The organism is Massilia sp. SYSU DXS3249 (genome assembly GCF_053668055.1).
Genome location: NZ_JBSIPX010000001.1, coordinates 281,048 through 395,188, shown reverse-complemented (window position 1 = coordinate 395,188; position 114,141 = coordinate 281,048). Strand labels below are relative to the sequence as shown.

At 67.0% G+C, this 114,141-nt stretch carries 99 protein-coding genes and 1 tRNA gene (2 of these 100 only partly in view); 43 read left to right on the top strand and 57 right to left on the bottom strand.

Features of this window, described 5'->3' with window-relative positions; all coding sequences use genetic code 11:
- The 3 genes from ACWCIA_RS01755 to ACWCIA_RS01745 all read left to right on the top strand — a co-directional run.
- A protein-coding gene (locus tag ACWCIA_RS01755) for an RES family NAD+ phosphorylase (RefSeq protein WP_454160369.1) crosses the window boundary here: on the top strand, positions 1–410 show its 3' portion. 274 nt of this gene lie to the left of the window's left edge; the window shows 410 of its 684 coding nt (coding positions 275–684); the start codon falls outside the window, past its left edge; the stop codon is at positions 408–410.
- 13 nt (positions 411–423) lie between these two features.
- Complete coding sequence (locus ACWCIA_RS01750) at positions 424–744, top strand: DUF2288 domain-containing protein (protein WP_454160367.1); 321 nt, start codon at positions 424–426, stop codon at positions 742–744.
- 180 nt (positions 745–924) lie between these two features.
- Positions 925–2,538 (top strand): methyl-accepting chemotaxis protein, encoded by a 1,614-nt coding sequence (locus ACWCIA_RS01745; RefSeq protein ID WP_454160365.1) that lies wholly within the window; start codon positions 925–927, stop codon positions 2,536–2,538.
- 4 nt (positions 2,539–2,542) lie between these two features.
- Here the strand turns inward: ACWCIA_RS01745 and ACWCIA_RS01740 are convergent, their stop codons facing one another.
- Positions 2,543–4,159, bottom strand: coding sequence for a methyl-accepting chemotaxis protein (locus ACWCIA_RS01740; RefSeq protein WP_454160363.1), 1,617 nt, complete (start codon positions 4,157–4,159; stop codon positions 2,543–2,545).
- Positions 4,160–4,357: 198 nt separating this feature from the next.
- Here ACWCIA_RS01740 and ACWCIA_RS01735 point away from each other — a divergent pair, with 198 nt between their 5' ends.
- Positions 4,358–5,113 (top strand): GAF domain-containing protein, encoded by a 756-nt coding sequence (locus ACWCIA_RS01735; protein WP_454160361.1) that lies wholly within the window; start codon positions 4,358–4,360, stop codon positions 5,111–5,113.
- A 190-nt stretch (positions 5,114–5,303) separates the two neighbouring features.
- Here the strand turns inward: ACWCIA_RS01735 and ACWCIA_RS01730 are convergent, their stop codons facing one another.
- Positions 5,304–5,696: a tetratricopeptide repeat protein gene (locus ACWCIA_RS01730; RefSeq protein ID WP_454160359.1), complete on the bottom strand. Its 393-nt coding sequence runs from the start codon at positions 5,694–5,696 to the stop codon at positions 5,304–5,306.
- Entirely contained in the window at positions 5,693–7,705 is a 2,013-nt protein-coding gene (locus tag ACWCIA_RS01725; protein WP_454160357.1) for a bifunctional 2',3'-cyclic-nucleotide 2'-phosphodiesterase/3'-nucleotidase, read from the bottom strand. Before ACWCIA_RS01725 ends, ACWCIA_RS01730 begins: the two co-directional genes overlap by 4 nt.
- Before the next feature lie 27 nt (positions 7,706–7,732).
- On the opposite strand from ACWCIA_RS01725, the gene ACWCIA_RS01720 reads away from it, so the two are divergent.
- From ACWCIA_RS01720 to lysS, 4 genes are all read left to right on the top strand, one after another.
- A complete protein-coding gene (locus tag ACWCIA_RS01720; protein ID WP_454160583.1) occupies positions 7,733–7,930 on the top strand; it encodes a hypothetical protein in 198 nt (65 codons plus the stop codon).
- Positions 7,847–8,957, top strand: a protein-coding gene (gene prfB / locus ACWCIA_RS01715) for a peptide chain release factor 2 (RefSeq protein ID WP_454160355.1) whose coding sequence is annotated in 2 segments (ribosomal slippage) — positions 7,847–7,927 and positions 7,929–8,957 — 1,110 coding nt in all. Because the reading frame shifts where the segments join, the coding sequence is not laid out codon by codon here. Before ACWCIA_RS01720 ends, prfB begins: the two co-directional genes overlap by 84 nt.
- Positions 8,957–9,616 carry an HAD family hydrolase gene (locus ACWCIA_RS01710; protein ID WP_454160569.1) on the top strand — a complete coding sequence of 220 codons (660 nt, stop codon included), beginning with the start codon at positions 8,957–8,959 and terminating at the stop codon, positions 9,614–9,616. The genes prfB and ACWCIA_RS01710 overlap by 1 nt, the downstream gene beginning before the upstream one ends.
- 26 nt (positions 9,617–9,642) lie before the next feature.
- Complete coding sequence (gene lysS / locus ACWCIA_RS01705) at positions 9,643–11,181, top strand: lysine--tRNA ligase (RefSeq protein WP_454160353.1); 1,539 nt, start codon at positions 9,643–9,645, stop codon at positions 11,179–11,181.
- Between the two features lie 185 nt (positions 11,182–11,366).
- On the opposite strand, the gene ppnN is transcribed toward lysS, so the two are convergent.
- Positions 11,367–12,737 (bottom strand): nucleotide 5'-monophosphate nucleosidase PpnN, encoded by a 1,371-nt coding sequence (gene ppnN / locus ACWCIA_RS01700; protein ID WP_454160351.1) that lies wholly within the window; start codon positions 12,735–12,737, stop codon positions 11,367–11,369.
- 306 nt (positions 12,738–13,043) lie between these two features.
- On the opposite strand from ppnN, the gene ACWCIA_RS01695 reads away from it, so the two are divergent.
- Positions 13,044–14,549 (top strand): peptide MFS transporter, encoded by a 1,506-nt coding sequence (locus tag ACWCIA_RS01695; protein WP_454160350.1) that lies wholly within the window; start codon positions 13,044–13,046, stop codon positions 14,547–14,549.
- A 366-nt stretch (positions 14,550–14,915) separates the two neighbouring features.
- Here the strand turns inward: ACWCIA_RS01695 and ACWCIA_RS01690 are convergent, their stop codons facing one another.
- Positions 14,916–17,201, bottom strand: a complete 2,286-nt coding sequence (locus ACWCIA_RS01690) for an OPT family oligopeptide transporter (RefSeq protein ID WP_454160348.1) — start codon at positions 17,199–17,201, stop codon at positions 14,916–14,918.
- A gap of 140 nt (positions 17,202–17,341) precedes the next feature.
- Here ACWCIA_RS01690 and ACWCIA_RS01685 point away from each other — a divergent pair, with 140 nt between their 5' ends.
- Complete coding sequence (locus ACWCIA_RS01685; RefSeq protein ID WP_454160346.1) at positions 17,342–19,756, top strand: penicillin-binding protein 1A; 2,415 nt, start codon at positions 17,342–17,344, stop codon at positions 19,754–19,756.
- Between the two features lie 3 nt (positions 19,757–19,759).
- Here the strand turns inward: ACWCIA_RS01685 and ACWCIA_RS01680 are convergent, their stop codons facing one another.
- A complete protein-coding gene (locus ACWCIA_RS01680; RefSeq protein WP_454160345.1) occupies positions 19,760–20,995 on the bottom strand; it encodes an AMP-binding enzyme in 1,236 nt (411 codons plus the stop codon).
- A 180-nt stretch (positions 20,996–21,175) separates the two neighbouring features.
- Here ACWCIA_RS01680 and ACWCIA_RS01675 point away from each other — a divergent pair, with 180 nt between their 5' ends.
- The 8 genes from ACWCIA_RS01675 to ACWCIA_RS01640 all read left to right on the top strand — a co-directional run bounded on the left by ACWCIA_RS01675 (position 21,176) and on the right by ACWCIA_RS01640 (position 28,602).
- Positions 21,176–21,562, top strand: coding sequence for a PAS domain-containing protein (locus ACWCIA_RS01675; protein WP_454160343.1), 387 nt, complete (start codon positions 21,176–21,178; stop codon positions 21,560–21,562).
- Positions 21,559–23,010 (top strand): sensor domain-containing diguanylate cyclase, encoded by a 1,452-nt coding sequence (locus tag ACWCIA_RS01670; protein ID WP_454160341.1) that lies wholly within the window; start codon positions 21,559–21,561, stop codon positions 23,008–23,010. The genes ACWCIA_RS01675 and ACWCIA_RS01670 overlap by 4 nt, the downstream gene beginning before the upstream one ends.
- Positions 22,973–24,769, top strand: a complete 1,797-nt coding sequence (locus ACWCIA_RS01665; RefSeq protein ID WP_454160339.1) for a putative bifunctional diguanylate cyclase/phosphodiesterase — start codon at positions 22,973–22,975, stop codon at positions 24,767–24,769. Before ACWCIA_RS01670 ends, ACWCIA_RS01665 begins: the two co-directional genes overlap by 38 nt.
- A gap of 131 nt (positions 24,770–24,900) precedes the next feature.
- Entirely contained in the window at positions 24,901–25,149 is a 249-nt protein-coding gene (locus ACWCIA_RS01660) for a hypothetical protein (protein ID WP_454160337.1), read from the top strand.
- 125 nt (positions 25,150–25,274) lie between these two features.
- Positions 25,275–25,691 (top strand): hypothetical protein, encoded by a 417-nt coding sequence (locus tag ACWCIA_RS01655; protein ID WP_454160335.1) that lies wholly within the window; start codon positions 25,275–25,277, stop codon positions 25,689–25,691.
- A 153-nt stretch (positions 25,692–25,844) separates the two neighbouring features.
- Positions 25,845–26,837, top strand: coding sequence for an HDOD domain-containing protein (locus ACWCIA_RS01650; RefSeq protein ID WP_454160333.1), 993 nt, complete (start codon positions 25,845–25,847; stop codon positions 26,835–26,837).
- Positions 26,837–27,778 carry a 5'-nucleotidase gene (locus ACWCIA_RS01645; RefSeq protein WP_454160331.1) on the top strand — a complete coding sequence of 314 codons (942 nt, stop codon included), beginning with the start codon at positions 26,837–26,839 and terminating at the stop codon, positions 27,776–27,778. Before ACWCIA_RS01650 ends, ACWCIA_RS01645 begins: the two co-directional genes overlap by 1 nt.
- Positions 27,779–27,846: 68 nt before the next feature.
- Positions 27,847–28,602 carry a DNA-binding protein gene (locus ACWCIA_RS01640; RefSeq protein ID WP_454160329.1) on the top strand — a complete coding sequence of 252 codons (756 nt, stop codon included), beginning with the start codon at positions 27,847–27,849 and terminating at the stop codon, positions 28,600–28,602.
- A gap of 5 nt (positions 28,603–28,607) precedes the next feature.
- Here ACWCIA_RS01640 and ACWCIA_RS01635 read toward each other — a convergent pair whose 3' ends face one another.
- Positions 28,608–29,564 (bottom strand): GGDEF domain-containing protein, encoded by a 957-nt coding sequence (locus tag ACWCIA_RS01635; RefSeq protein WP_454160327.1) that lies wholly within the window; start codon positions 29,562–29,564, stop codon positions 28,608–28,610.
- Between the two features lie 279 nt (positions 29,565–29,843).
- Between ACWCIA_RS01635 and ACWCIA_RS01630 the strand changes: the two genes are divergently transcribed.
- Entirely contained in the window at positions 29,844–30,359 is a 516-nt protein-coding gene (locus ACWCIA_RS01630) for a hypothetical protein (RefSeq protein ID WP_454160325.1), read from the top strand.
- 58 nt (positions 30,360–30,417) lie between these two features.
- Here the strand turns inward: ACWCIA_RS01630 and ACWCIA_RS01625 are convergent, their stop codons facing one another.
- The gene (locus ACWCIA_RS01625) at positions 30,418–30,885 is read right to left on the bottom strand and encodes an Lrp/AsnC family transcriptional regulator (RefSeq protein WP_454160323.1); all 468 of its coding nucleotides are present in this window, start codon (positions 30,883–30,885) and stop codon (positions 30,418–30,420) included.
- A 292-nt stretch (positions 30,886–31,177) separates the two neighbouring features.
- On the opposite strand from ACWCIA_RS01625, the gene ACWCIA_RS01620 reads away from it, so the two are divergent.
- From ACWCIA_RS01620 to ACWCIA_RS01590, 7 genes are all read left to right on the top strand, one after another.
- The gene (locus tag ACWCIA_RS01620) at positions 31,178–32,074 is read left to right on the top strand and encodes a DMT family transporter (RefSeq protein WP_454160321.1); all 897 of its coding nucleotides are present in this window, start codon (positions 31,178–31,180) and stop codon (positions 32,072–32,074) included.
- Positions 32,075–32,162: 88 nt separating this feature from the next.
- The gene (mfd, locus tag ACWCIA_RS01615; RefSeq protein ID WP_454160319.1) at positions 32,163–35,609 is read left to right on the top strand and encodes a transcription-repair coupling factor; all 3,447 of its coding nucleotides are present in this window, start codon (positions 32,163–32,165) and stop codon (positions 35,607–35,609) included.
- 25 nt (positions 35,610–35,634) lie between these two features.
- Positions 35,635–36,477 (top strand): phosphoserine phosphatase SerB, encoded by an 843-nt coding sequence (gene serB, locus ACWCIA_RS01610; protein ID WP_454160567.1) that lies wholly within the window; start codon positions 35,635–35,637, stop codon positions 36,475–36,477.
- A gap of 226 nt (positions 36,478–36,703) precedes the next feature.
- On the top strand, positions 36,704–38,008 hold the full coding sequence (locus ACWCIA_RS01605; protein ID WP_454160318.1) for an SGNH/GDSL hydrolase family protein: 1,305 nt from the start codon (positions 36,704–36,706) through the stop codon (positions 38,006–38,008).
- 75 nt (positions 38,009–38,083) lie between these two features.
- Positions 38,084–38,500, top strand: a complete 417-nt coding sequence (locus ACWCIA_RS01600) for a hypothetical protein (RefSeq protein ID WP_454160316.1) — start codon at positions 38,084–38,086, stop codon at positions 38,498–38,500.
- Between the two features lie 473 nt (positions 38,501–38,973).
- Positions 38,974–39,888, top strand: a complete 915-nt coding sequence (locus tag ACWCIA_RS01595) for an EamA family transporter (protein ID WP_454160314.1) — start codon at positions 38,974–38,976, stop codon at positions 39,886–39,888.
- A 26-nt stretch (positions 39,889–39,914) separates the two neighbouring features.
- Entirely contained in the window at positions 39,915–40,235 is a 321-nt protein-coding gene (locus ACWCIA_RS01590) for a hypothetical protein (protein ID WP_454160312.1), read from the top strand.
- An 8-nt stretch (positions 40,236–40,243) separates the two neighbouring features.
- Here the strand turns inward: ACWCIA_RS01590 and ACWCIA_RS01585 are convergent, their stop codons facing one another.
- From ACWCIA_RS01585 to ACWCIA_RS01575, 3 genes are read right to left on the bottom strand one after another with little or no spacing between them, the layout of a single operon-like run.
- Positions 40,244–40,672 (bottom strand): hypothetical protein, encoded by a 429-nt coding sequence (locus ACWCIA_RS01585; RefSeq protein WP_454160310.1) that lies wholly within the window; start codon positions 40,670–40,672, stop codon positions 40,244–40,246.
- A gap of 13 nt (positions 40,673–40,685) precedes the next feature.
- On the bottom strand, positions 40,686–41,504 hold the full coding sequence (locus tag ACWCIA_RS01580; protein ID WP_454160308.1) for a Mut7-C RNAse domain-containing protein: 819 nt from the start codon (positions 41,502–41,504) through the stop codon (positions 40,686–40,688).
- Between the two features lie 8 nt (positions 41,505–41,512).
- Complete coding sequence (locus ACWCIA_RS01575; RefSeq protein ID WP_454160306.1) at positions 41,513–42,262, bottom strand: DUF72 domain-containing protein; 750 nt, start codon at positions 42,260–42,262, stop codon at positions 41,513–41,515.
- Between the two features lie 147 nt (positions 42,263–42,409).
- On the opposite strand from ACWCIA_RS01575, the gene trxC reads away from it, so the two are divergent.
- The 3 genes from trxC (at position 42,410) to ACWCIA_RS01560 (ending at position 44,380) form a co-directional block, all read left to right on the top strand.
- Entirely contained in the window at positions 42,410–42,844 is a 435-nt protein-coding gene (trxC, locus tag ACWCIA_RS01570; RefSeq protein ID WP_454160304.1) for a thioredoxin TrxC, read from the top strand.
- Between the two features lie 125 nt (positions 42,845–42,969).
- Entirely contained in the window at positions 42,970–43,332 is a 363-nt protein-coding gene (locus ACWCIA_RS01565; RefSeq protein WP_454160302.1) for a DUF4870 family protein, read from the top strand.
- 88 nt (positions 43,333–43,420) lie between these two features.
- Complete coding sequence (locus ACWCIA_RS01560) at positions 43,421–44,380, top strand: chemotaxis protein (protein ID WP_454160301.1); 960 nt, start codon at positions 43,421–43,423, stop codon at positions 44,378–44,380.
- A 68-nt stretch (positions 44,381–44,448) separates the two neighbouring features.
- Here ACWCIA_RS01560 and ACWCIA_RS01555 read toward each other — a convergent pair whose 3' ends face one another.
- The 7 genes from ACWCIA_RS01555 to phaC form a co-directional block, all read right to left on the bottom strand.
- Positions 44,449–45,807 (bottom strand): HlyD family type I secretion periplasmic adaptor subunit, encoded by a 1,359-nt coding sequence (locus ACWCIA_RS01555; protein WP_454160300.1) that lies wholly within the window; start codon positions 45,805–45,807, stop codon positions 44,449–44,451.
- A gap of 122 nt (positions 45,808–45,929) precedes the next feature.
- Positions 45,930–53,543, bottom strand: a complete 7,614-nt coding sequence (locus ACWCIA_RS01550) for a beta strand repeat-containing protein (protein WP_454160299.1) — start codon at positions 53,541–53,543, stop codon at positions 45,930–45,932.
- Positions 53,544–53,583: 40 nt separating this feature from the next.
- Positions 53,584–55,701: a peptidase domain-containing ABC transporter gene (locus ACWCIA_RS01545; RefSeq protein WP_454160297.1), complete on the bottom strand. Its 2,118-nt coding sequence runs from the start codon at positions 55,699–55,701 to the stop codon at positions 53,584–53,586.
- A gap of 271 nt (positions 55,702–55,972) precedes the next feature.
- Complete coding sequence (locus tag ACWCIA_RS01540) at positions 55,973–57,139, bottom strand: cystathionine beta-lyase (protein ID WP_454160295.1); 1,167 nt, start codon at positions 57,137–57,139, stop codon at positions 55,973–55,975.
- 19 nt (positions 57,140–57,158) lie between these two features.
- Positions 57,159–58,592 carry a 30S ribosomal protein S12 methylthiotransferase RimO gene (gene rimO, locus ACWCIA_RS01535; protein WP_454160293.1) on the bottom strand — a complete coding sequence of 478 codons (1,434 nt, stop codon included), beginning with the start codon at positions 58,590–58,592 and terminating at the stop codon, positions 57,159–57,161.
- A 356-nt stretch (positions 58,593–58,948) separates the two neighbouring features.
- Positions 58,949–59,512, bottom strand: coding sequence for a polyhydroxyalkanoate synthesis repressor PhaR (phaR, locus tag ACWCIA_RS01530; protein ID WP_454160291.1), 564 nt, complete (start codon positions 59,510–59,512; stop codon positions 58,949–58,951).
- 201 nt (positions 59,513–59,713) lie between these two features.
- Entirely contained in the window at positions 59,714–61,474 is a 1,761-nt protein-coding gene (gene phaC, locus ACWCIA_RS01525) for a class I poly(R)-hydroxyalkanoic acid synthase (protein ID WP_454160289.1), read from the bottom strand.
- A gap of 44 nt (positions 61,475–61,518) precedes the next feature.
- On the opposite strand from phaC, the gene ACWCIA_RS01520 reads away from it, so the two are divergent.
- Positions 61,519–61,824 (top strand): hypothetical protein, encoded by a 306-nt coding sequence (locus ACWCIA_RS01520; RefSeq protein WP_454160287.1) that lies wholly within the window; start codon positions 61,519–61,521, stop codon positions 61,822–61,824.
- Between the two features lie 24 nt (positions 61,825–61,848).
- Here ACWCIA_RS01520 and pgeF read toward each other — a convergent pair whose 3' ends face one another.
- Together pgeF and ACWCIA_RS01510 are read right to left on the bottom strand one after the other, a co-directional pair.
- The gene (pgeF, locus tag ACWCIA_RS01515) at positions 61,849–62,634 is read right to left on the bottom strand and encodes a peptidoglycan editing factor PgeF (protein ID WP_454160285.1); all 786 of its coding nucleotides are present in this window, start codon (positions 62,632–62,634) and stop codon (positions 61,849–61,851) included.
- Positions 62,634–63,671, bottom strand: a complete 1,038-nt coding sequence (locus ACWCIA_RS01510) for an RluA family pseudouridine synthase (RefSeq protein ID WP_454160283.1) — start codon at positions 63,669–63,671, stop codon at positions 62,634–62,636. The genes pgeF and ACWCIA_RS01510 overlap by 1 nt, the downstream gene beginning before the upstream one ends.
- Before the next feature lie 75 nt (positions 63,672–63,746).
- On the opposite strand from ACWCIA_RS01510, the gene ACWCIA_RS01505 reads away from it, so the two are divergent.
- Positions 63,747–64,589: an outer membrane protein assembly factor BamD gene (locus ACWCIA_RS01505; protein ID WP_454160281.1), complete on the top strand. Its 843-nt coding sequence runs from the start codon at positions 63,747–63,749 to the stop codon at positions 64,587–64,589.
- A 164-nt stretch (positions 64,590–64,753) separates the two neighbouring features.
- On the opposite strand, the gene yaaA is transcribed toward ACWCIA_RS01505, so the two are convergent.
- Positions 64,754–65,521 (bottom strand): peroxide stress protein YaaA, encoded by a 768-nt coding sequence (gene yaaA / locus ACWCIA_RS01500; protein WP_454160279.1) that lies wholly within the window; start codon positions 65,519–65,521, stop codon positions 64,754–64,756.
- Between the two features lie 38 nt (positions 65,522–65,559).
- On the opposite strand from yaaA, the gene ACWCIA_RS01495 reads away from it, so the two are divergent.
- Both ACWCIA_RS01495 and ACWCIA_RS01490 read left to right on the top strand, forming a co-directional pair.
- Complete coding sequence (locus tag ACWCIA_RS01495) at positions 65,560–66,036, top strand: putative toxin-antitoxin system toxin component, PIN family (RefSeq protein ID WP_454160277.1); 477 nt, start codon at positions 65,560–65,562, stop codon at positions 66,034–66,036.
- A 26-nt stretch (positions 66,037–66,062) separates the two neighbouring features.
- Entirely contained in the window at positions 66,063–67,220 is a 1,158-nt protein-coding gene (locus ACWCIA_RS01490; RefSeq protein ID WP_454160275.1) for a pyridoxal phosphate-dependent aminotransferase, read from the top strand.
- 5 nt (positions 67,221–67,225) lie between these two features.
- Here ACWCIA_RS01490 and ACWCIA_RS01485 read toward each other — a convergent pair whose 3' ends face one another.
- The 16 genes from ACWCIA_RS01485 to ACWCIA_RS01410 all read right to left on the bottom strand — a co-directional run bounded on the left by ACWCIA_RS01485 (position 67,226) and on the right by ACWCIA_RS01410 (position 83,843).
- A complete protein-coding gene (locus ACWCIA_RS01485; RefSeq protein WP_454160273.1) occupies positions 67,226–68,530 on the bottom strand; it encodes a tetratricopeptide repeat protein in 1,305 nt (434 codons plus the stop codon).
- Positions 68,527–69,417, bottom strand: coding sequence for an ExeA family protein (locus ACWCIA_RS01480; protein ID WP_454160271.1), 891 nt, complete (start codon positions 69,415–69,417; stop codon positions 68,527–68,529). Before ACWCIA_RS01480 ends, ACWCIA_RS01485 begins: the two co-directional genes overlap by 4 nt.
- Positions 69,417–71,189 carry a pilus (MSHA type) biogenesis protein MshL gene (gene mshL, locus ACWCIA_RS01475; protein WP_454160269.1) on the bottom strand — a complete coding sequence of 591 codons (1,773 nt, stop codon included), beginning with the start codon at positions 71,187–71,189 and terminating at the stop codon, positions 69,417–69,419. Before mshL ends, ACWCIA_RS01480 begins: the two co-directional genes overlap by 1 nt.
- A gap of 57 nt (positions 71,190–71,246) precedes the next feature.
- Positions 71,247–71,621: a hypothetical protein gene (locus ACWCIA_RS01470; protein ID WP_454160267.1), complete on the bottom strand. Its 375-nt coding sequence runs from the start codon at positions 71,619–71,621 to the stop codon at positions 71,247–71,249.
- Complete coding sequence (locus ACWCIA_RS01465) at positions 71,606–72,385, bottom strand: hypothetical protein (protein ID WP_454160265.1); 780 nt, start codon at positions 72,383–72,385, stop codon at positions 71,606–71,608. Before ACWCIA_RS01465 ends, ACWCIA_RS01470 begins: the two co-directional genes overlap by 16 nt.
- On the bottom strand, positions 72,382–73,014 hold the full coding sequence (locus ACWCIA_RS01460; protein ID WP_454160263.1) for a PilN domain-containing protein: 633 nt from the start codon (positions 73,012–73,014) through the stop codon (positions 72,382–72,384). Before ACWCIA_RS01460 ends, ACWCIA_RS01465 begins: the two co-directional genes overlap by 4 nt.
- Complete coding sequence (locus ACWCIA_RS01455) at positions 73,011–73,952, bottom strand: agglutinin biogenesis protein MshI (RefSeq protein ID WP_454160261.1); 942 nt, start codon at positions 73,950–73,952, stop codon at positions 73,011–73,013. The genes ACWCIA_RS01460 and ACWCIA_RS01455 overlap by 4 nt, the downstream gene beginning before the upstream one ends.
- Before the next feature lie 146 nt (positions 73,953–74,098).
- Entirely contained in the window at positions 74,099–77,242 is a 3,144-nt protein-coding gene (locus ACWCIA_RS01450; protein ID WP_454160259.1) for a DUF6701 domain-containing protein, read from the bottom strand.
- Complete coding sequence (locus ACWCIA_RS01445; RefSeq protein WP_454160257.1) at positions 77,239–77,691, bottom strand: agglutinin biogenesis protein MshP; 453 nt, start codon at positions 77,689–77,691, stop codon at positions 77,239–77,241. The genes ACWCIA_RS01450 and ACWCIA_RS01445 overlap by 4 nt, the downstream gene beginning before the upstream one ends.
- The gene (locus tag ACWCIA_RS01440; RefSeq protein WP_454160255.1) at positions 77,688–78,575 is read right to left on the bottom strand and encodes a prepilin-type N-terminal cleavage/methylation domain-containing protein; all 888 of its coding nucleotides are present in this window, start codon (positions 78,573–78,575) and stop codon (positions 77,688–77,690) included. Before ACWCIA_RS01440 ends, ACWCIA_RS01445 begins: the two co-directional genes overlap by 4 nt.
- Positions 78,572–79,180 (bottom strand): prepilin-type N-terminal cleavage/methylation domain-containing protein, encoded by a 609-nt coding sequence (locus ACWCIA_RS01435; RefSeq protein WP_454160253.1) that lies wholly within the window; start codon positions 79,178–79,180, stop codon positions 78,572–78,574. Before ACWCIA_RS01435 ends, ACWCIA_RS01440 begins: the two co-directional genes overlap by 4 nt.
- Positions 79,170–79,727 (bottom strand): pilus assembly FimT family protein, encoded by a 558-nt coding sequence (locus tag ACWCIA_RS01430; RefSeq protein ID WP_454160251.1) that lies wholly within the window; start codon positions 79,725–79,727, stop codon positions 79,170–79,172. The genes ACWCIA_RS01435 and ACWCIA_RS01430 overlap by 11 nt, the downstream gene beginning before the upstream one ends.
- Before the next feature lie 18 nt (positions 79,728–79,745).
- On the bottom strand, positions 79,746–80,288 hold the full coding sequence (locus tag ACWCIA_RS01425; RefSeq protein ID WP_454160249.1) for a type II secretion system protein: 543 nt from the start codon (positions 80,286–80,288) through the stop codon (positions 79,746–79,748).
- Between the two features lie 68 nt (positions 80,289–80,356).
- Positions 80,357–80,905, bottom strand: coding sequence for a hypothetical protein (locus ACWCIA_RS01420; RefSeq protein ID WP_454160247.1), 549 nt, complete (start codon positions 80,903–80,905; stop codon positions 80,357–80,359).
- Positions 80,902–82,140, bottom strand: a complete 1,239-nt coding sequence (locus tag ACWCIA_RS01415) for a type II secretion system F family protein (RefSeq protein ID WP_454160245.1) — start codon at positions 82,138–82,140, stop codon at positions 80,902–80,904. Before ACWCIA_RS01415 ends, ACWCIA_RS01420 begins: the two co-directional genes overlap by 4 nt.
- Complete coding sequence (locus tag ACWCIA_RS01410; RefSeq protein ID WP_454160243.1) at positions 82,140–83,843, bottom strand: GspE/PulE family protein; 1,704 nt, start codon at positions 83,841–83,843, stop codon at positions 82,140–82,142. Before ACWCIA_RS01410 ends, ACWCIA_RS01415 begins: the two co-directional genes overlap by 1 nt.
- A gap of 272 nt (positions 83,844–84,115) precedes the next feature.
- On the opposite strand from ACWCIA_RS01410, the gene ACWCIA_RS01405 reads away from it, so the two are divergent.
- From ACWCIA_RS01405 to ACWCIA_RS01395, 3 genes are all read left to right on the top strand, one after another.
- A complete protein-coding gene (locus ACWCIA_RS01405) occupies positions 84,116–84,820 on the top strand; it encodes a histidine phosphatase family protein (protein ID WP_454160241.1) in 705 nt (234 codons plus the stop codon).
- A 103-nt stretch (positions 84,821–84,923) separates the two neighbouring features.
- A complete protein-coding gene (locus tag ACWCIA_RS01400; RefSeq protein ID WP_454160565.1) occupies positions 84,924–85,979 on the top strand; it encodes a phosphotransferase family protein in 1,056 nt (351 codons plus the stop codon).
- Positions 85,980–85,981: 2 nt separating this feature from the next.
- Positions 85,982–87,208, top strand: a complete 1,227-nt coding sequence (locus ACWCIA_RS01395) for an acyl-CoA dehydrogenase family protein (protein ID WP_454160239.1) — start codon at positions 85,982–85,984, stop codon at positions 87,206–87,208.
- Positions 87,209–87,371: 163 nt separating this feature from the next.
- Here the strand turns inward: ACWCIA_RS01395 and ACWCIA_RS01390 are convergent, their stop codons facing one another.
- From ACWCIA_RS01390 to ACWCIA_RS01345, 10 genes are all read right to left on the bottom strand, one after another.
- Positions 87,372–87,836, bottom strand: coding sequence for a MaoC family dehydratase (locus tag ACWCIA_RS01390; RefSeq protein ID WP_454160237.1), 465 nt, complete (start codon positions 87,834–87,836; stop codon positions 87,372–87,374).
- Positions 87,833–88,987 (bottom strand): acyl-CoA dehydrogenase family protein, encoded by a 1,155-nt coding sequence (locus ACWCIA_RS01385; protein ID WP_454160235.1) that lies wholly within the window; start codon positions 88,985–88,987, stop codon positions 87,833–87,835. Before ACWCIA_RS01385 ends, ACWCIA_RS01390 begins: the two co-directional genes overlap by 4 nt.
- Positions 88,988–88,996: 9 nt before the next feature.
- Positions 88,997–90,199 carry an acyl-CoA dehydrogenase family protein gene (locus ACWCIA_RS01380; RefSeq protein ID WP_454160234.1) on the bottom strand — a complete coding sequence of 401 codons (1,203 nt, stop codon included), beginning with the start codon at positions 90,197–90,199 and terminating at the stop codon, positions 88,997–88,999.
- A 159-nt stretch (positions 90,200–90,358) separates the two neighbouring features.
- On the bottom strand, positions 90,359–90,604 hold the full coding sequence (locus tag ACWCIA_RS01375; protein ID WP_454160233.1) for a PEP-CTERM sorting domain-containing protein: 246 nt from the start codon (positions 90,602–90,604) through the stop codon (positions 90,359–90,361).
- Between the two features lie 182 nt (positions 90,605–90,786).
- A complete protein-coding gene (locus tag ACWCIA_RS01370) occupies positions 90,787–93,063 on the bottom strand; it encodes a carboxy terminal-processing peptidase (protein ID WP_454160231.1) in 2,277 nt (758 codons plus the stop codon).
- 158 nt (positions 93,064–93,221) lie between these two features.
- Positions 93,222–93,779 carry a hypothetical protein gene (locus ACWCIA_RS01365; protein ID WP_454160229.1) on the bottom strand — a complete coding sequence of 186 codons (558 nt, stop codon included), beginning with the start codon at positions 93,777–93,779 and terminating at the stop codon, positions 93,222–93,224.
- Between the two features lie 21 nt (positions 93,780–93,800).
- A complete protein-coding gene (locus tag ACWCIA_RS01360; protein ID WP_454160227.1) occupies positions 93,801–94,352 on the bottom strand; it encodes a thymidine kinase in 552 nt (183 codons plus the stop codon).
- Between the two features lie 81 nt (positions 94,353–94,433).
- Positions 94,434–94,988, bottom strand: coding sequence for a sugar O-acetyltransferase (locus ACWCIA_RS01355; RefSeq protein ID WP_454160563.1), 555 nt, complete (start codon positions 94,986–94,988; stop codon positions 94,434–94,436).
- Positions 94,989–94,998: 10 nt separating this feature from the next.
- A complete protein-coding gene (locus ACWCIA_RS01350) occupies positions 94,999–97,245 on the bottom strand; it encodes a penicillin acylase family protein (RefSeq protein WP_454160225.1) in 2,247 nt (748 codons plus the stop codon).
- A gap of 42 nt (positions 97,246–97,287) precedes the next feature.
- Positions 97,288–98,076, bottom strand: coding sequence for a hypothetical protein (locus tag ACWCIA_RS01345; protein ID WP_454160224.1), 789 nt, complete (start codon positions 98,074–98,076; stop codon positions 97,288–97,290).
- Between the two features lie 186 nt (positions 98,077–98,262).
- On the opposite strand from ACWCIA_RS01345, the gene ACWCIA_RS01340 reads away from it, so the two are divergent.
- Positions 98,263–98,349 (top strand) — tRNA-Leu (locus tag ACWCIA_RS01340).
- A 441-nt stretch (positions 98,350–98,790) separates the two neighbouring features.
- Here ACWCIA_RS01340 and ACWCIA_RS01335 read toward each other — a convergent pair.
- The 3 genes from ACWCIA_RS01335 to ACWCIA_RS01325 form a co-directional block, all read right to left on the bottom strand.
- Entirely contained in the window at positions 98,791–99,051 is a 261-nt protein-coding gene (locus tag ACWCIA_RS01335) for a hypothetical protein (protein WP_454160222.1), read from the bottom strand.
- A gap of 126 nt (positions 99,052–99,177) precedes the next feature.
- Entirely contained in the window at positions 99,178–100,407 is a 1,230-nt protein-coding gene (gene mhpT, locus ACWCIA_RS01330) for a 3-(3-hydroxy-phenyl)propionate transporter MhpT (protein WP_454160221.1), read from the bottom strand.
- Positions 100,408–100,591: 184 nt separating this feature from the next.
- Complete coding sequence (locus tag ACWCIA_RS01325) at positions 100,592–101,758, bottom strand: 4-hydroxybenzoate 3-monooxygenase (RefSeq protein ID WP_454160220.1); 1,167 nt, start codon at positions 101,756–101,758, stop codon at positions 100,592–100,594.
- A 124-nt stretch (positions 101,759–101,882) separates the two neighbouring features.
- Here ACWCIA_RS01325 and ACWCIA_RS01320 point away from each other — a divergent pair, with 124 nt between their 5' ends.
- Positions 101,883–102,824, top strand: coding sequence for a helix-turn-helix domain-containing protein (locus ACWCIA_RS01320; RefSeq protein WP_454160218.1), 942 nt, complete (start codon positions 101,883–101,885; stop codon positions 102,822–102,824).
- On the opposite strand, the gene ACWCIA_RS01315 is transcribed toward ACWCIA_RS01320, so the two are convergent.
- Entirely contained in the window at positions 102,790–103,560 is a 771-nt protein-coding gene (locus ACWCIA_RS01315; RefSeq protein ID WP_454160216.1) for an IclR family transcriptional regulator domain-containing protein, read from the bottom strand. The genes ACWCIA_RS01320 and ACWCIA_RS01315 overlap by 35 nt on opposite strands.
- Positions 103,561–103,706: 146 nt before the next feature.
- Here ACWCIA_RS01315 and pcaH point away from each other — a divergent pair, with 146 nt between their 5' ends.
- Genes pcaH through pcaCD form a run of 4 tightly spaced genes read left to right on the top strand, consistent with a single transcriptional unit; the run spans position 103,707 to position 107,645 of the window.
- A complete protein-coding gene (gene pcaH / locus ACWCIA_RS01310; protein ID WP_454160214.1) occupies positions 103,707–104,399 on the top strand; it encodes a protocatechuate 3,4-dioxygenase subunit beta in 693 nt (230 codons plus the stop codon).
- A 10-nt stretch (positions 104,400–104,409) separates the two neighbouring features.
- Entirely contained in the window at positions 104,410–104,931 is a 522-nt protein-coding gene (locus ACWCIA_RS01305) for a protocatechuate 3,4-dioxygenase (RefSeq protein ID WP_454160212.1), read from the top strand.
- Positions 104,932–104,968: 37 nt separating this feature from the next.
- On the top strand, positions 104,969–106,363 hold the full coding sequence (gene pcaB, locus ACWCIA_RS01300; protein WP_454160210.1) for a 3-carboxy-cis,cis-muconate cycloisomerase: 1,395 nt from the start codon (positions 104,969–104,971) through the stop codon (positions 106,361–106,363).
- 19 nt (positions 106,364–106,382) lie between these two features.
- Positions 106,383–107,645 (top strand): bifunctional 4-carboxymuconolactone decarboxylase/3-oxoadipate enol-lactonase PcaCD, encoded by a 1,263-nt coding sequence (gene pcaCD, locus ACWCIA_RS01295; protein WP_454160208.1) that lies wholly within the window; start codon positions 106,383–106,385, stop codon positions 107,643–107,645.
- A 96-nt stretch (positions 107,646–107,741) separates the two neighbouring features.
- Here pcaCD and ACWCIA_RS01290 read toward each other — a convergent pair whose 3' ends face one another.
- Both ACWCIA_RS01290 and ACWCIA_RS01285 read right to left on the bottom strand, forming a co-directional pair.
- Positions 107,742–108,698, bottom strand: a complete 957-nt coding sequence (locus tag ACWCIA_RS01290; protein ID WP_454160207.1) for a PDR/VanB family oxidoreductase — start codon at positions 108,696–108,698, stop codon at positions 107,742–107,744.
- Positions 108,695–109,738 carry an aromatic ring-hydroxylating dioxygenase subunit alpha gene (locus tag ACWCIA_RS01285; protein ID WP_454160205.1) on the bottom strand — a complete coding sequence of 348 codons (1,044 nt, stop codon included), beginning with the start codon at positions 109,736–109,738 and terminating at the stop codon, positions 108,695–108,697. Before ACWCIA_RS01285 ends, ACWCIA_RS01290 begins: the two co-directional genes overlap by 4 nt.
- A gap of 182 nt (positions 109,739–109,920) precedes the next feature.
- On the opposite strand from ACWCIA_RS01285, the gene ACWCIA_RS01280 reads away from it, so the two are divergent.
- Positions 109,921–110,388 carry a MarR family winged helix-turn-helix transcriptional regulator gene (locus ACWCIA_RS01280; protein WP_454160203.1) on the top strand — a complete coding sequence of 156 codons (468 nt, stop codon included), beginning with the start codon at positions 109,921–109,923 and terminating at the stop codon, positions 110,386–110,388.
- A 152-nt stretch (positions 110,389–110,540) separates the two neighbouring features.
- Here the strand turns inward: ACWCIA_RS01280 and ACWCIA_RS01275 are convergent, their stop codons facing one another.
- The 4 genes from ACWCIA_RS01275 to ACWCIA_RS01260 all read right to left on the bottom strand — a co-directional run.
- The gene (locus ACWCIA_RS01275; protein WP_454160561.1) at positions 110,541–111,695 is read right to left on the bottom strand and encodes an ABC transporter substrate-binding protein; all 1,155 of its coding nucleotides are present in this window, start codon (positions 111,693–111,695) and stop codon (positions 110,541–110,543) included.
- 212 nt (positions 111,696–111,907) lie between these two features.
- A complete protein-coding gene (locus ACWCIA_RS01270; protein WP_454160201.1) occupies positions 111,908–112,609 on the bottom strand; it encodes an ABC transporter ATP-binding protein in 702 nt (233 codons plus the stop codon).
- Entirely contained in the window at positions 112,602–113,357 is a 756-nt protein-coding gene (locus ACWCIA_RS01265; protein WP_454160199.1) for an ABC transporter ATP-binding protein, read from the bottom strand. The genes ACWCIA_RS01270 and ACWCIA_RS01265 overlap by 8 nt, the downstream gene beginning before the upstream one ends.
- Positions 113,354–114,141: the 3' portion of a branched-chain amino acid ABC transporter permease gene (locus ACWCIA_RS01260; protein ID WP_454160197.1), read on the bottom strand. 271 nt of this gene lie beyond the right edge of the window; the window shows 788 of its 1,059 coding nt (coding positions 272–1,059); its start codon lies off the right edge, out of view — the gene reads right to left on this strand; its stop codon occupies positions 113,354–113,356. The genes ACWCIA_RS01265 and ACWCIA_RS01260 overlap by 4 nt, the downstream gene beginning before the upstream one ends.

The window sequence follows — 114,141 nt, the reverse complement described above, 5'->3', positions numbered from 1 at the left end:
GCCGCTTCAACGACGGCGAGCGCGGCGCCTGGTACTGCGCCTTCGAGCCCGAGACCGCGCTGGCCGAGGTTTGTTTCCACAAGGCCGTCGAATACCAGGAAATCGGGCGTTTCGACGACAGCGTCAGCTACCAGACGCTGCTGGCCGACTTCAACGGCGGCTTCCACGACATCCGCGGCATGCGAGGCTTTGCCAAATGCCTCGACCCGCAGAGTTACATCGCCTCGCAAAGCCTGGCCGCCGAGCTGCTCGAGGCCGGCTCGCTGGGCGTCATCTACCCGAGCGTGCGCCGGCCCGAGGGCACCAACCTCGCCTGCTTCCGCCCCGCCCTGGTGGGCAATGTGCGCAAGGGATCGGCCTATCGGTTAACATGGGCGGGTTCGCCCGTGCCGACGGTCGAACTCATCTGATTAGCTAGCGCCCATGAAAACGAATCCCGAAAAAGACACCGAACTGCACGACAAGATCAACCGCGAGACCGGCCGTATCCAGTGGCACGAGCTGGAGCGCCACTTCGCCCAGGGCAACGTGATTTACGTTAGCGAAGAACTCGACCTGATCGACGTCGCCATGCGCATCTCGCACGACGACAAGGCCAGCATCGAGCGCTGGATGGGCGACGGCAAGGTAGCCAAGGTGTCCGACCTGCAGGCGCAGACCTGGTCCGCCGGCGAGGTTGCCCTGTGGGCCTCGGTCGTCCATCCCTTCATCCTGGTGCAGCCGGAAAAGAAGCAGCTGCACTGACAAGCTTGCAACTGTGATTGCAACATTCATAATAAACTGAATGTTGCAAATTTTCCTCAAAGCATCTTTTCGCGCTTCTCCACTGGTATACTTCGGGTAACACCCCGGCGTGAGTCTTCATGCCGGTACGCCACAATTGTCATGCGCGGTCCCGGCCACGCCCCCTCGAAGGAAACCCACGTGAAGAACCTCAAGATCGGCGCCCGGCTGGGCATCGGATTTGCCATCGTCCTGGCGCTGTTGCTGGCCGTGACCGTCACCGCCATCGTGCGCATGCAGGCGGCCGGCGACATGACCGACCGCCTGGTCAATACCAGCATCAAGAACCAGCGCAACGTCGCCGAATGGGGCAAGTTCATCGAACTCAACAGCGCCATGCTCCAGACCGTCTACGTGACGGACGACGCCGCCGTCATCGAACGCCTCGAAGCGCGCATGAAGTCCGTGTCCGCCCGTTCGACCGAACTGCAGAACGCCGTCGAGGCCTCGCTGCGCAACCCGGCGGTGATCGAACAGTTCAAGGTCGTCAAGGCCGCTCGCGAACCCTATCTGGCCGCGCGCGCCGCGCTGTTCAAGGCCAAGGCCGATGGCGACATGCAGCTGGCCGACCGGGTCTATAACGAGCAGGTCATGCCGAAAAGCACCGTCTTCCTGGCCGAGATGAACAAGCTGGCGACGATGCAGATCGAAGCCGCCGACGGCGTGGCATCGAGCATCCTCGACTCCTACGAAGACACCCGCGTGCTGCTGGTGGGCCTGGGCATCGCCGCCCTGCTGCTGGGCGTGGCCTGCGCCTGGTTCATTACCCGCTCGATCACGGTGCCGCTGCGCCAGGCCGTCGGCTTCGCCCAGCGCGTGGCGCGCGGCGACCTCACCAGCCGCAACGCGACCGCCCCGCGCGACGAGACCGGCGACCTGCTGCGGGCATTGGCCAGCATGACCCAGGCGCTGGCCGCGATCGTCGGCCACGTGCGCACCGGCACCGGCGAAATCGGCACGGCGGCCAATGAAATCGCCAGCGGCAATGCGGATCTCTCGGCCCGCACCGAACAGCAGGCCGGCTCGCTGGAAGAAACCGCGTCGTCGATGGAAGAACTGACCTCGACCGTTCGCCAGAACGCCGACAACGCCAGGGAAGCGAACAAGCTGGCGCGCAACGCGGCCGCGATTGCCGGCGAAGGCGGCGCGGTGGTGGCCGAAGTCGTCGCCACCATGGGCTCGATCAACGACTCCTCGCGCAAGATCGTCGACATCATCAGCGTCATCGACGGCATCGCCTTCCAGACCAACATCCTGGCATTGAACGCCGCAGTGGAAGCGGCGCGCGCCGGCGAACAGGGCCGCGGCTTCGCGGTCGTCGCCGGCGAGGTGCGCAACCTGGCGCAGCGCTCGGCGGCGGCGGCCAAGGAGATCAAGACCCTGATCGACGATTCCGTCAACAACGTCGCGGCCGGCGCCAAGCAGGTCGACCGCGCGGGCGCCACCATGAGCGAGATCGTGCGCAGCATCGAGCACGTCACCACCATCATGGCCGACATCGCCAACGCCAGCGAAGAACAGAGCGCCGGCATCGAGCAGGTCAACGCCGCCATCGTCGACATGGACCGCGTCACCCAGCAGAACGCCGCGCTGGTCGAGGAAGCGGCAGCGGCCGCCGAATCGATGCAGGAGCAGGCCGAGCGCCTGGCCGAGGTGGTCAGCACCTTCAAGCTGGACGAGGTCGCGGCCGCCCCGGGCCGCCCGCAGGCCGCCGCCCAGCCGGCCAACCCACGCCTTGCGCTGGCCGGCGCCTAATCGGTCAGGCTGAGACTCGGGCAGTCAGGCGAACCTGGCCTGCCATCGGCGCCGGCCGGCGCACGGCGCTTGCGGCACCCTCGAGCTGGAAGGTATTAACGACGGTCGCCAACTCGTCGGCCTGCATCCGCAGCGACTGGGCGGCGGCCGAGGCCTCCTCCACCAGCGCCGCGTTCTGCAGCGTCATCTCGTCCAAACGCACGATTGCCGCGTCGACCTGTTCGATGTCCTCGCTCTGGGAACGGGTGGCGTTGGAGATCCGGCCCATGATGTCGGTCACGCGCTGCACGCCGTCGACCACCTTGCGCATGGTGTCGCCGGCCTGGCCGACCAGCACCGTGCCGGCACTGACCTTGCCGGACGAATCCTCGATCAATGCCTTGATTTCCTTCGCCGCCGCGGCCGAGCGGTGGGCCAGGTTGCGCACTTCGCTGGCGACGACGGCGAAGCCGCGTCCCTGCTCGCCTGCCCGGGCCGCCTCGACCGCGGCGTTGAGCGCCAGGATGTTGGTCTGGAAGGCGATGCCGTCGATGACGGCGGTGATTTCCTCGATCCTGCGCGAGGAGTCCTGGATCAGGTTCATGGTCGCTACCACGCCGTCGACCGCGGCGCCGCCCTCGAGCGAGACACGGGAGGCGTCGCCGGCGAGCACGCTGGCCTGGGCTGCGTAGTCCGCATTCTGGCGCACCGAGCCGATCAACTGCTGCATGGAGCCGGCAATCTGCGCCAGCGCGGCGGCCTGGGTCTCGGTGCGCTGGGAGAGGTCGAGGTTGCCGCTGGCGATTTGCGCCGAGGCGGAGGCGATCGCGTCGGTGCCGCCGCGCACGCGGGTGACGATGCCGGACAGGCTGTCGCGCATGGCGCTCATCGCATACAGCAGGCTGGCCGGGCGCGCGCGGCCGGTGTCGACCTGGTGCTGCAGCTGGCCCCGGGCGATGGCACGCGCGACGTCCGTGGCATAGGCCGGCTCGCCGCCCAGCTGCGTGATGAGGCTGCGCGAGATCGCCAGGCCGATCACCGCGCACAGCACGGCGCACAGCGCGCTCAGGGCGACGATCCACCAGCGCGCGGCCGAGGCTTCGCCGGCGGCGGCAGCAGCAGCCTGGGTGGTGCGTGCCTGCAGGACCTTCAGCAGGACGTCGATGTCGGCCACGATTTGGCGCCGGAGCGGGCTGCACTCGTTGACCAGGAAGGCACCGAAGGCTTCCATTTCCTGCGCGGCGCGAAAGCGCCGCGGGCGTTCCAGTTCGGCGGCCATGACCGTCATCGAGGCGCGCACCTTGTCGTAGTTGGGATTCCCCTTCAGCAGCGGGTCGAGCCGGGCGAGCGCGGCGAGGTATTCGGCCTTCCTGGCGTCGACGATGTCGAGCTCGCGGGCGGCGGCCTGCGGGTCCTGGAAGATGTAGGCGTTGCGCGCGGCGATGCCGGTCTGGTCCAGTGCCTCGCGGGCTTCGTACAGCGGCTCGAGCTGGGCGTGGCGAAAGGTTTCCGCATTCTCGAGGGTCGCCTCGATGCTGTTGACGCGGGTGACGGCGAAGACGGCCAGGGTCAGGGTCACGAGCAGGACGAGGGCAAAAGCGGTGGCGAGCCGGGCCGCGAGGCTGGACTGGGACAGGGACATGGTTCTCTTGATAGGCAACGCGACCACGCGATCCGAAGCCAACATTGACGAAAGGAACGGCATTCTGCCCATTTTATTTCCTTAGCACAACCTTTTTTGAGTGTTTTATCGTTTTTCCCTTGACTGTTCGTCTCAGCACAAGGATATTTAGTCACATTCATCAAATCGGCTATACTCCGATAAACAGCAGGAATATTGATGAACAGCAATTTCACAGAAGAAGACCCAATCCTGACCACGAGCGAGGCGGCGCGCATGCTGGGCGTTGCGACCAGTACGGTCCAGCTCTGGATGGAAAGCGGCGCCATCGAATCGTGGAAAACGCCCGGCGGCCACCGCCGTACGCGCCAGAGCCACATCCGCGCCCTGATGAACAAGGTCAGCGGCCAGGCCGGCGGCGAGGAGCGGCGCGTACTGCCGACGCCGACCGATCCCGAATTCCTGCCGCTGACGGAAGCCCCCTTCCCGCTTGGGGAAGACGAGGCGCTGCGCCTTGCCGCACTGGCCGCGTCCAACCTGGTGGACAGCCCGGGCGAAGAACGCTTCGACCGCATCGTGCGGCTGGCCTCGATGGTGACCGACTCGCCGATCGCCCTCATTTCGCTGCTGACCTCGAAGCGCCAGTGGTTCAAGGCGCGCATCGGCCTGGCCGCCCAGCAGACGCCGCGCGAGTGGGCCTTCTGCTCGCACGCGATCATCAACGACGCGCCCTTCGTGGTCGAAGACGCGATGGCCGATCCCCGCTTCTCGGGCAACCCGCTGGTGCTGGCCGACCCGCACATCCGCTTCTATGCCGGCGTGCCCTTGCACGACAAGTCGGGCCTGGCAATGGGCACCCTGTGCGTGATCGACCGCGAGCCGCGCAAGCTGCGCGCGGCCGAGCTGCAAGCGCTGGTGGACCTGGCGGAGATTGCGGCGGCGGAGATCGCGGGTAATGGCGGCGAGCGGGGGTAAGAACCGCTGGGGTGCCTGCCCCCGTCGATAAGGAAGCACAGACCCGTAGGGTGGACGGGTTTCCCGTCCACGCGTTCAACCAGCCTTTGCACAGCCGAGTAGCCAAGCAAAAGGCCGTCTGCAAGGCGCGAAAAAAGAAACGCGACGACGCAACCGTTAATTGAACGCGTGGACGGCGGAGCCGTCCACCCTACAAACCCGGGCTCCTGTGCTGCAACGCATGCGCCGCCTGGCGCATCAACAGCTCCGCCTTGCGCGGATCCGGTTCCGTCAGCGCCAGCTGCTGCAGGGCCGCCGGATAGTCGAGCGCAGCCGCTGCCTCCAGCCAGCGCCGCGCCTCCTTCTCATCCTTCGCAACGCCCTCCCCCGCCGCCAGCATGTTCGACAGCGTAAACATCGCCGCCGGCACCTGCTGCTCCGCCGCGATCCTGATGTAATGCGCCGCCCGCGCCGCATCCAGCGGCACGCCGGTCCCGTGGCGATGCATCAGCCCCAGCCGCCAGGCAGCCTGCGCATCGACCGGCTGCGCCGGCGCCGTACCACTCCACAGCGCCAACGCCAGCAGCACTGCGGCCCGCATCATTTCGACAGGTCGACCGCGTACAGCGCAAACCCCTTGCCGCGCCCATCGTCCGCGCGCAGCAGGCTCACGTTGTCCAGCCCCGCCTCGCGTGCCAGGTCGAGCATGCCCGGCGCCGAATGGAAGACCACCGGCCCCTTCGTCTCCAACTTTGCGAAGCGCCAGCTGCGCGCCGCGCCATGTTCGGCGCGCGTCAGCCGTTTCGCATCGCGGATATACCCGATCAGCACGTCGCGGCTGGTGTCGGGCGAGGCGAGCACGGTCTTGCTGCCGTCCAGGCCCGGGAAGTTGCCGCCGCCGCTGGCGCGGTAGTTGTTGGTGGCGACGATGCATTCCTGGTTCGGCTGCACCGGCACGCCGCGCAGGGCGAGCTTGGCGATGCGCCGGCCCGGCGGCTGGGTGAGGTCGATTTCGTAGCTGATCTCACTGGAGGTGGGCGTGTCGAAGTTATAGCTCGGGAAGGTCGGGTCGACCAGCTCCTGCGGCTCGGTTTTGGCCGGATCGATCGTGTTGAAGCGGCGCGCCGACGTCTCCAGCCAGGCCTTCAGTCCGGCGCCGTCGACCTTCACCGCGTACAGCGCGTTCGGGTAGAGGTAGAGGTCGGCCGCATTGTTCAGCGCCAGGTTCCCGGCGCGCACGTCGGTGAAATCGAAGGCGCCGGCCGAGCCGCTCTTGAACGGCGCCGACATCGACAGCACCGGCAGCTGGGCGTACTGCGGCAGGTTGGCCGCGATGTACTGCTTCACGTAGCGCGTCTGCGCCGCATTCACTACCGCAATCGCCGAGGTGTCGCCGACGTCCGCAAAATAGGTCGTCATGCGGAACTCGGTGCTGCCGAGCGGCGTCTTCACATAGGCGATCGTCGCGTCGTGCTCGGCCTGGATCAGTTTCAGCACGGCCGGGTCGGCGGCCACGAAACTCTTGTCGGCGTTCTGGGCAGCCCGTGCCTCGACGACCGTCTTGTCCTTCACGATCGTCCACCTGCGCCCGTCCGAGCGCAGGTGCAGCGCGATCACGCCCAGGTGCTTGCCCCACAGGTTGGCCATCACGGTCGGCACGCCGTGCACGGTGCCGCGCGCCTTGTCCACGCCGGGCAGCTGGAACTGCGGTGCCGTGCTGGCCGCGTTCGGGAACACCTGGTGCGAGTGCCCGAGCAGCATCGCATCCACGCCCGGCACCTGGGCCAGGTACCAGTTCGCGTTTTCCATCTGCGCTGTGTACGGGCTGGCATCGAGGCCGCCGTGCGAGATCGCGACCACGATGTCGGCGCCCTTGCGGCGCATCTCGGGCACGTATTTGCGCGCCGCTTCCACCACGCCGGTCGTCGTCACCTTCCCTTCCAGGTGGCGCTTATCCCAGGACATGATGGCCGGGGGCGTGAAGCCGATGATGCCGACCCTGACCACCGCGTTGACGGAACGTCCCTTCGCATCCTGCGCGCTGATGCGTTTCTCGATGATGCGGTAAGGCTCGAACAGCGGCTTCCTGGTCTTGACGCTGTAGACGTTGGCCAGCACCTGCGGGAAGGCCGGGCCGGCGCATTGTTTCGGCTGGTCGACGCCAGCCACCTGCAGGCGCTTGCCCGTCACCTGGCTGAGGAAGGCCAGGCCGTAGTTGAACTCGTGGTTGCCGATCGAGGAGCCGTCGTACTTCAGCGCGTTCATCACCTTGTAGATGCCGAGCGTCTCGTCGCAGCGCAGCGGCTTGACGAGCGCCTGGTAGTCGGCCAGCGCATTGCCCTGGATGGTGTCGCCGTTATCGAACAGCACCGTGTTCGGGAATTCGGCGCGCGCCTGCGCGATCAGGCTGGCCGTGCGGTCCAGGCCGATCGAGGGCTCGGCCGCGAGCTTGAAATAGTCGTAGCCGACCACGTTCGAGTGCAGGTCGGTCGTCTCCAGCACGGCCAGCACGGCGGAAGCGCCCTTGGGTGCGGGCTGGGCGGCCAAGGCGGGAATGGACAACACTGCCGGCAGCAGGAGGATGCCGATCTGGCAAGGAAAAAAGGAGAGCATGGGGATGGAGGGAATGGGAACCGGGCGATGATACGGCAGGCGCACAATGCGCCGCAAGCCGCCAGGCAAGGCGTCGCCGTCTCCATATCGGTCTGGGGTATAATCGAAGGTTCGATTCAACTCACTCAAAATGCCAAGATCATGGAAGCTGAACGCATCAACGCCATCTCCGCCCTGCTGAACGACCTGACCGGTCGCGAGGCCGAACTTCGGAGGTATCTTTGACTTCGATCGGAAGTCAGAGAAACTAGAACAGGTCAACCAGGAACTGGAAGATCCGGAAGTCTGGAACGACCAGAAACGCGCCCAGGACCTCGGTAAAGAGAAGAAGGCGCTGGAAGCAGTCGTCCTGACGCTGGAAAAAGCGAAGGCCGATTTATCCGACGCCGCCGACCTGTTCGAGATGGGCCGCGAAGAGAACGACGACGACACCCTGGAAGCCGTCGGCAGCGACGTCGAGGGCATCCAGAAGACCATCGAGGCGATGGAATTCCGCCGCATGTTCAGCAACCCGATGGACCACGCGAACTGCTTCATCGACATCCAGGCCGGTGCCGGCGGCACCGAAGCCCAGGACTGGGCCTCGATGCTGCTGCGCCAGTACCTGCGCTACTGCGAACGCAAGGGCTTCAAGGCCGAGATCCTGGAACAGTCCGACGGCGAAGTCGCCGGCATCAAGACCGCGACCATCAAGGTCGAGGGCGAGTACGCCTATGGCCACCTGCGCACCGAAACCGGCGTGCACCGCCTCGTGCGCAAGTCGCCGTTCGACTCGGCCAACGGCCGCCACACCTCGTTCACCTCGCTATTCGTGTATCCGGAAGTCGACGAGTCCTTCGAGATCGAGATCAACCCGGCCGACGTGCGCATCGACACCTACCGCGCATCGGGCGCGGGCGGCCAGCACATCAACAAGACCGACTCCGCGGTGCGACTGACGCACGCGCCGTCGGGCATCGTCGTGCAGTGCCAGAACGACCGTTCGCAGCACCGCAACAAGGCCGAGGCCTTCGACATGCTGCGCGCGAAACTGTTCGAACTCGAGATGCGCAAGCGCATGGCCGAGCAGCAGAAGCTGGAAGACTCGAAGACCGACGTCGGCTGGGGCCACCAGATCCGCTCCTACGTGCTGGACCAGTCGCGCATCAAGGACTTGCGCACCGGTTTCGAAACCGGCAACACCAAGAACGTGCTGGACGGCGACCTCGACGACTTCATCTCGGCGTCCCTCAAGCAGGGCGTGGGCGCGTGATGCAGGCAAAGCGCGCACTGATCTTCGACATGGACGGCACCATCGTCGACAACATGGCCTTCCACACGAAGTCCTGGGTGACCTTCTTCGAGCGGCGCGGGCGCGACATCGATGCGGACGAGTTCTTCCGCACCACCGCCGGCCGCCAGGGCAAGGAGATCATCCGTTCGCACATGGGCGAGCACTTGGCGGACGACGAAGTCGCCACGCTCAACCACGAGAAGGAAGCCGTCTATCGCGAGCTGTACGCGCCGCACCTGAAGGCAGTCGCCGGCTTCGGGGACCTGATTGCCGATGCGCGCTCCCAGGGCATTGCCCTGGCGGTAGGCACGGCCGCGCCGCCGGCGAACGTCGAGTTCACGCTCGACGGGCTGGACCTGCGCCGCCACTTCGACGCCATCGTCGGCGCCACCGACGTCGCACGCGGCAAGCCGCATCCGGACGTGTTCCTGGAAGCGGCCAGGCGCTGCGGCGCCCAGCCCGAGAACTGCATCGTCTTCGAGGACGCCCCGCTGGGCGTGGAAGCGGCGCGCCGCGCCGGCATGCGCTGCGTGGTGATCACCACCACCCTGCCGCGCGAGGCCTTCGCCGAATTCGACAACGTGATCGCGATCGTCGACGATTTCGCCAGCCTGTCGCTCGACGCCCTGTTCGCCTGATGTATCAATAAAAGACAACACATACCATGACTACGGAAAACCAAGAGAACACCGCGCCGGTACTGGGCGCCGACGAGAACAAGATCATGACCGAGCGCCGCGCCAAGCTGGCCGCCATCCGTGAACAGGGCGTCGCCTTCCCGAACGACTTCAAGCCCCAGGATAAGGCGGCGGAACTGCACGAGCTTTACGGTTCCGTCTCCCGCGAAGAACTGGAAGAGAAAGCCATCCCGGTGGTGCTGGCCGGCCGCATGATGCTCAAGCGCGAAGCCGGCAAGAAGGCCGCCTTTGCGACCCTGCAGGACGCCTCCGGCGCACGCGCCGACGGCCGCATCCAGATCTACGTGACCCTGGACGCGACCGGCGAAGCGGCGATGGAAGCCTTCCGCACCTACGACCTGGGCGACATCCTGGGCGTCGAGGGTACCCTGTTCAAGACCAAGGTCGACGAGCTGACCATCAAGGTCACGACCCTGCGCCTCGTGACGAAATCCCTGCGCCCGCTGCCGGACAAGTTCCACGGCCTGGCCGACCAGGAGACGAAATATCGCCAGCGCTACGTCGACCTGATCATGAACGAAGACACGCGCCGCACCTTCAAGGCGCGCACCGCCGCGCTGTCGTCGATGCGCCGCTTCATGGAAAAGAACGGCTTCATGGAAGTCGAGACCCCGATGCTGCACCCGATCCCGGGCGGCGCCGCGGCCAAACCCTTCATCACCCACCACAATGCGCTCGACATGCAGATGTTCCTGCGCATCGCGCCCGAGCTCTACCTGAAGCGCCTGGTGGTCGGCGGCTTCGATCGCGTCTTCGAAGTGAACCGCAACTTCCGCAACGAGGGCGTGTCGATCCGTCACAACCCCGAGTTCACGATGATGGAGTTCTACGCGGCCTACACCGACTACACCTGGCTGATGGACTTCACGGAGGCCGTCATCCGCCAGGCCGCGATCGACGCCCAGGGCACGGCCGTGCTGTCCTACGGCGGCCGCGAGCTGGACCTGTCCAAGCCCTTCCAGCGCCTGACCATCGTCCAGGCGATCAACAAGTACGCGCCGGGCTATGCCGCGGAGCAGCTGGAAGACCCGGAATTCATCAAGGCAGAACTCAAGAAGTTCGGCGTCAAGCCCTTCGCCAACGCCGGCCTGGGCGCGCTGCAGCTGGCCCTGTTCGAAGAGACAGCCGAGTCCCAGCTCTGGGAACCGACCTACATCATCGACTACCCGGTCGAAGTGTCGCCGCTCGCACGCGCCTCGGACACCCGTCCGGGCATCACCGAGCGTTTCGAGCTGTTCATGGTGGGCCGCGAGATTGCGAACGGCTTCTCCGAGCTGAACGATCCGGAAGACCAGGCGGCCCGTTTCCTGTCCCAGGTCGAAGCCAAGGACGCCGGTGACGAAGAAGCGATGTACTACGACGCCGACTACATCCGCGCCCTCGAATACGGCATGCCGCCGGCCGGCGGCTGCGGCATCGGCATCGACCGCCTGATCATGATCCTGACCGATTCGCCGAACATCCGCGACGTGCTGCTGTTCCCGCATTTGCGCAAGGAAGACTGATCGATTGATCGGATGAAGAACGGGGCGCCTGATTGAACATCAGGCGCCCCGTTTTTTTTATTGTCGGCTGCAACCGTAGGGTGGACGGGTTCCCCGTCCACGCGTTCTCCGAACAGCCGCGCGATCAATCTGCCACCCGTTGAACGCGTGGACGGCGGAACCGTCCACCCTACGGGTTTCTCGCCTTACTGAACGATCGTATAGCAAGGCACATACGCCTTGCCCGGCAACTTCATCCGGCTCTGCTCCACGAACGAGGCCAGGAGGGCATCCATCGGCCCCATGATCTCGCTCTCGCCGTGGATTTCGTACTTGCCGAACTGCTCGATCGCGCGGATGCCCTCTTCCTTCACGTTGCCTGCCACCACGGCCGAGAAGGCGCGGCGCAAATTCGCTGCCAGCAGGTGCGTGTCCTGGTTCTTGTGCAGCTTCAGGTTGCGTACGTTCTCGTGGGTCGGCTTGAACGGCATCTGGAATTCCTGGTCGATCTTCAGGAGCCAGTTGAAGTAATAGGCATCGCCGCGCGCCTTGCGGAATTCGCGCACCTGCTTGATCCCGGCCAGCATCTCCTTGGCGACCGCGTCCGGGTCGTCGATGATGATCTTGTAGCGCGCCTGGGCGCGCGGGCCGAGGGTCTGGGCGATGAAGCCGTCGATCTGCTCGAAGTACTCGCGCGCGGTGGCCGGGCCGGTGAAGACCAGCGGGAAAGGCATCTCGGCGTTGTCAGGATGGAGCAGGATGCCGAGGATGTAGAGGATCTCTTCGGCGGTGCCGGCGCCGCCCGGGAACACGCAGATGCCGTGGCCGGTGCGCACGAAGGCTTCCAGGCGCTTTTCGATGTCCGGCATGATGACCAGGTCATTGACGATCGGGTTCGGCGACTCGGCCGCGATGATGCCCGGCTCCGAGATGCCCAGGTAGCGCCCGCCCGACAGGCGCTGCTTCGAGTGGCCGATCGTCGCGCCCTTCATCGGCCCCTTCATCGCGCCCGGGCCGCAGCCGGTGCAGATGTCGAGGTCGCGCAGGCCGAGCGCGTAGCCGACCTCTTTCGAGTAGTTGTATTCAATGCGGTTGATCGAATGGCCGCCCCAGCACACGACCAGGTCGGGATTGCGCTGCGGCTGCAGGACGTTGGCATTGCGCAGGATGTGGAACACCGCGTCGGTGATGCCTTCCGGGCGCGACAGGTCGAAGCGCGGGTTGTCGGTGACTTCGAAGTGGACGTAGACGATGTCGCGCAGCACGGAGAACAGGTGCTCGTGGATGCCCTTGATCATCTTGCCGTCGACGAAAGCGATGGCCGGCGCACCATGGATCTCGAGCTTGATGCCGCGCTCGCGCTGGATCACCTTGATGTCGAAGCTGCTGTAGCGCTCGAGCAGTTCCTTGCCATCGTCGATCGAGCTGCCGCAGTTGAGCACAGCGAGCGCGCACTTGCGGAAAATGTTGTACAGGCCACCCTGGCTGGTGTCGAGCAGTTTGGCCACCTCGGCCTTGGACAGGACTTCTAGCCGGCCTTCGGGGGAAATCAATGTATCGACGACTTCGTAATTCATGCGGGTCTTCCTTTTTAAATACGCCGGGAATAGAGGCTTCCGGAAACATGACTGGCTGTTTCACCAATATACGACAAGTACGCCGCGGACGCCTGCGCATGTGTGCGCTGACGGTGCACTGTGTCAACACAATGGAGCATCGCCGCACCAGCTTCGCGCGTGTTTACCACAATGACAAAAATTTTTCTTGTGGTAAGCAAATTCCTCTAAAATGCGTCCCAACTGGAAATTCCGGCACGTCTCGCGACCGATTCGGCGTTCCAATAAAACAGTTATTCTCAAAACACTATTTTCGGGAGAACCCGCATGAGCGGTGCAGCAGCAACACCCGGCAAAGAAGTTGCCGTTCCTGAGTTCAAGCAGATCATGGGCCACCCGGCTCCGCTGTGGATGCTCTTCATGACCGAATTCTGGGAGCGTTTCGCTTTCTACGGCATTCGTTGGGCCCTCGTGCTCTACATCGTCGCCCAGTTCTACGGTGGCGCCGGCGTCGGCCAGGCCGACGCCAACCTGACCTACGGTTCCTACCTCGCGCTGGTGTATGCCGGCGCCGTCTTCGGCGGCCTGATCGCCGACCGCGTCATCGGCTACCAGCGCTCGATCCTGATCGGCGCCGTCTTCATGGCGGCCGGCCTGTTCATGATCACGCTGCCCGACCAGGACATCTTCAAGCTCGGCCTGGCCACCATCATCGTCGGTAACGGCATGTTCAAGCCGAACATCTCGACCATGGTCGGCAAGCTCTACAGCCTGGGCGACACCCGCCGCGATTCGGGCTTCACCATCTTCTACATGGGCATTAACGCCGGCGCCTTCATCGCCCCGATCCTGACCCAGATCCTGGCCCAGGAACTCGGCGACGGCACCACCCCGGCCTACAAGGTCGTGTTCTTCGTGTCGGGCATCGGTATGCTGATCAGCCTCGTGTGGTTCTACATCGGCCGCAAGACCCTCGCCGGCATCGGCGCGCCGGAAGCCGGCGCGGAAGGCCGCGGCCGCTCGATCGCCGTCATCATCGGCAGCATCGTCGTGATCCCGGGCGTGTATCTCCTGCTGAAACTCGGCGCCGGCACCCTGCAGGTGATCCTGACCGTGCTGTTCCTCGCCCTGGCCGCGATGCTGATGATCGAAGGCATCCGCAACGGTAAAGTTGCGCGCGACAAGACCATCGCCATGATGATCATCTTCGCCTTCAACATCCTGTTCTGGATGTTCTTCGAGCAGGCTGGCAGCTCCTTCACCTTCCTGGCCGACCAGATCGTCGACCGCGACCTGAACGGCTGGATCTTCCCGGTCGCCTGGTTCCAGAGCGTGAACTCGGTCGCCATCATCCTGTTTGCGCCGATCATCGCCGCCATCTGGGTCATGCTGGGCAAGCGCAACGCCAATCCGTCGATCCCGCGCAAGTTCGGCCTCGGCCTGATCTTCAACGGCCTCGCCTTCGGCCTGCTGATGTTCGCCCTGGGCAGCCTGGTCGACATGGACAACAAGATCCCGTTCTGGACCCTGTTCACCGTCTACTTCATCCAGTCGATCGGCGAGCTGTGCCTGTCCCCGATCGGCCTGTCGATGGTCACCAAGCTCGCCCCGGTGCGCCTGGTCGGCCTGGGCATGGGCGGCTGGTTCCTGTCGACCGGTATCGGCAACAACCTGTCGGGCATCTTCGCTTCGCACGTCTCGGGCGAATCGGGCATGTCGATCGCTTCGGCCCTCGACGGCTACACCTTCGGCTTCTGGTCGCTGGTGGGCGGCGGCGTGCTGCTGTTCCTGATCGCACCGCTGATTCAGAAACTGATGCACGGCGTGAAGTAATTCGCTCTTCGCTTCAACGAAAAACGGCAGCCTTCGGGCTGCCGTTTTTTATGGCTGGATGATTAGGCGTAGGGTGGGCGGCTATACCCGACGGTCTGCACAAAGGCGACCTTCGCGCCGCCCACGCGTTCAAACAAGGCGGACCGCCGCGGATGATCAGCCCGCGCCTGTTCGTTCATACGGACCGGGCAAGTTCGACGAATGTCATGGCCATCCCGGTGCTGGACACGGTCAGGCTGCTCGACCCCGGCGGTCCGCCTTGTTTGAACGCGTGGGCGGCGCACCCGTCGCGTGGGTGCGAGTGGACGAGTTTAGCCGCCCACCCTACGTCCGCGCCGTTTCACCATCGAGCGCCGAACGGTGACCTTACTTCGCAGCCGCCTTCTCGCGCGCCACCCAGTACAACAGCACGATAATCGCCGCATACGGAATCAGCGACAGCAGGTCCGCACTCGGCCCCGACACGAAGGGATTCGAGCTCTCCGCCCACTTCGCCATCATGCTGTCGAAGTTGGTCATCACGCCGGCCGTGATGGCGATCACGATGCCCGCCAGGGCGCCGCCGGCGATGTAGCCCGAGGCCAGCAGGGTGCCGGAGCTGCGGTCGCCGGCGGCGGTGCGTTCCTCGGCGTTCAGCTTGGTGTACTGCGGCAGCTTGTTGTTGCGACGGTCCGCCAGCCAGCGCACGGCGCCGCCGACGGCGATCGGCAGCGTCGACACCAGCGGCAGGTAGACGCCGACCGAGAACGCCAGCGCCTGGATGCCGGCCAGTTCCAGCACCACCGAGATCATCACGCCGAACAGCACCAGGGTCCAGGGCAGCTCGCGGTCGAGGATGCCCTTGATGATGTAGGACATGAGCACGGCCTTGGGCGCGTCGTATTTCTTGACCTCGGTGCCGTCCGGGCGCTTGTCGTAGTGGCCGTTGATGCCCGGATCGACCAGGTAGGCCAGGCGGCCGTCGTCGGCCACGAGATATTTGCCGGCCGGGCCGCCGGCGGCGTCCGGCTTGCGCCAGACCTTATAGGTCTTGTTGTCCGTTTCCGCCTGTGGGCCCTGCAGCTGCGCCGTTTCCGTCAGCTTCGTGGCGTCGACGGTCACGCCCGGCGCCACCTGGGCGGCCGGCACGTAGACCGTGCCGGCGTCGTTCAGTTTCAGCAGGATGGGTCCCAAGATCAGCGCCGAGGCGAAGGCGCCGCACAGGATCGCGTATTGCTGCAGGCGCGGGGTCGAGCCGACCAGGAAGCCGGTCTTCAGATCCTGCGAGGTGGTGCCGGCGTTACTCGCCGCGATGCAGACGATGGCGCCGACCGACAGCGCGGTGACGTAATACTGGCCGCCGGTCCAGCCCATGACGAGGAAGATGAGGCAGGTGAACAGCAGCGTGGCGACGGCCATGCCGGAAATCGGGTTCGAGGACGAGCCGACTTCGCCCGTCAGGCGCGAGGAAACGGTTGCGAACAGGAAGCCGAACACGAGGATCAGCAAGGCGCCCAGCAGGTTCATGTGCAGCGGCGTGGCGAAGGTGATGATGGCGATGATCGCCAGGCAGCCGATCGCAACCCACTTGAACGGAATGTCCTGGTCGGTGCGCAGGGCCGTGCCGGCCGCGGCCTTGCCTTTGCCCCCGTCCTTGCTCATACTCGCGAGCCCGCCCTTCAGGCCGTTCCAGATCGACGGCAGCGAGCGCACCAGCGAAATCAGGCCGCCGGCAGCCACGGCGCCGGCGCCGATGTACAGCACGTAGGCGTCGCGGATGTCGTCCGGCGACATGTCCTTGATGAGCATCGTTCCGGGCGACAGCGGCACGGTCAGCAGCTCGCCGAAGAACTTGATCATGGGGATCAGCAGCAGATAGGACAGCACGCCGCCCGCCGCCATCGTGAAGGCGATGCGCGGGCCGATGATGTAGCCGACGCCGACCAGCTCGGGCGAGACTTCGGCGCCGGCCGATCCCGCCTTCAGCGGCGCGCCGAATTCGAAGTTGGCGACGTCCTTCCAGCCCTTGAGCGAGACGTTGGCGACCTTGTACAGCAGGCCGACGCCGAAGCCGGCGAAGATGATGGCGGCGCGGCGCTTGGCGTCGCGGGCGGCGTCCGAGCCGGCTTCGCGCACTTCGCCGGCGGCGGCGCGCGAGGTGTCGGTGGCGGCGGCCTTCAGCACTTCGGCGCAGGCCGTGCCTTCCGGGTATTTCAGCTCGCGGTGCGCCTCGACGATCATCGTGCGGCGCATCGGGATCATCATCAGGATGCCGAGCAGGCCGCCCAGCACGCCGACCAGCATGACGCGCGAGATCTCCAGGTCGAAGCCGAGGATCATGATCGCCGGCATGGTGACGCCCAGGCCGAAGGCGAGCGACTCGCCGGCCGAACCGGCGGTTTGGGTGATGCTGTTCTCCAGGATGCTCGATTCGCGCCCGCCCATCTTCTTGAACATGCCGAACAGGGTGATGGCGATCACCGCCACCGGGATCGAGGCGCTGACCGTCAGGCCGACTTTCAATACCAGGTAGAGCGAAGACGCGCCGAAGACCATGCCTAGCACGACGCCCATCACGAGGGCGCGGATCGTGAACTCGGGCAGTTGCGCGTTCGCTGGAATATACGGCTTCACGCCGGCGGCGCCGGGAACGGAATCGGGATCGTAGGGCATTGGGGGCCTTTGGGTTACTTAGGTGGGGCTGAAAGCGGACGAAAGGGAGACTATGGCATATGCTTGACTGTAAGAAAAGCGGATTATAATGCCCCGCCCGGCATGCCTTTTTGCGCAGGCCACAGCAGGAGAACACTGTCTTGACCAAGTCCTTCCAGCCCCTCCGGCCGCTCCGGTCCCTCCCCCGGCGCCGCGAACAAGGTTTCATTCTCTTCATCCTCGCCGGCCTCGTCCTTTTGATCGCCGGCGTCGCCGTGTGGTTCCTGTTCGCGATCCTGCCCAACGTCCCCTCGATCGACGCCGTCACCGACTACAAGCCGAAGATCCCGCTGCGCGTCTACACGGCCGACAATGTGCTGATCGGCGAATTCGGCGAGGAGCACCGCGACTTCGTGCCGATCGCCCAGATGCCGCCGATGATGAAGAACGCCGTGCTGGCGATCGAGGACGCGCGCTTCTACGAACACAAGGGCATCGACTGGATGGGCGCGGCGCGCGCCGTGGTCTCGAACGTACGCGGCGGCTTCGGCTCCGGCGGCGCCTCGACCATCACGATGCAGGTCGCGCGCAACTTCTTCCTCTCGCGCGAAAAATCCGTGTCGCGCAAGTTCAACGAAGTCATGCTGGCCAAGAAGATCGAGGATGCGCTCACCAAGGACCAGATCCTCGAGCTGTACATGAACCAGATCTACCTGGGCCAGCGCTCCTATGGTTTCGCCAGCGCCGCGCGCAGCTATTTCGGCAAGAAGCTGGACCAGCTGACGCTCGCGGAAACGGCAATGCTGGCCGGCCTGCCGCAGAACCCCTCGCGCAACAACCCGGCGGTCAACATGAAGCGCGCCAAGGCGCGCCAGGAACAGGTGCTGCGCCGCCTGCGCGACCTCGGCCACATCGACGAAGCCCAGTATGCGAAAGCCGTCGGCGAGACCATGCGCGTGCATGCGCGCCCCAAGGAATTCGGCACCCACGCCCAGTACGTGGCGGAACTCGCGCGCCAGGCCGTGTTCGCGCAGTACGCCGAAGAATCCTATACGCGCGGCATCAAGGTCACGACCACCATCGTCTCGAAGGACCAGGAAGCGGCCTACGATTCGGTGCGCCGCAACGTGCTGGCCTACGACGCGCGCCACGGCTACCGCGGCCCGGAAGCGCGCATCGAACTCCCGGTCGACGAGGCCGAGCGCGAGGAAGCCGTGGTCGAGGCCCTGCAGAAGCGGCCGTCGAGCGATGGGCTGATCCCGGCCATGGTGCTGGAAAGTTCAAGCAAGTCGGTGAAGGTGACCACGCTGGACGAGGACAGCATCACGATCACGGGCGCCGGATTGAAGTTCGCCGCGGCCGGCCTGTCGGGCAAGGGCAAGGAATCGCAGAAGATCGCGCCCGGTGCCATCGTGCGCATCACGAAGACCGGAAAACCCGGCGCCAAGGCGGAATGGGCCATCACCCAGGTGCCGCAGGTGGCCGCCGCCTTCGTCGCGCTCGACGCCGATACCGGCGCCTACCAGGCCCTGGTCGGCGGCTTCGACTACAACCTGCAGAAGTTCAACCACGTGACCCAGGCCTGGCGCCAGCCCGGTTCGACGATCAAGCCTTTCGTGTACTCGGCGGCGGTGGAGAAAGGCTATTCGCCGGGCGCCCTGATCCTCGACGCGCCGCTCGACATGCCCGGCGAGAACGCGGGCGCGACCTGGTCGCCGCAGAACGACGACGGCGAGTACAAGGGTCCGATCACGATCCGCCAGGCGCTGACCCAGTCGAGGAACGTGGCGAGCGTGCGCCTGCTGCGCGCGATCGAAGTGCCTTACGCCCACGAGCACCTCGGCAAGTTCGGCTTCGACATGGCGCGCCATCCGAAGAACTACACGATGGCGCTCGGGACCGGCGCCGTCACGCCCGAGCAGATGGCCAGCGCCTACGCCGTCTTCGCCAACGGCGGCTACGCGGTCAAGCCCTATCTGATCGCGAAGATCGAGGATGGCGACGGCAGCGTCCTGTTCCGCGCCGAGCCGCCGGCGCCGCGCCAGGAAAGCGCGCGCGTGCTCGACGCCCGCAACGCCTTCATCACGGACAGCATGCTGCGCGACGTCGCCCACCACGGCACCGGCGCGGCCGCCGGCAAGCGCCTGGGACGCGCCGACGTCGCCGGCAAGACCGGCACCACCAGCGACGCCGTCGACGGCTGGTTCGCCGGCTATGGCGCCAACGTGGTGGCGGTGGCCTGGATGGGCTACGACGAACCGCGCTCGCTGGGCGGACGCGAATTCGGCTCGACCCTGGCGCTGCCGATCTGGCTCGACTACATGGAAGTGGCGCTCGCCAAGCGCCCCGAGACCGAGCGCCCCGAGCCGGAAGGCGTGCTGCGCGATCGCGACGACTGGGTCTACGCCGAATTCGCCGAGATGCCGGAACTGCGCACGATCGACGTCGAACTGGCGCCGGCGGAACCGGAAACGGGAGAAGAGCCGGAGCAGCCCGACGAGGAAGCGCATCCCTACCCGGACACCGTTCTCACCTCCCCGGCGCCGCAACCGGTGGTCGTGCCGCCGACACAATAATATTCACTCCCAGGCGTCGATAATCCAGTCGGCCAATTTTCCATTCGGCTGGCGCGGCAGCGCCGGCCCGAAGGAATAAGCGGCCGGGCACTCCGCGCTGGAGAGACGTTCGCCAATCCAGCGCGTCAGCTCCGAACGCAGCTGCGCGCTGTCCGCTCCCTCGACAGGCACCACGAAGGCCTTCAGCCGCGTCCCCTCGTCCGCCCGCATCGCCCGCACCACGCATTCGGTTACCTGCGGATGCATCGCCAGCACCTCCGCCACATAGGCCGGGAACACATTGGTCCCGCCCACCTGCACCGCGTTGTCGATGCGCCCGTTCGGGACGAAGCGGTCCGGCCCGCTCCACAGCAGGCGGTCCTGCAGCACGTGGCGCTCGACCGTCCCGTCGAGGCCATCGCGTTCCAGCGTGTTGTCGGCCCCGGTGCGCCGCCAGTACGGCAGCAGCCGATAGGCATCGCCCGCCGCGTCGCGCCAGCCCACTCCCGCGGTCTCCGAACTGCCGTAGACCTGCAGCAGGCGCAGGCCGCCCGCCGCCAGCGCCTCGGCCACATCCTGCGGACAGGGCGCGGTCGAGGTGACGCCGACCACGTCCGGCGGGAAGCCCGGCGCGGTCTGCGCCACCTGCCCCCAGAAGTCCGGATGCCCCACGACCAGGTCGCCCGGCGCCAGCAGCGCGGCGAGCGAGGCGGGCGACTGCGCGCGCAGGTCGACCAGGGGCAAGGCCTGGCCGCCCGCCTGCGGCAGCAGCACCGTGAACAGGAAACCGTAGATATGATGGGCCGGCACTGCGCTCAGAATGCGGCGGCGGCCGGGCAGCAGCGCCGCCAGCGCGTCGACTTCGCGCCACAGGCTCGCCAGCGCATGCGGGCAGCGCTTGGGCGCGCCCGAGCTGCCCGAGGTGCGGAACACCAGTTCGGCGTCATGCACTTCCAGGCTGGCGCGCGCCGCCGCGACCCAGTCGGACAGCAGCGGGCGCGCCAGCAGCGCCGCGTCCATGCCGGTACGGCCGAAGCCGAGCAGGTCGCCCAGCGCCGTGGCTGCGCCCATCAGCTCGAGCGAGTCGGCGCCGAGGTCGGCAGCCAGGTCAGCGGTCAGGTCAAGCGCGGCCGGCCATGCCTGTGCGGACAACGGACGCCCTGGCCGCGCCTGGGCCAGCTCAAAGGCCACCAGGTCGCGCACGACGCGCTGGAGTGCAATTTCATGCCGCCACCATTGGGGATGCGCAGGGTGCTCCATCGTTTCCATTTCGACAAATAAAGGTGGCGGATGGTGACAGCGGGGAGACGTTTCTGTCAACCGCACGATAAAATCGTCATTTCGCAGTGCGCGCACGATTGACACCCGTGCAGCCCCATGCCAACATTTAGTTTCCGCAAATCAATTATATGTGGTTTGCATCTTTCTCCAGGGCCTCCCATGACCAGCGTTTCCCCTACCTTCGACGACCGCGGCCTTGCCGACCTCATCGACGCCTGCAACCAGGAGCAGCTCGACGCGCTCGGCTTCGGCGTGATCGGTTTCGATGCCGACAGCATCGTGCAGCGCTATAACGCCGTGGAGTCGCAGGCTGCCGGCCTGTCGCCGCAGCGGGTGATCGGCGAGCCGCTGTTCACGAACGTTGCGCCCTGCCTGAACAATTTCATGGTCGCCCAGCGCTTCGAAGACGCCGCACTCGACGCCAGCGAACTCGACGACACGATCGACTACGTGCTGACCCTGCGCATGCGCCCGATCAAGGTCAAGCTGCGCCTGCTGGCCAGCGCGGCCGGCAGCACCCGCTACGTCCTGGTCCAGCGCCGGTGATTGCCATCGACGGCGCCGCCGCGCCTTTACCAGCCGGGTGCCCGGCCGAATTCCAGGCCGAATTCGACGCCCTGCGCGCAGAGCACGAAGCGCTGATGCAGTTCCTCTACCTGGCGCCGGTCGGACTGGTGCAGTCCGACATGGACGGCGAGATCGTGATGATCAACCCGATCTCGGCCCAGCTCCTGATGCCGCTCTCGCCCGACGGCAACCTGACGAACCTGTTCGCCGCCCTGGAAGACGTCGCGCCCGACCTGCGCCTGCAGTGCGCGCAGTACCCCGGCCGCCACGGCATGATCTTCGAAGGCCTGCACATCCACTTGCGCGCCGGCGAAGAGCGCCGCGGCACCCCGCAGATCCTGTCCTTCACCCTGCTCAAGCTCGACGATACGCGGCTGATGGCGGTCATCAAGGACGTGACGGCCGAAGTACGGCGCGAGCGCCAGCTGCGCCAGAGCGACGCCTGGCTGAACGCCATCCTGACCCGCATCAGCGACTATGCCCTGGCCGCCCTCGACCGCCAGGGCCGCCTGTGCGACTGGAACGACAGCATCGGGCGCGTGACCGGCTTCGGCGAGCATGTGGTCGGTGCGCCCTACTCCGTCTTCTATCCGCCCGATGCGATGACCGGCGAGCACCTGCTCGACCGCCTGCGCGAAGCCGATCGCAACGGCTGGAGCATGGACGAAGGCCTGCGCCTGCGCGCCGACGGCAGCCAGTTCTGGGGCAGCGCCCTGATCGCGCCCCTGCCCGACCGCGAAGCCTTCGACCTTGACGATCCTCACGCCCCGGCCTACTGCCTGATCCTGCGCGACATCAGCGACAAGCGCGCCGCCAGCGAAAAGCGGCGCCAGGCCGCCTTCTGCGACCACCTGACGGGCCTGGGCAACCGGCGCGCCTTCTTCGAGGCGGCCGACCTCGAACTCGAGCGTGCCAGCCATACCCCGCGCTCGCTGGCGCTGGTGCTGTTCGACGCCGACCACTTCAAGCACATCAACGACCGCTACGGCCACCCGGCCGGCGACCGCGTCCTGTGCGACCTGGCCGCCGCGCTGCGCGACACCTTCCGCGCCGTCGACACCGTGGCGCGCATCGGCGGCGAGGAGTTCGCCGTGCTGCTGCCCTCGACGCACCTGGCGCAGGCGGTGGCGGTGGCCGAGCGCCTGTGCGCGTCGGTCTCGACCCGGCTGGTGGCGGCCGACGGCGCCGAGATCGCCTACACGGTCAGCGCCGGCGTGGCCGTCCTCGACAGCGCCTGCGGCAACGTACAGGAAGGCGTACAGGACAGCGGAACGGGCGCCGTATCGGCTAACATCGACGTCCTCATCAAGCGCGCCGACCAGGCGCTGTACCTCGCCAAGGCCGGCGGCCGCAACCGCGTCGCCGCCTGGACTCCCGACCTGCCCAACCATGAAAACACTCCACAGCGAAGCCGACATGCAGGTTGAGCAGATCGACGCCTACGAGGCGCTGGTCGAGTTCCTGTACCGCGCCCCGATCGGGCTGGTGCAGACCAGCCTCGACGGCACCGTCGACATGCTCAACCCGATGGCCTCGAACCTGCTGATGCCGCTGGCGCGCGAAGGCGGCCTGGACAACCTGTTCGCCGTGCTCGAACCAGTCGCGCCCCAGGTGCGGCAACTGGCCGTCGCCTTCGGCGATCCCTCGGGCGTGGTGTGCGACGCCCTGCGCGTGCCGCTCGAGGGCCAGGCTGCGCCGGGCGCGCCGCAGGTGTTGTCGATCAGCCTGATGAAACTCGACGCCGAACGGCTGATGGCGGCGATCACCGACGCCACGCTGGAAATGCAGCGCGAGCAGGAAACCCTGCGCCGCCGCCTGCGCAGCGCCGCCCGCACCGACGCCCTGACGCGCCTGCCGAACCGCGCGGCCGCGCGCGACCAGCTGCAGGACCTGCTCGACCACCAGGGCGCCGGCGAATCGTTCGCCCTGCTGTTCCTGAACTGCGACCGCTTCCGCCAGATCAACGACACCCTCGGCCAGTCCGGCGGCGACCGGCTGCTCAATTCGATCGGCGACCGCCTGCTGGCCGCCCTGGCCGACCGCATGCGCGCCGGCGGCCTGCCGGCCAACGGCCTGGTCGACCCGTCCGCGGGCGGCGCCGGCCTGGTGGCCCGGGTCGGCGGCGACGAGTTCGTGGTGCTGCTGTCGAACCTGCACCATCCGGACGAAGCCGAGCGCCTGGCCCTGCGCCTGCTCGACACCCTGGCGCGTCCGCACGAACTCGAGGGCCAGCAGGTGCCCTGCCGCGCCAGCATCGGCGTGCTCTGGGGGGCTAGCGCCGAGGGCAACGCCGACGAGGCGATCCGCGACGCCAGCATCGCCATGATCGAAGCCAAGCGCGCCGGCGGCGCCCGCCACGCGGTGTTCGAGCGCGCCATGCGCGAACGCGCCGAGCGCCGCGCCGACATCGAATCCCAGCTGCGCCTGGCACTCGCCGAAGAACAGCTGTTCGTGGTCTACCAGCCGGTGGTCGGGCTGGCGGCGGACGGCCGCATCGACCATTCGGCCGGGGTCGAGGCCCTGGTGCGCTGGCAGCATCCGACGCGCGGCCTGGTGCCGCCCTTCGATTTCATCGGCGTGGCCGAAGAGTGCGGGCTGATCGACCAGATCGGCGACTTCGTGCTCGAACGCGCCTGCGCCGACTTCATGCGCTGGCGGGCGGAGCTGGGAGCGGACGCGCCGCGCCTGATGGCGGTCAACCTGTCGCGCGCCCAGCTGGCCCAGCCCGACTGGACCGCGAAAGTGGCCGCCACCCTGGCGCGCACGCGCATGCCGGCGGCCTGCCTGCAGCTGGAAGTGACCGAAAGCCTGGCCGCCCAGGACGAACAGACCCAGCTGCGCCTGCACGAACTGAAGGCGCTCGGCGTCCAGCTCGCGCTCGACGATTTCGGCACCGGCTACTCGTCCCTGTCGAGCCTGCACCTGTTGCCGGTCGACACCGTCAAGATCGACCGCTCGTTCGTGAGCCGCGCCGACACCAGCCATCACCACCGGGTGCTGATCGAGGCGACCGTCAAGGTGGCGCAAAGCCTGGGCATGAACACGGTGGCGGAAGGCATCGAGACCGCCGCCCAGCTCGAGGCCGTGCGCGCCCAGCATTGCGCCAAGGGCCAGGGCTACCTGTTCAGCCGGCCGGTGGTGTCGAACGCGCTGGTGGACTGGATCCGGGAACGGCGCCAGGCCTGAATCCGGCTTCTTCCTGCGGCATCCCCGTGCGACGTCCGGGGTGTCCTACAAAGCCCTTGGTGTTGCTCCTATGGCGTCCCCACGGGCGCGGCCGCATCATGACAACCTGTCATTACTCCGAGGGGATAACCATGAAGCGATTCACGACAGCCATGATGCTGGCGGCCTGTACCGCCCTGGCCGCATGCAGTACGACAAGCACGACGACCGGCAGCGATTCGATGGGAACGACCGCCTCGGGCAGCTCGAGCGGCTCGATGACCAGCGGCAGCACCGGCGCACCCGGCGCCAACCCCACCTCCGGCACCACGGGCGCAACCGACCCCAAAGCCGGGACGGTCGAGGGAGCCAGCGCCGCGACCTCGGGCGAGCGCCGCTGAGTTTTACCCGCATTCGATACTAACTGTCCGGTTTCTCCTACACAAACGCTCGCTTCCTTCCTATAGTGAACGGAACAGAGCGCTCCCATGATGAAGACCTCACACAACCAAGGAGGGAAAATAATATGAAACGCACCACTCTGAGCGTTATCCTGGCCGCCGCGATGGGCCTGAGCCTGGCAGCCTGCAAGTCGACCGACACCATGTCGGATACCAGCAGCTCGGGTTCGATGGGCACCAGCGGCACCTCGTCGGGCACCACCGGCACCTCGTCGGGTACCTCGTCGGGCACCACCGGCACGACCGGCACCTCGGGCAGCTGGGGCACCGGCACCTCGGGCACCTCCTCCGGCACGACGGGTACGACGGGCACCACCGGCACCACGGGTACCACCGGCACGTCGGGTACCTCGGGCACGTCGGGCACCACCGGCACCATGGGCGAGACCGGCACGACCGGCACCGCCGGCACCCCGACCACCACCGGCACCGGCACCACGGGCACCCGCACGCCTGTCCCTCCTACCGGCACCGGCCGCTAAGTTTTCCTGCACGTGTGCGGCACGCTTCCCGGCGTGTCGCCGGCCGGTTCGCCCGGCCTCTTTCCCCTTCAGTTCACCCTTCAGTCCCCCCCACCTCCTTCTGCGTCGTTGTCGGGTAGAATCGGATCTTCCCAAGGCCGAGGCTTGTCCACGATGAAAAACTGGTTCGCGCGATGGTTCGGCGGCGCCACGCGGCGCGGCGACAAGCCATCCGCCACGCCTGCGCCGGCAGCCGATACCGCCCCTGCCATGCCTGCCGCTGCTGCGCCCGGCGCCGGCCCGGCGGACCGCGGCGGCGTCGACCTCGCCTTCTACCGCTGGCTGGCCGGCAGCGCCGGCGGCGACGCGCCCCAGGCCACCGAGCGCCTCATCACGGACGAGCTGGCGCGGCTGGCCCGCGAACCCGAGAAGGCGGCCGGGCTGGTGCCGCGCGTGCCGGCGGTGATTCCCGAACTGCTGCGCAGCCTGCGCATGGAGAACGTCTCGAGCGCCGACCTGTCGCGCATGGTGGCGCAGGACCTGGTGCTGGTCGCCGAAGTCATCCGCGAGGCGAACAGCCCGTATTACCGCTCCACGACGCCGGTGCGCAATATCGAAGGCGCGGTCATGCTGCTGGGCCAGAACGGGCTGCGCATGTTGCTGGCGCGGGTGGCCTTCCGCCCGGTGATCAGCATGCAGACCGGGCGCTTCGCCAAACTGGTCGCGCCCCTGGTCTGGAGCCAGTCCGAGAAATGCGCGCAGGCGGCCGGCGCCCTGGCCCCGCAAGCGGGCGCCAATCCCTTCGAGGCCTATCTCGCCGGCCTGGTGCAGAACGTCGGCCTGGTCGTCGCATTCCGCCTGATCGACCAGGTCTATACGGAGGACGTGCTGCCGCGCTCCGATGCCTTCAGCGCCGCCCTGCTCGGCCATGCCCGCCGCCTGGCCGAGGGCATCGCCCGCCAGTGGGAGTTTCCGGAGGCGGTGGCCGAGGCGGTCGCCGGCAAGCCCGGCCCGCTCGGGGAGGTGCTGGCCGCGGCCGACGCCCTGTCGAAGCTGCGCCTGCTGCTCGATGCGGGCGTGCTCGCGCCGGACGATCCGCTCGTGGCCGCCCACCTCACGCCGGCTCGACTTCCCGTCTTTAACCAACTGCGCCCACAGGAGGGCTGATGCCGTTCCCGATCGAACAAAAACTCGTCATCGGCGTCGCTTCCAGCGCGCTGTTCGACCTGTCCGAATCGCACCAGGTCTACCTCGACCGCGGCCCGGACGAGTACCGCCTCTACCAGGAACAGCACCTCGACACCGTCCTCGGCAAGGGCGTGGCCTTCCCCTTCATCCGGCGCTTCCTGAACATTAACCAGTGTTTCCCGCGCCAGTCGCCGGTGGAAGTGGTGCTGTTCTCGCGCAATTCGCCCGAAACCGGGCTGCGCGTGATGCGCTCGATCGCCCACTACGGCCTCGACATCTCGCGCGCGGCCTTCATGGCGGGCAAGTCGCCCTACTCCTACCTGCCGGCATTCAATGCGTCGCTCTTCCTCAGCGCCAACGAGGAAGACGTGAAGAGCGCGATCGCCGTGGATTACCCGGCCGGCCTGGTGCTGCCTTCGCAGATCGCCGACGAGGACGACGACCTCGAACTGCGCGTCGCCTTCGACTTCGACGGCGTGCTGGCCGACGACGAATCGGAAACCGTCTTCAAGCGCAACAACGACCTCGACGAATTCCACGCCCACGAAACCCTGCACATGGGCCGCCCGCACGGGCCGGGACCGCTGGCGGACCTGTTCCAGAAGCTGGCCATGATGCAGCGGCTCGAGGAACGCGCCCAGCGCCGCGAGCCCGGCTACCGCCGGATCATGCGCATCGCCATCATCACCGCGCGCAACGCCCCCTCGCACGAGCGGGTCGTCACCACCCTGAAAAGCTGGGGCGTGTCGCCCGACGAAACCTTTTTCCTCGGCGGCATGGACAAGTCGCGCGTGCTGTCCGTGTTCAAGCCGCACATCTTTTTCGACGACCAGCTGACCCACCTGCGCGCCTCGCCCGGCGGCTCCATCCCGATGGTGCATGTGCCATTCGGGATCGCGAACCGGCGAGCACCCACCTAATGCTGGCGGCCGGCCGAAAGTCGGCGTGGCCCTTACAATAGCGTTCACCTCATTTCGTGGACCCGAACATGCCTCGCCAGGACGCCCGCCCCAACCTTCCCGCCGACGACGTCGACGCAGCCGCCGACAAGCTGCACGCTGCCGGCAAGCCCGTCACGATCGACACCCTGCGCGAGGCGCTCGGCGGCGGCTCGCCTGCCGCCATCGGGCGCGCGCTGCTGGCCTGGCGCGCCGGCCGCGCCCAGCCGGCCGAAGCGCCGCCGGCGCAGCTGCCCGCGGCGCTGGTCGCGGACCTGGCGAAATGGGCGCAGCAGTTTGCCCAGGAAGCAGGCGCCGGCACCCGCGCGGCGCTGGACCAGGCCGGGCGCGACATGGACGAGCTACTGGCGGCGAGCGCCCGGCTCGAGGCCGAGCGCGACGGCCTGCAGGCCGAGGTCGACGGCGCCACCGCGGCGCGCGCCCAGGCCGAAGCCGTCGCGGCCGGGCACGCGGAAGAAATCGAACGCCTGAACGCCGAGCTGCGCAACGCGCGCCAGGTGGCGATGGACGCCCTGGTCAGCAAGGCCAAGGACCAGCTGGCAATCGACGGCAAGGATGCCCAGCTGGCCGACTTGCGCGGGCAGCTCGAGCGCAACGTGGCGGCGTCGGCGGCGCAATCGGACGCCCGGCTGGCGGCCGAGATGGAGCTGGTCGGCGCGGCCACCGCGCGCGACGGCTTTGCCGCCGAGGTCAAGGAAATGCGGGCGCAGCTGGCGGCCTCGCTGGCCGAGCGCACCGCCCTGCGCGCCGAGCTGGAAACCCTGCGCGCGCGCCTGCCGAAGTAGCAGCCTCAGGCTGAGGTCATGTCGATCCGGTTGCGCCCATCCGTCTTGGCGCGGTACAGACGGCGGTCGGCCAGGGCGACGAAGGCGGCCGCCTGGTCGTGCACACCCGGCACGGTGGTGGCCACGCCGATGCTGCAGGTGAGCACCTCGGCTACCGGCGACTGGCGATGGGGGATGGCGGCGCGCGCCAGCATACGGGCGAAGCGCTCGGCCACCTTGTGGGCGGCATCCAGGCTGGTGGCCGGCAGCAGGATCGCGAACTCCTCCCCGCCCAGGCGGGCGCACAGGTCACGCGTGCGGGCCGCCGTGTCGTCGAGCAGCGCCGCCACCTGTTTCAGGCAGGCGTCGCCCTGCGGGTGGCCGTAGCTGTCGTTGTAGCCCTTGAAGGCGTCGATGTCGATCATCACCAGCGACAGCGGCTCGCCGGCGGCGCGCGAACGCGTCCACTCGGCCGCGAGGATCTGGTCGAACAGGCGGCGGTTGGCGATGCCGGTCAGCGGGTCGCGGTAGGACAGGGTCTCCAGCTCCTTCTGCAGCTGCAGGATCTTGTCCTCGGCGCTCTTGCGTTCGCTGATGTCGAACATGAAGCCGACCAGGCAATCGACGCTGCCGTCGGGGTGGCGCTTGACGTGCACCACGTCGCGGATCCAGACGTACTCGCCGTCGGCCGTCAGCGCCCGGTAGTCGGCCTCGTGGTCGACGCCCTGCTGCGACTGGGCCACGCAGAAGTCCACCGTCCGCTGGCGGTCGTCCTCGTGGATGCGGTCGGCCCAGTCGTTCACAGTGAGCCAGCTCGACTGGCTCCAGCCGAGCAGCTGTTCGATCTGCGGGCCGATGTAGGCGAAGCGCATCGTGGCCCAGTCGATTTTCCAGGGGATGGCCTTGGTCGATTCGAGCAGCGTGCGGTAGACGCCGGGGTCGTCGCTGCCGATGTGGGGATTCAGGTGAAGGCTGGTGCTCATGCGCTGCGGGCCGGACGAGCTGCATCGTCCATGCTCAATTATCAAATGGAAAAAGCCCATGTTACAGCAAGATGTCGCATGGAAGTTGCATCTGTGCAACGGCGCCACATGACCGACATTCTTTCCCTCTTCGATACAGAGCGGTACGCAAATGTCATTGCCAGTCCGGCAGCGCGGCACTATGCTCGGAACACATCCATTCATTGTGAGGCGACCATGCGGAAACTGGCGGGACTGATGATGTTGTTGGCAACGGGCGCGGTAATGGCCGAGCCGGCCTTGAGCACCGTACAGCGCGGCGCGGACCAGGAAGCGGCAGTCGGGTTCTGGACCTCCGGCTACACCGGCGCCGACCTCGCCACCGACAACTACCATTGCGCGGCGCCCGAGGTACCGGCCGTCTCGCACGCCAACCTGCAGATCCGCAGCGTCCACAAGGCCATCGTCCAGTGGGAAGCCTGCCACGCAGGCTACATGAACCGCCTGCGCGCCACCCCGGCCGACGCGCGCATTCCCGCCGACGTGCTTGCCGCGATGACCCCGTCCGAACGCGCCCAGGCCCGCGCCCACGTCGATGCCGTCGTGGCCCGCGTGGCCGAGGCGGCGCAGGCGAATGCGGAGCACATGATGGCGCGCCACGAAACCTGGCTCGGCGCCACCGTCGAATACGTCGCCCAGCACAACACCGGCGTGCGCAAGAGCCGCCGCCTCGCCGCCTGGCAGGGCGAATTCGCACGCCGCGAACGCAATTCCGAGCGCTTCGAGCAGAGCGAGCGCCTGCGCAAGGGGCGCTGAACCGCCCCTCTCGCATCGTCGACAAGCGCCGGCTCCATGCCGGCGTTTTTTGTCCCGGCTACAAGGTCACCGATGGCGTGCGCTTCAGGCAGCGCAAGGTGAACGTCGAGCGCGTGTGCGTCACGCCCGGCAGCTTGTAGAGCTTCTGGCGCAGGAAGCGCTCGTAGCCCTCGGTGCCGGAGACCGCCACCTTGATCAGGTAATCGTATTCGCCCGAGAGCAGGTAGGCTTCCATCACTTCGGGCAGGTCGGCCAGCGCGTCCGAAAAGCGCTGGAAGATCTCGTCGTCGTGGCGGTCGACCGTGACCTCGATGATCACCGTGTCCGGCAGGCCCATCGTGCGCTGGTCGAGCACGGCGACATAGCCGCTGATATGGCCCGACTCTTCCAGTGCCCGCACCCGGTGCCAGCAGGGCGTCGGCGACAGGTTGACCGTGTCGGCCAGTTTCTGGTTGCTGATGCGGCCGTCCTGGCTGAGCGTGCGCAGGATCTTGCGGTCGATCTCGTCGAGCACGCCATCTTTCATTCTTGCTAATCCTCTCAGTATTACTACTTAGCGTAGATAGTTCTTATCTATTTTAGCCGAACTGTAGAAGAAGCTTCAGACATCTGGGGCAAACTGCCGGGAAAACGAAAGAACATTCTTTGTGCAGCGCAGTAAAATGTTGCTTTGCCATTCGCACCGCATCCCCATGCGCCCCGCAGCGCACGCAGCAGCGGGTTTTGCGGTCGCAGCATTCAGCTGTGATTCGCCTATCAGAGTTCATTTCGGAGTCCTAGTGTCAGAAGCAGTTTCACGTGCAGGATCAGGCTATGCGGTGCAACCCGTCCCGGCCGAGTTGCCGCTCATGCTGGTTACCCCGGCCCTGTTCGCCGCCAACCTGCTCGTCGCGCGCTGGGCCGAAAGTGCCGCCATCCCGCCGCTGTTCCTCGCCTTCGGCCGCTGGGCGCTCGCCTTTGCGATCCTGCTGCCGACCGTCGGCCCGCGCCTGTGGGCGCTGCGCCATGTGCTGCGCGCCAACTGGCCGCGCCTGATGCTGCTCGCCGGCCTCGGCATGGGCCTGGCCGTCGGCCCGCAATACGTCGGCGCCCGCCACACGAGCGCGGCGAACATCGCCATCATCTTCGCCGCCTGCCCGGCCCTGGTCACCCTGCTGGAAACCCTGGTCTGGAAGGCGCCCTTGTCGAAAAACCAGGCCGGCGGCATGCTGCTGGCGGTCCTCGGCATCCTGATCGTGCTCTCGCGCGGCGAGCTGGGCGCCCTCGGCGACCTCGCCTTCGGCACCGGCGACCTGTGGGTGGTGCTGGCCGCCTGCGGCTGGGTCCTGTACACGGTGCTGGGACGGCGCCTGCCGCTGCCGGCGATGCCGGCCACGGTCAAGCTGGCCGCGCTGATCGGCGGCGGCGCGCTGGTGCTGGCGCCCTTCGCGGCCTTCGAGAGCCTCGGCGGCGCGACCCCGAACCTGCTCGATTCGCGCCTCTACCTGGCGCTGGCCTTCCTTGCGGTCGTGCCCAGCCTGGGCGCCTACTTCTGCTTCGACCGCCTGGTGGCCGTCGCCGGCCCGGCGCGCGCCAGCATGTCGGTCTACCTGATCCCGCTGTTCGCGACGCTGGCGGCCTGGCCGCTGCTGGGCGAAGCGCCGCACGGCTACCATGTGGCCGGCTTCGGCGTGATCCTGGCCGGCGTCGCCCTGTCCGGCATGCGCCGGCGATAAAGCCGACTGGCAGCGTGTGCGGGGCGTGGCGCGGTGGGTTCGTCTATAATGGACAACCCATCGGCTAGAACGCAACCTGCCCGCCTGCATGCCTTTCGACCTCAAAAAGCACCTCCCCAAGCCCGGTAACCGTTTCGTTTTGCCTGCCCTGTCCGGCTCGTCCGACGCCTATGCGCTGGCCGTTGCAGGGCTCGCCTTCAAGGAAAGCGGGCAGATGCTCACCGTCGTCGTGGCCAACGCCAGCGACGGCCAGCGCCTGCTCGACGAGATTCCCTGGTTCGCCGACGGCAAGCTGGCCTGCCACCTGCTGCCGGACTGGGAAACCCTGCCCTACGACGCCTTCTCGCCGCACCAGGACCTGGTCTCCGAACGCCTGGCCACCCTGCACGAGATCCGCCAGGGCCAGTGCGACGTGCTCGTGGTGCCCGCCACCACCGCCCTCGTGCGCCTGGCGCCGCCGTCCTTCCTCGCGGCGTACACCTTCTTCTTCCGCCAGGGCGAGAAGCTCGACGAGGCCAGGCTCAAGGCCCAGCTGACGCTGGCCGGCTACAGCCACGTGTCGCAGGTGATGTCGCCCGGCGAGTACTCGGTGCGCGGCGGCCTGATCGACCTGTTCCCGATGGGCTCGGCCCTGCCCTACCGCCTCGACCTGTTCGGCGACGAGATCGAGACCATCCGCACCTTCGACGCCGACACCCAGCGCTCGCTCTACCCGGTCAAGGAAGTGCGCCTGCTGCCGGGTCGCGAATTCCCGATGGACGAGGCGGCCCGCACGAGCTTCCGCAGCCGCTGGCGCGAGCGCTTCGAGGGCGACCCGTCGCGCTCGACGATCTACAAGGACATCGGCAGCGGCATCGCCTCGGCCGGCATCGAATACTACCTGCCGCTCTTCTTCGAGGAGACGGCGACCCTCTTCGATTACCTGCCGGCAGACGGGCCGCTGGCCCTGGTCGGCGACATCGACGCCGCCATCTCGCGCTTCTGGATGGACACCGAGTCGCGCTACCGCTTCCTCAAGAGCGACCGCGAACGCCCGATCCTCGAGCCGCGCGAACTGTTCCTGTCGAACGAGCAGTTCTTCACCTGCGCCAAGCAGCACGGGCGCTGGAACATTCCGCGCGACGCCAACGCGCCCGCCTCCGAGTTGTCGGCGCCGATTCCCGACATCGCCGTCAACCGCCGCCTGGAAGACCCGCTGGCCAACCTGCGCGCGTTCCTGATGCGCACCGGCTGCCGCGTGATGATCTGCGCCGAGTCGAACGGCCGCCGCGAAACGCTGCAGCAGTACTTCAACGAATACAAGCTGGAACTGGCTTCGGTCGAAGGCTTCGAAGGCATGCGCGCGAGCGACGCGAAGCTCGCGCTCGGCGTGGCGCCGCTGCAGGCCGGCTTCGAGCTGCTGGAAGAATCGAGCGGCTGCATCGCCTTCATCACCGAGACCGAGCTGTATGCCGGTTCCGGCCGCCGCGCCGGCAAGAAGAAGCAGGAAGCGAGCAGCCAGGTCGAGTCCATGGTGCGCGACCTGTCGGAACTCAAGATCGGCGACCCGGTGGTGCACATCAACCACGGCATCGGCCGCTACATGGGCCTGACCAGCATGGACCTGGGCGAAGGCGAGATGGAGTTCCTGCACCTGGAATACGCCAAGGACACGAAACTCTACGTGCCGGTGTCGCAGCTCCACGTGATCTCGCGCTATTCCGGCACCTCGCCCGAGGACGCGCCGCTGCACTCGCTCGGTTCCGGCCAGTGGGACAAGGCCAAGCGAAAAGCCGCCGAGCAGGTGCGCGACACCGCCGCCGAGCTCCTGAACCTGTATGCCCGCCGCGCCGCGCGCACCGGCCACGCCTTCGAATACTCGAGCATCGACTACGAGAACTTCGCCCAGAGCTTCGGTTTCGACGAGACGCCGGACCAGGCCGAGGCGATCTCCAACGTCATCAAGGACATGACCTCGGGCCGGCCGATGGACCGCCTGGTGTGCGGCGACGTCGGCTTCGGCAAGACCGAAGTCGCGCTGCGCGCCGCCTTCATCGCCGTCATGGGGGGCAAGCAGGTGGCGATCCTGGCGCCGACCACGCTGCTGGCCGAACAGCATGCGCAAACCTTCGCCGACCGCTTCGCGGACTGGCCGGTGAAAATCGCCGAGCTGTCGCGCTTCAGAACGGGAAAAGAAATCAACAATGCGATCAAGGGCATGGCCGACGGCACCCTCGACATCGTGATCGGCACCCACAAGCTGCTATCGCCGGACGTGAAATTCACCCGCCTCGGGCTCGTCATTATCGACGAGGAACACCGCTTCGGCGTGCGCCAGAAGGAGGCGCTGAAAGCCTTGCGCGCCGAGGTCGACGTACTGACCCTGACCGCCACGCCGATCCCGCGCACGCTGGGCATGGCCCTGGAGGGCCTGCGCGACTTCTCGATCATCGCGACGGCCCCGCAAAAGCGCCTGGCGATCAAGACCTTTGTCCGCAGCGAGGACGGCTCCGTGATCCGCGAAGCCTGCCTGCGCGAACTGAAGCGCGGCGGCCAGATCTACTTCCTGCACAACGAAGTCGAGACCATCGAGAACCGTCTCGCCATGCTGCGCGAACTGCTGCCGGAGGCGCGCATCGGCGTCGCCCACGGCCAGATGCACGAGCGCGACCTGGAAAAGGTGATGCGCGACTTCGTGGCCCAGCGCTTCAACATCCTGCTGTGCACGACCATCATCGAGACCGGCATCGACGTGCCGAGCGCGAACACGATCATCATGCACCGCGCCGACAAGTTCGGCCTGGCCCAGCTGCACCAGCTGCGCGGACGCGTCGGCCGTTCGCACCACCAGGCCTATGCCTACCTGCTGGTGAACGACGTCTCCAACCTCACCAAGCAGGCGCAGCGCCGCCTGGACGCGATCCAGGCGATGGAAGAACTGGGCAGCGGCTTCTACCTGGCGATGCACGACCTCGAAATCCGCGGTGCCGGCGAGGTGCTGGGCGAGAACCAGTCGGGCGAGATGCTCGAAGTGGGCTTCCAGCTGTATTCGGACATGCTCAACGAGGCGGTGCGCTCGCTGAAGGCCGGCAAGGAGCCGGACCTGGCCGCGCCGCTGTCCTCGACCACCGAGATCAACCTGCACGTGCCCGCCCTGCTGCCGGCCGACTTCTGCGGCGACGTGCACGAGCGCCTGTCGATCTACAAGCGCCTGGCCAATTGCGAAAGCCAGGGCAAGGTCGACGACATGCAGGAAGAGCTGATCGACCGCTTCGGTAAACTCCCGGAACAGGTCAAGGCCCTGATCGAGACCCACCGCCTGCGCATCGCAGCGAAAACCGTCGGCATCGTGAAGATCGACGCCCACGGCGAGGCGGCCAACCTGCAGTTCATGGAGAAGCCGCCGATCGACCCGATCAAGATCATCACGCTGATCCAGAAGAACCGGCACATCAAGCTGGCCGGCCAGGACAAGCTGCGCATCACGGCCGCCATGCCCGACCTGGCGGCGCGCGTGCTGCAGGTGAAGCAAACCATCAAACAACTGCTGGCTTAAGTAGATCAAGAAGAACACGATGACGATGAATCTGGTGGTGCAAGGCCCGAATGCCTCGATGGAATCGCTGGAGGCCGTGCTGGCCCTGGCCCGGCCGGCGCGCACGCATGCGCTCGGCGAGCGGGCGCTGCGCGGGGAGGACGTTTCCCATTCGCCTGAGCTCGCGCGCGCGGTGCAGGAAGCGGCGTTTGCCGCCGGGGTCGACGCAACCTTTGTGGCCGCAGGACGCACGCTGGCCGACTTCCGGCTGGTGGCGATGGACATGGACTCGACGCTGATTACCATCGAGTGTATCGACGAGATCGCCGACATGCAGGGGCTCAAGGCCGAGGTCTCCGAAATCACCGAGGCGGCGATGCGCGGCGAACTCGATTTCGCGGCCAGCCTCACGCGCCGCGTCGCCCTGCTCGCGGGGCTGGAAGCATCGGCCCTGGAGCGCGTGTACGAGGAGCGCCTGCGCCTGTCGCCGGGCGCCGTCGAGATGCTCGCCGCGGTGCAGGCGGCCGGCCTCAAGACCCTGCTGGTCTCGGGCGGCTTCACCTTCTTCACCGACCGCCTGAAAACCCGGCTGGGCCTGGACTACACCCACGCCAACCTGCTCGAGGTGGAAGATGGCCGCCTGACCGGGCGCGTGACCGGCGGCATCGTCGACGCCGAGGAAAAGATGCGCACCGTGCAGCGCGTGTGCGCGGAACTGTGCATCGACACCCGGCAGGCAATCGTCATGGGCGACGGCGCCAACGACCTCAGGATGATGAGCGTGGCCGGCCTGTCGGTGGCCTTCCGCGCCAAGCCCGTGGTGCGGGCGCAGGCCGACGTGGCGCTCAATTTCAGCGGGCTCGACGGGGTGCTGGCGGTGCTAGGTTAATTCCGACACGCGTGGCCTCAGCCTGGGTGTAGCCCCAGCTAAATCATTGTACTGGGCAATTAATTGCTCGTTTCCAAGCACAATCTCATCCATTCCTGTGCTAGCGCAAAGCTCCTGCTGTGCGTCCCTTGAGTCGCCCCGGCCGGCGATTTAGATTGGGTAACGCGAGCGCAGCCCATGCGCCTTGCCTACGCCGGTCCTGCCAACCTGCCCGAGGAGCACATCCATGAAAGAGGTCTCTGCCCAGTCCGCCGAGCGGCGCCGTGCCGGCCCTACCCGGCGCCAGTTCCTCATCGCCGGTCCCGCCGTGGGCGCCGCACTGGCCCTGCCGTCGCTGCCCGCGTTCGGGCAGGCCGGACCGTCCGAGCGCTGGTGCGCCACCTGGGGCACGGCGCCGGCAGGTCCGCCTCCCTCGGCCAACGTGCAGAGCTTTACCGGCCAGACCCTGCGCCTGATTGCGCGCGCCAGCATCGGCGGCAGCCGGGTGCGGATCCGCGTCTCCAACGAAATGGGCAGCACGCCGCTGCGCATCGGGCGCGCCAGCATCGCGCTGCGCACCAGCGGCGCCTCGATCGCTGCCACCAGCCTGCGCGAACTGCGCTTCAGCGGGCAGACGGCGATCACCATCCCCGCCGGCGCCCCGGTGCTGTCCGACCCGGTCGAGCTGGCGGTCCCGGCCCAGGCCGACCTCGCCGTCAGCCTCTACCTGCCGGGCCCGGCCCAGGGAACGACCATCCATGACGCCGCCCTGCAGACCAGCTACGTGTCCGCCAGCGGCGACTATACGTCCACGCTCGCCCTGCCGGTATCGCGCTCTATCCTGTCCTGGCCTTTCCTGACCGAGATCGACGTGGCCGCCCCCGTACCGGCCGTCGTCGCGCTCGGCGATTCGATCACCGACGGCGCGCGCAGCACCTCCAATGCCAACCGGCGCTGGCCCGATTACCTGGCGCGGCGCCTGCAGACGGCGCTGGGCGCGGCCGGGCGCATCGGCGTCGTCAACCGCGGCATCAGCGCCAACCTGCTCTTGAACGATTACCCCAATGCCCTGCTCGCGGGCCGCGACACGCTCGAACGCTTCGACCGCGACGTGCTGGGCACGGCCGGGGTGCGCTACCTGATCGCCCTCATCGGCATCAACGACATCTGCTACAGCTCCGGCTCGAACCCGATCCCGGTCGCCGACCTGATCGCGGGCTGGCGCCAGCTCATCGCACGGGCGCACGCACGCGACATCAGCGTCATCGGCGCCACACTGCCTCCCTTCGAGGGCTTCGTGTACTACACGGCCGCGCGCGAATCCGTGCGCCGCGCCGCCAACAACTGGCTGCGCGCCAGCACCGAGTTCGACGGCCTGGTCGATGTCGAAACCGCCCTGCGCGACCCGGCCAACCCGACCCGCATCCTGCCGGCCTACGACAGCGGCGACCACTTGCACCCGAACGACGCCGGCTACCAGGCGATCGCCAACGCGGTGCCGCTGGCGCCCTTCGTGTCGAGCAGCACGACCGGCGAAAGCCTGCTGGGCTGATCGAGTGTAACAAGCTGTAATTCCACGCCAGAATGGATATGAGGACACTATCATGGCGGAATCAGGAGGACCGTCATGAAAAAACTCATCTTCGCCATCGCCGGCGTCGCCCTGCTTGCAGGCTGCGCCACTCCCGGCCCGGGGCCGGCCAATTACGGCACCCGAGGCTATGCCCAGTCGGGCGACCCGAGCCAGTGGCAGGTCGTCTCGGTCACGCCGGTGCCGCTCGGTACCGGCGCGCGGGCCGGCGACGCTGGCGTCGTTACCAGCTCGAACGTCGTCGTCAATCCTGCGCCGCCGGGTGCGCCGGTGTACGGCTCGCAACCCGTGTACGGCTCGCAGCCGGTGTATGCGCCGCAGCCGGTCTATGGCTATCCGCCCGTGATCGTGCGCGATCCGTATTGGTATCCGCCGGTCTCGATCGGCCTGGGTTTCAGCTTCGGGCGCAGCTGGGGCGGCCATCATCACCGGGGCCACTACCGCCGCCGCTGAGCGCGGGCCGGCATGCTGGATCGTGCCGATGGAGAGCCCGCGAAACGAGAGGCCGCACGATGTGCGGCCTTTTTTTTCGGTAGGTGCATCCGGCCGTCCCGATCCGGCTGTCCTGGCGCGCCCGCCTCGATTCGGCCTCGTGGTTGCCGCCCTGCGCCACGGCGGCACGCCCGCAGGCCTGTCGCCCGCCATTTATCGATTGCCGTTATCGAACTGCCAACCTAGAATGAACGCTCACCGGTCCCGGGCCGAGCTGGTCGCCCTGGAACCCGGAACAAACATCTACTAAGGAGGCGGCACACGTTCGCGACCATGAGCATGACCGACGACCTGTTGCTCCCCTCTCCGAAAGCGAACACGGCCAACGGCGCCTGGTACCCTCACGTCCTTCGCCTCTTCCCAGCCCGGGCCGGCAACCAGAACCGCGATTCGGAAGTGCCCGCCTCCTGCCCGCCGGCGCGGAAGACGCCCGCATGAAGGACGCCGGCTCCCTCGCCGGGCGCGATTACGCGGCGGCGCTGTGCGTGGTGCTCATCTGGGGCACGAATTTCGTCGCCATGAAGCTGGCCCTGCGCGAAGTGACGCCTTTCCAGCTCGGCGCCGGGCGCTACCTGTTTGCGCTGCTGCCCCTGCTGCTGTTCGTGCGTCCCCCGGCGATCGCGCCGCGCTGGGTGCTGCTGTACGGGCTGTTCCAGGGCGTCGGCCAGTTCGGCCTGCTCTTCCTCGCGCTGCGCGCCGGCATGTCTGCCTCGCTGGCGCCGGTGGTGCTGCAGATGCAGGTCTTCTTCACCGCCCTGTTCGGCAGCCTGGTGCTGGGGGAAACGGTCGGACGCAGCCTGAAGGCGGCCATGGCGCTTGCCGCGCTCGGGCTGGCCTGCTTCTGCGTCGATGTCTTCCAGGCCGGAGCGTCCGAGCTCACGCTCGCCGGCTTCCTGCTCAACGTCGGCTCGGCGGCGATGTGGGCGGCTTCGAACATCGTGGTGCGCATCGCCCAGCGCGAGTCGCCCCAGTTCGACGTGCTGCCCTTCATGGTCTGGAGCAGCCTGGTGCCGATCCTGCCCTTCGTCCTGCTGTCGCTGGCCTTCGACCCGCCCGCGGCGCGCTTCGACTGGCAGGCCATCTCTAACACGGCCTGGGCCTCGATGGCCTACCTCGGCTGGTTCGCCACCATCCTCGGTTACGCGCTCTGGACGGGGCTGCTGAAACGGCATCCGGCCAACCGCGTGTCGCCCTTCGGCCTGGCGGTGCCGACCGTCGGTATCGCGGCCGGCATGCTGGTACTGGGCGAGGTGGTGACGCCCTGGCAATGGGCCGGCATCGTCCTCGTCGTGCTGGCGCTGGCGCTGGTCCTGTTCGGACCGCGGCTGCGCCGGGCGACGCGTCTATAATGCCCCCTTTTACGCTCCCCTCGACCATGGACACTTCGAAACTTTCACGCTACCCCGGCTCGCGCGCCTTCTGGTTCCTGTTCGGCGTCGGCCTGGGCAGCCTGGGGCTGTGGAGCGGCATGCAGCGCGACCTGATCGGCGAAACCCTGTGCGGCATCGGCCTGATCCTGCTCGGCATCCAGGGCCTGCTGCGTCCCGTCGTACTTAGCCGGGTCGCGAAGATCAGCAAGGAAGAAATGACGCGCGAGGTGTCGATCGGCTCCGACGTGCTGCACGGCGCCCTGTCGCTGGCCATGGCTGCGGCGCTGCTGGTGGGCATCATCCTGAAATACGTGGTGAAGATCTAGGCCAGGTTTCAGGCCGCGCCGAACAGGTCGTTGGCGTGCAGGATAGCGTAGGCGATCTCGGGCCGCTCCTGCAGGCGCTTGCGCACCGCCGCCGGCACCGATTGGCGCACCTTCTTGCACAGGCCCGGCTTTTCCTCGAGCACGATGATGATGCCGCGCACGGTGCGCACCTCGTTCGGTCCCGGCTCGATGCGCAGCTCGGCGCCGATGTTCTTGCGGATCAGGGCCTGCACGTGCTGCAGGTCTTCGTAGCTGTCGACACGCTCGATGCGCGCGATCAGGTTCATCTCCTGCTTGCGGTCGATCGCAAGCGGCCGCACGTCGGCACCGGGCTCGGCCAACAGGCGCTCGCGCTCGCAGACGCAGGCGCCCGGCGGGCACTCGGCGCGGATCGGAAACGGCAGCTCAGGAGCCGAATGAGGGACGGAATCAGGCACGAAATTGTTCACGCTACCAGGGTCCAGGTTGGGACGGTAGGTCCGATTCTAGCGCAGTAGGCACCGCCTTTGTCGCAAGCTCTGTCGCCGTCCCGGCGACTTCGGCCGCCTCCAGCATCGCCACCATCCGCTTGTGGTGCGAGCCCTTCCAGAACACGCGGCGGCAGGCGTCGCAGGTCGTGAATTCCTCGTGCTGCAGGCGCACCGATTCGGGGAGCTGGTCGACCACCTCGGCCTTGGGCACAGGGCGCAGCGGCAGGTTGCAGTGCAGGCAGAGGGTGAATGGCCGGGCGCTGGCGGCCAGGTCGAGCCGCTCGAACAGCTCGCGGAACTGGGCCGCCGGTTTCAAGGCATGCAGGTAGCAGCCGTGGGTGAGGCTGCGGCGCTTGAGCAGCTCGCGGTCGCGCGTCAGCGCCACCCGCTCCTGTTCGAGCGAGATCGCGACGATCTCCTCGTCCTGGAAACCGTTGTCGTAGAGCGTATCGAAGCCGGCCATGCGCAGCAGCCGCGCCAGGCCGCCCAGGTGGGCGTCGGCCACGAAGCGCAGGCGGCGCAGCGGCTTGTCGCGCAGGCGCAGCAGCGGCGTTACGTCGAAGGTTTCGAACATCGGATACACGGCGACGCGGTCGCCATCGACGAGCATGCGGTCCAGGCCGCTCGATTCGCCGTTCACGAGGATCACCTCGACCTCGGTATGCGGCACGCCCAGGGCCTCGATCATGTGCTTGGTCGTGGCGGCACGCGCGCACGGCGCCTCGAACGCGCATCCGCGCCGCTCGCGCGGCAGGAAATCGTTCAATTCCTCGTAAAAGCGAAACGTTGCCGTGACCATGCAGATGTTTACTCCAGGGACAGCGGCCCGCCCCCGCACGATCGCAACACGTCGAGGGCGTTCGGCACCGCCTCGCCGGCAGCGGTATTGTCGAAGATGCACCAGACCGTGCGCCCGGCCGCCTTGTGCGCCTCCAGCTCGCGCACCAGCGCCGCCAGGTATTCCTGCGAATAGGAAGAATAATAGATGCGCGGGGCGCCGTGCAGGCGCATGTACACATCGTTCGTCGTCGGCACGTGCGGTCCGGGCTGGCCGGCGGCCGGGTCGGCAATCACGCGGGTGACGCCGCGCTCGCGCAGCAGTTCGGTGGCCGTGTCGCTGAACCAGCTCGGGTGGCGCCCTTCGCAGGCGATCATGCAATCGAAACGGTCCTGCAGGCGCAGGAAGAAATCGCGCACGGTTTCGTCGTGGAAGCCGAACTTGGGCGGCAGCTGCACCAGCAACGCGCCCAGCTTGTCGCCCAGCTCGCCGACCTCGCCGGCGAAGCGCGCCAGCAGGTCGTCGATGTCGCGCAGCTGGGCGTCGTGGGTCATCGAGCGCGGCACCTTGACCGCGAAACGGAAGTCGCGCGGCACGCTCTCGGCCCAGCGCGCATAGGTTTGCGGGCGGTGCGGCTTGTAGAACGACGAGTTGATCTCCACCATCGGGAAGACGGCGGCATAGCGTTCGAGGTGGCTGCCCGCTTCGGGGAAGGCGGCGGCAGCTTCCTTGGGAATGTTCCAGCCGGCACAACCGATCAGGTGCGGGCAAGAGGCCATCGTTTTTTTCATTGGCGATTTTGCAAGTATACTTAGGGCGATTGTACGCCGGCCACGCTTGCCGCGTCGCATGCTTGAGCCGGCACGGCGGGGGGCATCCCCTGTGCGGCCAGGAATATTGTTTGTTTTTACGATAGAGGAGCCACCATGAGCGACCCGATCCACATCGTCTGCCCCCAGTGCGACGCCGTCAACCGGCTCGCCCCGGCGCGCCTGGCCGACGCCCCGGTCTGCGGCAAGTGCGCGCACGCCCTGTTCGCCGGCCGGCCGCTCGACGTCTCGTCCGAGCGCTTCGCGCGCCACATCTCGCGTAACGACATTCCCGTGCTGGTCGATTTCTGGGCCGAATGGTGCGGCCCGTGCAAGATGATGGCGCCCGCCTACGCCCAGGCGGCCGGCCGCCTCGAGCCGCGGGTGCGCCTGCTGAAGGTCGACACCGAACGGGCCCAGGACCTGTCGGCGCGCTTCGCGATCCGCAGTATTCCGACCCTGGCGCTGTTCAAGGGCGGGCGTGAAATCGCGCGCCAGCCGGGGGCGATGGACGCGGGCAATATCGTCGCCTGGGTGCAGTCCAGGCTGTAAAGCCGGGCATGCGCAGGCTACGCCAGGAAGCGCAAATCTGCAATGTTAGCGAAATCGCCACGAATGGCTGCTACAATCGGCCAAGCGGGGTCGTCCCGTAGGGAGCCACTCCAAGGAGGTTTTTTATGTCGCAGCAACTCGTTCTGGACCGCGGGACGGAAGACGCCAAGCAACTGGCGCGCATCCTCTACCTCGTCCACGCCGCCACCTTTTTCTTCTCGCTGGGGATGCTGTCCTTCCTGCCCTTGATCGTCAACTACATCAAGCGCCCGGACAGCAGCGGCACCATGGTCTACAGCCACCACACCTGGATGATTCGTTCGTTCTGGTTCTATTTCCTGTGGATGGTGATCGGCGGTATCGTCTTCGCCACGATTATCGGTATCCCGTTTGCCTGGCTGATCTGGGCTGTCGCGTGGGTATGGAAGGCCTATCGTCTAATTCGTGGTTTTTTAGACCTGAACAGCAATAAACCCATGCCAGTTTGAACCCCGGTTGACATATTTCGCGCTTTTCGCAGCTAGAATACTTTCCTGACGGCACCACCAGCCACATCCACACAGTTCAGGGCGAAATATGAAATCGGTTCAACAGGAAGTCGACGAGCGCAGCACGCTGGCAGGCACGAACAAGTTCGAGCTGCTGCTCTTTCGCCTCGGCGGCGACGACAAGGGCAATCACAGCGAGCTGTTCGGCATCAACGTATTCAAGATCCGCGAGATCGTCGCGATGCCGCCGATCACCGCCGTCGCCGGTTCGCCGCCCCATGTGCTGGGCGTGGTGAACCTGCGCGGCCAGATCATCCAGGTACTCGACCTGCCCGCGATCGCCGGCGTCAAGCCCAAGACCGGGCTCAACATCATGCTGGTCACCGAGTTCGCCCGCACCACCCAGGCCTTCGCGGTCGAGAGCGTCGAGGAAATCGTGCGCCTCGACTGGAGCCAGGTCATGTCGTCCGAGCACAGCGCCGGCAGCGGCATGGTCACCAGCATCGCCCGCCTCGACGGCGAGAACGGCGAGCCGGGACGCCTGGCCCAGGTGCTCGACGTCGAGACCATCCTGCGCAACATGAACCCGGAAGCCAACGCGGCCATCAACCCGCAGAGCGTTGGCGCGAAGATCCAGATCAAGCCCGGCTCGATCATCCTGGCGGCCGACGATTCGGTGGTCGCCCGCGCCCTCATCGAGCAGGGCCTGGAGGCGATGGGCCTGCCCTTCGTGATGACCAAGAGCGGCAAGGAAGCCTGGGAGCAGCTGGCCAGCATCGCCAACGCCGCCGAGAACGAAGGCAAGAGCGTCTACGACAAGGTGGCCCTGGTGCTGACCGACCTCGAGATGCCCGAGATGGACGGCTTCACGCTGACCCGCAACATCAAGAAGAGCGCACGCCTGGCCAACCTGCCGGTCGTAATCCACTCCTCGCTGTCGGGCACGACCAACGAGGAGCACGTGAAGAACATCGGCGCCGACGCCTACGTGGCCAAGTTCTCGGTCGAGGACCTCTCAAGCACCCTGCGCCGGGTGTTGAAGCAATAAGCCGGACTAACCGGAATAAGAAAGGAGCGCCGCGGCGCTCCTTTTTCGTTGAATCTCTTCTTATCCCATCAGCGTTCGCGCGCCGCCTCGTGCCAGGCCTTCTGCATCGGCGAGAGCAGGTATTCGAGCACGGTGCGGGTGCCGAGCAGGATCTCGGCATTCGCCTGCATGCCGGCGCTTAACGGAAAACGGGCGCCGTCGGCTTCGAGCGCCGCGGTCTTCAACGCCACTAGCGCCTTGAAGTTGGACGGCGGCGCCGCACCATGCTTGGCAGGCCTGGCGCCATTCTCGGCGCTCTCCACCGAGTCGGCACCGATGTGCTCGACCGTCCCCTCCACCATCCCGTACTTCTGAAACGGGAAGGCGGCGAACTTCAGGCGCACGGTCTGGCCCTGCTTCACGAAACCGATGTCGTCGTTGGTCAGCCAGACCTCGGCGCGCAGGGTCTCGTCGCGCGGCACCAGCGTCAGCAGCACGGTGCCCGGCTGGACCACGGTGCCGATCGAATGCGTGGCCAGTTCCTTGACCACGCTGTCCTGGGTCGCCTTCAGCTCGAGCAGCTCCTTGCGGTGGGTCTGCTTGGCCAGTTCCTGCGACAGCTGGTCGAAGGCGCGCTGGGCCTCGCCGCGCTCGACGTGCAGCTGGCGGCGGTAATCCGAATCGATCTGCACCAGCTTCATCTCCGACTGCTGCACGCCGGCGCGCGCCGACTCGATCATGTGGTCCTGGGTCGCCAGTTCCTGTTCCTTCTCGATGCGCTCGCGCCGCTTGTCGCTGACCAGCACGCCGCCCGCGAAGCCGTCCTTACCGAGCTTCTCGAAGGCCTTTTCCTGCTCGCGGTAGTGCGGCAGCACGGCGCTGAACTTGCGCTGGATCTCGAGCGCGGCGGCCAGGTCCTGGCGCGCCTTGGCGAGCCGGCTCTTTTCCTCGGCCAGGGCGGCCTGGAAGGCGGCGCGGTTGGCGCGGTATTGCGATTGGGCGGCCGCCAGCAGGTGCGGCGGATCGCCCGCCTGCGGCTGGAACGGGGTGTCGGCCAGCTCGGCGTCGACCCGGCGCAGCGCGAGAAGCTTGCCCTGCCGGTCAGTCTGAATCGACTTGGCATCGGCGTCGGTGATCAGGGTATCCATGCGCATCAGCACCTGCCCGGCGCGCACGCTATCGCCCTCCTTCACCAGGATTTCCTTGACGATGCCAGATTCGGCCGGCTGGACGATCTTCACATAGCTCTGCGGGACCAGCTTGCCCTCGGCGACCGCGACGATGTCGAGTTTGCCAACGACCGCCCACAAGGCCAGCAGCACCAGCAGGATCAGCAGGGCCCACAAGACCTTGCGGCCGAGCGGATTCGGTGCCGACTGCTGCAGGCGCAGCAGGGGCGGCGAAAAGTCGAGTGCGCTGGATGCCGCTTTGGTCCTGGTTTTTTTCACGATGGATGAACCGGTGGAGGGATAAAAAAAGGGCCTGGAACCCGATATGGCCGGGTTCCAGGCATGCCCACCCGTATTAACGGCTGGGCGAGGCTCCTACTTGAGCTAATTACCTGAGCCGATTACTTCAGCTTCTTGGTGCCCTTGCCCAGGCCTTCGAAGCCCTTCAGCTCGACGCCTGCGCTGCCCGACAGCGACAGTCCGCCGCCCCCGAAGGCGACCGTCGAGCCGAGGAAGCCGAGGGTGGCCTTGGCCAGCACGCCGGTATCGGCGCCGTTGCGCTCGTCGAGCCAAGTCAGCGACTTCTTCTCCGCCAGCGCTTCCGAGACCGCCAGGTCCACCTTCAGCCAGGCGCCGAAGCTCTGGGCCGAGGTGGTATTGCCGATGCTGCTCGCCGGCAGGCTGAACTCGACGATCTTGCTGGCGCTGAGCAGGGCCGGCACGCCCAGGGCATCGGTCGTCTGCGCGGAGGCGGCCACCGACACCGAGGCCACCCCGTTCGAGGCGCTGACGCCGATCGCGATGCCGAAGTTCTTGCCGCCCTTCGAGCCGGGATTGCCCGGGCCGGTGCCCGGACCGTCGTTCTGGTTGCTGTCGTGGCCACCCGGCGCCGCATCCTCGCCGTTGCCGACGCCTTCGTTGCCATGGCTGACCGACAGCGTGAACACGTCGGAAGCTGACAGGCTGCCTTCCATGCTGCCGGTGGCGGCCACCTGGTCGGTCGCGGTGACGCGCACCTCGATCGCGCCCACCTGCTTCGGCGTGGTGCCCGAGAAGGTGCCGGTCTTCACGTCGAACTTCAGCCAGGTCGGCAGTTCGGAACCGTCGGCCAGGCTGGCCGAGTAGCTCAGCGTGTCGCCCTGGTCGAGGTCCTTGAAACTGTCGGCCGGAAGCTTGAACGAGAAGGCCTTGTTGAAGGTCAAGCTCTGGTCAGCCAGCGGGACCACCACGATCGGCGCATCGTTGGCGCCGGCCACGGTGATGTCGAGCGTCGACGCACCCGATGCCAGGCCGTCGCCCGCGCCGTAGCTGAAGCGGTCGACCACCGAGGCGCCGCGGCCCAGCGGCTGCACCGCCGCCGTATCGAGCCGGTACTGGTAGCCGCCGTCCGCATCCAGCGCCAGGCTGCCGTAGCGGCCCTGGCTGGTGGCGGCGCCGGCGGCCAGCGTGGCGCCGAAGTCGGCGTCGCTGTCGTTGGCCAGCACGTTGCCGCTGACGCCGGCGGTGTCCTCATCCAGCTGCGCCTTGTCGGCGGCGAGCAGCGGTGCGTCGTTGGTGCCGGTGACCGTGATTTCCAGGGTCGAGGCGACGACGGCCTGGCCGTCGGTTGCCGCATAGCTGAAGCTGTCGACCACCGACTGGCCCTCGGCCAGCGCCTGCACCGCGGCCGCGTTGCTGTCGAGGCTGTAGGTGTAGCTGCCGTCCCGGGCCAGGGTCAGGGTGCCGTAGGCGCCCGCATAGACGCCCGGTTCGCTCACGAGGAGAACGGTGCCGCTGTCGGCATCGCGGTCGTTCGCCAGCACGTTGCCGCTGGCGATCACGACCTCGTCTTCGGCCGCCTGCGCCGTGTCGGCCGTCACCACCGGCGCATCGTTGCTGCCGGCGATCGTGATGACCAGGCTGGAGGCCAGCTGCTCGGCGCCGTCGGTGGCGGCGTAGGCGAAGGTGTCGGTCACGAACTCGCCCTCGCCCAGCGACTGCACCTTGGTGCCGCCATCGTGCAGGCTGTAGGTGTAGCTGCCGTCCGCGGCCAGCGTCAGGCTGCCGTAGGTCCCGGTGTAGACGCCCGGCGCGGCCACGGAGAGCACCGCGCTGCTGTCGGCATCGCTGTCGTTCGCCAGCACGTTGCCGCTGGCGGCGACCTCGCTGTCTTCAAGAACCTGCGCCGCGTCGGCCGACAGCACCGGCGCGTCGTTGGTGCCGGAGATGGTGATGCTGAGGGTGGAGGCGACGCCCTCGATGCCGTCGGTGGCGACGTAGGCGAAGGTGTCGGTCACGACCTCGCCTGCGTTCAGGCCCTGCACATTGGCCGCGCCCTCGTTCAGGCTATAGGTGTAGCTGCCGTCGGCCGCGATGACCAGGCTGCCGTAGACGCCGGCGATGGTGCCCGGCGCGGCCACCTGCAGCACGGTGCCGCGGTCGATGTCGCTGTCGTTGGCCAGCACATTGCCGCTGACGGCCGTGGTCCCGTCTTCGAACGCCTCCGCGCTGTCGGCCACCGTCACGGCGGCGTCGTTGGCGCCGATGACCTGGACGTTGACGACGGCGGTCGAGGTCTCGCCCATCTCGTCGGTAATGGTATAGGTGAAGCTGTCGTTCAGGACCTCGCCCTGCGCCAGTTCCTGGAAGCGCCCGCCGATGTCGTAAGCGACCGCGCCATCGATCAGGCCGACGTCGGCGCCGATGCTGGAGGCGCCGACCGCGATCACGCTCACCACGTCGCCCAGGTCGGGGTCGGTGTCGTTGGCGAGCAGCTGGGTGACCGGCAGCAGGACCGCGCCCCCGTCTTCCTGCACCGCGATGCTGTCGTCGGCGGCCAGCGGCGCCGCGTTCAGCAGGGCCGCCATGCCGCCGTGGTCGATGACGCTGCCGTCTTCGAAGACGATGCGGGTCACGCCCTCTGCCTGGCCCAGCCAGTCGACCAGGGTCACGCTGTCGCCGCTGGCTGCGATCGTCAGCACCAGGTCGCGGCCCGACTGCTCGGCGAGCAGGTCGGCTGCGGTGAGGCCGCCACGAATCTGGAGCGTGCCGCTGCCCTGGGCGTCGATGATGCGCTCCATGCCGTCGCCGATGCCGAACACGTAGGTGTCGTCGCCGGCGCCGCCCAGCAGCACATCGTTGCCGGCGCCGCCGACCAGCAGGTCGTTGCCGTCCATGCCGGCCAGCTGGTTGTCGCCATCGTTTCCGGTGAGGGTATTCGCGGAAGCATTGCCGGTGCCATGGAGGTTGGCTTCGCCGGTCAGCACCAGGTGCTCGAGGTTCGCCGCCAGCACGTGGCTGGCGCCGGCCAGCACGGTGTCGGTGCCGTCGCCCGCCGCTTCCACTACCACGTCGCCCGCGTTGTCGACCACATAGGTGTCGTCGCCGGCGCCGCCGTGCAGCGTGTCCGCGCCCGCGCCGCCGTCGAGCGTGTCGTTCCCTGCACCGCCGTCGAGGACGTTGGCGCCGCTGTTGCCGGTGATGGTGTTGTCGCCCGCGTTGCCGGTGCCGCTGAGGTTCTGGCTGCCGGTCAGCACCAGGTGCTCGACGTTGGCGCCGAGGGTGTAGTTGGCGCCTGCCAGGACCGTGTCGACGCCCTCGCCGGCCGCCTCGAGCACGAGGTCGCCGGTCGCATCGACCAGGTAGGTGTCGTCGCCCGCGCCGCCCGCCAGGGTGTCGGCACCCGCGCCGCCGTCGAGGACGTTGGCGCCCGCATTGCCGACCATGCTGTTGGCCAGCTCGTTGCCGGTGCCGTTCAGGTCAGCGGTGCCGACCAGCACCAGGTTTTCGAGGTGCGCGCCCAGCGTGTAGCTGGTGTCTGCGCGGACCGTGTCGGTGCCGCCGCCCGCCAGCTCGACGACCGTGTCGCCGCCGTCGGCGATATAGGTATCGTTGCCGGCGCCGCCCACCAGCGTGTCCTTGCCGCCGGCGCCGTCGAGGACGTTGTCGGCGCTGTTGCCGGTGATGACATTGACCGCCGTGTTGCCGGTGCCGTTCAGGGCGCCGTCGGCCAGCGTCAGGTTGTTGAGGTGGAGGCCGAGGGTGTAGTCGATGCTGGCGACGACCGTGTCGGCGCCTTCGCCGAATTGCTCGATCACGATGTCGCCCGCGTCGTCGACCAGGTAGGTGTCGTCGCCTGCGCCGCCCAGCATGGTATCGGCGCCGCTGCCGCCGTCGAGGGTGTCGTTGCCGGCGCCCGCGTCGATCACGTCGTTGCCGGCCATGCCGTTCAAAACGTTGTTGCCGGCGTTGCCGGTGATGGTGTTGTCGAGTGCGTTGCCGCTGCCGGCCAGCGCGGCTGTGCCGGTCAGCACCAGGTTTTCGACGTTGGCGGCGAGCGTGTGGCTCACGCCGGCGTGGACGGTATCGAGGCCGGCGTTGGCCGCTTCCACGACCGTGTCGCCGGCGGCGTCGACGACGTAGGTGTCGTCGCCCATGCCGCCGCTCATGGTGTCGGCGCCCGCGCCGCCGTCGATGAGGTTGTTGCCGTCATTGCCGGTGATCGTGTTGGCGAGCGTGTTGCCGGTGCCGGCCAGGTGGGCGCTGCCGGTCAAGACCAGTTTTTCGACGTTCGCGCCGAGGACGAAGTCGACCGACGACTCCACGGTATCGGTGCCGCCGTTGGCCGCTTCGGTGACGACATCGCCGGCGTCGTCGACGATATAGGTGTCGTTGCCTGCGCCGCCGGCCATGGTGTCGGCGCCGGCGCCGCCGTCGAGCACGTTGCTGCCGCTGTTGCCCGTGATGCGGTTGGCCAGCCCGTTGCCGGTGCCGTTGATGCCGCTGCTGCCCGTCAGGGTCAGGTTCTCGACGTTGTCTCCCAGGGCGAAGCTCACCGTCGACTGCACGGTGTCGATCCCTTCGTCCGCGAGCTCGATCGCCAGGTCGCCGGCGTTGTCGACGACATAGGTGTCGTCGCCGCTGCCGCCCAGCATCGTATCGAGCCCGGCGCCGCCGTTCAGGGTGTCGTTGCCTGCGTCGCCCTGCAGGCGGTCTTCCCCGGCGTCGCCGTTGAGCACGTCGTTGCCCTCGCCGCCGACCAGCAGGTCGTTGCCGAGGCCGGCGCTGATGGTGTCGTTGCCGGCACGGCCGTCGAGGACGTTGGCGCCGCTGTTGCCGGTAATGATGTTGTTCAGCTCGTTGCCGTTGCCGTCGATGTCCGCGCCGCCCGTCAGGAGCAGGTTTTCGACGTTGTCGAGCAGCGTGGTGGTGACGCTCGCGTGCACGATGTCGGTGCCTTCGCCGGCCGCTTCCATTGCCTGGTCGCCCGCGCTGTCGACGATGAACACGTCGTCGCCGAGGCCGCCCAGCATGCGGTCGGCGCCTTCGCCGCCGTCGAGCCTGTCGTTGCCGGCGTCGCCGAACAGCTGGTCCTCGCCCGCCTCGCCGTTGAGCGTGTCGTTGCCGTTGCCGCCGCGGACGAGGTCGTTGCCGGCGCCCGCATGCACGGTGTCGAGGCCGTCGCCGGCGCTGACGGTGTTGTTGCCGCTGTTGCCGGTGATCACGTTATTCGAATTATTGCCGGCGCCGCTCAGGTCGTCCGTGCCCAGCAGGACCAGGTTCTCGACGTTGGCGGTGAGGGTGTAGTCGATTTCCGAGCGCACCGTGTCGGCGCCCTGGTTCGCGAGTTCCTCGACGCGGTCGCCGGCGTTGTCGACGAGATATGTGTCGTCGCCCACGCCGCCCTGCATCAGGTCGGCGCCCAGGCCGCCGTCGAGCACATCGTTGCCGGCCAGACCAAGCAGCGTGTCGCTGCCTTCGAGGCCGAACAGCTGGTTGTGCGCGTTGTTGCCGCTGACCGTGTTGTCGAGTTCGTTTCCGCGGCCGGCGATATTCCCGAAACCGAAGAGCGACAGGTTTTCGACGTCGCTGGTCAGCGTGTAGTCGACGCTGGCGTTGACGGTATCGACGCCTTCGCCCGCGTTCTCGTGGACGAGATCGCCCGCGTTGTCGACCGTGTAGTTGTCGTTGCCGGTGCCGCCGGCCATGTCGTCGACGCCTGCGCCGCCGTTGAGCGTGTCGTTGCCGGCATCGCCCTGCAGGCGGTCGTCGCCGGTGTCGCCGTTCAGGACGTCGTTGCCCTCGCCGCCGACCAGGGTATCGTTGCCGCTGTTGGCATGGATAATGTCGTTGCCGTCCAGCCCCTGCAGCAGGTTGGCACCGCCGCTGCCGAAGATGATGTTGTTGAGCTCATTGCCGGTGCCGTCGATGTCGGCCATCCCGACCAGGGTCAGGTTCTCGACGTTGGCGGTCAGGGTATAACTGCGGCCCGCATTGACCATGTCGGTGCCGGCGCCGACGTCTTCGACCACCAGGTCGCCGGCGTCCTCGACCGAATAGGTGTCGTCGCCCAGGCCGCCTTCCATGTAATCGTCGCCGGCGCCGCCGCTGATCGAGTCGCTGCCGGCGCCGCCGAACAGGATGTCGTTGCCGCCCTCGCCGTTGAGCGTGTCGTTGCCGTCGCCGCCGTCGACCTGGTCGCTGCCGTCGCCTGCGCGCACCGTGTCGTTGCCTGCGCCGCCTGCAATCAGGTTGTTCCCGGCGTTGCCCTCGATGATATTGTTGAATGCGTTGCCGGTGCCGGCGAGGTCGGCGCTGCCGGTCAGGGTCAGGTGCTCGGCGTAGTCGGTCAGCGTGTAGTCGACGCTCGATCGGACCAGGTCGGTCCCGGAGCTCGCGTATTCCACTACCAGGTCGCCGGCCTGGTCGACGACGTAGGTATCGTCGCCGACGCCGCCGACCATGATGTCGGCGCCGCTGCCGCCGTCGAGCACGTCGTGGCCGCCGTTGCCGTACAGGGTATCGTCGCCGTCCAGGCCGTAGAGCGCGTTGTTGACGCTGTTGCCGCTGATCTCGTTGTCGAGCTCGTTGCCCGTGCCGCTGATGCCGCCGGCGCCGGCCAGCGCCAGGTTCTCGACGTTGGCCGCCAGCGTGTGGTGCACGCTGGCCACGACCTTGTCCTCGCCTTCGCCGTCCAGCTCGACCACGGCGTCGAGCGCATTGTCGACGTAATAGGTGTCGTTGCCGCTGCCACCCTGCAGGGTGTCGGCGCCCGCGCCGCCGTCGAGGGTGTCGTTGCCTTCGAGGCCGGCCAGCGCGTTGGCGCCGGCGTTCCCGACGATGAGGTTGTCGAGCGTGTTGCCGGTGCCGTCGATGGCGGCCGTGCCGCTCAGGGCGAGGTTCTCGACGTGCTCGCTGAGGGTTGTGGAAATGCTCGACTGCACGCTGTCGATGCCGGCGCCGCCGAGTTCGATCACGCGGTCGCCCTGGTCGTCCACGACATAGATGTCGTCGCCGACACCGCCTTCCATGTGGTCGGCGCCCAGGCCGCCATCGAGGGTATCGTTGCCGGCGTCGCCATACAGCGCATTGGCGCCGCTGTTGCCGGTGAGGCTGTTGTCGAGCAGGTTGCCGCGGCCTTCGAGGTCGGCGCTGCCGGCCAGGACCAGGTTCTCGAGGTTGTCGCCGAGCGCATAGTCGATGTGCGAGCGCACCGTGTCGGTGCCGGCGCCGGCCGCTTCGACCACGCTGTCGCCGGCGGCGTCGACCACGAAGGTATCGTCGCCTGTGCCGCCGGCCATGGTGTCGTCGCCCGTGCCGCCGTCGAGGGTGTCGTTGCCCGCGCCGCCGGACAGCGTGTCGTTGCCGTCCATGCCGCTCAAGGTATTCTGGCCGCCGTTGCCGGTGATGACGTTGTCCAGCGCGTTGCCCGTGCCGCTGCTGCCGCCGGTCAGGGTCAGGTTCTCGACGTTGTCCGACAGCGTATAGCTCACGCTCGCGTTGACGGTGTCGACGCCTTCATCCACGTTTTCGACCACCCGGTCGCCCGCGTTGTCGACGACATAGGTATCGTTCCCCGCGCCGCCGATCAGCGTGTCCGCTCCCGAGCGTCCGTCCAGTACGTTCGCGCCGGCATTGCCGGTGATCGTATTGTCGCGCGTGTTGCCGGTGCCGTTGATGTCGGCACTGCCGGTCAGGACCAGGTCGTCGACGGTCGATGGCAGCGTACGGGTCACGGACGAGTATTCAGTTGTCATTGCATTTCCTCTTGTTGACGTGGGAAGCGTTCAGGTTGAATCAGGCGGCCGGAGCCGAAGTGGATGGCGGCACGACCTGCATCCTGGATGCGGGTTGGCGTGCCTGTGCGGGCTTGTCGAAGCTGAAGACCTCGTCGACCTGCAGCCCGCGCGGAATCTGGTGGGTAATGAAGACCATCGTGACCTTGCCCTTGAGCGAGTTCACGGTGCGCGCGAACTGCTCGGCGGTGTGCTGGTCCAGGTTGGAGACGGCCTCGTCGAAAATCAGGATGCCGGGTTTGCGCAGCAGGGCGCGGGCAATCGCCAGGCGCTGGCGCTGCCCGCCCGAGAGACCCGTGCCGCGCTCGCCGATCTCGGTCTGGTAGCCTTGCGGCAGCTTGTCGATCGTGTCGTGGATCTCGGCGGCCTTGCAGGCGGCGATCACGTCCTCGAAGCTGGCGTGCGGGTGGGCCATGACCAGGTTGTCGTAGATCGTGCCGGAGAACAGCACGGTTTCCTGGGGCACCACGCCGAAGACCTGGCGCAGTTCGTTCGCGGCCAGGAAGCGGATGTCGCGGCCGTCGAGCTGGACCAGGCCATCGCTCGGCTGGTAAAAGCCCAGCATCAGTTTCGCCAGCGTGCTCTTGCCGCAGCCCGACGGGCCCATCAGCACGCTGAGGCGGCCCGGCTTGAAGGCGAGGTTCAGGTTGCGGTACAGCCAGGGGTGGTGCTCGGAATAGCGGAAGGAGACGTTGCTCAGTTCCAGCGCGCCCTGCCCTTTGGCTTCGCGGCTCGGGCGCAGGGCGTAGGGCTCGGCCGGCATGTCCATCATGTCGCCCAGGCGCTTGACGGCAATGTTCGCCTGCTGGAATTCCTGCCACAGGCCGGACAGCCTCAGCATCGGTTGGCTCATGCGGCCGGCAAACATCTGGAAGGCGACCAGCATGCCGACGGTGAAGCCGTCGTTGCCCATGACCAGCATCGCCCCGACCAGCAGGATGGCCAGCGTCATCACCTGTTCGACCGCGTTGGCGGCCACGTTATAGGTATTGCCGACCTGTTTGGTGGAGAAGCCCGCGGCCAGGTACTGGGCCAGCAGGTCGCCGTACTTGCGGTCGACGTCCGGCTCCATCTGCAGGGATTTGACCGTGCCCATGCCCGCCAGGTATTCGGTGAGGAAGGCCTGGTTGCGCGCGCCCAGCATGAACTGCTTGTTGAGGCGCTCGCGGAAGAGCGGCGTGACCAGCACGCTCATCAGCGCAATCACGCCCAGCAGGCCGACCGCGATCAGGGACAGCTGCCAGCTGTAGCTGAACATCACGGCCAGGAAAATCAGCAGGAAAGGCAGGTCGAGGATCAGGGTGACGGCGGCGCCGGAAATGAACTCGCGGATGGTCTCGACGCCTTGCAGGCGCGCGACCAGGGTGCCGGTCGGACGCTGCTCGAAATACGGCAGCGGCAGGCGCAGCATGTGGCGGAACACTTCGCTGCCCAGCACGGCGTCGATGCGGTTACCGGTGTGCAGCACCAGGTATTGGCGCAGCCAGGTCATGCAGGAGGTAAACACCATGAACATCAGCAGGCCGATGCCCAGCACCAGCAGCGTGTTCCGGGTCTGGTGCACCACCACCTTGTCGATGATGGCCTGGGTGAACAGGGGCGTGGCCAGGCCGACCAGCTGGATCGCCAGCGAGGCGAGCAGGATGTCGCGCCAGATGGCCTTGTGCTTGAGGAGTTCGGGAACGAACCAGCGGAAACCGAAGGCCTTCTTTTCCTGGGTGAAGCCGGCGATCTCGTCCTCGTCCTTGCCGCCGGTCTCGGCTTCCTTGCCGAACAGGAGAATGTCCGGGGCAAAACGCCGGGCGGCTTCCTCCACGGCCATCGTCTCCGGCTCTTGCGCGCCGGCGCGGCATACGCTCAGCAGCTTGCCGTCGGATTTCAGCACGAGGACGAGGCCGGCCGTCTCCTCTTCCCCTTCGGGATGCAGGAAGGCGACCGCCGGCAGCGGCAGCTGTTGCCAGTCGGCGCCGGCCAGCGTGCAACTGCCGCTGCGGATGCCGAGGGCACGGGCCATCTCGTGGAAGCTGCCGTGGGTGTAGGGCGGCGGAAACTGCTGGGCGACCAGGGCGCTGTCGAAAGGAATGCGATAGAGGCCGCACAGGCTTCCCAGCGCCCACAAGACTTCCTCCCGCCGAACGGTGCCGGTAAGCGACATAGACCGTGTATTCCCCTAGTGTTGACAATGCACTGGCGATATCAATCGCATATCAGTGTTTCCATAGAGCAAAAGTGTAACATGTAAGTTTCCGTGAGGAAATGTAAAAGCTCAACAATTTGCCCGCGCTTCAGGGTCGCCTGTTGCGCGCGGCAGACGCTGCCTGTCATGCCATCGTTTCGCCGGGCGAAAAAAAACCACCGCGGTGCGGTGGTTTTCGTAGGGGAAGCGTCCTTCAGGTCAGCTGTGCGAAGGCACGCTCGATGTCGGCGATCAGGTCGTCCGGGTCTTCCAGGCCGATGTTGAAGCGCACCAAGATGCCCTTGCCCTGCCAGTTGCGGCGGATCGCCGCCATCCGGTAGGGCATCACCAGGCTGTTCGCACCACCCCAGCTGTAGCCGAGGCCGAACAGGGTCAGCGCATCGACGAAGCGGTCGGTCTGCTCTTCCGTGTAGCGCTCGTCGAAGATCACCGAGAACAGGCCGCCGGCCCCGGTAAAATCACGTCGCCAGACCGCGTGCCCCGGGCAATCCTCGAAGGCCGGGTGCAGCACCGACGCGATTTCGGGACGCGACTTGAGCCAGGTGGCGACCTTGCGCGCCGCGGCGTCGTGCGCCTCGAAGCGCAGCTTCATGGTCGGCAGCCCGCGCATCACCAAGTAAGCGTCGTCGGCGCTCACGCCCAGGCCCAGGCGCATGTGGGCCAGCGCCAGGCGGTCGTGCACAGCCTTATCGCGGGTGATGACGGCGCCCATCAGCACGTCGGAGCCGCCCGACTGGTATTTGGTGAGTGCATGCATGACGATGTCCACGCCCAGGTCGAAGCCCCTGAGGGCCAGCCCGGCCGACCAGGTATTGTCGAGCGCAACCAGCACACCGCGCGCCTTGGCGGCCGCACAGATGGCCGGCAGGTCCGGCACTTCCATCGACACCGAGCCCGGCGCCTCGGTCCAGATCAGCTTCGTGTTCGGCTGGATCAGGTCGGCAATGCCGGCGCCGATCAGCGGATCGTAATAGCGCGCGGTGATGCCGAAGTCGGCGCTCAGCCAGCGTCCCAGCTCGCGGTTCGGGTTGTAGACGTTGTCCGGCAACAGGACGTCGTCGCCGGTTTTCAGCAGGGCGAAATCGACCATGGCGATGGCCGCCAGGCCCGAAGGCGCCAGCAGGCAGTGGCTGCCGCCCTCGATTTCGGCCAGGCGCGCTTCCAGCGTGAAGGTGGTCGGGGTGCCGTGCAGGCCGTAGGTGTAGGCAGTCTTGTCCTTCCACTGGCCCGAGCGCATCGCGGCCACGTTCTCGAACAGCACGGTCGAGGCGTGGTGGATCGCCGGCGGGTAGGCAGCAAAGCCGCCCGGGGCCGTGTAGTCGGTGTGGACGATGGTGGTCTGGAGCGACTTCTTGTTCATCCGGTTCACCCCTTCCCGATTACGCCAGGCTGGCCCAGAGATCGTGGGCGTCGGCCTTGGTCACGACGACATCGGCGAACTGGCCGACGGCCAGCTTGGCCTTGCCCGGCACCAGCGAGCGCTTGATGTGCACCACGCCGTCGATTTCGGGCGCGTCTGCGCTTGATCTGCCGATCGCTTCGCGCGGGTTGACTTCGTCGATCAGCACGCGGATGGTCTTGCCGACCTTCGCCTGCAGGCGCTTGAGCGAGATTTCTTCCTGCAGCAGCATGACGCGCGCACGGCGCTCCTCGCGCACCTCTTCCGGCACCGGATTGTCGAGCAGGTTGGCGGTGGCGCCTTCGACCGGCGAGTAGGCGAAGCAGCCCAGGCGGTCGATCTGCGCTTCGCGCAGGAAGTCGAGCAGGTATTCGAACTCGGCTTCGGTCTCGCCCGGGAAGCCGGCGATGAAGGTGGAGCGGATCGTAAGGTCCGGATTCATCTTGCGCCAGGCCAGGATGCGGTCGAGGTTCTTCTCGCCGCTGGCCGGGCGCTTCATTCGCTTGAGCACGTCCGGATGCGCGTGCTGCATCGGGATGTCGAGGTAAGGCAGCACATGGCCGTCGCCCATCAGCGGAATCACTTGGTCGACGTGCGGGTACGGGTAGACGTAGTGCAGGCGCACCCAGGCGTCGTACTGGCGCGCCAGCACGCCCAGCGCTTCGGTGAGCTGGGTCATGTGGGTCTTGATCGGGCGGCCGTTCCAGAAACCGGTGCGGAATTTCACGTCCACGCCGTAGGCGCTGGTGTCCTGCGAAATGACCAGCAATTCCTTGACGCCGGCCTTGAACAGGTTTTCCGCTTCCTTCAGCACTTCGTGGATCGGGCGCGAGACCAGGTCGCCGCGCATCGACGGGATGATGCAGAAGCTGCAGCGGTGGTTGCAGCCCTCGGAAATCTTCAGGTAGGCGTAATGCTTGGGCGTGAGTTTCACGCCGTGGTCCGGCATCAGGTCGACGAAGGGGTTGTGCGGTTTCGGCAAATGCAGGTGCACCGATTCCATCACCTCGGTCATCGCATGCGGGCCGGTCACGGCCAGCACCTTCGGGTGCACCTTGGTGATGATGTCCTCGCCCGAAGCATCCTTCTTCGCGCCCAGGCAACCGGTGACGATGACTTTACCGTTCTCGGCCAGCGCCTCGCCGATCGCGTCGAGCGACTCCTGCACGGCGGCATCGATGAAGCCGCAGGTGTTGACGATGACGAGGTCGGCGCCGTCGTAGGACTTGGCGGTCTGGTAGCCTTCGGCGCGCAGCTGGGTCAGGATCTGTTCCGAGTCGACCAGCGCCTTCGGGCAGCCGAGCGAGACGAAACCGACCTTGGGCGCGGCCGAGGGAGCCGCGGCGACGGTGTCGGCAGGAACGGTAGTGGCGGCGGTGGTGACTGGAGCAGGATTGCGGCGGAGTTCGAGCATGGGGGATTGGTGTCAGAAAATTCTGGGCAATCCGCGATTGTACCCGAAGCGGGAATTCAGGAACACCGCCGGGGCGGTTTTGGCGGGGAGGATGGGCCGTTGTGCAACGCGGCAGTGAGATACCGGTACATTCGATGGGCGGCACAGTGCAACGATCGACGCGTGGACGGCGGAGCCGTCCACCCTACTCCCTTGCATGCACCCGTAGGGTGGACGGGTTCCCCGTCCACGCGTTCAACGCACGGGGCTCAGGCGCACAACACGTCGCTCCTAAAACGAAACGCCCGACACGCGGCCGGGCATTCACCTTGCATACGACACCGCACGGCCACCAAGGCCGCCGTACTGCGCCGGATTTACTTCTTGTCCGTCGGCGTGGTCGCCGGTGGGAAGGGGAAGGCACTGAACAGCGCCTTGCTCTGGTTCTGCATCTGCTCCTGCATCTGCACGAACAGGTTCTTGCTCTGGTCGATGTAGTTGTTCATCATGCCCTGCATCATCGGGCCCTGGACGTTCATGAACTGGGTCCACATTTCCGGGCTGAAGGGCTTGCCTTCGATGGCGCCGGCGGCGTTGGCGGTGAACTTGTTCTGGATGTCGGTGAACGCTTGCACGTTCTTTTCCAGGTAGGAACCCATCATGCCCTGCATCGCATGGCCGTAGTAACGGATGATCTGCGCCAGCACCGCGCTCGAGAACATCGGCGCCCCATTTGCTTCTTCCTCCAGGATGATCTGCAGCAGGATGCTGCGGGTCAGGTCCTCGCTCGTCTTGGCGTCGACGACGGTGAACTCGTCGGCGTCCAGGACCAACTGCTTCACGTCCGTCAAGGTGATATAGGAACTTGTCTGGGTGTCGTAGAGACGACGGTTCGGGTATTTCTTGATCAGGCGTTCAGTACTGTTTTTTGCACTACTCATCTCAAGTTCCATAAATGGCGTTCCCATGCTGGTGGAACGCTGTGACAACACTACAAAAATTACCGAAGAGCCGGTGTCGCTCTTGCCAGGCCGGGCATCGTGCGCCCGACCGGACAAACCGGATAAAAATACCACGTTCGTTGCGCAGGTGCAGCAATTATTACGCAATCGACGCACCAATTCGGTGCATCGCTGTTGGTTTTACTCTGCCCTCACCTTCACGTAGCGACCCGGCGCCGGCTCGGACGGCAGGTATCGCTCGTTGCCGGGCTGGCCAGGCGCCGGTACTTCCGCGCCACCGTTCTCCTGCAGGAAGCGCGCCCACTCCGGCCACCAGCTGCCCTTGCGCTCTTCCGCACCGGCGAACCACTCGTCCGGCGTGCGCAGGCGGCTCTTGCCGGTCTTCTCGTTGATCCAGTAGCTGCGCTTGTTCTTCGAGGCAGGATTGATCACCCCGGCGATATGGCCCGAGGCGCCCAGCACGTAGCGGTTGGCCTTGGCGTTCTTCGGGTTGAGCAGGTTCATCGAGGCGAAGGCCGCCTGCCAGGGCACGATATGGTCTTCCTTCGAGCCGTAGATGAAGACCGGGCAGTCGATGCGGCCGAGGTCGACCGGCACGCCGCACACGTTCAGCTTGCCCGGATGCTTGAGCTTGTCCTCCAGGTAGGTGTTGCGCAGGTACCAGCAGAACATCGGACCCGGCAGGTTGGTGCTGTCGGCGTTCCAGTACAGCAGGTCGAAGGCTGGCGGGGTCTTGCCCTTCAGGTAGTTTTGCTGGACGTAGTTCCACACCAGGTCGTTCGGGCGCAGGGCCGAGAAGGTGGTGGCAAGGTCGCCGCCCGGCATGATGCCGCCCTTGGCCAGCTTCTGCTCGCGCAGCGCCACCTGGGTTTCGTCGACGAAGACTTCGAGCACGCCGGTGTCGGAAAAGTCGAGCAGGGTCGTCAGCAGGCTCAGGCTGGCCGCCGGCTGGCGGTCGCGCGCGGCCAGCACCGACAGGGCCGTGGCCGCGATCGTGCCGCCGACGCAGAAGCCGAACACGTGCACCTTGTCCTGGCCACTGATCTCGCGTGCAACGTCGATCGCCTCGATCGCGCCGCGCTCGACGTAGTCGTCCCAGGTGAGCGAGCCCATCGATTTGTCCGGGTTGCGCCACGAGACCATGAAGACGGTATTGCCCTGGTCCACCACATAGCGCACCAGCGAGTTTTCCGGCTGCAGGTCGAGGATGTAGAACTTGTTGATGCACGGCGGAATCATCAGCAGCGGCACCGCGCGCACGTTCGGCGTCGTCGGCGTGTACTGGATCAGCTGGAACAGCTCGTTCTCGTAGACCACATGGCCGGGCGCCGTGCCGACGTTCACGCCGACCTCGAAGGCCGACTCGTCCGACTGCGAAATGCGGCCCTTCTGCATGTCGGCCAGCATGTTCTGCAAGCCCTTGGTCAGGCTCTCGCCCTTGGTCTCGATCAGCTTGGCATGGACTTCCGGGTTGGTGGCGAGGAAGTTGGCAGGCGACATCGCATCGACCATCTGCTGCACCGTGAAGCGGATCTTCTGGCGCTCGCGCGGGCCGGCCTCGACCGCATCGGCCAGGGCCAGCATGAATTCGCCGTTCAGCAGGTAGGACGCGGCGGTGAAGGCGGAGAACGGGCTGGCCGTCCACTCCGAACTCGAGAAGCGCTTGTCGTGGATCTCGGGCGTCTTGCCGGACATGAAGTCCTGCCACAGCTTGCCCGCCTTCTGCAGGTAATCCTGGCGCAGCGCGTCCAGCCGGGCCGGCGCGAGGGTGACGCCGAAGTCCTTGAACACGGCGGCAAGCGGATTGGCGGCGCCGCCCTGCGGGGCGCCGGGGGCGGCCACAGGAGCCAGCGCGGTGTTCATCCAGCCTTGCCAGGCGGTCGGATCGGTGAACTGGTTCATCCAGGTAGCGGCAAAAGCTTGGGGGTCGGGCATGTTCATGTCGGCGTCCGTTGTTAGAATCGGGTTGTCAACTGGAGAAAAGCATGTGGATTGTTGCAATTGGCTGGAGCTATGTCGTCATCCTGATGGCGGCGACGGAAACGTCCGTCGTCGCGGGAATCATGACATTTTTAATTTACTGCATGATACCCCTGTCTATACTTTTTTACCTGACCGGCTCGAAGCGTCGCCGGGCACGGCGTGCGGCAGCAAACTCGGCAGCAAGCGCGCCAGCACCGGCCGGCACGCGCCAGGACGACGGCTCGGCCGCCGCAACGGCGGCCGTGGTCGTCCCGGCGGCGTCGTGCGGCGGCCACGCAGGGGGCGACGGCGGTTGCGGCGGGGATTAGAAGTATTGATGACGCCGGGGCGCGTCACTTGAGCCAGATCAAACTCGCCTGGCGGCCGGTCACGCCATCGCGACGGTACGAATAGAAGCGGTCGCGCTCGACGGCCGTGCAATGCAGGCCGCCGGCCACGCTCGTGATGCCATCCTCTTCCAGCATCAGGCGCGCCAGCGCGAACATGTCGGCCGTGTACTTGCCGCCGCGCTCGGGATGGCGGACAAAAGCGAAGCCGACGTCGTGCCCCGGCAGGGCTGCCGCGAAACTGTCGAACACGTCCTGCCCGACTTCGAAGGCGGTCGGCCCGATCGCCGGCCCCATCCAGGCCGTGATGCCGCCCGCCCCTGCCGCGCGCATGGCGGCAATGGTTTGCCCCAGCACGCCGCCGGCGAGGCCGCGCCAGCCCGCGTGGGCGGCGCCGACCACCTTGCCGTCGAGGTCGGCGAACAGCACCGGCAGGCAGTCTGCGGTCAGGATGGCGCATACCACACCCGCACCGGTGGCGATGCTGGCGTCGCCGGTGCGCACCGGCTGGCCGGGGCCGACCGTGGCGGCATCGACCACGGCCGCACCGTGCACCTGGGCGATCCAGGCCGGGCGGCCGGGCAGGAAGGCCTGCAGGCGAGTCCGGTTTTCAAGCACATGCGCCGGATCGTCGCCCACGTGCAGGCCGAGGTTCAGCCCGCCGCCGCCGCGCCCGTCGTCATACGGCGCCACCGACAGGCCGCCGGCGCGCGTCGTCGCCAGCGCACCGACATTGGCCGGCACGTCCGGCCAGTCGGGCACGATCAGGTGGGCGCCGTCCAGCCCGTCCATTACACGGCTTCCGGTTCGGCAATGCCGGCGCGGGCGATCAGCTCGGCGAAGTCCTGCGCCAGCGGCACGACCCATTCGCATTGCTCGCCCGTTTCCGGATGCACCAGGCCGAGGCGGCGCGCCTGCAGCGCCTGGCGGTGGAACACCGGGCTCAGGTGGGTCTTGCCGTAGACCGAGTCGCCGACCAGGCCGAAGCCGATCGAGAGCATGTGCACGCGGATCTGGTGGGTACGGCCCGTTTCCAAGCGGCACTGCACCAGGCTCACCGGACGGCGGTCGAGCATGCCTTCCGCGACGCGCGTGTAATGGGTGATGGCCGGCTTGGCGCCCAGGCTGGTCGAGACCGCCATCTTGACGCGGTCCTTCGGGTGACGCCCCATCGACGCATCGATGGTGCCGGACAGTTGCGGCGTGCCCCACACCAGGGCGAAATATTCACGTTTCACCGTGCGCGCCTGCAGCTGGCGCACGAGGTCGGTCTGCGCCGCCAGCGTCTTGCCGACGACCATCAGGCCGCTGGTGTCCTTGTCGAGGCGGTGCACGATGCCCGCGCGCGGCACCGAGGCCAGTTGCGGCGCGTGGTGCAGCAGGCCGTTGAGCAGGGTCCCCGTCCAGTTGCCGGCGCCCGGGTGCACGACCAGGCCGGCCGGCTTGTTGATGACGAGGATGTGCTCGTCTTCATAGACGATGTTCAGCTCGATCGCCTCGGGGGCAAAGGCGGTGTCCTCGGGCGCCGGCTGCGGGCGCACTTCGATCGTTTCGTCGCCATAGGCGGTGTCCTTGCCGCGTGCCGGCTTGCCGTCGACCAGCACGTTGCCCTGCTCGAACCACAGCTGCAGGCGGCTGCGCGAGAATTGCGGGACGAGGCTTGCCACGACCTTGTCGAGACGCTGCCCGCAGGCTTCCTCGCCCAGGTGCAGGGTGATCGGGGAGAGGTCGATGCCGCTCGGAGGCAAAGCAAACTCGGCATCGATTTCGTCGTCGAAATCGGGGTCCAGGGGCAAATCGGCCGAATTCGGCGCAGTTGTTAATATCACGTCAGTCCCATCGGCTATAATCAGCCGTTCGTTGAATTTCAGTAAAACTTCGGTAAAACTTTTCTGCAAAAAGCTATGCAAAAAAAACTGTTGGTGGTGGTTGCTACAAGTGTCCTGCTGGGCCTGTCCGGTTGCGGCATGCTGCCGGAGCGGTCTGACGAGACCCAGAAGTGGTCAGCGGAGAAATTATACGCTGAGGCACGCGGGGAGATGAGCGCCGGCCAGTACGAGGCCGCCATCAAGCTGTTCCAGCGCCTCGAATCGAACTACCCGTTCGGCACCTACGCCACCCAGGCGCAGATGGAGATCGCCTACGCCCATTATAAGGCGCAGGACCAGGCCGAGGCGATGGCCGCGGTCGAGCGCTTCATCAAGCTGCACCCGAACCACCCGCAGGTCGACTACATGTACTACCTGCGCGGCCTGATCAACTTCAACGACCAGATCGGCTTCCTCAGCGTGATCTATGCCCAGGACCCGACCGAGCGCGACCCGAAGGCGACCCGCGAAGCCTTTGCCGCCTTCAAGGCCCTGGTCGACAAGTTCCCGAACAGCAAGTACACGCCCGACGCGATCGCGCGCATGAACTACCTGATCAATGCGATGGCGGCCTACGAAGTGCACGTGGCGAACTACTACTACCGCCGCGGCGCCTACCTGGCTGCCGTCAACCGCGCCCAGAACGCCGTCGGCGAGTACCCGCAATCGCCTGCGCGCGAGGAAGCGCTGTTCATCATGATCCGCTCCTACGACAAGCTGGGCAATTTCGTGCTGCGCGACGACACCCAGCGCGTCTTCCAGCTGAACTACCCGAACAGCCGCTTCATGAACCCGAACGCCGGCTCCGGCGACGCGCCGTGGTGGCGCTTCTGGTCGAAGTCGGGCCCGAAGGCGGCGCCGAAGGATGTGGTGAAATAATTCAGCGCGACGCACGGATACGTAGGGTGGGCACCCCGTGCCCACGCGGAAACATGAATATGGTTGGCGCCCGTCCGGGCACAGCGTTAGCGCCTCGCTCGGATCGCGGCCAACAATGATCATCGTTCCGCGTGGGCACGGGGTGCCCACCCTACCGCCGCGTTTCACGCGTCCTTACGCCTGAACACCCAGCTGCGCTCCTTCGACTCCCCCGCCACAAACGCATACCCATCCGCATCGAAGGCCTTCAGCGCTTCCGGATCCGTAATGCCGTTCTCGACCGCGTAGCGCGCCATCATTCCGCGCGCGCGCTTGGCATAGAACGAGATGATCTTGTACTTGCCGTTCTTCCAGTCCTCGAACACCGGCGTGATTACCGGCACGGCCAGCTGCCTGGGCTTGACCGATTTAAAGTATTCTTCCGAAGCCAGGTTCACCAGGGCGGTCGAACCCCGCTCGGCGAGCTCGGCGTTCAGGGCGTGCGTGATGCTGTCGCCCCAGAAGGTGTACAGGTCCTTGCCGCCCGGATTGGCCAGCTTCGTTCCCATCTCCAGCCGGTAGGGGTGGATCAGGTCGAGCGGGCGCAGCAGGCCGTACAGGCCCGACAGGATGCGCAGGTGGCGCTGGGCGAAGGCCAGCGCGTCCGCGCCGAGGCTGCGCGCATCGAATCCGGCGTACACGTCACCGTTGAAGGCCATCACGGCCTGGTGGCCCTCGCTGTGGTCGAGCGTCCAGCTGGCATAGCGCGCCACGTTCAGCACGGAGAGCTGGTCGGAAATGTGCATCAGGTCGCCGACCTGGCCTGGCGACAGGTCGCGGAGCACGCCGATCAACTGGGCGGCGCGGTCGGCAAACCGGGGCAGCGTGTGTTCCTGGGTGGGCGTCAGGGTATCGAGGTCGAGGGATTTGGCGGGCGATAAAACGATCAGCATAGCAACTCAAGCAAATAAAACGAATTAAAATTTCCGCCATGATACTCGCTTCACTCAACGGCCGTGCCGAGGCCGCCCAGCCCGTCGTCATCGACACCAATGTCTGCCTCGACCTGTTCGTCTTCCATGACCCGCGCTGGGCCAGCCTGCTCGGCGCGCTCGAACGCGGCGAGCTGCGGGCCGTCACCCGCGCCGACTGCCGCGACGAATACCTGGCCGTGCTGCACTACCCTCACCTGCCGCTTGACGAGGAGAGCCGCCTGCTGGCCGCCGCGCGCTTCGACGCCCTGATGGCAGTCGTCGCCCCGGACAGCAAGCCGGTGCGCCTGCCCGTCTGCAGCGACCGCGACGACCAGAAATTCCTGGAACTCGCGCGCGACGCCGGCGCGGCCATCCTGATCACCAAGGACAAGGCCCTGCTCAAGCTCGGCCGCAAGACGGCCCAGGGCGGCCTGTTCCGCATCATGCTTCCCGAGGCCTGGGTCAAGCTGCAGGCCGCCGCCGCGCTAGAATAATTCGACGCCAACGAGTCCCTGCTGCCATGACCACCCCTGCCCTGCCATCGCGCCTGCCCGCCGTCGGCACCACCATCTTCTCCACCATGTCGGCGCTGGCCAGCGAGCATGGCGCCGTCAACCTCGGCCAGGGCTTCCCCGACTTCGGCTGCGACCCGCGCCTGCTCGATCACGTGACCGAGGCGATGCGCGCCGGCCACAACCAGTATCCCCTGATGACGGGCGTGCCCGCGCTGCGCGAGGCCATCGCCGCCAAGATCGCCACGCTCTACGGGCACCGGTACGACGCCGCGCGCGAGATCACCGTCACCGCCGGCGCAACCCAGGCGCTCACCACCGCCATCCTGTGCTGCATCCACCCGGGCGACGAAGCGATCGTCATCGAACCGGCCTACGACAGCTATGCGCCCGCTGTCATGCTGGCCGGCGGCGTGGTGGTGCCGGTCGCAATGGAAGTGGGAGAATCCGGCTACAGCCTGCCATGGCAGAAGGTGGCGGCCGCGGTCACCCCGCGCACGCGCCTGATCGTCATTAATTCGCCGCACAACCCGACCGGGGCTATCTTGCGCAGCGCCGACCTCGACCAGCTGGCGAGCATCGTCGAGGGGACAAGCATCCTCATCCTGTCGGACGAGGTCTACGAGCACATGGTGTACGACGGGCAGCAGCACGCTTCGGTCGCAACCCACCCGCAACTGGTCGAGCGCGCCTTCGTGGTCTCGAGCTTCGGCAAGACCTATCACGTGACGGGCTGGAAAATCGGCTACGTGGCCGCGCCGGCGGCGCTGAGCGCCGAGTTCCGCAAGGTGCACCAGTACAACGTCTTCACCGTGAATACGCCGATGCAGCACGGTATCGCGCACTACATGCAGGACCCGCGCCCCTACCTCGACCTGCCCGCCTTCTACCAGCGCAAGCGCGACCTGTTCCGCGCGGGGCTGGCAGGCACGCACCTGCGCCTGCTGCCGGCCGACGGCACCTATTTCCAGTGCGTGGACTATGCAGGGGTGTCAAGCATGCCGGAGACGCAGTTCGCCCAGTGGCTGACCACCGAGCTGAAAGTCGCGGCGATTCCCGTCTCGGCTTTCCACAGCGACGCCAGGGAGTCCGGCATCGTGCGCTTCTGCTTTGCGAAGGAAGATGCGACGCTGCAGCTGGCGCTGGAGCGCTTGAGCAAGCTCTAGGACGGTCAGCGCGTCAGCTGCTGCAGCTTGCGGTCGACGAAGGCCTGCAGCTCGGCCGATAAGGTACCGAGCGCCTTCGCCTGGCGGTAGGCGTCGAGCGCCTCTGCGTTGCGCTTGTCGGCCTGCAGGGCAATGCCCAGACCCATCCACCAGACCGCATTCCCGGGCGCGCTGCGCAACGCCGTCTGGTAGTGCTCGACGGCCTCGCCATGGCGCGCCTGGCGCTGCAGGGCGCCGGCCAGGAAGGCGTGGTAATCGCCATTGCCGGCGGCATACGGCAAGGTGCGCAGCAGCGTCTCGATGCCGCTGCGGCCGCGCTCGATCTGCAGGCGCGCCAGCAGCATCGCCAGCGCCGGCTGCCGCGCGTCGAGCGACAGCGCCTGCTGCAGCTGGACCATCGCCTCGTCGCCGCGGTTGGCCTCGATCAGCAGGCTGACCAGGGTCTGGCGCGCCGCGTCGTGCTTCGGATGCGTGCGCAGCACCGCCTGCAGGCCGGCGATAGCTTCGCTGGTGCGGCCTTCCTGCAGGTGTGAAAGCGCGCGCCGGTAATTGTTTTCCACGGCCTGGGCGCCCGTTTCGACGCGGCCCTGCGCCTTGGGCGCGGTATCCGGGGGCGTGCCGGCGGCGGCCTCCCTGCGCTTCAGGGCGGCGAGCCAGGCGGCGTCGGTCTTCGCGCGCGCGGCCGCCCTGGCCTTCTCGTCGCGCAGGCCTTTTTCCGCTGCCGCGCGTTCCGCCTTCGGCAAGGCGGCGATGCGCGTTTCCTCGGCGCGCCAGCGTTTCGCCAGCCGGGCTTCCTCGGCACGGGCACGTTCGCTGGCGACGGCCCAGGAGGTGGTCTCGCCGGCCGGCTGGGCCTCGGCCGCCGCGATCGCCATGGTCGCAGGCGCCGGCGGTGCTTCAGCGCGCGGCGTGCCTTCCCTGGCTGGTTTCACGATGGGCGCGGGCTTCGCGGGCGCTGGAGCCTCTTCGACAGCCGCCGCTTCCTCTGCCGGCGCGGGCGCAAGCTCAGCCACGTGGACGGGCGCAGAGTCGGGAATCGATGCGGCCACCGGCGCCGGCGCGGGCGCGGTCTTCGGTGCAGGCACAGGCGCGGCCGGTTGCACATCGTAGGTCTTGCCCTTGAGCGGCAGGACGAACCAGGCCGTCGCGCCCAGGGCCACGGCGACCAGCGTCGCGGTAATGGCCGCGATGCGGCGCGCCGGCAGGCGGCGCGAGGGTGCCGCCACCGGCTTGATCTCGGGCGGCACGCTTCCGGCGCGCGGATTGCCGCGCGCGTCGAGGTCCTGCAGCATTTTATTAATCAGGCTCATCGTACGAATATCCACGCAAGTCCGGCCGCCGTCGCCGCCAGCGCTCCCATCCCGGCCACCCAAGGCCAGGCCCGGCCCCGGATCGCCAGCGTGTCGCGCGCGGCGGCGGCCACGTGGCCGTTCGTGACCAGCTGCTTGCCTTCGCCGTAGCACAGCATCATGGCCTTGTGCGCCAGGATGTTGACCAGGCGCGGAATCCCGCCGCTGGCCCGGTACAGGCGCGCGACCGCGCCCTGCGAGAACAGCCGCGCCCCGGTGAACCCGGCCACGCGCAGGCGGTGCGCCACATAATAGTCCAGGTCGTCGCGGCTGAGCGGCCCCAGATGGTAGTGGAACGTGATGCGCTGGGCGAGCTGGCGGATCGATTCAAGTTCCAGCTTGCGGTTCAGTTCGGGCTGGCCGAACAGCACGATCTGCAGCAGCTTGCGCTTTTCCGTCTCGAGGTTGGTCAGCAGGCGCAGGGCTTCCAGCGTCTCGACCGGGATCGCCTGGGCTTCGTCCAGGCACAGCACGACCTGCTTGCCTTCGCCGGCCAGCGCCAGCAGGCGTTCGTTCAAGGCTTTGAGCATCTGGTGCTGGGCGACGTACTTGTCGAGCGGCACTTCGAGTTCGTCGGCCAGCGCCAGCATCAGCGTGCGCGGCTCGAGGAAGGGGTTGGGGATGTAGGCGGTCACGAACTCCTCGCCCAGCGTCGCCATGAACTTGCGGCACAGCAGCGTCTTGCCGGTGCCGACCTCGCCCGTGATCTTGATGAAGCCTTCGCCCGTGCGGACAGCCACCAGCAGGGTATTGAGCGCTTCCTGCGAGTGCGGACTGCCGAAAAAATAGCTCGTGTCCGGCGTGATGCCGAACGGCAGTTCGCGCACGCCGAAGTGCTCTGCGTACATTACTTGCGCTCCAGGCTGCGCGGATCGAGCCCCTCGATGCGGCGCGTCGTGTCCAGCAGGTCCTGGCTCCAGTTATTCGCACTGTCGACGATGGTCGGCTTGATCAGTACTACCAGTTCGCGCTTCTGGTTGACCTTGTTCTTGTTGCGGAACAGCGCGCCCAGCACCGGCACCTTGCCGGCGCCCGGCAGCTGGCTGGTGTCGTCGGTCGAGGCCTGGCGCATCAGGCCGCCGATGGCCACCACCTGGCCGTCGCGCCCGCGCACGATGCTGTCGAGTTCCGAGGTCGACGAGGCCGCCAGCGGCAGCGTCAGCGAGCCGGCCGAGCCGAGGTCGATGCCCTTGGTGATGGTCGTTACCTGGCTCACCGACGGGTGCACGTGCAGCAGGATGTTGCCCTTCTCGTCGATCTGCGGCGTCACGTCGAGCACCACGCCCGAGAAGAAGGGCTGCAGCGTGACGCTCGGGGTCACGGTATTGCCGGCGGCGGTCGAATTCGTCGTGGTGGTCACGCCGGTCACGAAGAACTCGTCGGTGCCGATCTTGAGCACGGCCTTCTGGTTATTGACGGCGGCGATGCGCGGGCTCGACAGCACATGCACGCTGCCTTGCTGCTCGAGCAGGGAGATCAGCGCCGCGAAATTATTCGTCTGGAAGGCAAAGCCGAACAGGGCGCCGGCCGCGCTCGCCGCGTTCGACAGCGAGAAGCCCGTGCTGGCGGCCAGGCCGCTGCCGTTGGCGATGACCGGCGGCTGACCTCCCGCAAAGGGCAGCGGGGCCAGGGCGGCGCCCGGCGCGAGCAGGCCGGTCGAGACCCGGTTGCCGTGCGAACTGTTGATCGACGAGAAGCTCGCCCAGTTGATGCCGCTCTGGAACTGGTCGTTCAGCTCGACTTCGAGGATCTTCGCTTCCAGGATGACCTGGCGGTCCACCGACAGCTGGGTCGCCTTCAGGTACATGTCGACGTTGCGCAGCTCGTCCGGCATGGCGCGGATCACCAGCACCCCCGATTGCGGGCTGATGACGACGCTGCGCCCGCCCTCCTTCGAGCCGACGATAGCCTCGATGGCGGCCTTCAGGTCGACCCAGAAGTCGTTGGTCGAGAGCGTGTTGACGTCGGTGCTGTCGCTCTGGGTGCCGCCGTTGGCGCCGTTGTTGCCGTTGTTGTTGTTCGGGACGTTCTGGTTCTGCTGCCCGTTCTGCTGGCCCTGGCTGCCGTTGTTGTTGCTGCCGGCATTCGCCACCGAGGTCGAGGTCACGCGCAGGTTCGAGGAGCCGCGCCGGCTGCCGATCAGGTAGTTTACGTGGAACATGCGCGTCTGCATGGTCAGCGGCCGGATCGTGATCCGGGTGCCGTCGATCTTGTAATCGTAGCCATACATCTCGCGCACGGCTTCCAGCGTTTCGAGCAGGGTCACGTCCTTCAGGTTGGCGCTGATGCTGCCGGCCACGTCGGGGTGCACCAGCATGTTGTAGCGGGTGCCGGCGACAATCGAGCGGAAGAACTGCTGGGCGGGCACGTTGTTGAAGGAGACGTTGAAACGCTCCTCGAGCGCGGGCCTCGCCTTGGGCAACTCGCGCGCCAGGCTGCTGCTCGGCGGCAGCAGCGCATTCGCGACGGCGTCCTCGACCGGCGGCGCGCCGCGGCTGGCGGCGCTGGCTGTGGCCACCTCGCGCTTGATGGCGTCGTAGGTGGCGTGCGGCGGCGAGCTCTGGCAGCCGGCCAGCAGCGCGCCGGCCGCGGCCAGCGCCGGGAGGGAAATGTGTCGCATGGCTGTCGTCTTTTTCATTGCGTATCCGTCTAGGGCCTGGAGCTCATTCATTGCACGTCACTGGTTGCCTGCCCGCCCGGCGCCGCGCATGCCGGCCGCGGGGGGAGGATGCAGGCGCAGGACCTGACGCACGCGTCCGCGCACCAGTTCCACTTCGTTCTGTTCGATGCGCGTCACGCGGGCGCCCTGGAACAGCTCGCCGAGGCGCACCGTCTCGCCGTCGATGACGGCGACGTGGCGCCCGCCGGGCTGGCGCGCGATCAGCACCGACTGCAGCTGCGGCGCGCGTTGTTCAGCAGCGGCTGCAGGCGCGCCCTCCGGGCGTGCCTGCAGCGCCGCCGGCGGACGGGTCGGATCCGGCAAGGCCTGGGCGCCGGCGGCGCCACACATTAACAACAGGAGCCAGGCAAACCGCTTCACAACTTCATCCATTTCGCATCCAGGCTCAGGGTGTACAGGTGCAGGGTCAGGCGCGATGCCGGCCAGGTTTCCGCCTCGAGCTGGGCGCGGCCCCAGAACAGCTGGGTCGGCATCGCTTCGAGCGCCGCCATGTAGGCGATCATGTCCAGGTAATTGCCGCGCACGGTGACTTCGACGCCGTGGCGGTACAGCAGCGCGGCCCCCTGCGCCGGCACCGCCGCCGGCGTGCTCGCCGCCGGCGCAGTCGGTGTCATGCCTGCCGCCGCGGCGGCCGCCGCCACGCCCGCCGGCAAGGCCGGCGCTGTTTGCGCCGCTGCTTGCGACTGCGGCTGCGGCTGCGCTGCGGCGCCCGCGACCGGCTCGGCCGCCAGCGTGCGCATGGCCACCAGCTGCAGCCGTCCGTTGGCGCGCAGGATTGCGTCGACCAGGGGCGCCATGCGCTCCGGCGCCACCAGGCCGTTCTGCATGGCGCGCAGGCTGCCCGCCAGCGCGTCGAGTTCGGCGCGCGCGCTGGCGATGCGCTCGCGCACGGGCGCGTCCGGATCGACCTGGGCCGCCTCCACCTTCACGCGCACCTCGGTGTCGAGTCCTTCGATGTTGTTCTGCTGCTGCACGATCTGGCGGCGCAGCGCCTCCTGCTTCGCGAACATCGGCTTGAGCCCGACGAAAAACGCGACGAACACAATGGCGGCCGCGCCGGCCGCAAACAGCAGCACGCGCTCGCGCAGGGTGAGCGCGTCGACGCGGGCGGCCAGCTGGATCAGGCGCTCTTTCATGGCTTCGCCGGCTCCGCGCCGGAGGACAGGCTGAATTCGACATAGGACGTGGCGGCGCCCGGGGCGGCACCCGCAGTACCGGCGGCGGCAGTGATCTGCATGCCGCCGAAGGACTTGCCCTGCAGGACCGGTTCGCGCGTCAGGCGGTTCAGGTAGCCCGGCACCAGCGCCGGGTCGAGCGCGCGCCCGCGCACGCCGATCTCGGCGCCGGCGCCCTGGATGCTCAGGCCGGTCAGCCAGAGGCCGTCCACATGCTGGCGCGCCAGGGCGCGGAAGTACTCGGCATAGCCGCGGGTGTTGCCGAGTTCGCCTCGTTCCAGGACGCCGGAGACCTCGCGCAGCGCGGCCAGCTGGCGCTGGACCTCGGCCAGTTCACTGTCCAGGGCCGGGTCCTTCTGGCGCGGCGCGAACTCCTTGTTGACGGTGGCCAGGCGCGCCTCGGTCTTCCCGAGCTGCTCGGCGCCGGCGTCGGCCTGGGCCTGCAGGGAGGCCACCCGCATGTTCCCGTACAGCTGGAGCGCGGCCACGCCGACCAGCAGCGCACCCAGCGACGCGGCCATGGTGCGCGCCGAAAAGATCTTCTTCTGCTGCAGGAAGACCGGGTTGAACAGGTTGATCTGCTGGCTCACAGCGCCGTCTCCTCGTGGCGCAACGCGGCGCCCAGCGGCACCAGGAACCGCTGCTGCTGCAGCGGGTCGGCCAGCCCGGGGGCGCGCTCGAAGTCGAACAGCGTGGCCAGGTCGAGCGTGTCGACCGGCGTGTAGAGGTTGCTCGACAGGTAGTCGTCCAGGCCCTGCACGCTCGAGGGCGCCAGCACCAGCTTGGCCACGCTGATGAAGGAATACTGGCGCTCGAAATTGTCGAGCGAACGCTGCAGCTCGAGGGTGACGCGGTCGAAGCTGGCATGGCGCCGCTCCAGGTCCTCGTCGAGCAACTGGTCGAGCGAGAGGTCGATACGGCGCGTCAGGTACAGCTCGCCCCGGTAGGACACGGTCAGCAGGCCGCCCTCCTCGCCGAAGGAGAGCATGGCCACGCCGCGTCCCGGCGGCTCGACCAAAGCCGAGATGTTGCGCTGGGCCGTCTCGGGGATGTCGATCACGGCCAGCTCCACCCTCGCCGCCGTGAACAGCTTCTGGCGCGCCTCGATCACGCTGTTGCGCGCGGCGATGGCGAACATCGAATGCTGGGCCCGCACGGCCGCATTGGGGTCGACCGGCAGGTCGAGCACGTCGATGGTGGCATCGTCGACGTGGAAGTCGAGCATGTCCTTCAGGCGCCAGCGCACCGCCGTCTTCAGTTCGTCGGGCGCCACGTTCGGCGCGTCGACCGAGAGGATCTGGTATTCGCCGCCGGCCAGCACGGTGATAGAGCGGTAGGCATGGGCGTGCAGCTCGCGGCCCGCTTTCTCGAGCAGCTCGGCGTAGTTTTTTCCCGGGTAGAACACGGCCTGGCGCACCTGGGGACGAATATCGGGAGAGGTCTGCATGCTGATGACGGCGAGGCCGTCGCGTTGCAGCGCGATGGCGAGCCAGCCTTCTCTTTTCTTTGCTTTTCTAAAAAAACGCATGCGGGCCGTGGTGGAGTGAAGCGGGCTTCGGACAAGGGTCAGGGACGGTCTGACCGTAAAAACTTGATTATATTCAAGATCGCTCAGGAGATCGAAGAAAATCGGCGGCGCCTGCACCGATGGGCCGCCCCTGCAACACCGCAGGTTTAGAAATACATTTCGCGCACGTAGATTACGGGGCTGCGATGGGTGCCGAACGTCACCCGCCCGATCGTGCTCGGCAGCCAGGGCCAGCCGTCGAATTGCAGGGTGACATTGCCGCTGCGCGCGGCGCCGCCGGCCAGCTTGCCTGGTGCGCGCAGCCAGAGGACGCCGGCGCCCCTGGCCAGGCGCACCTGCTGCGGGCTGGACGCCGCCGCCACGTTCGTGTCGCAGGTGGTGCCGGCGCTGGCGAACTTCGGCGAACAGCTCAGGAAGCGCGTCGCCGTGCCGGGGGCGCCGGCGGCATCCGCGTAGGCCGGGTTGGCCAGCCAGCCCGCGGCGCCCGCCCAGTATTCGGCGCGCAGGCCGAGCGCCGTGCGCAGGATGTCGCTGCCGAGCGCGTTCGGCACTTTCAGGCGGCCGTTGAGCGCCAGCACCCCGCCCTCGTCCGACACCTCGCCGGTGCGCAGCGAGCTGATCTCGATATTGCCGCCCAAAACATTTTCGGTGGCGGCGGCGCGCACGAACACGGCGGTCGGCGCCGTCAAATTGGTCGCGCGCGGCTGCAGGTTGCTGTATCCCACGGCCAGCCGGTAGGCGGCGCTGGCCTGCATCACGTTCAGGGTCGTATTCGCCACCGGGTCGAACAGCGCGGTCGTCTTCGTGATCGCGACCTTCGTTTCGCCGGCCTGCGGCACCAGGTTGGACGCGAGCGGCGTGCCGCCGGCCGCGCTCACGGCGCTCAGGGTCACCGTCCTGAACCAGTCGCCGGTGAAATTCTTCAGCCGTTCGTTGTTCGCGTTGTAGGCCTCGACCGTGATGTCGAAGGGCTGCCCGGAATAGACGGCGCCGCGATCGTCGCGCGGGCAGGGGTAGACCCCGGGAAGGTTGGCCGGGCAATCGAAGGGACCGGTGACGATGGTCTTGAAATAGGCCGGATAGAAGCGCCCGACCGCGGCCGTGCTGCCGGGGACCGGCACGCCGAGGTAGAAGTTTTGTTTGCCGGCGTCTGCGGGATCGGCGGCGTCCACCAGGCCGGTTCCGAATCCGATCGCACCGGCTTCGCTCCATGACGCCTCGGTGGCCATGATGCCGCCCTTCCAGGCGCGGGCGCCGGTTTCGAAGAGTTCACCCAGGCTGGCGATGCCGACGCCGGGGAGCGCCGAGCGGCCCAGCGCCAGGCCGGGCCGGAATTTCTCGTTGCCGAAGTTCGGCGCGAATGCCGGCGCAGAGCCCGCCGCGCCGTCCAGCCGCGCGCCGATCTCGACCGTCAACGTCGCGCCGGCCGGTGCGAAGCCGGCGCTGGCAGGCGTGGTATTGCCGGGATTGACGATGTTACCGTAGCGGATGCTCTTGAACTCGATGCGCAGCGGCGCGCTGACAAACGGCTCGGTCGCGGCGGTGCCGCCGCCTTCTCTCAGGCTGAGCCTGACCTGGCCGACGTCGTTATAGACGAAGTCGTATTTGACCGACGCCGTTTTCGCCGGGAAGCTGACGTCGACCGCGTTCGACCAGGCCAGCGGCTGCCCGGCCGCCGCGCAGGCCGGGATGGCCGCGCCCGCGTAGGCGGCGGCTACCGTGCCGGCAACGGGATTGATGCATGCGAGGGCGAACTGCATGGAGCGCGTGGTGGCGGCCGTGTCGCTCGGCGCGGCGGGCGTGCCCTCGCGCGTGGCGGTGATGAAGACCGGCGCGGCGCGCCCGCCCACGACCGCAGCGGTGTAGAGCTTGCAGCCCTGTCCCGCCGCGCCGATCTTGATCCCGGGCGTGCACGCGCTATCGGTGAACAGGTAGGGATCCAAGGTCGCCGGGGTCGGGTCGGTCGATACGGTTCGGTCGATGGCGGTGGCCGTGTCGGACGCGGAATCGTTGGCCGGATTGTCGTCGCCGGTGCCCGCCACCGTCACCGTGCTGGTCTTCTCGCCGGTCGTCTTCACCGCGGCCGTGACCTGCAGGGGCGGTGCGCTCGTTCCCGGCGCAAGCGCACCCCTATAGGTGCAGACCCCGTTCGCACCGTTCGCGCTGCAGGTCCAGCCGCTGCCGCTGCCGGACACATAGGTCATGCCCGCCGGCAGCGTGCTGCTGACGGTAATCGGGCCTGCTTCGGTATAGGGGCCGTTGTTGGTGACGGTGACCGTGTACTCGGCGTTCTGGCCGACCTCGAAGGGCCCCGAACGCGCCAGCGCGACCGACAAGTCCGACACCGGGATGGTCGGCACCACCAGGATTTCCGCATTCAGCAGGACCATGTCCTGCCCGGTGCGGTACGTGGTCGTGACCGTCGCGTCAAAGCCGGACCAGAGCGTCACCTTGGTATCGTAGGCATCGAAATCGACACCGAGCGAATAGTCGTCGTTGTTGATGTTGCTCGCCGAGTTGAACTGGTTGCCTGCCGGGTTGAGCGTGTCGAACACTTCCTTTCCCTCGAACAGGAGGCGCTCGCCGTCCTGCGACAGCGTCGGGTCGCCTTCCCAGCTGATGTGGCCGACGCGCGCAAGCTCGTCGACCGGCGTCATGGTCCGGTTCCAGCGGAAATTGTTGGCGTTGACGACGACCTCGCCGTTCTGCACGTATCGGAAGCCTTCGTAGATGTTCAGCACGCGCTCCGGTTGCGACGGGTGCGAATACACTACCAGCAGCGCAAACCCGCCCAGCACGCCCTGCGAAGCGCACCATGGGCTGCCGTTGGACACCGTCAGGCCGGAAAAATTGTAGGTGCCGCTGCCCTTGGCCTGGACGATGGCTGTCACATCGGCCGCACCGCCGAAGTAGTCGAAGCCGCTGCCTACGCTGGCCGAGGTGTACTTCCGACCGGCGGTCACATCCCGGGACTCGAAGGTGACGGTGCTGTCGCTCGGTCCGGAACCTGCCCAGTACAACTGGGCGGACACGACGGTCGCACCCGTCGGGACAGTCAGGATCGCAGTCCGGTTGGTGGTCGGCGCGGTGACGGTGCAGTCCCGGGTATTGCCCTTGCCGTTGCTGTTGCTGCCTGTACGCAGGCTGACCTGGGTACCGGTGAAATTGACCCGGCCATCGAAGGCTTTCCACAGCGCGATAGGGGTATCGGCACGCGCCGGCGCAACACAGGCAAGCGACAGGGCCAGCGGCAGAAAGGCGCGCAAGGCCAGATGGGAGACGGGGCTCATATCTGCACCTCGATCACGCGCCGCACGAAGTCGGGGTTGCCCGAGGCTTCCGGGCAGGCGTTGCCGTCCGCCGGAGCGCAGGCGACCGAGCGGACGATCCAGCGGTCCAGGTTCACGGCCGGGTCTTCGGAAGCCGGCCCCGCGATGCGGGTGCAGCTCACGCTCACCGTGAAGCCGCCCAGCACCTCGCCGCCCAGCGCGACCGGATGCGCCGCGCCCGGCGCGCAGCCGCTCCCGCGCAGGCGCTGGTAGAGGCCCCACTCGATGCCGGCGCGCGCGGCCTGGTAGGCGCGCGCGCCCTGCTCGTCCAGCAGCACGCCCTGGCGCTGGCTGGTGAAGATGGCGACCAGCGCGACGGACAGGCCGGCCAGCACCACCAGCAGGAAGATCGCGGTGACGAGGCCGGCGCCCGCGCTGCGGCGGATCGGGACAGGAAGGGTTTGCTTCATGGCGTGTTGTCGACGTGGACTTGATGCACCAGCCGCACGGCGCGCTCGGCCGCGTCGCCGCTGTTGCGCGTATGCAGCGCCAGCGACAGCAGGACCAGCGCGCTGCGGCGCAGTTCGGCATCGGCCACGTCGTAGCGGAAAACGTCGGTGCAAGCGGCGACGCGGCGCGCCAGCACCGCGCTGCTGCCGCTCGTGGGACGGCCCGGCATCTCGAGGCTGATCGGATAGCCGGCGTAGCGGCGCAGCACGAAGCCGTCGCCCTCGGGTTCGCAGCGCACCATCACCGGGCCGTCGACCACCTGGAAGCGGCGTCCCGGCGAGGGCATCGGCTCGTTGCGCCCGCCGAAGGGGTTGTCGGCCAGCGTGATCTCGGTGGCGCCCGCTTGCGCGCCCTGCGCGACCCGGGCGATGTTGCGGTCCGCGCCGTCGATGGCGTAGGCGTCGGCCGGCGCCATGCCCGGGCCGAGGTTGTAGACGACCACGAACTGGTTCGGCAGCACGTCTGCGCGCAGGCCGCCGACGACGGAAAACGTGGTACCCGTGCCGACGAAGTCGAGCGGCGTGCCGCCGGTCGCGGCGTCGTCGACGTCGAGGTAGCGCCCGCCGGTGGTCGTGAGCAGGAATTCGATGGCGTCGCCGCTTGCGCTCACGCGCACGCTGTTGGGCAGCGCCAGGCGGATGTCGCGCGCCATGCGGCGCAGGGCCAGGTCGGCTTCGTCGCTGGCCTCGGCACGCGCCACCGTGTCGGTATAACTCAGCATCGGCGAGCGGATGAAGACCGCGACGATGGCGCCGATCACGCCGATGATGACGATCACGATGACCGCCTCGACCAGGGTGAAGCCGCGCGCCGAACGCGAGAAAGAACAGGTGCGCGCCATCATTCGCCCCGCGGGACCGGCGCGTAGCGCGCCCGGTAGCCGTCCAGCAGCACCGGGTCGCCCCCTTCGAAGGTAACTGTGACGCGGATGCGCAGCGCGTCGGCGTCCGCACTCGTCCCGGCGGCGGCGATGTCGCCCAGCCGGTCCGGCGTGATCGTCACGGTGGCCTGGTAGCCATCCACGCCGAGCGGACGCCCGAGCGCGTCGCTCAGTGCGCCCGCCGCGTTATTGAAAGGCGCCGCCGGCGTGCCGGCCGAGGCGACGTAATCGTTGACGTTGTCGAAGGGACGCAGGAAGGCCGTGCCGGCCGGTCCTTCGTTGCCGAATTCTTCCCTGAGCGTGCACTCGGCGGTTTGCTGGGCGCTGTCGGCGTTCTCCGCGCGCGGGTCGCAGAAGCTGAAGCCGGCCAGCTGCACTTCTTCCAGCAGGCCTTCGGCGATCATCAGCGCCTGCTTGCGGCGCAGCGGGTCGCTGCTGTTGGCGGAAGTAAAACTGATCACCCCGATCACGGCGGCGAGCGCCACCGCGACGATCACGATGAACATCACCAGTTCGATCAGGGTGACGCCGGCCTGGCGCCGGAGAACGCTGGCTGACCTAGTCGACATAGCCGGTCTCCGCTTCGATCCCGATCGAGCGGGTCAGGTCGCTGCCCTTGACGGAGATGGCATACCGAGCGCCGGCAAGCTCGCCGGCGCTGGCGCGGCCCAGGCCGTCGAAGCGGATCGCGGGGGCCGGCACCGTCACGGCCAGGCCCTCGGGAGGCGCTTCGCACATCCAGCTGTCGGAACCACAGGCGGTGAGGGTGGCATCGGATCCACTGTTGGCGCCGCCGGGTGCGCGCACCTGCAGGTCCTGCGGGCAGTCGGCCTGCGCGCTGAAACACAGGGCGACCCGCCCGGGCGCGAGGAGGACGAACACGGGGCGGTTCTGGGCGATGGCGATCTTCTGGCCGTGGCGCAGCATGGACTTGACCCGGTCCGACCAGGCGGCGGCGTCGAAGCTGGAGCGTTCGAAGAAGCGGGAGGCGGCCACCGTGGAGACGATGCCGATGAGGACGAGGACGACGATCAGTTCCACCATGGTGAAACCACGGTGGCGGAGCGCACCGTGGCCGGGTGCACGACGGGTTCGTCGCGGATGCAGGCCGGCCACGGGATCAGGCGAAGGGGATTACTCGCAGTCTTTCACGCGGTCCGCCGCGCCCTTGCCCGGCACGCCGACGGCGTAGGCCGGGGCGGTGTCGCGGGCGACGGCGGCGGTGTACATCACGTAGCAGGTGGCGGCGGTCGGGGTGCCGACGATGCTGTTCGGGACGATCGCCAGCTGGTTGGCGGCCACGGCCGGACGATTCGCATCGGCGGCGCCTTCGACGAAGACGGTGTAGTCGGAGGTGGTCAGGCCCGAAGCGTCGGCCAGGGCTTGCGCTTGCGTCGCATTGCTCACCGAAGGATAGCCCGAGGCCAGGTTCATCGGGACGTTGATGCCTTCGACCGCAATGTTCTCGGCGCGGGCCAGCAGGAACCTGCCGTGGGTCATCGCCGAGGTCGCCGACAGCGCGCCCTTGGCGGCGTTCAGGCTGGCCAGGCGGGCTTCGCCGCCCAGGCTGGCGAAGCGCGGCAGCGCGGTCGCGGCCAGGATGCCGAGGATGACGATGACGACGATCAGTTCGATCAGGGTGAAACCGCCTTGCTGGCCTTTCATGCTCTTGTTCATGTAGTTCTTCTCCGAGTAGTGTCGACGCGGTACGGTCACCGCTTGATTGTTAGGCTATTGTTCCAGGCTTAATGCTTGAGACTGGTGTTGAAGGCAAGCGGCCGATCTTCCATCTGATCGAGCACCAGGCCGGCGGTGACCTCCCTCCGTCCAGTTGCTTCGACCGGATCGGGCACACGCAACAATTTTACCTTGAAGATCAGAATTTTTTGTATCTCTGTGGAAAAACTTTTATGTGCAGAAGGTAGATAAACAAGTGCCTGCCCGGTCCGGTCGAAATACCAGGAAGCCCTGGGCAAGCCCTCCGCGCCGGCCGCATAGTATTCCCCGAGGTAGTTTGCCGGCGTCTTCTGCAGCCAACGCATCGGATTTTGCTCGGCAAGTGCCGCCAAACCACCCTGCTCGCCGCGCGCGATGACCTCGGCCGAGCGCACGGCCAACGCCGTCCGCAGGGAACTGATGAGTTGTTTTACAGCAACACGCTCCGTTTCGCCCTGGTAGGCGATGAGGCGATCCAACAACAGTCCAGCCAGCACGGCCGCCAGGATGGTCGCCACGGCCAGCTCCAGCCGCGTCGCCCCGCCCTGCCGCTGCCAGCGTGACCGGTCCTGTTTCATCCGCGATGCAGGGCAGCCTTGCCCATGTCCCAGATCGGCAGGAAGATGCCGAGCGCCATCACCAGCACCATGACGCCGAGGAAGGTGATCAGGATCGGCTCGATCTGCGCCGACAGTGTCTTGAGCTCGTAGTCGACTTCGCGCTCGTACATCAGCGCGATCTCGTCCATGAGGTCGTCGAGCGAGCCGGTCTCCTCCCCGACCGCGATCATCTGCAGCACGATGGGCGTGAACACGTTGGCGGCGGTCGCGGTGCGCAGGATGCTTTCGCCGCGCTCGACCCCGTCGCGCATCTGCTCGATCCTCGCAGCCAGGTAGGCGTTGTCGGCGGTCTGCGCGACCACCGTCAGGGCCTGCACCACCGGCACCCCGCTCCTCATCGAGAGCGCGAAGCTGCGCGCGAAGCGGGCCATGGTCGCCTTGAGCATGATCTTGCCGGCGATCGGGAGGCGCAGCTTGCGCCTGTCCCAGCGATAGCGGCCGGCGGCGGTGCCCACCCAGGACCGGAACGCAAAAAAACCGCCCGCGGCCAGGGCGCCCAGCAGCGGCCAGTAGTCGACCGTGAAGCGCGAGGTCCCCATCAGGATGCGCGTCATCAGCGGCAGCGTCGCGTGCATGCTGGCGAACACCTTGGCGAACTGCGGGATCACCAGCAGGTTGACGACCACCATCGCGCCGGCCATCGCGAACATCACGAAGCTCGGGTAGCGCAGCGCCGACTTGACCCGGTCGCGCATGTCGCGGTCGAATTCGAGGTGGTCGAACAGGCGCAGGAAGACTTCCTCCAGGCGGCCCGTCATCTCGCCCACGCGCACCATCGACAGGTAGAAACTGCTGAAGCATTCCGGGTGACGCCGCATCGCCGTCGACAGTTCGCGCCCCGAGTCGAGCGACTCGCGCAGGTCCTTGATGACGCGCGCAAAGGCCGGGCTGGTGCTCGAGTCCTGCAGGCCGCCCAGGCCGCGCATGATCGGCACGCCGGACTTGAGCAGCGTGTGCATCTGGCGGCTGAACAGCTGCACGTCCATCGACGTGACCTTCTTTTCGCGCAGGCGGCGCCAGGTGTCCGACGCTCCCGCGCCGCTGGCCGCCGTGCGGCGCGTGGCCACGATTTCGACCGGCGTGACGCCCGTGCCGAACAGCTGGTCGGCGACGGCGCCGGCATCGAGCGCTTCCAGCACGCCCTGCATCAGTTCGCCGCGCGCATTGCGGCCTTTATAGGCAAAGAAAGGCATCAGTCATCCACCTGGTTACTGATGCGCATCGCTTCGGCGATGGTCGTGCGTCCCTGCACGGCCAGCGCCACGCCGTGGCGGCGCAGCGTCTCGCCCTTCATTTCCGCGTGCGCGACCTTCAGGAAGTGGCTCGGGTCGGGATGGTTGGCGGCGTCCGTTACCGCACGCGTCATCTCCATCAATTCGTAGACGCCGGTCCGGCCGCGGTAGCCGGTGCCGTTGCAGTGCGAGCAGCCCTTGCCGTGGAAGAACGGGGTCCGCTCGACCAGCTCGCCCAGTTCCGCGCGCAGCCAGGCCTGCTCGGGCGCCGTCGGCGCGTAGGGCGTGCTGCAGCTCTCGCAGATCACGCGCACCAGGCGCTGGGCCAGCACGGCCTGCAGAGAGCCGCCGACCATGTAGCGCGGCACGCCCATGTCCATCAGGCGCAGCGGGGTGGAGGCGGCGTCGTTCGTATGCAGCGTGGATAAGACCAGGTGGCCGGTCATGGCGGCGCGCAGGCCGATCTGGGCGGTTTCCTGGTCGCGCATCTCGCCGACCAGCACGATGTCCGGGTCCTGGCGCAGGGCCGAGCGCAGCACGCGCGCAAAGGAGAGGTCGATCTTGTCGTTGACCTGCACCTGGTTGATGCCCTGCAGCCGGTATTCGACCGGGTCCTCGACGGTGATCAGCTTCTTTTCCACCGAATTGAGTTCGGCCAGCGCGCTGTAGAGCGTGGTGGTCTTGCCGCTGCCGGTGGGGCCGGTCACCAGCACCAGGCCGTTCGGCCGCTGGACGATGGCGCGGAAGCGCTCGAGCATGGCGCGCGGCATGCCGATCGATTCCAGGCGCAGCGTGTTGCCGGCCTGGTTCAGCAGTCGCATGACGACCGACTCGCCGTACTGGGTCGGCATGGTCGAGATACGCACGTCGATGCGCTGGCCCTTCACCTTCATCGCGAAGCGGCCGTCCTGCGGCAGGCGCTTTTCCGAGATGTCCAGGTCGGCCATGAGTTTCAGGCGCAGCGCCAGCGGCGTGGCGATCTTGATGTCGGCCTCGGTCTGCAGGTGCAGCACGCCGTCGATGCGGAAGCGGATCTGCAGGCGCCCTTCCTGCGGCTCGATGTGGATGTCCGAGGCGCGCACCTGGGCGGCGTCGTCGAACACCGATTGCAGCAGTTTCACGACCGGCGCCTCTTCCAGGCCCGGATTGGCCGCCATGGCGCCGAAGTCGACGAAGGCGTCGCCGATGTCGGCCTCGACTTCCTTCGCGAAATCGGTGATCTCGCCGGTGCGGCGGTAGATGCGGTCGATCGCGTGCAGCACCTCGGTCTCGTTGACCACCGCCAGCTCGACGGTTTTCTTCAGCAGGCGCGCGATCTCGTCGTAGGCGAACAGGTCGGTCGGATCGGACACGCCCACCAGCAGGCTCTCGCGGCGGTCTTCCAGCACCAGCGCGCGGAAACGGCGCGCGGCCGTCTCGGGCAGCAGGCGCACCAGCGCGTCGCTGATGTTGTAGAACTTGAGGTTGATGTAAGGGATGTTCATCTGGCGCGCCAGCGCGCCGGAAATCTGCTCCTCGGTGACGAAGCCGTTCTCGACGAACACCCGCCCCAGCTTGCGCCCGGTACGCTTCTGGTCGGCCAGTGCCTGGTTGAGCTGCTCCTCGGACAGGAGCTTTTGTTGCACCAGGATTTCGCCGAGTCGGACTTTTTCTGGCCTCGCCATGACACCCTTAGAAATTAATTTTGAAAACGGGAAATCATTTTAAGACAGAACGGGGCGATGTTTACCAGTGGAATGGGTTTTGTGGCGCTTTGGCCGCGCCTGACAATGGGGGGCGTGTAAGATAATCAAGAGATACCGGTAGGGTGGACGGGTTTCCCGTCCACGCGTTCAAACCACGATTGAACGCCTGCGCGATTGATCTTGCCCTGGTTGAACGCGTGGACGGCAAAGCCGTCCACCCTACGTCCCTTCGATCTACTTTGGGAAAACACATGCACGACCAAGCAAGCGCCCGGCGGCGCATTTACCTGATGCGCCACGGCAGCGTCACCTACTTCGACGCCGCCGGCAAACCCTTCCTCCCGGAACAGGTCCCGCTCAACGAGGACGGCCGGGCCCAGGCCGACGCCGCCGGCGCCGCCTTCGCCGCCGCCGGCGTCCGTTTCGACCGCGTCATCGTTTCCGGACTGCCGCGCACGGTCGAAACCGCCTCCCGCGTGCTGGCCGTAACAAGGCAGGACATCGCGGCCGAGACCTGGCCCGAGTTGGTCGAACTGCGCGGCGGCCGCCTGTCCAGCATCCCCACCGCCGACCTGAAACGCGCCTTCACCGGCGCCTTCGACGGCCTGGTCGACGAGGACCAGCGCTTCCTCGGCGGCGAGACGATCGGCGCCTTGATGGACCGGGTGCATCCGGCCGTCGAGCGCCTGCGCGCCGACCCGGATTGGCAGACCGCCCTGCTGGTGCTGCACGGCGGCGTCAATTGCGCGATCCTGTCGCTGGCGCTCACCGGCCGCCGCCTCTTCCTCGGCGGCCTGGCCCAGGCGGCCGGCTGCATCAACGCGCTCGACGTCGGAAGCGCACCGGGCGACTGGGTCGTGCGCTTCGTCAACCACGTGCCGCCCTCCCCGCTCCAGCCCGAGGCGCGCAGCACGACCATGGAACAGCTGTTCGAGCAGTACAAACGGTCACGCTGAGGTTCAGCCGACCCGCGCCCATAAATAAGTACGGTCGTGCGTTTCATCGGCTACAATCGCCTGACAACCAACACAGGAGGAGACGCCAGTGTATGAAGAGATGATGGGCACCAAGCCGGTGTCCGAGCGCCAGCGCTTCGACCTCGACGCGCTCGACGCCTGGCTGCGCGCCAACGTGCCGGACTACCCCGGTGGCCCGCTCGAGGTCGAGCAATTCAAGGGCGGGCAGTCGAACCCGACCTTCAAGCTGCGGGCCGGCGCCGCCCAATACGTGCTGCGCACCAAGCCCGGGCCTGCCTCGAAACTGCTGCCCTCTGCCCACGCGATCGACCGCGAGTTCCGCGTGATGAGCGCCCTGTACGAGACCGGCTTCCCGGTGCCGCGCCAGATCGCGCTGTGCCAGGACGAATCCGTGATCGGCCGCGCCTTCTTCCTGATGGAATTCGTCGAGGGCCGCGTGCTGTGGGAGCAATCGCTGCCCGGCATGTCGAGCGCCGAGCGCGGCGCCATCTACGACGAGCTGAACCGGGTGATCGCCCAACTGCACACGATCGACTACGCCGCCATCGGCCTGGCCGACTACGGCAAGCCCGGCAATTATTTCGCGCGCCAGATCGAGCGCTGGACCAAGCAGTACGAGGCCTCGAAGACCGAGCCGATCGAGGCCATGGACCGCCTCATAGAATGGCTGCCGCGGAATATCCCGCCGGGCGAGGACACATCCATCGTGCACGGCGACTTCCGGCTCGACAACATCATCTTCCACCCGACGGAGCCGCGCATCCTGGCCGTGCTCGACTGGGAACTGTCGACCCTGGGTCATCCGCTGGCAGACTTTTCCTACCACTGCATGAGCTGGCACATCCCGCCCGGCAAGTTCCGCGGCATCGCCGGGCTCGATCTTCCCGCCCTCGGCATCCCGGACCAGGAAGCCTATATTCAGCGTTATTCCGAGCGCACCGGCAAGACGATCCGCCCGGAAGACTTCAACTTCTACCTCGCCTACAACATGTTCCGCCTGGCCGGCATCATGCAGGGCATCATGAAGCGCTATGTCGACGGCACCGCCGCGAGCGCGCAGGCGCTGGAAAACGGCAAGGCGGCGCGCCCGATGGCCGAGATGGCCTGGCAGTTCGCGAACCCGACCAAGGACAACTGAGCATGGATTTCGATTATTCCGACCGCTGCAAGGAACTGCGCCAGCGCCTGCTCGCCTTCATGGACGAGCACATCTACCCGAACGAAGGCGCCTTCAAGGAGGAAGTCGACCGCAACGGCGCGCTTGGGAACCGCTGGGTCCCGGTCGAACTCATCGAGCGCCTGAAACCGCTGGCGCGCGAGCAGGGCCTGTGGAATTTGTTCCTGCCGAAGTCGCCGCGCGCCCCCGAGGGCCTGTCCAACCTCGACTACGCGCCGCTGTGCGAGATCATGGGCCGCGTGCCCTGGGCGCCCGAGGTGTTCAACTGCTCGGCGCCCGACACCGGCAACATGGAGACGATCGAACGCTACGGCCTCGAAGAACACAAACAGCAGTGGCTGGAGCCCCTGCTGCGCGGCGAGATGCGCTCCGCCTTCGCCATGACCGAGCCCGACGTCGCCTCCTCGGACGCGACCAACGTCGCCACCCGCATCGAGCGCGCAGGTGATAACAGCGATGACTACGTGATCAACGGCCACAAGTGGTGGATCTCGGGCGCTGGCGACCCGCGCTGCAAGGTCTTCATCGTGATGGGCAAGACCGACCCCAATGCCGCGCGCCACCAGCAGCAGTCGATGATCCTGGTCCCGAGCGACATGCCGGGTATCACCATCAAGCGCCCGCTGCCCGTGTTTGGCTACGACGATGCCCCGCATGGCCACTGCGAAATCCTGTTCGAGAATGTCCGTGTGCCGGCGTCGAACATGCTGCTCGGCGAAGGACGCGGCTTCGAGATCGCCCAGGGGCGCCTGGGCCCCGGCCGCATCCACCACTGCATGCGCGCCATCGGTGTCGCCGAACGCGCCTTGGCCCTGATGTGCCGCCGCCTGGACAGCCGCGTTGCCTTCGGGCGCAAGATCTCCGAGCAAGGCGTCTGGCGCGAGCGCATCGCCGAGTCGCGTATCCGCATCGACACCGCCCGCCTGCTGACCCTGAAGGCGGCCTGGATGATGGACACGGTCGGCAACAAGGTGGCCCAGGCCGAGATCGCGATGATCAAGGTGCTGGCGCCGACCGTGGCCCAGGACGTGCTCGACTGGGCGATCCAGGCCCACGGCGCGGCCGGCGTCTCGGGCGATTTCCCGCTCGCCTACCAGTGGGCCGGCAACCGCACGCTGCGCCTGGCGGATGGGCCGGACGAGGTGCACCGCAACGCCATTGCGAAGCTGGAACTAGGAAAATACGCGTAGGGTGGTCGGCTCCACCAAGGTGGCCGATCAGCCACCGGCCTTGATGCCGCCCACGCGTTCAACCGGCCCCGGATAACTCCGGATGATCACCTGCTGGTTGAACGCGTGGGCGGCGCACGCGACACCTCGATGCCGCATCCTGGGTGGAGCCGTCCACCCTACATCAAGCGTCCGCTCCCCGCTTGCGAAACATCGCCATCCCGTCAATCGTGCACACCGTCTCCCCATGCTGGTTGCTCGCCACCCAGCTCGACCACACCACCCCGCGGTCCGGCTTCGAGCTCGATGCCTTGACCTGCTTGGTCAGGTAGCGCACCGCCAGCGTGTCGCCCGCGCGCACCGGCTGCAGCCAGCGCACGCCGTCCAGGCCGGGCGAGCCCATGCCGGCTTCCTCGCAGCGCATGCCGTCGACCACCATGCGCATCATCATGGCGCAGGTATGCCAGCCGCTGGCGATCACCCCGCCGTAGATCGACTTCGCCGCGGCCTCCTGGTCGATATGAAAAGGTTGCGGGTCGAACTGGGTGGCGAAGGCGATGATCTCCTCCTCGGTCACCGTGCGCCGGCCGAGGTCGATTTCCTGGCCCGGCGCGAAGTCCTCGAAATACCACTGCCTGGATTCGCTCATGCCGCCTCCCGGAAGCCCGGCTGAGCGATGAAGCGCGCCAGGTGGTGGTCGGCGTCGCCCAGCGTCACTTCGATGGCGGCGAGCCGCTTGAAGTAATGAGCGGCCGGCAGTTCGTCGGTCACGCCCATGCCGCCGTGCAGCTGGACCGCCTGCTGGCCGATGTAGCGTGCGGCCACGTTGACGCGGTACTTGGCGGCGGAGACGGCGCCGCGGCGCTCGCTGGCGCCTGCATCACCACCATCGCTTGATGCCAGCTTCACGGCCGCCAGCAAGGCCATCGAACGGGCCTGCTCGAGGTGGATGTACATGTCGGCCATGCGGTGCTGCAGCGCCTGGAATTTGCCGATCGGCGCACCGAACTGCTGGCGCGTCTTCAGGTACTCGAGGGTGGCGTCGAACAGGGCCTGCATCGCGCCGAGGGCCTCGAAGCACAGCAGGCCGGCGCCATAATCGAGGGCGGCGTCGAGGATGCCGGCGCCCTCGCCCGCCGCGCCGAGCAGGCTGGACTCGGGCAACTGCACGTTCTCGAAACGGATGTCAGCCGCACGCAGGCCGTCGAGCGTGCGGTAGTCCTGCACGTGGACGCCCGGCGCATCGGCAGGCAGCACGAACAGCGACACGCCCTCCTCGCCACGCTGGCCGCCGCCGCTTCGCGCGGATACCACCAGCATCCCGGCCTGGCCGCCGTGGATCACCACCTTCTTTTCGCCATTGAGGAGCCAGCCGTCTCCGCTGCGCTCGGCGCGGGTCGCGATGTCGAACAGGTCGTGGCGCGACTGGCGCTCGCCCAAGGCGCAGGCCAGTTTCAGCTCGCCGCCTGCGACGCGCTCCAGCAGTTCGCCGTGGCTGCCCGCCAGGCGCAGGAATTCGGCGCCGAACACGGTCGCGAAATACGGCTCGACCACCAGCGCCCGTCCCAGCTCCTGCATGACGACGAACATGTCGACCGCCGTGCCGGCGAAGCCGCCCTGCGCTTCCGGCACCGGCAGCGCCGTCATGCCCAGTTCGGCCAGCGTGGCCCAGGCCTGTTCCGAGGTGCCCGCTTCGGAGTGCACGATCGCACGGCGCGCCTCGAAACCGTAGTCGCGCGCGGCCCAGCGCTTGAGGGCGTCGGCGAACTGGAGCTGCTCCTGGTTGAAATTGAAGTCCATGCGCTCTCCTTACAGGCCCAGGATCATCTGGGTGATGATGTTTCGTTGGATCTCGTTCGAGCCGCCGTAGATCGACGTCTTGCGATAGTTGAAGTAGTGGGACAGCAGGGGCGCAGCCTGGTCGTCGTCGATCACGCTGTGTTCGCGCTCGCCTTCGAGGTAGGCCGGGTCGAAAGGCAGCGCCAGCGGGCCGACCGCTTCCACCATCAGCTCCGTGACCGCCTGCTGGATTTCGGTGCCGCGCACCTTCAGCACCGAGGCTTCCGGCCCCGGCGCCTGGTCGGCGCGCGCGAGCACGCGCAGCACCGTCGTCTCGAGCGCCATCAGTTCGATCTCGAGGCTGGCCAGCTTGCTGGCGAACAGCGGGTCCTCGATCAGCGGCCGGCCGTTCTTGCTCTCGCGCCCGGCGAGGCCCTTCACGAAGTCCAGTTCGCGCCGCGAGACGCCGACGGCGGCAATGCCGGTGCGTTCGTGGCCGAGCAGGTATTTGGCATAGGTCCAGCCGCGGTTTTCCTGGCCGACCAGGTTTTCGACCGGCACCCGCACGTTGTCGAAGAAGACTTCGTTCACCTCGTGGTCTTCGTCGAGCATGATGATCGGGCGCACCGTGATGCCCGGCGAGTGCATGTCGATCAGGAGGAAGGAGATGCCTTCCTGCTTGCGCACGCCGCTGTCGGTGCGCACCAGGCAGAAGATCATGTCGGCGTGCTGGGCCAGCGTGGTCCAGGTCTTCTGGCCGTTGACGATGTAGTGCTCGCCCTGCGCGTCGGTGCCGCGCACGGCGGTCGTCTTCAGCGAGGCGAGGTCGGAGCCGGCGCCCGGCTCGGAATAGCCCTGGCACCACCAGTCCTCGCAGGACAGGATGCGCGGCAGGTAATAGTCCTTCTGGGCCTGGCTGCCGAAGGCCATGATGACGGGCGCGACCATGTTGATGCCGAAGGGCATGATGCGCGGGGTACCGGCGCGCGCGCACTCGTCGTCGAAGATGTGGCGCTGCACCGGGCTCCAGCCCGGGCCGCCGAATTCGACCGGCCAGCCGGGCGCCACCCAGCCTTTTTCATACAGGATCTTGTGCCAACGTACGCTGTCGTCCTTGGTCAGGCGCAGGTGCTGGCGAACCTTGTGTTGCAAGTCGGCGGGCAGGCTGGCGTCGAGGAAGGCGCGCACCTCGTCGCGGAACGCCAGGTCCTCGGCGGAATAATTCAGGTCCATTCGGTCTCCTTGTTTTCGTCGCGCCGGAGAAAAAGCACGATCGTTCACAACGATTGTACCTGAAAAGATCTGAGCCTTATGAGAATGAAAATGAAAATGAAAAAGGGTGGCGAGCCTGCGGCCTGCCACCCTTTTTCAGGGGAATGCGTCTGGTGCGGATTACTTCGAACGGCGGCGGCGCAGGGCGCCCACGCCGATGGCGCCGGCCAGCAGCAGCGCGATGCTCGACGGTTCCGGCACGTCGGTGGCTTCCGGTGCGACCGGGGTCAGTTCGGCCGGGGCCGGTTGGAGTTCGAGCGGCGCAGGTGCAGGGAGCTGGATGGCGTCGTTCGGGCCGATGGCCTGGGCCTGGGCGGCACCAGTCGCGGCAAACAGGGCAGCGATGACGAGGTGGCGAATGTGCATGGTCGTTCCTAGTTGGAGTTGGATCTAGTAAATATTATAAATACGACCAGATGTTAGCACAGCAATAACGGAAATGCACAACGCGTGTTGTTTATGTCACAAAGAAAGAAAGCTCCCGGAGGAGCTTTCTTCAGCGAGGACTTTCCACCCTCACGCGATACTGTCCGGCAGTGACTCGGGCATCAATTCCCGCGTGCGTTCGCCATGTACGGCATCGTGCGCGAGGCCATGCGGGTATCGGTCTTGAGCATGCCCGCTTCGTCGGCCAGGATGTGGGCGGCCTCCTGCAGCAGCACGTCCTTGGCGTCCTTGGCGGCCTTCTCCGCAGCCAGTTCGGCCGACAGCGCGCGCTCGTCGGCTTGCAGGCCGTCGTCGCGCGGCGGCGTGTTGCGTGCCGCGACCACCGCTTTTTCCGGACGGGTCGGGTTCGGCACCTTGCTGCGTGCTTCCTTGCCGCCCGGTGCGGCCACCGGTTCGTCCGGGGTGGTCGCCTTGGCGCCGGCCAGGCGCGCTTCGCGCATCTTCGCGCGTGCGTCCTGGGTGTCGCGCTCCTTGCGGCGCACGGCTTCGTTCAGCGAGATCGCGTTCTCCTTGCGCAGCTTCATCACTTCCGCGATGTCTTCACGCAGTTCCTGGAAGTCCTTGTCCTTCGCGATGCGGGCTTCGTGGCGCTGCTGCAGCGGCGCGACGAGTTCCTTCAGGTCGCCCGAGGGCAGGAAGGTGGCCGGCTTGATCGACACCCATGGCAGCGCATTGTCGAACGAGGATTCGCCGAAGCTCTCGATGTCCGAGGTCACCGGCAGCTTGATGTCCGGCGTCACGCCGCGCAGCTGGGTGGTGCCGCCGTTGACGCGGAAGAACTGGGCGATCGTCATCTTCAGTTCGCCGTAACGCACTTTTTCGGACTGCGAGAAGCGGTCCAGGTCGATCAGGGTCTGGACCGTGCCCTTGCCGAAGCTCGGCTCGCCGATCACGAGGCCGCGGCCGTAGTCCTGGATCGCGGCGGCGAAGATTTCCGATGCCGAGGCCGAGCCGCGGTTGATCAGGACGCCCATCGGGCCGTCCCAGGCCAAGCCGGGGTTGGTGTCGCTCTCGACCTCGACCCGGCCTTCGGCGGTGCGCTGCTGCACCACCGGGCCCTTGTCGATGAAGAGGCCCGTCAGTTCGACCGCCTCGATCAGCGAGCCGCCGCCGTTGTTGCGCAGGTCGACCAGGACGTTGTCGACCTTGTCCTTCTTCAGTTCGCCCAGGATGCGGGCGACGTCGCGGGTGGCGCTCTTGAAGTCCTTGTCGCCCTTGCGGCGCGCCTCGAAGTCCTGGTAGAAGGTCGGCAGCGAGATGACGCCGATGCGGCGCGTGACGCCGCCATCCTTGACCGAGATGATGGTTTTCTTGGCGGCCTGCTCTTCCATGCTGATCTTCTTGCGCACCATCGACACGCTGACGTGCTTGGCGTCGACGCCGGCGTCGCCGGGAATCACGTCCAGGCGCACGGTGCTGCCCTTCTCGCCGCGCACCAGCTGCACGACGTCGTCGATGCGCCAGCCGAGCACGTCGGTGAACGGGCCGTTGCCCTGGGCCACGCCGACGATGCGGTCGCCGACCTTCAGCTTGCCCGACTTGTCGGCCGGGCTGCCCGGCACGATTTCGCGGATGATCGTGTACTCGTCGCGCGACTGCAGCACGGCGCCGATGCCTTCCAGCGACAGGCGCATGGCAATGTCGAAGTTGTCGGCCGAGCGCGGGCCCAGGTAATTGGTGTGCGGCTCGATCGCGGTGGCGTATGCGTTCATGAACATCTGGAACACGTCTTCGTTGTTCAGCTTCTGCAGGCGCGTGATGTAGCCGGCGTAGCGCTTGTCGAGCGTTTCGCGGATCGCCTTTTCTTCCTTGCCCGCCAGCTTCAGGCGCAGCCAGTCGTTCTTGACGCGCTTGCGCCACAGGTCGCGCACTTCGTCCTCGTTCTTGGCCCAGGGAGCCTTCTCGCGGTCGAGCTGCAGGGTTTCGTCGACGGTGAAGTCGAGCTTGGTCTTGAGCAGGCCGCGCGCATAGGTCATGCGGTCGGCGAAGCGCTGATGGTAGAGGTTGAAGACCGTGAACGGCATCGTCAGGTCTTCGTTGTTGATGGCGTCGTCGAGCCGGGTGCGCATGGGCGCGAAGCGGTCGATGTCGCCCTGCGTGAAGTAGAGCTTCTCGCTGTCGAGCGTTTCGAAGTAGTTGTCGAAGATCTTGACCGACATCGCGTCGTCGAGCGGCACCGCCTTGTAGTGGTAGCGGCCGAGCACGCGCGAAGCCCACAGCGCCGCCTGCGTCTGCGCGGCGATGGGTTTCATCTGCGTGGCGAGCTGGGGGGCTGCCTGCGCAGCTGCCGGTTTGGCGGCGGGTTTTTCTGGCTGTGCGGTTACCGCGGGGGCGGACATGGCGAACGCCAGGGCAACCATCAACATCTGCTTCTTCATGTAGTCGTTCTCCGAACGTGGACTGTGTGTCTGCCGGCAAGCCCGGGTACCTGTGGTATCGACGGCGTGCGAACTCATTCTACAGGATCGCGCGGCTGCGCAGAGGCGGCTTCAACGGGGCGTGCGCACGAGATTAAGGCTGGCTTAAGCACGCAGTGTCAGCTTTTTACAAACTGAAACAGAAGACCATGCCATTCGTACAGCGCGCCCGCAGCCGCCGCGAGCACCAGCCAGGGCCAGGAGCGCGTTGCCAGGCGCCAATCCACGGGCGAGGGCCAAAAGGACAAGAACTGCGGCGCCAGCAGCGGCGCCAGGGCCAGGTCGAGCGGACCGAAGCGCCAGCCGGGGCCGGTGCGCCAGGCCGCCACCGCCAGCGGCAGCAGCAGGACCAGCAGCGGCGCCAGCGCGGCCGGGGCGGCGTTGTACCAGCGCAGGTTGGCGAAGGTGACGGAGCCGAGTTCCCAGACCCGGCCGCGGCGGCGCGGGATCATGTTGATGCCGGTCGGTTCGGCATTGCTGAGCAGGCCGACGCCGAAATGCGCCAGCTCGTGGCACAGGGTGCCGGGCGCGGTCAGGAGGAAAAAGGCCGGATGGGCGCTGGTGAGCATCCAGAACAGGAAGGCCAGCGCCATCGACGGCAGCAGGTAGAGCAGGATGTCCATGTGCGCACACAGGAAGGCCGGCGCGATGCTGGCGCAGGCGGGCAAGGCGCTCATGGCCGGCTCGGGGTGCTAACTTCAGCGCGCGTAGAAGCAGCGGCCGCAGGCCTGGCGGTAGCTCTCGTTGCCGCCGATGCTGACCTGCTCGCCCTCATTGATGCGGCGCCCTTCGCTGTCGACGCGCACGTTCATCGTCGCCTTCTTGCCGCAGGTGCAGATGTTCTTGATTTCCTCGATGTCGTCGGCCAGCGCCAGCAGGTAGGCCGAGCCCGGGAAGGGATCGCCGCGGAAGTCGCTGCGCAGGCCGTAGCAGATGACCGGCACGCCGCGCACCTGGGCCAGCTGGTGCAGCTGCTGCACCTGTTCCTTGCTGAGGAACTGGGCTTCGTCGACCAGCACGCAGGACACCGCGGGTGCGGCCGCCAGGAAATTGGTGCCGCCGTCGAAAGTGTCGACCTCGCGCTGGGGTCCCAGGCGCGAGGTGATCAGGCCCACGCCGTAGCGATTGTCGATGGCGGCGGTGTAGAGCTTGACCTGCTGGCCCTGCTCTTCGTAGTTATGGGCCACCTGCAGCAGCGCGGTCGATTTGCCGGCGTTCATCGCCGAATACCTGAAATAGAGTTTAGCCACTGCCCTGCCTTGCACGCCTATGTTGTAATCGCGAAATTATAGCAAGCGGGAAAGCCGCTGCGCCAGCGGCGGTGGGCCGTTTTATCTGCCGACGACGCGCGCCGGATTGCCGACCACCGTGCTGCCCGCCGGCACATCGCGCGTGACCACGCTGCCGGCGCCGACGATGGCATCGTCGCCGATCGTCACGCCCGGCAGGATGATGGCGCCGCCGCCGATCCAGACGTTGCGGCCGATGCTCACCGGCAGGCCCGATTCCAGGCCGCTGCGCCTGACCTCCGGGTCGCGCGGATGGTCGGCCGTGTAGATCTGCACGGCCGGGCCGATGCGGGTGTCGTCGCCGATCGTCACGCGCCCGCCGTCCAGGATCACGCAGTTGTAGTTCAGGAAAACGTTGCTGCCGAGGTGGATGTGGAAGCCGTAGTCGCAGTAGAAAGGCGGGCGCACGATGGCGCCCTCCCCGGCCGCGCCGATGCGTTCCGCCAGGATGACCTGCCAGGCCTCGGCTTCCTCGCCCATCGCCGCGTTGTAGCGCGCCAGCCAGGCCGCGCAGGCGGCCAGGTCGGCCTGGAGCTCGGGGCTGCTGGGGTGAAACAGCTCACCGGCCAGCATCTTTTCCTTCTCGCTGCGTTCCATCATCGACCTCTCATTGCCCTGGATGGTATTTGCGCTCGAGTCCCTTCTCGATGTCTTCCTTGTAGAACAGCACGTCCTTGAACTCGCCGCGGGCGTACATGGCCGCCTGGTCGGCAAAGTGCTTCGAGGCCGGATTGCCGCTCTGTCCGCCGGCGAGGATGCTCTTCGCCCTCACCTTCGGGCCGAATTCGACGGCAGCGACGAAGCTGTTGCCGCGGTCGCCGTAGATGCGCTTGGTCTTTTGCTTCGCAACCATGCCGAACGAGGCGAGCGAACCCCAGTTGGCCGAGGTAAAGGCGACCGGGAAGCTCGGCTTGCTGTCGTCGTACTGCTGGTCGACGGCGCCGCTGATGCGCTGGAAGCGGTTGATCTCGCCCCAGGGCGTCTGCCAGGTGCCGAAGTCGGCCGTCAGTTTCGCCGTGGCGCGCGCCAGGGCGTCGAGGCGATCGGCGGCGCCGATCTGTTTCGTGATGTAGTCGACCGTCGGCACGCCGGCGGCGCGTGCCTTCGGTGCGGCGGCGGCGACCATCTCCTGCCCCCAGTACACGGCGAGCGAGGTCGGCACCGAATCGACGGCGAAGCGCAGGTTCCAGCCGCGCAGCGCCGCGACCTGGCTTGCGAGCGAGGTCTTGCGGGCGTCATCGGCCGGCAAGGCGTCGAAGTCGCGCGCCAGTTGCGGCACCAGCGGTTCGAAGGCGGTGAGATAGCTGTCGTAGCCGGCCGCGATCAGGCTGTCGATCGTGAAGTCCTTTGCGCCCTTGAGCACGCGCTCGGCATGCACGCCGCGCGCATTTTCCGGCAGCGACCACATGTAGTCGGGATAGGCCTCGCGCTTCGGGCTGTTGGCGCCGGACGCGCTGAACGGCCAGTTGTTGGTGTTCGAGATGTAGCCGCTGGCCGGGTTGAAGAGCGTGATCGTCTCCGGAATCGCGTGCAGGCCCTGCCATTCGGTGGCCGGGTTGCTGCCGTCCACCGGCTTGCTCCAGTCGAAACGCGGATCGCGCTTCGGGATGAAGTTGCCGTGGAAGTAGGCGATGTTGCCGTCGGCATCCGCGTACACCGTGTTGTTCGAGGAATTGGTGCGCAGCTCCATCGCCTTGTAGAAGGCGGCGTAGTTCTTCGCCTTGGTGCGGCTGTAGGACTGGGTCAGCGCCTTCACAGGCTCGTCCATCATTTTCACCGCCACCCACTTGCCGTCTTCACCGCGCACGATCGGACCGTGGTGGCTGAAGTAGGCGGTGACGGTGCGGCTGGCCATGGTCCCCTGCGGCGTCTTGTACGGCAGCGTGACCGGCACCGCGCGCATGGCCCGCTCTTCGCTGCCGTATTTGTAGAAGAACTTGCCGCCCCGCTCGACCACCGTTTCCAGGTATTCGTCGATGACGTCGCCGCCGCCCGAGGTATGCATCCAGCCGGCGCGATCGTTGAAACCCTGGTAGATGAAGAACTGGCCCCAGGTCACCGCGCCATAGGCGTTCAGGCCCTGCTCGCTGACCATGTGGATCTCGGGACGGAAGTAGAACGAGGTGTGCGGGTTGATCAGGAGCAGCGGCCGGCCGGTGCTCGAGAGCTTCGGCGCGATGGCAAAACCGTTCGAGCCGCGCGGCTCGGCGTCCAGCAGGTTGCGGTTGTCGGCAAGCTTCGGTGCCGGGCGCTTGCCGTAGAAAGCTTCCAGTTCCTTCAGGTCGATCGACTCGATGTCGCCGCCGATGCTGCCCTCGCTGAAGGACAAGGCCATCCACGGCTCGAAACGGGTGATCAGCTTCGGCTTGACCTCGGGATGGGTGTGCAGGTAGAAGTTCAGGCCGTCGGCGAAGGCATTCATCAATTCCTTCAGCCAGGCCGGGCTGGCCGCATACTTGGCCTGCATGTCGGCGGGCTGGATGTACATCTTCATGCGCAGGTCGCGCCAGATTTCCTTTTCGCCCTCGACCTCGGCCAGGCGCCCCATCGCGTTGATGTAATTGAGCTCGACGCGGTTGAAGTCGTCCTCGGCCTGGGCGTACAGCATGCCGAACACCGCATCGGCGTCGGTCTTGCCGAACACGTGGGGGATGCCCCATTTGTCGCGCATGATCGTCACCCGCGCCGCCGTTTTCTTCCAGCGCGCCAGGTCGGCGGCCGACGCACTGCGGGCGCTGGCTGCCGCAGCCGGCGGCGCCGTCTCGGCCAGCGACGGCAACGCCGCGGTGGCGAGCAGCGTGCCGGCCAGGGTCGACAGGATGGTGCGAGGCAGCGAGGTGCGTGACAGGAACATGCGGAGTCTCCGGTGTTTGTTATTCGTGTTCGGTCGTGGGCCTTACAGGCCGGCGTTGGCCAGCTTCTGCTTGAGGATCTCGTTCTCGGTCAAGAGCGTCGCCATGCGGTCCTTCAACGCGGCGATCTCGGCCTTCAATGCGAGCTTTTCGTCAACCGGCTCGCCGTCCGGCCCCAGCTTCTTCGGCTTGCCGGCCGCCTTCTGCTCGCGCACCTGGCGTGCGGCCTGCTGCAATTCCTTGCGCCCGCCGGCGACGGCCGCGATCTGCGCGTCCTCGGGCAGCTGGGCGACATTGGCCGCGGCGTTGATCGAGATCGTGCCCGTGCGCACGGCTTCGACCAGCTGCGGGGTCGCGGCCTTCTGGATGCGTTCGATCTGGCTGATGGTGTTGCTCGACACCCGCGCGGCCTTGGCCACTTCCTCGCGCGTGTTCCACGGCGGCGGCGGACGCGAATCCATGTCGTCCGGGTTCGGTTCCGGCGGCTCCTCGGCCATCTTCTGGGCCATGCGCGCGGTGACGATTTCCTTCTTGCGCAGCGCCAGCAGCCCGCGCTGGAAGTCCGACACGCTGCGGCGCGCCAGGTGGTTGTCGATCATCCACAGCATCACGTCCTCGATCGTGTCGAAGTTGTTGTTATGGACGGTGCGGAATGGAATGCCGTGCTTGCGGCAGATGTCGTAGCGGTTGTGGCCGTCGATCAGGGTGTCGCGCCACAGCACGAGGGCGTCGCGGCAGCCTTCGGCTAGCAGGCTGCGCTCGAGCGCGGCGTACTCGATCTCGGTCAGCGGATCGACGAAGGCGCGCAGTTGGTCGTTGATGGTGATATTCAATGTGGGTCCTTGGACTTCTCTTCTACTACTGTGTTCACGCGCTCGTGGCGCCGGCAGGCATGCTACACCATTCGCTGGCCGGGCTGAAGAGCACGGCCGCTGCCGGCCCCGCCGCAGCCGCACATGGCGTTGGAATGTTGCAATCCTGACCCGACATGGCCAGCCTGTGCTAGAATTCTGCCCGCTGCCCGGATGGTGAAACTGGTAGACACCCGGGACTTAAAATCCCGTGCTCGAAAGGGCGTGCCGGTTCGATCCCGGCTCCGGGCACCAGCATTCATGCGTGTTTCGATGAATGCAGTGCACAGGCAGTCTTTCCGCAATTGGGCCGGAATTCCGCAACGCGTCGCATAGGCTGCACACTTCCCCACGAAATCTGAACGAACCCGTCAATTTTTGCGCGAACCACTTGCGCAGGCGAGACCGTCGCCGTCCTGTCCGACGACAGGAAGCTGCCCGGCGGCGCCATTGGCGACATGCTCGCCTCGCTCGACGCGCATTCGCGATACCTGGAGAAGGACAACCTCGCCGAACTGGAGATGAACGGTCGTGGAAAATCAGCCGGCATTCGACTCAAGGCCAAGTGCAAGGCTACGGCGAGGCTGCGCACCCCGTCTCCGGGCGTGGCATGGATCCGCGTGCCGGAATTCGAAGAAAAGACCGCCGCCGACCTGGCGAAAAAGACCCGGCGACAGCGGTTAAGACAAGCGCTGTTCAGCGGTTGGCGAGATGGCGCAGTTCGGCAGCCAGGCCTGGCGAGTGCGCATCGGCCCGCGTAGCCAGCGCGAACAGTGCGGCGCGGTCCTGCTGTTCGGCCGCTGCGGCGGCCTTGTTGACACGGTTCTGGCGCTCGGCCAGCCAGCCGCCGTGCGCGGCGAAGAGGCCTTCCGACAGGCCGCGCATGCTTGCCGACAGGCCGGCGAGGTAGTCGCGCAGGCCCTTGTTCGGCGCCGGGTGGATCGTTGCACTAGTCATTCATATCTCCGAGTAAACACTGCGATGTTGCGATGCAGTATAAATTCCTCGGAGCTATAAATAAACTTTCGGTTCGTGATGTCCACGATAAGCGCCAGGAATACCTTGACTCCCGGCGCCCGCCTCCTATGACGCCTGCGCAGCCCCTGCCCGTGGCAGCTTCGTCGGGTCGTCGTCCTGCGACAGTTTCGAGGCGCAGATGGCCGCCACGACGAGCCCCGGGGCCGCCGAAAGCATGACCCCTGCGACGCCCGCGCCGGCGGCCAGGACCTGGCCGGCCACGAGCGGACCGGCAATCGCGCCCAGCCTGCCGACCGACACCGACGCGCCCACGCCGGTGGCCCGGATCGCCGTCGGATACAGTGCCGGGGCGCGGGCGTACAGCACGGCCTGGGCGCCGATCGCGCAATAGCCTGCCGCGAAGCCGGCGAGCAGCATCAGGCTGAAGCTGGCCGACAGGCCGAGGCCCGCAAGCGACAGCAACATGCCGACATACGCGATGCCGACTGCCAGCGCCGCGCGCTGGCGATCGATCATGCGGCCGCTCATGATCGAGCCGGCCGCGCCGCCGATGTTGAACAGGATCTGGACGACACCGGCCTCGGCCCGGGAATAACCCTGGCCGATCAGCAGCGAAGGCAGCCAGTTCAGCAGCATGTAGAGCACGGTCAGCGTGAAGAAGCAGGCGACCCACAGCAGCAGGGTCGAGTTGCGCACCCGCTTGGCGAACAGCTGCGACACGCTGCGCTCGGCCGCGGTCCGGGTTCCTGCATCGTGGCGGAAGCTCGCCGACTCATGCAGCATGAAATACAGCAGCAGGGCCACCGCAACCGGCACCAGCCCGCCGACATAGAAAATCGTGCGCCAGCCCGCGTCGAAATCGGCCATGCCGATCACCGAGGCGATCGCGCCCCCGAGCGGCACGCCGCAGTAGGTCAGCGCCACCGCCGTGCTGCGTACGGAGGGGTGGGCGGCTTCGGAAGCCAGTGCGATCAGGAGCGGCAGCGCCGCGCCCAGGCCCAGGCCGGTGAGTACGCGCGCCGCGAGCAGGCTCTGGTAATCCCAGGCGTAGGCGGTCGCGAACGAGAAGACGCCGAACAGCAGGACGGCCCAGACCAGCATGGTCTTGCGGCCGACGCGGTCGGCCAGCCAGCCGCCGAGGAAGGCGCCGGGGAGCAGGCCGACCAGGCCCGCGCTGAACACCCAGCCCATCATGGCGGGCGCGAGCTTGAATTCCGCGCCGATGCCGGGGGCCGCGATGCCCGTCGATTGCAGGTCCAGCCCTTCCAGCAGGGCGGTGATAAAGCACAGCGCGATCGTTGCGCTGCCGCGTGGCAGGTTGCCTCGTGTAGTCATGCTTGTCTCCGAATCGTGTGGCCTCTGCGGGCCATCCGTTATGGGGCGGGCGAGCGCGCCGCTACACCGGGTGAAGCCGGCGGCATTCGCCATTTATCAGGCACCCTGATTCTAACCTGATAATTCCCGCCATGGCCTGGCCTGCAAGGCAAATTCGAAAAAATCTTGTCGTCACCGGCCTCGCTCAGAACGCGCCCACGTAGTTTTCAGCCAGCGCGGTACGCATTGCGCGCGACGATACCACGCACTCGAGCTCGGCACGCTGCATCTGGCGATCGAATGGCGACGCATCGGCAAACGTGTGCAGCAGGCGCGTCATCCACCACGAAAAATATTCGGCGCGCCAGACCCGCTTCAGGGCCGCCTCCGAGTAGCCGTCGAGCCCCTCCTCCGTGCCGCGCCGGTAGAAATCGGCCAGGGCTTGCGACAGCAGGCGCACGTCCGAGATGGCCAGGTTCATGCCCTTGGCGCCGGTCGGCGGCACGATGTGGGCGGCGTCGCCGGCCAGGAACAGGCGGCCGGAGCGCATCGGCGCGCAGACGAAGCTGCGCATGCCGATGATCCCTTTCTGGAAAATCCTGCCCTCCTTCAGCTTCCAGCCATCGTTGTGTTCGAGCCGCGCATGCAGTTCGGACCAGATGCGGTCGTCCGACCAGTTGTCGACCTTGTCGTGCGGGTCGCACTGGAAGTAGAGGCGCTGCACGGTCGGCGAGCGGGTGCTGACCAGCGCGAACCCGCGCTCGTGCTGTGCGTAGATCAGTTCGTCGGACGAGGGCTCGGACTCGACCAGGATGCCGAACCAGCCGAAGGGGTAGGTGCGCTGGAAGTCTTCGCGGGTCCCGGCCGGGAACATCGGCCGCGACACCCCGTGGAAGCCGTCCGCGCCGACGATGAAGTCGGCCTCGATGCGCTGGGGCTCGCCGCCGTGCACGAAGCTCACCGCCGGACGCGCGCTGTCGATGTCGTGCAGCGCCACCTCGCTCACCTCGAAACGCAGGTCGCCGCCGGCCGCCAGGCGCGCCGCCACCAGGTCGATGATGACTTCATGCTGCGGATAGACCGTGATCGCCCGCCCGGTGAGCTCGTGCAGGTCGACGCGGTGGCGCCGGCCGCCGAAAGCGAATTCGAACCCGTGGTGCAGCGCGCCCTCGCGCCGCATGCGTTCGCCGACGCCGGCTTCGTTGAGGATGTCCATGCTGCCCTGCTCGAGCACGCCGGCGCGGATGGTCGCCTCGATGTCGGCGCGGCTGCGCGTCTCGAGCACGACCGATTCGATGCCCTGCAGGTGCAGCAGGTGGGATAACAGAAGGCCGGCCGGGCCGGCGCCGATGATGGCTACCTGGGTGCGCATGATGTCTCCGAATGGGGTTGTTATGACTTCCATCGTAGTTCGTGCCCGCACCGAATTGAATGGATCAAATGCGAAAAGACTTGTACTATTTTGACACCTCTAGCCTTCCAAGAAACTCCAGCCCATGCCGCAGATCCAGTCCGCACCTCCCGCCGCCATTCCCCAATTCGCCCTCTACGGCGAGCTCACGCGGGGCACCGATGCCGAGGCGGTGCACATCGAGCTGATCGAAACGCGCAGCCGGCAGTACGACTGGCACATCGGCACCCATACCCATACCGGACTGTTTCAGGTACTTTTTTTACTCGGCGGGAAGGTACGGGCGAACATCGACGATGCCCTGTGGGAGTGCGAGGGACCGGTGGCGCTGACGATACACCCCGCGCTGCCCCACGGTTTCGATTTTTCCGAGGCCGCCCATGGCTACGTGCTGACGATCGACCAGCACATGCTGTTCGCCGCCGCCGGCCACGAAGGCGACCTGTTTTCCTCGCTGTTCGTGCAGCCGCTCGCCATCCCGCTGGGGGCGGTGCCGGACATGCTTGCGCGGATCGAGGGGCTGCTGCAAAACCTCATCCTCGAAGCGGCCTGGCCGCGCCAGGGCCACACGCTGATGCTCGAATGGCTGGCCCGCAGCACCCTTCTGATGCTGGTGCGGGCACAGGCCGAGCGCCGCATGGCCGACCAGTCCGGACGGGGCGACTTCGAGCTCTTCAGCCGGTTCCGGGTCGAGGTCGAACGCCACTACAAGGAGCAGTGGACGGTGGGCCAGTACTGCGCCCTGCTACGGGTGGCGCCGGTGCGGCTGAACCGGCTGTGCGTCAAACTCTCCGGCAAGTCGGCATTCGAGATCACCCAGGAGCGCCTGATGCTCGAAGCCTGCCGCAAGCTGACCTACATCCCGGCAAGCATCGCCAGCATCGCCTACGAACTCGGCTTCCAGGATCCGGCTTACTTCAGCCGCCTGTTCAAGAAACTGGTCGGCCTGACGCCGAAGCAGTTCCGGCAGCGCAGTGAGAGCGGGACCGGCCTCACAGCAAGGCTCCCAGCTCCACCTGGATCTTGATCATCGCCGGCAGGCAGCGCTCCACCATTTGCGCGGCCGGCAGGCGCCCGGCATGGACGCTGACGTTCATCGCCGCCACCACGTCGCCGCGGAAGTTCCGGAGCGGTACCGAGATCGTGCGCAGGCCGAGTTCGAGCTCCTGGTCGACCAGGGCATAACCCTGGGCGCGCGCCCGTGCGATCTCCAGCGCCAGGCGTTCGCGGTTGACGATGGTGTGCTGGGTGATCTGCTCGGGCTCAGCCCGTTCGAGGAAGGCGTCGACCTGCGCCTGCGGCAGGCTGGCGAGCAGCATGCGCCCGTTGGCGGTGCACCAGGCCGGGACGCGGGTGCCGGGCTGCAGCGTTGCGGACACCAGTTGCCCCGCGCTGACGGCGGCGACGCAGACCAGCTGGTCGTGGTCGAGCACGCCGACCGAGGCGGCCTCGCCAAGGGAATACGCGAGCCGGTACAGCAGCGGCTGCGCAATGCGCGGCAGCCGCGCCGAGTGCAGGTAGGACTGCCCCAGGCGCAGCACGGCGGGCGTCAGAGAAAACAGCTTGTTTTCATGGCGCATGTAGCCGAGGTGGGTCAGCGTGATGAGGTAGCGGCGTGCGGCCGCACGCGTCAGGCCGGTCGCGCTCGCGACCTCGGCAATGCTCAAGCGCGAACGCTCCTGGTCGAAGGCCTCAATCACTTTCAGGCCTTTTTCCAGTCCGGCGACTAGGTCGCGTTCGTCCGGCAGCTCGGGTTCGTCCATCGTGCGCATAAAAAGAAGAGGATTTGTGCGAGTATCGCACAATATGTGCGCATTGCGAATGCCGCGCTGCACGGGCCGCTTGTGGCGCCGCATGGGCTGTCCTACCATTTTCCGGTCGCTACCAGTCCAACCAAGGAGACAAGGCCGTGAAATTCGACATCATCGAACCGGGCGTTTACCCCGAGCTCATCTACCCAGCCTACAAATCGACCGTGCCGCGCGGGCCGAAGCAGCCCATGCTGCGCATCGAGGCGCCGGTCCCCGTGACGCAGAACATCGTGGCGACGCCGCGCATCCTGCTGCCCAACGATACAGACCTGACGCAGCACGGCCAGGGCGAGCCGCTGGGCGAGAAGATCGTGGTCACCGGCCGCGTCGTCGACGAGGACGGCAAGCCGGTGCGCAACTCGCTGCTGGAAGTCTGGCAGGCGAACTCGGCCGGCCGCTACTGGCACAAGAAGGACCAGCACGCCGCGCCGCTCGATCCGAATTTCTTCGGCCTCGGCAAGATGCTGACCGACGACGACGGCCGCTACCGCTTCGTCACCATCAAGCCGGGCCCCTACCCCTGGGGCAACCACGACAAGGCCTGGCGTCCGGCGCACATCCACTTCTCCCTGTTCGGCAACGTGTACGCGCAGCGCCTCGTCACGCAGATGTACTTCCCGAGCGACCCGCTGTTCGACTACGATCCGATCTTCCAGAGCATTCCGGACGAAGCTGCCCGCCAGCGCCTGGTGTCGCGCTTCAGCATGGAAGAGACCGTCGGCGGCGACATGCTGGGCTACGAATTCGATATCGTCCTGCGCGGACGCAACGCAACGCCGATGGGCCTGTAAGGAGAACGCCATGAGCAAGATCACCACCTCGCAAACCGTCGGCCCGTTCTCGCACGAAGCCTGGCAATGGGCGGTCGACGCCTGCACCCCAGCCTCCCTCCAGTCGAGCGCGCCGACCATCCTGGTCAGCGGCATCATCTACGACGGCAACGGCGCACCAATCAACGACGCGCAGATCGAAGCCTGGACGCCGGATGCCGCCGACGCCGAATCGGGCCTGCCGATCCCGTGTTTCCGCCGCGTGCCGAGCGGCGAAGCGGGCGAATTCAGCCTGCGCATTTCGCTGCCGCAGGGCGCCACGCGCGGCGAGCCGGTCATGTACGTGACCGTTTTCGCGCGCGGCCTCACGAAGCACCAGTTCACCGCCGTCTTCCTCGAGGATGACACCGGCCTGGCGCAGTCGGCGATCCTGAACCAGGTGCCGGAAGCGCGCCGCGCCACCCTGCTTGCCCGCAAGAGCGGCGATGGCGAGTACCGCTGGGACATCTGGATGCAGACCGAGAAGGAAACCGCCTTCTTCGATTACGTATGACGAGCGCACGCACGACGGGCACAGAACAGGAGCGGGCGTGAGCATATCGATCTTCGACAGTTTCCTGACCACGACGGACATGATCGCCGCCTTCGACGACGAGGCGGTCGTGCAGGCCATGTTCCGTTTCGAAGCGGCGCTGGCGCGCGCCCAGGCCGCGGAAGGCCTGATCCCGCAGGCGGCGGCCGGCGCCATCGCCGGCGTGTGCAACGCGCAGCTGTACGACATCCCGGCGCTGATCAACGCCGCCCGCCGCGCCGGCAGCCTGGCGATCCCGCTGGTGAAGGAGCTGACCCGGACGGTGGCGCTGTACGACGAGGACGCCGCGCGCCATGTGCACTGGGGCAGCACCAGCCAAGACGCGATCGACACCGCCATGGTGCTGGTCACGCGCGAGGCCCTGCAGCTGCTCGACGACGGCCTGCACGACCTGGCCGGGCACCTGCTGGCCCTCGCCGAAGGGCACCTGGCCACGCCGGTACTGGCGCGCACCCTGATGCAGCCGGCCCAGGTCACGAGCTTCGGCTTCAAGCTGGCCGGCTGGCTCGCGCCGCTGGTGCGTGCGCGCGAGCAGATTCGCGCCGCGGCCGCGCGCGCGCTGCAGCTGCAGCTGGGCGGCGCGGTCGGCACGCTGTCGGTGCTGGGCGAGCAAGGCGGGCCCGTGGCCGAGCGCATGGCGCGCGAGCTGCGCCTGAAGGTCGCCGACGCGGCCTGGCACACCCAGCGCGACGAGTGGGTGCGCCTGGGGCTGGAAGTAGCGGTGTTGACCGGCAGCCTCGGCAAGCTCGCGACCGACCTGAGCCTGATGGCGCAGGGCGAAATCGCCGAGCTGGCCGAACCCTCGGGCGGCGGCCGCGGCGGTTCGTCGGCCATGCCGCACAAGCGCAATCCGGTGTCGTCGATGATCGCGCTGGCGGGCGCCAGCCGCACGCCCCAGCACGCGGCCGCCCTGCTCGCCTGCATGGGCCAGCAGCACGAGCGCGGGCTGGGCAACTGGCAGGCCGAGCTGGCAGAATGGCCGAAGCTGTTCCTGTCCGCCCACGGCGCCCTGCGCGCGCTGAACGACGCGTTCGCCGGGCTGGAGGTCGACGCCGGTCGCATGCGGCGCAATATCGACGCGCTGCACGGGCTGGTGTTCGCGGAGTCCGCGGCCAGCTACCTCGCGGGCGCCATCGGCCGCCCGCAGGCGCATGCGATGCTGGAAGCGCTGACCCGGCGCGCCGGGTCCGGCGGCACCGACCTGCACACCCTGCTGGCCGAGGCTGTGCAGGCCGACCCGGCGCTCGCTGGTCACATCGACCTGGCGACACTGTCCGCCCTGTTCGACCCGGCGGCAGCCGCCGCGCCGGCGCGCCGCCTCGCCGAACGCCAGCTGCAGGGCCTGCGCGAGCGCATGGCCGCACTGGACGCAACCCATCCATTCCACGAGTGAATCCACGGAGACAACGCGCATGAGTTTCGACCCGATTGACCACGATTTCGAACGCGGCCTGCAGAACCGCCGCAGCGTCCTCGGCGACGCCTGGGTCGAGCGTTCGCTGAACAACGCCACCAGCTTCAACGCCGACTTCCAGAACCTGATCACGCGCTTCGCCTGGAACGAGATCTGGGGCCGCCCCGGCCTCGACCACAAGACGCGGCGCGCCATCGTCCTGTCGATCACGATCGCCCTGGGGCGCTGGGAAGAGTTCGAGCTGCACATCCGCGCCGCCCTGCTGGGCACGGAAGGCAGCCGGCTCACGCCCGACGAGATCAAGGAAATCTTGATGCAGTCGGCGATCTACGCTGGCGTGCCGGCCGCGAACACGGCCTTCACCCACACCCAGCAGATCCTGCGCGAAGTGGGCGAGCAGATCGGCTACACGCTGGAACCGGCGGCGCCCGCGGCCACGGCCCATCCCGGCATCGGCCGCGAGGGCCGCACCGCCAGCGTGCCGGCCCTGCATTACAGCGTGCGCGAGCCCAGGAGCGGCAAGGCGCCGCGCCACACGGTCGTACTGAGCCACGCCCTGGGCTGCGACCTGACGATGTGGGACAGCCTGGCCAACACGCTGGCGGCGGACTGCCGCGTCATCGCCTACGACCACCGCGGCCACGGCAGCTCGGACGCGCCGGACGCCATGTACGCGATGGCGGACCTGGCCGACGACGCCGCCCGCCTGCTGCGCGAGCTCGACACCGGGCCGGTGGTCTGGGTCGGGCTGTCGATGGGCGGCATGGTCGGCCAGGAACTGGCGCTGCGCCATCCGGCGCTGGTACGCGCCCTGGTACTGGCCAACACCACGGGCGGCTACCCGGAGGCGGCGCGCGCAGTGTGGGAGCAGCGCATTGCGACCGTGCGCGAACAGGGGATCGAGGCGATCGCCGATGCGGTCATGGGACGCTATTTCCATGACGGGTTCCGCGCACACAAGCCCGCCACCGTGGCCCGCTACCGGCGCCGCCTGGTGAGCACCGACGCCATCGGCTATGTCGGCTGCTGCGACGCGGTCGGCAAGGTCGACACGGCGGCGCGCCTCGGGCAGATCGGCGTGCCGACGCTGGTGATTGCCGGAGAGCTGGACCAGGGAACGCCAGTGGCGATGGCGCAAGTGCTCGCCGACGCCATCCCCGGCGCGCGGCTGGAGGTGCTGGGCGAGGCATCGCACCTGAGCGCAATCGAGCAGCCGGAGGCGTTTGCGAAAAGCGTCGTCGGGTTCGTGGCCGGGCTCTAGACCCGTTGGGGTGGACGGCTGCGCGACCGCGCTTGAACGCGTGGACGGGAGACCCGTCCACCCTACGCGTTTTGAAACCCTTGCTCAGCCGTACGGCTACAAATCCAGCACCAGCATAGGCGTCTTCGAACGCGAGCAGCATGGCGTGAACTGGTCGTTCGCCGCCTGTTCCTCTTCGGTCAAATACATGTCGCGGTGATCCGGCACGCCCTCCAGCACGCGGGTGAGGCAGGTGCCGCACACGCCCTCTTCGCACGAGTACGGGATGTCGACACCCTGCTCCGCCAGCACCTTGATCACGGTCTGCCCCGCCGGGATGGTCACCACCTTGCCGCTGGACGCCAGCTTCACGTCGAAGGCTTGGTCCCCGCTCGTATCGACTGCCGCCGCGCTGAAGTACTCGACGTGCAGTTGCGCGGCCGGCCAGCCCTGGGCCTTCGCCGTTCCCAGCACGAACTCGATGAAGCCCTGGGGGCCGCACACGTACAGGTGGGTTCCCGGATCGGGCGTGGCCAGCAGTGCCGGCGGGTCGAGCTTTTGCGCCGGCTCGCCGCTGTCGTAGTGGAACTGGACCAGGCCCGCAAACCGTGTTTCGCCCAGGCGCGCCTTGAACGCCGCCTTCTCCGGCGAGCGGGCGCAGTAATGCAGCTCGAAGGCCGCGCCTTTTGCGGCCAGCGCTTCGGCCATCGCCAGGATCGGCGTGACGCCGATGCCGCCGGCCAGCAGCAGGGTACGCTGTGCCTCCACCAGCGGGAAATGGTTCTTCGGTTCGCTGATCTGCAGGACCGAGCCGACCTCGATGTGGTCGTGCATCGCCTCGGAGCCGCCGCGCGAGTCGGCGTCGCGCAGCACGCCGATCTGGTAGCGGTGCGTCTCGGCCGGCGCATTGCACAGCGAGTACTGGCGCACCAGGCTGCCCGGCAGGTGCACGTCCACGTGCGCGCCGGCTTCGAAGGCCGGCAGCGCCCCGCCATCGACCCGCACCAGCTCATAGCTGCAGATGCCGTCGGCCTCGTTAGTCTTGCCCGCGACGCGGACTTCGATCGTGCTCATGCCGCCACCCCTTGCGGCTGCTCTTTCGCCAGCCAGGCGTCGATGATGCGGCGCGACTGCACGCCGCCGGCGTCGATGTTCAGCATCAGCAGCTTGCGCTCCGGGTGGCGCAGGATGTTCTGCTGCTGCAGTTCCAGCATCTCGCGGTCTTCGCTGAAGATCTTGCCCTGCCCTTCGCGGATGGTGTTCGTCAGCTCGGCATCCTGCGGCTTGAAGTTGCGCGCCATGCCCCAGAAGTACCAGTGCGAGGTTTCCGTTTCGGGCGTGATGAAGTCGACCACGATGGAGGACGCCTTGTGCTCGGCCGGGGCATGGTAGCCGCCCTTGCCCGCATGGGCGACGCCGACTTCGATCATCACGTGGCTCGGCGCGTTGAAGCGGCAGATCTGCCAGCGGTCGACCGGAACGTCGTCCGCCAGGCCGTTGCCGCGCAGGGCTGCCTGCCAGAACGGCGGCGGCATGATGTTCTCCATGAAGCGGCTGGTGACCACCTGCTCGCCCTCGACCTTGGTGGTCACGGGCGCCTCGTCGATTTCCTTCTGGCCGATGGAGGACGCGTGGACATAGGTCTCGTGGGTCAGGTCCATCAGGTTGTCGACCATCAGGCGGTAATCGCAATTGATGTGGTACAGGCCGCCGCCGTAGGCCCATTCCGGATTCTCCGCCCACTCGAGATGGTGGATGGCGGCCGGATCGGCCAGTGCCTTGTCGCCCGGCCAGACCCAGATGAAGCCGTAGCGCTCCTCCACCGCATAGCTGCGGATGCAGGGGAAGCCGCGCACGCGCTGGCCCGGCATGCTGATCGCCTTGCCTTCGCAGCCCATTTCCAGGCCGTGGTAGCCGCAGACCAGGTTGCCTTCGCGGACGAAGCCGAGCGACAGCGGCGCACCGCGGTGCGGGCAGAAATCCTCGACCGCGGCCACCTTGCCGCCCTGGCCGCGATAGAACACGATCTTTTCGCCGCAGATCTGGCGGCCCAGCGGCTTGCCTTCGATCTCGTCGGGGGTGCAGGCCACGTACCAAGCGTTTTTCGGGAACATCCTTGTCTCCTTTGGTGTATGTGCTTAATATTCAGTGTACTGAATGTGAGAAAAGTATCACGCGTTTGCGCGACGAAGTAAACTGCGTTTTCAAACTTTTTTGGTGCTGCCCTGCACACTTATCGACTGGAACTATGCCGACAGAAAAAGCACGCGATACCGGAAGCTCGATGCGGGGCTCGATGCTCGATCTATACGAACACCCGGGCCACCTGTTGCGGCGGGCCCAGCAGATTTCGGTGTCGATTTTTTACGACGAAATGGGCAGCGAACTGACGCCCGTGCAGTATGCGATCCTGAGCCGGCTGGCCGAGCATCCCGGGATCGACCAGGTTTCCCTGAGTGGGCTGGCGGCCATCGATACCTCGACCGGGGCCACGGTGTGCGCGCGGCTCGAGGAAAAAGGGCTGCTCGAGCGCAGGGTGATTCCGCATAACCGGCGGCAGCGGGCGCTGAGCATTACGGCGGCGGGTACGCGCCTGCTGGAGGAACTCGTGCCCGGGGCGCAGCGCTTGCGCGAACGTTTGCTCGAGCCCCTGAGCCTGGAAGAGCAGCGGGTGTTCATGGGCTTGCTGGCCAAGCTCGTGCATGCGAATAACGAGCAGAGCCGAGCGCCCCTGGCCGTGCGCAGCGGTAGGGTGGACTCCTGAGTCCACGCGGTTCACCATGTGAACAATCGCGGCCTAATCCGAACACCGATTGCAGGCGCACGTGGGGCGGTTGCCTGTGCCGTGCGTGGTGCATTTGATCCGCGTGGGCACAAGTGCCCACCCTACGGGATGCGTTCCGGACTCGCGGCGGCTTATTCGACGCCAGGATCCTTGAACTTCTCCACCTTGTCGAACTCGACGTTGAACACCCCGCCCTCACCCTGCTCGGCCTTGCGGATATACACCGTCTGCACGATGTCGCGCGTGGCCGGATCGATGGTCACCGGGCCGCGCACGCTGTTCCAGGACTGCCCTTTCATCGCTTCGATCAGCTTCGGCCCGCTGCTGTCGCCGCTGGTTTTCTTGAGGGCGGCGTACAGCAGCTGCATGCCGTCGTAGGCGCCGACGGCGTGGAAGTTCGGGCGCATGCCCTTGTTCGCCTTGGTGAAGGCGGCGACGAAGGCCTTGTTCTCGGGCGACGGGTGGGCCGCCGAATAGTGGTGGCTGCTGACCACGCCCAGGGCGGCCGGTCCGATGCTCGGCATCAGGTCGTCGTCGAGCACGTCGCCGGTGGCGATCAGGCGGATGCCCGCTTGCGCCAGTCCGCGGTCGGTGAACTGCTTGAGCACGGCGGCGCCCTCGCCCGAGGGCACGAACACGAACAGCGCATCCGGTTTCGCATCCTTGACGCGCGCCAGGAAGGGCGAATAGTCGGGGTTGCGCAGCGGGGCGCGCAGGGACGCGACGATCTTGCCGCCGGCCTTGGTGAAGTCCTTGACGAAGACCTTTTCGGCGTCGATGCCCGGGCCGTAGTCGGAGACGAAGGTCACGACCGACTTGATCTTGTTCTTCGCCGCCCACTGCGCCATCGGCGCCGTCACCTGGGCCAGCGTGAAGCCGGTGCGCACGATGTAGGGCGAACGCTGCGGAATCACCGAGGTGGCCGCGTTCATGACGATCATCGGCACCTTGGCCTGCGTGGCGACCGGGGCGGCGGCGAAGGCCAGCGGGGTCAGGCCGAAGCCGGCCAGCACCTGCACCTTGTCGCGCGCGACCAGTTCCTGGGCGAGGCGCTTGGTGACGTCGGGCGACACGCCGCCATCGTCCTTCAGGATCACCTGCACCTGGCGCCCGGCGACCGTATTGCCGTTCTGCTGCAGGAACAGCTTGACCGCAGCATCGACCTGGCGGCCGGTCGAGGCGAAGGGGCCGGACATCGGGACGATCAGGCCGACCTTCAGGGGTTCGGCGGCGTGGGCCAGGTTTGAAGCCAGGCCAGCGGATACGACGGCTGCGCCGAGGACGATGTGGCGGCGGGTTTTGTTCAGTTTGTTCAACACGTGTGTCTCCTGTTTTTATGAGTGCGCCCCATGGGCGCTTTGGTAAAACCGATACGGTGCGGTAGGGTGGACGGGTCCCCCGTCCACGCGTCGATAGTTGGCAGCAAGATCATCCCGCGCGATCACGGAGCCGATAACGATCGACGCGTGGACGGCAGAGCCGTCCACCCGACAAATACTTATGCCACCGCCACCAGCCGGTCGAGCTTCTCCCCATCGGCCAGCAAACTGGCCGAATCCGAATCGTGCACGATGCGCCCGCGGTCGAGCACGATCGCGCGCGAGGTCAGCGACAGCGCCAGGCGCGCATGCTGCTCGACGACGATCACCGACATGCCTTCGTCGGCCACCAGGCGGCGGATCACGCGCACCAGTTCCTGCACGATGATCGGCGCCAGGCCTTCCATCGGCTCGTCGAGCAGCAGGATGCGCGGGTTGGTCATCAGGGCGCGGGCAATGGCCAGCATCTGCTGCTCGCCGCCGGAGAGCTGGTTGCCCATGTTGGCGCGGCGCTCGTGCAGGCGCGGGAAGATCTCGTAGATTTTCGCCAGGTTCCACGGCCCGGTCCGCGCCACCACCGTCAGGTGCTCCTCGACCGTGAGCGAGGGGAACATGTGGCGCTCCTGCGGCACCCAGCCCAGGCCGGCGCGCGAGCGTTTATAGGTGGGCACGCGCGCGATGTCGCCGCCGGCCCAGCGGATCGTTCCCTTGTGCAGGCGCGTCAGTCCCATCAGCGTGACCAGCAGGCTGGTCTTGCCGACGCCGTTGCGGCCCAGCAGGGCCAGGCTGTCGCCCTCGTTCATCGTGAACGACACGTCCTCCAGCACGATCGATTCGCCGTAACCGGCGCTTACCCTGTCCAGGGCCAGTAATTCAGGCATGTTCGACCTCCCCCAGATACACTTCTTTTACGCGCGGATCGGCCGCGATTTCGGCCGGCGTCCCCTCGGTCAGCACCTTGCCGCCTACCAGCACCGTGATGCGGTCGGCGAAGCGGAAGACCAGGCCCATGTCGTGTTCGATGAAGAGCACGGTGACGTCGCGCGGCAGGCCGGCGATGACCTCGAACAATTCCTTGCTCTCGGCCGACGGGATGCCGGCCGCCGGTTCGTCCAGCAGCAGGATCTTCGGCTGCGTTGCCAGCGCCAGCGCGATCTCGACCAGGCGCTGCTTGCCGTAGGCCATGCTGCGGGTAATCGAGTTCGCTTCCTTTGTCAGCTTCAGCGTGGCCAGCAGGGCCATCGCCTCGTCGACGACCTCAAGGTGCTTCTCGACCGTCTTCCACCACACCTTCTGCAGGCCGCGGCGCTCGCAGATCGCCAGCACCACCGATTCGAGCACGGTCATGCCCGCGAACAGCGTGTTGATCTGGAAGGTGCGCGTCATGCCCAGCTTCACCCGTTCGTGCTGGGGCAGCCTGGTGATGTCCTGGCCGCCCAGGAAGACCTTGCCGCTCGTCGGCGGGAAGCCGCCGGTCAGCAGGTTGATGAAGGTGGTCTTGCCGGCGCCGTTCGGGCCGATCAGCGCGTGGCGCGCGCCGGGCACGAAGGTCAGCGAGATATCGGTATTCGCCTTGAAACCGCCCCACTGCTTGGACAGCCCTTCGGTACGCAGGGTGTTGTCGTTCATGCTGCCTCCTTGCGTTTGAATTTTGCGACGATCTTTTCGAGGCCGCCCAGGATGCCGCCGCGTGCGAACAGCACGATCAGCACCAGCAGCAGGCCGATGTAGAACTGCCAGTAGGCCGGATCGAGCCCGGAGATGTAATCCTGGGCCACCATGAACACGGCCGCGCCGATCAGCGCGCCGTACAGGCGCCCGGTCCCGCCCAGCACCAGCATGATCAGGAGCTCGGCCGAACGCGGGAAGCCGAGCACGTCGAGGCCCACGAACTGGGTGGTCTGCGCCAGCAGCGCACCGGCCACGCCGGCAACGGCGGCGCTGACGGTGAAGATGGCCTTTAGGCGGCGGTCGACATTCGCGCCGATGGCCGGCATGCGGCGCCCGCCTTCACGGATGCCGCGCAGCGACAGGCCGAAGGGCGAGTTGACCAGCCGCCGCATCGCGACGAACAGGATGAACAGCACGCCGAAGCTGTACCAGAAGGCCGTCTTGCCGTACAAGTCGAACTCGAAGGCGCCGAACAGGTTCCCCATCACCATGCCCGACAGGCCGTCGACGCCGCCGGTGATGAAGGCCGCCTTGTTCGCCGCTTCAAAGAGCATCAAGCCGATGCCGAGCGTGACCATCAGGCGCGCGAGGTCCTGGCCGCGCACGACGAGGAAGCTGACGATGAAGCCTGCCACGCCTGCCACCAGGGCCCCGGCGAACAGGCCGGAGACCGGTTCGCCCCAGCCGTGCACCGACAGCAGGCCGGCCGTATAGGCGCCGAGCCCGAAGAAGGCCGCGTGGC

Coding starts and splice junctions, on each gene's coding strand:
- ACWCIA_RS01750 (WP_454160367.1), top strand. CDS start 424: ATGAAAACGAATCCCGAAAAAGACACCGAACTGCACGACAAGATCAAC.
- ACWCIA_RS01740 (WP_454160363.1), bottom strand. CDS start 4,159: ATGTCCCTGTCCCAGTCCAGCCTCGCGGCCCGGCTCGCCACCGCTTTT.
- ACWCIA_RS01735 (WP_454160361.1), top strand. CDS start 4,358: ATGAACAGCAATTTCACAGAAGAAGACCCAATCCTGACCACGAGCGAG.
- ACWCIA_RS01730 (WP_454160359.1), bottom strand. CDS start 5,696: ATGATGCGGGCCGCAGTGCTGCTGGCGTTGGCGCTGTGGAGTGGTACG.
- ACWCIA_RS01725 (WP_454160357.1), bottom strand. CDS start 7,705: ATGCTCTCCTTTTTTCCTTGCCAGATCGGCATCCTCCTGCTGCCGGCA.
- ACWCIA_RS01720 (WP_454160583.1), top strand. CDS start 7,733: ATGATACGGCAGGCGCACAATGCGCCGCAAGCCGCCAGGCAAGGCGTC.
- ACWCIA_RS01710 (WP_454160569.1), top strand. CDS start 8,957: ATGCAGGCAAAGCGCGCACTGATCTTCGACATGGACGGCACCATCGTC.
- lysS (WP_454160353.1), top strand. CDS start 9,643: ATGACTACGGAAAACCAAGAGAACACCGCGCCGGTACTGGGCGCCGAC.
- ppnN (WP_454160351.1), bottom strand. CDS start 12,737: ATGAATTACGAAGTCGTCGATACATTGATTTCCCCCGAAGGCCGGCTA.
- ACWCIA_RS01695 (WP_454160350.1), top strand. CDS start 13,044: ATGAGCGGTGCAGCAGCAACACCCGGCAAAGAAGTTGCCGTTCCTGAG.
- ACWCIA_RS01690 (WP_454160348.1), bottom strand. CDS start 17,201: ATGCCCTACGATCCCGATTCCGTTCCCGGCGCCGCCGGCGTGAAGCCG.
- ACWCIA_RS01680 (WP_454160345.1), bottom strand. CDS start 20,995: ATGGAGCACCCTGCGCATCCCCAATGGTGGCGGCATGAAATTGCACTC.
- ACWCIA_RS01675 (WP_454160343.1), top strand. CDS start 21,176: ATGACCAGCGTTTCCCCTACCTTCGACGACCGCGGCCTTGCCGACCTC.
- ACWCIA_RS01665 (WP_454160339.1), top strand. CDS start 22,973: ATGAAAACACTCCACAGCGAAGCCGACATGCAGGTTGAGCAGATCGAC.
- ACWCIA_RS01660 (WP_454160337.1), top strand. CDS start 24,901: ATGAAGCGATTCACGACAGCCATGATGCTGGCGGCCTGTACCGCCCTG.
- ACWCIA_RS01655 (WP_454160335.1), top strand. CDS start 25,275: ATGAAACGCACCACTCTGAGCGTTATCCTGGCCGCCGCGATGGGCCTG.
- ACWCIA_RS01650 (WP_454160333.1), top strand. CDS start 25,845: ATGAAAAACTGGTTCGCGCGATGGTTCGGCGGCGCCACGCGGCGCGGC.
- ACWCIA_RS01645 (WP_454160331.1), top strand. CDS start 26,837: ATGCCGTTCCCGATCGAACAAAAACTCGTCATCGGCGTCGCTTCCAGC.
- ACWCIA_RS01640 (WP_454160329.1), top strand. CDS start 27,847: ATGCCTCGCCAGGACGCCCGCCCCAACCTTCCCGCCGACGACGTCGAC.
- ACWCIA_RS01635 (WP_454160327.1), bottom strand. CDS start 29,564: ATGAGCACCAGCCTTCACCTGAATCCCCACATCGGCAGCGACGACCCC.
- ACWCIA_RS01625 (WP_454160323.1), bottom strand. CDS start 30,885: ATGAAAGATGGCGTGCTCGACGAGATCGACCGCAAGATCCTGCGCACG.
- mfd (WP_454160319.1), top strand. CDS start 32,163: ATGCCTTTCGACCTCAAAAAGCACCTCCCCAAGCCCGGTAACCGTTTC.
- serB (WP_454160567.1), top strand. CDS start 35,635: ATGAATCTGGTGGTGCAAGGCCCGAATGCCTCGATGGAATCGCTGGAG.
- ACWCIA_RS01605 (WP_454160318.1), top strand. CDS start 36,704: ATGAAAGAGGTCTCTGCCCAGTCCGCCGAGCGGCGCCGTGCCGGCCCT.
- ACWCIA_RS01600 (WP_454160316.1), top strand. CDS start 38,084: ATGAAAAAACTCATCTTCGCCATCGCCGGCGTCGCCCTGCTTGCAGGC.
- ACWCIA_RS01595 (WP_454160314.1), top strand. CDS start 38,974: ATGAAGGACGCCGGCTCCCTCGCCGGGCGCGATTACGCGGCGGCGCTG.
- ACWCIA_RS01590 (WP_454160312.1), top strand. CDS start 39,915: ATGGACACTTCGAAACTTTCACGCTACCCCGGCTCGCGCGCCTTCTGG.
- ACWCIA_RS01580 (WP_454160308.1), bottom strand. CDS start 41,504: ATGGTCACGGCAACGTTTCGCTTTTACGAGGAATTGAACGATTTCCTG.
- ACWCIA_RS01575 (WP_454160306.1), bottom strand. CDS start 42,262: ATGGCCTCTTGCCCGCACCTGATCGGTTGTGCCGGCTGGAACATTCCC.
- trxC (WP_454160304.1), top strand. CDS start 42,410: ATGAGCGACCCGATCCACATCGTCTGCCCCCAGTGCGACGCCGTCAAC.
- ACWCIA_RS01565 (WP_454160302.1), top strand. CDS start 42,970: ATGTCGCAGCAACTCGTTCTGGACCGCGGGACGGAAGACGCCAAGCAA.
- ACWCIA_RS01560 (WP_454160301.1), top strand. CDS start 43,421: ATGAAATCGGTTCAACAGGAAGTCGACGAGCGCAGCACGCTGGCAGGC.
- ACWCIA_RS01550 (WP_454160299.1), bottom strand. CDS start 53,543: ATGACAACTGAATACTCGTCCGTGACCCGTACGCTGCCATCGACCGTC.
- ACWCIA_RS01540 (WP_454160295.1), bottom strand. CDS start 57,139: ATGAACAAGAAGTCGCTCCAGACCACCATCGTCCACACCGACTACACG.
- rimO (WP_454160293.1), bottom strand. CDS start 58,592: ATGCTCGAACTCCGCCGCAATCCTGCTCCAGTCACCACCGCCGCCACT.
- phaR (WP_454160291.1), bottom strand. CDS start 59,512: ATGAGTAGTGCAAAAAACAGTACTGAACGCCTGATCAAGAAATACCCG.
- phaC (WP_454160289.1), bottom strand. CDS start 61,474: ATGAACATGCCCGACCCCCAAGCTTTTGCCGCTACCTGGATGAACCAG.
- ACWCIA_RS01520 (WP_454160287.1), top strand. CDS start 61,519: ATGTGGATTGTTGCAATTGGCTGGAGCTATGTCGTCATCCTGATGGCG.
- pgeF (WP_454160285.1), bottom strand. CDS start 62,634: ATGGACGGGCTGGACGGCGCCCACCTGATCGTGCCCGACTGGCCGGAC.
- ACWCIA_RS01505 (WP_454160281.1), top strand. CDS start 63,747: ATGCAAAAAAAACTGTTGGTGGTGGTTGCTACAAGTGTCCTGCTGGGC.
- yaaA (WP_454160279.1), bottom strand. CDS start 65,521: ATGCTGATCGTTTTATCGCCCGCCAAATCCCTCGACCTCGATACCCTG.
- ACWCIA_RS01495 (WP_454160277.1), top strand. CDS start 65,560: ATGATACTCGCTTCACTCAACGGCCGTGCCGAGGCCGCCCAGCCCGTC.
- ACWCIA_RS01490 (WP_454160275.1), top strand. CDS start 66,063: ATGACCACCCCTGCCCTGCCATCGCGCCTGCCCGCCGTCGGCACCACC.
- ACWCIA_RS01485 (WP_454160273.1), bottom strand. CDS start 68,530: ATGAGCCTGATTAATAAAATGCTGCAGGACCTCGACGCGCGCGGCAAT.
- ACWCIA_RS01480 (WP_454160271.1), bottom strand. CDS start 69,417: ATGTACGCAGAGCACTTCGGCGTGCGCGAACTGCCGTTCGGCATCACG.
- mshL (WP_454160269.1), bottom strand. CDS start 71,189: ATGCGACACATTTCCCTCCCGGCGCTGGCCGCGGCCGGCGCGCTGCTG.
- ACWCIA_RS01470 (WP_454160267.1), bottom strand. CDS start 71,621: ATGGATGAAGTTGTGAAGCGGTTTGCCTGGCTCCTGTTGTTAATGTGT.
- ACWCIA_RS01465 (WP_454160265.1), bottom strand. CDS start 72,385: ATGAAAGAGCGCCTGATCCAGCTGGCCGCCCGCGTCGACGCGCTCACC.
- ACWCIA_RS01455 (WP_454160261.1), bottom strand. CDS start 73,952: ATGCGTTTTTTTAGAAAAGCAAAGAAAAGAGAAGGCTGGCTCGCCATC.
- ACWCIA_RS01450 (WP_454160259.1), bottom strand. CDS start 77,242: ATGAGCCCCGTCTCCCATCTGGCCTTGCGCGCCTTTCTGCCGCTGGCC.
- ACWCIA_RS01445 (WP_454160257.1), bottom strand. CDS start 77,691: ATGAAGCAAACCCTTCCTGTCCCGATCCGCCGCAGCGCGGGCGCCGGC.
- ACWCIA_RS01440 (WP_454160255.1), bottom strand. CDS start 78,575: ATGATGGCGCGCACCTGTTCTTTCTCGCGTTCGGCGCGCGGCTTCACC.
- ACWCIA_RS01435 (WP_454160253.1), bottom strand. CDS start 79,180: ATGTCGACTAGGTCAGCCAGCGTTCTCCGGCGCCAGGCCGGCGTCACC.
- ACWCIA_RS01425 (WP_454160249.1), bottom strand. CDS start 80,288: ATGAACAAGAGCATGAAAGGCCAGCAAGGCGGTTTCACCCTGATCGAA.
- ACWCIA_RS01420 (WP_454160247.1), bottom strand. CDS start 80,905: ATGAAACAGGACCGGTCACGCTGGCAGCGGCAGGGCGGGGCGACGCGG.
- ACWCIA_RS01415 (WP_454160245.1), bottom strand. CDS start 82,140: ATGCCTTTCTTTGCCTATAAAGGCCGCAATGCGCGCGGCGAACTGATG.
- ACWCIA_RS01410 (WP_454160243.1), bottom strand. CDS start 83,843: ATGGCGAGGCCAGAAAAAGTCCGACTCGGCGAAATCCTGGTGCAACAA.
- ACWCIA_RS01405 (WP_454160241.1), top strand. CDS start 84,116: ATGCACGACCAAGCAAGCGCCCGGCGGCGCATTTACCTGATGCGCCAC.
- ACWCIA_RS01400 (WP_454160565.1), top strand. CDS start 84,924: ATGGGCACCAAGCCGGTGTCCGAGCGCCAGCGCTTCGACCTCGACGCG.
- ACWCIA_RS01395 (WP_454160239.1), top strand. CDS start 85,982: ATGGATTTCGATTATTCCGACCGCTGCAAGGAACTGCGCCAGCGCCTG.
- ACWCIA_RS01390 (WP_454160237.1), bottom strand. CDS start 87,836: ATGAGCGAATCCAGGCAGTGGTATTTCGAGGACTTCGCGCCGGGCCAG.
- ACWCIA_RS01385 (WP_454160235.1), bottom strand. CDS start 88,987: ATGGACTTCAATTTCAACCAGGAGCAGCTCCAGTTCGCCGACGCCCTC.
- ACWCIA_RS01380 (WP_454160234.1), bottom strand. CDS start 90,199: ATGGACCTGAATTATTCCGCCGAGGACCTGGCGTTCCGCGACGAGGTG.
- ACWCIA_RS01375 (WP_454160233.1), bottom strand. CDS start 90,604: ATGCACATTCGCCACCTCGTCATCGCTGCCCTGTTTGCCGCGACTGGT.
- ACWCIA_RS01370 (WP_454160231.1), bottom strand. CDS start 93,063: ATGAAGAAGCAGATGTTGATGGTTGCCCTGGCGTTCGCCATGTCCGCC.
- ACWCIA_RS01365 (WP_454160229.1), bottom strand. CDS start 93,779: ATGAGCGCCTTGCCCGCCTGCGCCAGCATCGCGCCGGCCTTCCTGTGT.
- ACWCIA_RS01355 (WP_454160563.1), bottom strand. CDS start 94,988: ATGGAACGCAGCGAGAAGGAAAAGATGCTGGCCGGTGAGCTGTTTCAC.
- ACWCIA_RS01350 (WP_454160225.1), bottom strand. CDS start 97,245: ATGTTCCTGTCACGCACCTCGCTGCCTCGCACCATCCTGTCGACCCTG.
- ACWCIA_RS01335 (WP_454160222.1), bottom strand. CDS start 99,051: ATGACTAGTGCAACGATCCACCCGGCGCCGAACAAGGGCCTGCGCGAC.
- mhpT (WP_454160221.1), bottom strand. CDS start 100,407: ATGACTACACGAGGCAACCTGCCACGCGGCAGCGCAACGATCGCGCTG.
- ACWCIA_RS01325 (WP_454160220.1), bottom strand. CDS start 101,758: ATGCGCACCCAGGTAGCCATCATCGGCGCCGGCCCGGCCGGCCTTCTG.
- ACWCIA_RS01320 (WP_454160218.1), top strand. CDS start 101,883: ATGCCGCAGATCCAGTCCGCACCTCCCGCCGCCATTCCCCAATTCGCC.
- ACWCIA_RS01315 (WP_454160216.1), bottom strand. CDS start 103,560: ATGGACGAACCCGAGCTGCCGGACGAACGCGACCTAGTCGCCGGACTG.
- ACWCIA_RS01305 (WP_454160212.1), top strand. CDS start 104,410: ATGAGCAAGATCACCACCTCGCAAACCGTCGGCCCGTTCTCGCACGAA.
- pcaCD (WP_454160208.1), top strand. CDS start 106,383: ATGAGTTTCGACCCGATTGACCACGATTTCGAACGCGGCCTGCAGAAC.
- ACWCIA_RS01290 (WP_454160207.1), bottom strand. CDS start 108,698: ATGAGCACGATCGAAGTCCGCGTCGCGGGCAAGACTAACGAGGCCGAC.
- ACWCIA_RS01285 (WP_454160205.1), bottom strand. CDS start 109,738: ATGTTCCCGAAAAACGCTTGGTACGTGGCCTGCACCCCCGACGAGATC.
- ACWCIA_RS01280 (WP_454160203.1), top strand. CDS start 109,921: ATGCTCGATCTATACGAACACCCGGGCCACCTGTTGCGGCGGGCCCAG.
- ACWCIA_RS01270 (WP_454160201.1), bottom strand. CDS start 112,609: ATGCCTGAATTACTGGCCCTGGACAGGGTAAGCGCCGGTTACGGCGAA.
- ACWCIA_RS01265 (WP_454160199.1), bottom strand. CDS start 113,357: ATGAACGACAACACCCTGCGTACCGAAGGGCTGTCCAAGCAGTGGGGC.